The 113,457-nt window shown below is 41.3% G+C and carries 120 protein-coding genes, 17 tRNA genes, 3 rRNA genes, 3 pseudogenes and 1 riboswitch (2 of these 144 running past the window's edge); of the genes and pseudogenes, 41 read left to right on the top strand and 102 right to left on the bottom strand.

Going from position 1 to position 113,457, the window contains the following annotated elements:
• From RCG25_RS01960 to RCG25_RS01950, 3 genes are all read left to right on the top strand, one after another.
• On the top strand, positions 1-970 hold the 3' portion of the coding sequence (locus tag RCG25_RS01960) for a C40 family peptidase (protein ID WP_308081992.1). It extends 269 nt beyond the left edge of the window; 970 of the gene's 1,239 nt are visible here — the last part of the coding sequence; its start codon lies off the left edge, out of view; the stop codon is at positions 968-970.
• Positions 971-1,478: 508 nt separating this feature from the next.
• Positions 1,479-1,616: a hypothetical protein gene (locus RCG25_RS01955; protein ID WP_308081991.1), complete on the top strand. Its 138-nt coding sequence runs from the start codon at positions 1,479-1,481 to the stop codon at positions 1,614-1,616.
• A 287-nt stretch (positions 1,617-1,903) separates the two neighbouring features.
• On the top strand, positions 1,904-2,830 hold the full coding sequence (locus tag RCG25_RS01950) for a PspC-like choline-binding domain-containing protein (RefSeq protein WP_308084081.1): 927 nt from the start codon (positions 1,904-1,906) through the stop codon (positions 2,828-2,830).
• Between the two features lie 53 nt (positions 2,831-2,883).
• On the opposite strand, the gene crcB (RCG25_RS01945) is transcribed toward RCG25_RS01950, so the two are convergent.
• From crcB (RCG25_RS01945) to RCG25_RS01910, 8 genes and pseudogenes are all read right to left on the bottom strand, one after another.
• The gene (crcB, locus tag RCG25_RS01945) at positions 2,884-3,246 is read right to left on the bottom strand and encodes a fluoride efflux transporter CrcB (RefSeq protein WP_308081990.1); all 363 of its coding nucleotides are present in this window, start codon (positions 3,244-3,246) and stop codon (positions 2,884-2,886) included.
• Positions 3,243-3,644: a fluoride efflux transporter CrcB gene (gene crcB / locus RCG25_RS01940; protein ID WP_308081989.1), complete on the bottom strand. Its 402-nt coding sequence runs from the start codon at positions 3,642-3,644 to the stop codon at positions 3,243-3,245. The genes crcB (RCG25_RS01945) and crcB (RCG25_RS01940) overlap by 4 nt, the downstream gene beginning before the upstream one ends.
• A gap of 204 nt (positions 3,645-3,848) precedes the next feature.
• Positions 3,849-3,909, bottom strand: a riboswitch (Fluoride riboswitch).
• 65 nt (positions 3,910-3,974) lie between these two features.
• On the bottom strand, positions 3,975-4,418 hold the full coding sequence (locus tag RCG25_RS01935; RefSeq protein ID WP_308081988.1) for a hypothetical protein: 444 nt from the start codon (positions 4,416-4,418) through the stop codon (positions 3,975-3,977).
• Positions 4,418-5,212: a hypothetical protein gene (locus RCG25_RS01930; protein ID WP_308081987.1), complete on the bottom strand. Its 795-nt coding sequence runs from the start codon at positions 5,210-5,212 to the stop codon at positions 4,418-4,420. The genes RCG25_RS01935 and RCG25_RS01930 overlap by 1 nt, the downstream gene beginning before the upstream one ends.
• A gap of 14 nt (positions 5,213-5,226) precedes the next feature.
• A complete protein-coding gene (locus RCG25_RS01925; protein WP_308081986.1) occupies positions 5,227-5,679 on the bottom strand; it encodes a CBO0543 family protein in 453 nt (150 codons plus the stop codon).
• 20 nt (positions 5,680-5,699) lie between these two features.
• Positions 5,700-6,707 carry a DUF3231 family protein gene (locus RCG25_RS01920; protein ID WP_308081985.1) on the bottom strand — a complete coding sequence of 336 codons (1,008 nt, stop codon included), beginning with the start codon at positions 6,705-6,707 and terminating at the stop codon, positions 5,700-5,702.
• Between the two features lie 787 nt (positions 6,708-7,494).
• Positions 7,495-7,635 (bottom strand): annotated as a pseudogene (locus RCG25_RS01915) (VOC family protein); the annotation flags it as partial.
• On the bottom strand, positions 7,616-8,080 hold the full coding sequence (locus tag RCG25_RS01910; RefSeq protein WP_308081984.1) for a VOC family protein: 465 nt from the start codon (positions 8,078-8,080) through the stop codon (positions 7,616-7,618). The pseudogene RCG25_RS01915 and the gene RCG25_RS01910, both read right to left, overlap by 20 nt.
• A 465-nt stretch (positions 8,081-8,545) precedes the next feature.
• On the opposite strand from RCG25_RS01910, the gene RCG25_RS01905 reads away from it, so the two are divergent.
• Positions 8,546-10,180: an SWIM zinc finger family protein gene (locus tag RCG25_RS01905; RefSeq protein WP_308081983.1), complete on the top strand. Its 1,635-nt coding sequence runs from the start codon at positions 8,546-8,548 to the stop codon at positions 10,178-10,180.
• 276 nt (positions 10,181-10,456) lie between these two features.
• Complete coding sequence (locus tag RCG25_RS01900) at positions 10,457-13,366, top strand: DEAD/DEAH box helicase (RefSeq protein WP_308081982.1); 2,910 nt, start codon at positions 10,457-10,459, stop codon at positions 13,364-13,366.
• Positions 13,367-14,114: 748 nt separating this feature from the next.
• Here RCG25_RS01900 and RCG25_RS01895 read toward each other — a convergent pair.
• From RCG25_RS01895 to RCG25_RS01885, 3 genes are all read right to left on the bottom strand, one after another.
• Complete coding sequence (locus tag RCG25_RS01895) at positions 14,115-14,549, bottom strand: CBO0543 family protein (RefSeq protein ID WP_308081981.1); 435 nt, start codon at positions 14,547-14,549, stop codon at positions 14,115-14,117.
• A 124-nt stretch (positions 14,550-14,673) separates the two neighbouring features.
• Complete coding sequence (locus RCG25_RS01890) at positions 14,674-15,399, bottom strand: hypothetical protein (RefSeq protein ID WP_308081980.1); 726 nt, start codon at positions 15,397-15,399, stop codon at positions 14,674-14,676.
• A 754-nt stretch (positions 15,400-16,153) separates the two neighbouring features.
• On the bottom strand, positions 16,154-16,714 hold the full coding sequence (locus RCG25_RS01885) for a CBO0543 family protein (RefSeq protein WP_308081979.1): 561 nt from the start codon (positions 16,712-16,714) through the stop codon (positions 16,154-16,156).
• A 256-nt stretch (positions 16,715-16,970) separates the two neighbouring features.
• On the opposite strand from RCG25_RS01885, the gene RCG25_RS01880 reads away from it, so the two are divergent.
• Together RCG25_RS01880 and RCG25_RS01875 are read left to right on the top strand one after the other, a co-directional pair.
• Positions 16,971-17,078: a YjcZ family sporulation protein gene (locus RCG25_RS01880; RefSeq protein ID WP_308081978.1), complete on the top strand. Its 108-nt coding sequence runs from the start codon at positions 16,971-16,973 to the stop codon at positions 17,076-17,078.
• A 99-nt stretch (positions 17,079-17,177) separates the two neighbouring features.
• Positions 17,178-17,351, top strand: coding sequence for a hypothetical protein (locus RCG25_RS01875; RefSeq protein WP_308081977.1), 174 nt, complete (start codon positions 17,178-17,180; stop codon positions 17,349-17,351).
• A gap of 99 nt (positions 17,352-17,450) precedes the next feature.
• Here the strand turns inward: RCG25_RS01875 and RCG25_RS01870 are convergent, their stop codons facing one another.
• On the bottom strand, positions 17,451-17,609 hold the full coding sequence (locus RCG25_RS01870) for a hypothetical protein (protein ID WP_308081976.1): 159 nt from the start codon (positions 17,607-17,609) through the stop codon (positions 17,451-17,453).
• 513 nt (positions 17,610-18,122) lie between these two features.
• Positions 18,123-18,812: a hypothetical protein gene (locus RCG25_RS01865; protein ID WP_308081975.1), complete on the bottom strand. Its 690-nt coding sequence runs from the start codon at positions 18,810-18,812 to the stop codon at positions 18,123-18,125.
• Positions 18,813-19,009: 197 nt separating this feature from the next.
• Between RCG25_RS01865 and RCG25_RS01860 the strand changes: the two genes are divergently transcribed.
• From RCG25_RS01860 to acpP, 3 genes are all read left to right on the top strand, one after another.
• On the top strand, positions 19,010-19,576 hold the full coding sequence (locus RCG25_RS01860; protein ID WP_308081974.1) for a methyltransferase family protein: 567 nt from the start codon (positions 19,010-19,012) through the stop codon (positions 19,574-19,576).
• Positions 19,577-19,645: 69 nt separating this feature from the next.
• Positions 19,646-20,164, top strand: coding sequence for a hypothetical protein (locus RCG25_RS01855; RefSeq protein ID WP_308081973.1), 519 nt, complete (start codon positions 19,646-19,648; stop codon positions 20,162-20,164).
• A gap of 168 nt (positions 20,165-20,332) precedes the next feature.
• The gene (gene acpP / locus RCG25_RS01850) at positions 20,333-20,560 is read left to right on the top strand and encodes an acyl carrier protein (protein ID WP_308081972.1); all 228 of its coding nucleotides are present in this window, start codon (positions 20,333-20,335) and stop codon (positions 20,558-20,560) included.
• A 56-nt stretch (positions 20,561-20,616) separates the two neighbouring features.
• On the opposite strand, the gene RCG25_RS01845 is transcribed toward acpP, so the two are convergent.
• Together RCG25_RS01845 and RCG25_RS01840 are read right to left on the bottom strand one after the other, a co-directional pair.
• A complete protein-coding gene (locus tag RCG25_RS01845; protein WP_308081971.1) occupies positions 20,617-21,381 on the bottom strand; it encodes a VanZ family protein in 765 nt (254 codons plus the stop codon).
• Positions 21,345-21,704, bottom strand: a complete 360-nt coding sequence (locus tag RCG25_RS01840; protein WP_308081970.1) for a PadR family transcriptional regulator — start codon at positions 21,702-21,704, stop codon at positions 21,345-21,347. Before RCG25_RS01840 ends, RCG25_RS01845 begins: the two co-directional genes overlap by 37 nt.
• Before the next feature lie 1,262 nt (positions 21,705-22,966).
• Between RCG25_RS01840 and RCG25_RS01835 the strand changes: the two genes are divergently transcribed.
• Entirely contained in the window at positions 22,967-23,554 is a 588-nt protein-coding gene (locus tag RCG25_RS01835; protein ID WP_308081968.1) for a hypothetical protein, read from the top strand.
• Between the two features lies 1 nt (position 23,555).
• Positions 23,556-24,200, top strand: a complete 645-nt coding sequence (locus RCG25_RS01830; protein ID WP_308081966.1) for a PspA/IM30 family protein — start codon at positions 23,556-23,558, stop codon at positions 24,198-24,200.
• 116 nt (positions 24,201-24,316) lie between these two features.
• Here RCG25_RS01830 and RCG25_RS01825 read toward each other — a convergent pair whose 3' ends face one another.
• The 3 genes from RCG25_RS01825 to RCG25_RS01815 form a co-directional block, all read right to left on the bottom strand.
• Entirely contained in the window at positions 24,317-25,357 is a 1,041-nt protein-coding gene (locus RCG25_RS01825) for a DUF4179 domain-containing protein (RefSeq protein ID WP_308081965.1), read from the bottom strand.
• Positions 25,354-25,863, bottom strand: coding sequence for a sigma-70 family RNA polymerase sigma factor (locus tag RCG25_RS01820; RefSeq protein WP_308081963.1), 510 nt, complete (start codon positions 25,861-25,863; stop codon positions 25,354-25,356). Before RCG25_RS01820 ends, RCG25_RS01825 begins: the two co-directional genes overlap by 4 nt.
• 397 nt (positions 25,864-26,260) lie before the next feature.
• Positions 26,261-26,320, bottom strand: a tRNA-Ser gene (locus RCG25_RS01815).
• Between the two features lie 375 nt (positions 26,321-26,695).
• Here RCG25_RS01815 and RCG25_RS01810 point away from each other — a divergent pair.
• The 5 genes from RCG25_RS01810 to RCG25_RS01790 all read left to right on the top strand — a co-directional run bounded on the left by RCG25_RS01810 (position 26,696) and on the right by RCG25_RS01790 (position 29,608).
• Positions 26,696-27,028: a hypothetical protein gene (locus tag RCG25_RS01810; protein ID WP_308081962.1), complete on the top strand. Its 333-nt coding sequence runs from the start codon at positions 26,696-26,698 to the stop codon at positions 27,026-27,028.
• Between the two features lie 2 nt (positions 27,029-27,030).
• Complete coding sequence (locus RCG25_RS01805) at positions 27,031-27,273, top strand: hypothetical protein (RefSeq protein ID WP_308081961.1); 243 nt, start codon at positions 27,031-27,033, stop codon at positions 27,271-27,273.
• Positions 27,266-27,538: a hypothetical protein gene (locus tag RCG25_RS01800; protein WP_308081960.1), complete on the top strand. Its 273-nt coding sequence runs from the start codon at positions 27,266-27,268 to the stop codon at positions 27,536-27,538. The genes RCG25_RS01805 and RCG25_RS01800 overlap by 8 nt, the downstream gene beginning before the upstream one ends.
• 335 nt (positions 27,539-27,873) lie before the next feature.
• Positions 27,874-28,503: a hypothetical protein gene (locus tag RCG25_RS01795; RefSeq protein ID WP_308081959.1), complete on the top strand. Its 630-nt coding sequence runs from the start codon at positions 27,874-27,876 to the stop codon at positions 28,501-28,503.
• Positions 28,504-29,050: 547 nt separating this feature from the next.
• Complete coding sequence (locus tag RCG25_RS01790; RefSeq protein ID WP_308081957.1) at positions 29,051-29,608, top strand: recombinase family protein; 558 nt, start codon at positions 29,051-29,053, stop codon at positions 29,606-29,608.
• A gap of 22 nt (positions 29,609-29,630) precedes the next feature.
• Here RCG25_RS01790 and RCG25_RS01785 read toward each other — a convergent pair whose 3' ends face one another.
• The 25 genes from RCG25_RS01785 to RCG25_RS01665 form a co-directional block, all read right to left on the bottom strand.
• On the bottom strand, positions 29,631-31,376 hold the full coding sequence (locus RCG25_RS01785) for a DUF2326 domain-containing protein (RefSeq protein ID WP_308081956.1): 1,746 nt from the start codon (positions 31,374-31,376) through the stop codon (positions 29,631-29,633).
• The gene (locus RCG25_RS01780) at positions 31,373-31,600 is read right to left on the bottom strand and encodes an ABC-three component system middle component 6 (RefSeq protein ID WP_308081955.1); all 228 of its coding nucleotides are present in this window, start codon (positions 31,598-31,600) and stop codon (positions 31,373-31,375) included. Before RCG25_RS01780 ends, RCG25_RS01785 begins: the two co-directional genes overlap by 4 nt.
• A complete protein-coding gene (locus tag RCG25_RS01775; RefSeq protein ID WP_308081954.1) occupies positions 31,587-31,952 on the bottom strand; it encodes an ABC-three component system middle component 6 in 366 nt (121 codons plus the stop codon). The genes RCG25_RS01780 and RCG25_RS01775 overlap by 14 nt, the downstream gene beginning before the upstream one ends.
• Positions 31,949-32,713, bottom strand: coding sequence for a hypothetical protein (locus RCG25_RS01770; RefSeq protein ID WP_308081953.1), 765 nt, complete (start codon positions 32,711-32,713; stop codon positions 31,949-31,951). The genes RCG25_RS01775 and RCG25_RS01770 overlap by 4 nt, the downstream gene beginning before the upstream one ends.
• A gap of 152 nt (positions 32,714-32,865) precedes the next feature.
• Positions 32,866-33,873 (bottom strand): tyrosine-type recombinase/integrase, encoded by a 1,008-nt coding sequence (locus tag RCG25_RS01765; protein WP_374121028.1) that lies wholly within the window; start codon positions 33,871-33,873, stop codon positions 32,866-32,868.
• Positions 33,874-34,004: 131 nt separating this feature from the next.
• Positions 34,005-34,078 (bottom strand) — tRNA-Arg (locus tag RCG25_RS01760).
• Positions 34,079-34,106: 28 nt separating this feature from the next.
• A tRNA-Cys gene (locus RCG25_RS01755) sits at positions 34,107-34,180 on the bottom strand.
• A 4-nt stretch (positions 34,181-34,184) separates the two neighbouring features.
• Positions 34,185-34,256, bottom strand: a tRNA-Gln gene (locus RCG25_RS01750).
• 17 nt (positions 34,257-34,273) lie between these two features.
• Positions 34,274-34,349 (bottom strand) — tRNA-His (locus tag RCG25_RS01745).
• A gap of 7 nt (positions 34,350-34,356) precedes the next feature.
• Positions 34,357-34,441: transfer RNA gene (locus RCG25_RS01740), tRNA-Tyr, on the bottom strand.
• 31 nt (positions 34,442-34,472) lie between these two features.
• Positions 34,473-34,545: transfer RNA gene (locus RCG25_RS01735), tRNA-Phe, on the bottom strand.
• Between the two features lie 3 nt (positions 34,546-34,548).
• A tRNA-Met gene (locus RCG25_RS01730) sits at positions 34,549-34,622 on the bottom strand.
• A 167-nt stretch (positions 34,623-34,789) separates the two neighbouring features.
• A tRNA-Ser gene (locus RCG25_RS01725) sits at positions 34,790-34,882 on the bottom strand.
• Positions 34,883-34,910: 28 nt separating this feature from the next.
• Positions 34,911-34,987: transfer RNA gene (locus RCG25_RS01720), tRNA-Pro, on the bottom strand.
• Between the two features lie 6 nt (positions 34,988-34,993).
• Positions 34,994-35,067: transfer RNA gene (locus tag RCG25_RS01715), tRNA-Arg, on the bottom strand.
• Between the two features lie 22 nt (positions 35,068-35,089).
• Positions 35,090-35,178, bottom strand: a tRNA-Leu gene (locus RCG25_RS01710).
• 8 nt (positions 35,179-35,186) lie between these two features.
• A tRNA-Gly gene (locus RCG25_RS01705) sits at positions 35,187-35,258 on the bottom strand.
• A gap of 13 nt (positions 35,259-35,271) precedes the next feature.
• Positions 35,272-35,356 (bottom strand) — tRNA-Leu (locus RCG25_RS01700).
• A 19-nt stretch (positions 35,357-35,375) separates the two neighbouring features.
• Positions 35,376-35,451 (bottom strand) — tRNA-Lys (locus tag RCG25_RS01695).
• Positions 35,452-35,600: 149 nt separating this feature from the next.
• Positions 35,601-35,676 (bottom strand) — tRNA-Val (locus RCG25_RS01690).
• A 4-nt stretch (positions 35,677-35,680) separates the two neighbouring features.
• Positions 35,681-35,755 (bottom strand) — tRNA-Glu (locus RCG25_RS01685).
• Positions 35,756-35,796: 41 nt separating this feature from the next.
• Positions 35,797-35,913: ribosomal RNA gene (gene rrf / locus RCG25_RS01680) — 5S ribosomal RNA — on the bottom strand.
• A gap of 81 nt (positions 35,914-35,994) precedes the next feature.
• Positions 35,995-38,928, bottom strand: a 23S ribosomal RNA gene (locus RCG25_RS01675).
• 203 nt (positions 38,929-39,131) lie between these two features.
• Positions 39,132-40,668, bottom strand: a 16S ribosomal RNA gene (locus RCG25_RS01670).
• Together the 16S, 23S and 5S rRNA genes with 16 tRNA genes alongside form the textbook arrangement of a ribosomal RNA operon.
• A 348-nt stretch (positions 40,669-41,016) precedes the next feature.
• On the bottom strand, positions 41,017-41,586 hold the full coding sequence (locus RCG25_RS01665) for a cysteine hydrolase family protein (RefSeq protein WP_308081952.1): 570 nt from the start codon (positions 41,584-41,586) through the stop codon (positions 41,017-41,019).
• A gap of 182 nt (positions 41,587-41,768) precedes the next feature.
• Here RCG25_RS01665 and RCG25_RS01660 point away from each other — a divergent pair, with 182 nt between their 5' ends.
• Positions 41,769-42,296, top strand: a complete 528-nt coding sequence (locus tag RCG25_RS01660; protein ID WP_308081951.1) for an ECF transporter S component — start codon at positions 41,769-41,771, stop codon at positions 42,294-42,296.
• A 57-nt stretch (positions 42,297-42,353) separates the two neighbouring features.
• Here the strand turns inward: RCG25_RS01660 and RCG25_RS01655 are convergent, their stop codons facing one another.
• Positions 42,354-42,728: a hypothetical protein gene (locus RCG25_RS01655; protein ID WP_308081950.1), complete on the bottom strand. Its 375-nt coding sequence runs from the start codon at positions 42,726-42,728 to the stop codon at positions 42,354-42,356.
• Between the two features lie 93 nt (positions 42,729-42,821).
• Here RCG25_RS01655 and RCG25_RS01650 point away from each other — a divergent pair, with 93 nt between their 5' ends.
• Positions 42,822-43,163 (top strand): YqzG/YhdC family protein, encoded by a 342-nt coding sequence (locus RCG25_RS01650; protein ID WP_308081949.1) that lies wholly within the window; start codon positions 42,822-42,824, stop codon positions 43,161-43,163.
• Between the two features lie 41 nt (positions 43,164-43,204).
• On the opposite strand, the gene RCG25_RS01645 is transcribed toward RCG25_RS01650, so the two are convergent.
• Together RCG25_RS01645 and RCG25_RS01640 are read right to left on the bottom strand one after the other, a co-directional pair.
• On the bottom strand, positions 43,205-43,561 hold the full coding sequence (locus tag RCG25_RS01645) for a hypothetical protein (protein WP_308081948.1): 357 nt from the start codon (positions 43,559-43,561) through the stop codon (positions 43,205-43,207).
• A 115-nt stretch (positions 43,562-43,676) separates the two neighbouring features.
• Positions 43,677-44,705, bottom strand: coding sequence for a DUF1835 domain-containing protein (locus tag RCG25_RS01640; RefSeq protein WP_308081947.1), 1,029 nt, complete (start codon positions 44,703-44,705; stop codon positions 43,677-43,679).
• Positions 44,706-45,453: 748 nt separating this feature from the next.
• Between RCG25_RS01640 and RCG25_RS01635 the strand changes: the two genes are divergently transcribed.
• A complete protein-coding gene (locus tag RCG25_RS01635; protein WP_308084079.1) occupies positions 45,454-45,873 on the top strand; it encodes an SRPBCC family protein in 420 nt (139 codons plus the stop codon).
• Between the two features lie 61 nt (positions 45,874-45,934).
• On the opposite strand, the gene RCG25_RS01630 is transcribed toward RCG25_RS01635, so the two are convergent.
• Positions 45,935-46,447 (bottom strand): histidine phosphatase family protein, encoded by a 513-nt coding sequence (locus RCG25_RS01630; RefSeq protein ID WP_308081946.1) that lies wholly within the window; start codon positions 46,445-46,447, stop codon positions 45,935-45,937.
• Between the two features lie 235 nt (positions 46,448-46,682).
• Here RCG25_RS01630 and RCG25_RS01625 point away from each other — a divergent pair, with 235 nt between their 5' ends.
• The gene (locus RCG25_RS01625) at positions 46,683-47,123 is read left to right on the top strand and encodes a DUF6376 family protein (RefSeq protein ID WP_308081944.1); all 441 of its coding nucleotides are present in this window, start codon (positions 46,683-46,685) and stop codon (positions 47,121-47,123) included.
• Between the two features lie 90 nt (positions 47,124-47,213).
• Here RCG25_RS01625 and RCG25_RS01620 read toward each other — a convergent pair whose 3' ends face one another.
• Entirely contained in the window at positions 47,214-48,044 is an 831-nt protein-coding gene (locus RCG25_RS01620) for an aldo/keto reductase (RefSeq protein WP_374121056.1), read from the bottom strand.
• Between RCG25_RS01620 and RCG25_RS01615 the strand changes: the two are divergent.
• The 3 genes and pseudogenes from RCG25_RS01615 to RCG25_RS01605 all read left to right on the top strand — a co-directional run.
• A pseudogene (locus tag RCG25_RS01615) lies at positions 48,033-48,359 on the top strand (helix-turn-helix domain-containing protein); the annotation flags it as partial. The gene RCG25_RS01620 and the pseudogene RCG25_RS01615 overlap by 12 nt on opposite strands.
• A 105-nt stretch (positions 48,360-48,464) precedes the next feature.
• Positions 48,465-48,851 (top strand): hypothetical protein, encoded by a 387-nt coding sequence (locus RCG25_RS01610; protein WP_374121027.1) that lies wholly within the window; start codon positions 48,465-48,467, stop codon positions 48,849-48,851.
• Between the two features lie 143 nt (positions 48,852-48,994).
• Positions 48,995-49,462: a DUF3291 domain-containing protein gene (locus RCG25_RS01605; protein ID WP_308081943.1), complete on the top strand. Its 468-nt coding sequence runs from the start codon at positions 48,995-48,997 to the stop codon at positions 49,460-49,462.
• Between the two features lie 16 nt (positions 49,463-49,478).
• On the opposite strand, the gene RCG25_RS01600 is transcribed toward RCG25_RS01605, so the two are convergent.
• Positions 49,479-50,297: a sugar nucleotide-binding protein gene (locus RCG25_RS01600; RefSeq protein WP_308081942.1), complete on the bottom strand. Its 819-nt coding sequence runs from the start codon at positions 50,295-50,297 to the stop codon at positions 49,479-49,481.
• 179 nt (positions 50,298-50,476) lie between these two features.
• Here RCG25_RS01600 and RCG25_RS01595 point away from each other — a divergent pair, with 179 nt between their 5' ends.
• Complete coding sequence (locus tag RCG25_RS01595; protein ID WP_308081941.1) at positions 50,477-50,893, top strand: DUF1284 domain-containing protein; 417 nt, start codon at positions 50,477-50,479, stop codon at positions 50,891-50,893.
• A gap of 28 nt (positions 50,894-50,921) precedes the next feature.
• Here the strand turns inward: RCG25_RS01595 and RCG25_RS01590 are convergent, their stop codons facing one another.
• Complete coding sequence (locus RCG25_RS01590; RefSeq protein ID WP_308081940.1) at positions 50,922-51,794, bottom strand: YitT family protein; 873 nt, start codon at positions 51,792-51,794, stop codon at positions 50,922-50,924.
• A 973-nt stretch (positions 51,795-52,767) separates the two neighbouring features.
• Positions 52,768-53,628, bottom strand: a complete 861-nt coding sequence (locus RCG25_RS01585) for an EamA family transporter (protein ID WP_308081939.1) — start codon at positions 53,626-53,628, stop codon at positions 52,768-52,770.
• 257 nt (positions 53,629-53,885) lie between these two features.
• Between RCG25_RS01585 and RCG25_RS01580 the strand changes: the two genes are divergently transcribed.
• Positions 53,886-55,526: a beta/alpha barrel domain-containing protein gene (locus RCG25_RS01580; protein ID WP_308081938.1), complete on the top strand. Its 1,641-nt coding sequence runs from the start codon at positions 53,886-53,888 to the stop codon at positions 55,524-55,526.
• A 30-nt stretch (positions 55,527-55,556) separates the two neighbouring features.
• On the opposite strand, the gene RCG25_RS01575 is transcribed toward RCG25_RS01580, so the two are convergent.
• Complete coding sequence (locus RCG25_RS01575; protein ID WP_308081937.1) at positions 55,557-56,105, bottom strand: DUF4865 family protein; 549 nt, start codon at positions 56,103-56,105, stop codon at positions 55,557-55,559.
• Between the two features lie 110 nt (positions 56,106-56,215).
• Between RCG25_RS01575 and RCG25_RS01570 the strand changes: the two are divergent.
• Positions 56,216-57,001, top strand: a pseudogene (locus tag RCG25_RS01570) (LysR family transcriptional regulator).
• A gap of 70 nt (positions 57,002-57,071) precedes the next feature.
• On the opposite strand, the gene RCG25_RS01565 reads toward RCG25_RS01570, so the two are convergent.
• The 3 genes from RCG25_RS01565 to RCG25_RS01555 form a co-directional block, all read right to left on the bottom strand.
• The gene (locus RCG25_RS01565; protein ID WP_308081936.1) at positions 57,072-57,461 is read right to left on the bottom strand and encodes a VOC family protein; all 390 of its coding nucleotides are present in this window, start codon (positions 57,459-57,461) and stop codon (positions 57,072-57,074) included.
• Between the two features lie 17 nt (positions 57,462-57,478).
• On the bottom strand, positions 57,479-58,567 hold the full coding sequence (locus tag RCG25_RS01560) for a PrsW family intramembrane metalloprotease (protein ID WP_308081935.1): 1,089 nt from the start codon (positions 58,565-58,567) through the stop codon (positions 57,479-57,481).
• Between the two features lie 131 nt (positions 58,568-58,698).
• Positions 58,699-59,538, bottom strand: a complete 840-nt coding sequence (locus RCG25_RS01555) for a DUF4405 domain-containing protein (protein WP_308081934.1) — start codon at positions 59,536-59,538, stop codon at positions 58,699-58,701.
• 290 nt (positions 59,539-59,828) lie between these two features.
• Here RCG25_RS01555 and RCG25_RS01550 point away from each other — a divergent pair, with 290 nt between their 5' ends.
• Both RCG25_RS01550 and RCG25_RS01545 read left to right on the top strand, forming a co-directional pair.
• Complete coding sequence (locus tag RCG25_RS01550) at positions 59,829-60,398, top strand: CBO0543 family protein (RefSeq protein ID WP_308081933.1); 570 nt, start codon at positions 59,829-59,831, stop codon at positions 60,396-60,398.
• A gap of 377 nt (positions 60,399-60,775) precedes the next feature.
• On the top strand, positions 60,776-61,291 hold the full coding sequence (locus RCG25_RS01545) for a type 1 glutamine amidotransferase domain-containing protein (protein ID WP_308081932.1): 516 nt from the start codon (positions 60,776-60,778) through the stop codon (positions 61,289-61,291).
• Between the two features lie 490 nt (positions 61,292-61,781).
• Here RCG25_RS01545 and wrbA read toward each other — a convergent pair whose 3' ends face one another.
• The 16 genes from wrbA to RCG25_RS01465 form a co-directional block, all read right to left on the bottom strand.
• On the bottom strand, positions 61,782-62,393 hold the full coding sequence (gene wrbA, locus RCG25_RS01540) for an NAD(P)H:quinone oxidoreductase (protein ID WP_308081930.1): 612 nt from the start codon (positions 62,391-62,393) through the stop codon (positions 61,782-61,784).
• Between the two features lie 99 nt (positions 62,394-62,492).
• A complete protein-coding gene (locus tag RCG25_RS01535; RefSeq protein WP_308081929.1) occupies positions 62,493-63,104 on the bottom strand; it encodes an alpha/beta hydrolase in 612 nt (203 codons plus the stop codon).
• Complete coding sequence (locus RCG25_RS01530) at positions 63,104-64,048, bottom strand: ring-cleaving dioxygenase (RefSeq protein ID WP_308081928.1); 945 nt, start codon at positions 64,046-64,048, stop codon at positions 63,104-63,106. Before RCG25_RS01530 ends, RCG25_RS01535 begins: the two co-directional genes overlap by 1 nt.
• A gap of 37 nt (positions 64,049-64,085) precedes the next feature.
• Positions 64,086-64,694 carry a flavin reductase family protein gene (locus RCG25_RS01525; RefSeq protein ID WP_308084076.1) on the bottom strand — a complete coding sequence of 203 codons (609 nt, stop codon included), beginning with the start codon at positions 64,692-64,694 and terminating at the stop codon, positions 64,086-64,088.
• A gap of 23 nt (positions 64,695-64,717) precedes the next feature.
• Positions 64,718-65,656, bottom strand: coding sequence for a ring-cleaving dioxygenase (locus RCG25_RS01520; RefSeq protein ID WP_308081927.1), 939 nt, complete (start codon positions 65,654-65,656; stop codon positions 64,718-64,720).
• Between the two features lie 50 nt (positions 65,657-65,706).
• Positions 65,707-66,105: a DoxX family protein gene (locus RCG25_RS01515; protein WP_308081926.1), complete on the bottom strand. Its 399-nt coding sequence runs from the start codon at positions 66,103-66,105 to the stop codon at positions 65,707-65,709.
• Between the two features lie 59 nt (positions 66,106-66,164).
• On the bottom strand, positions 66,165-66,587 hold the full coding sequence (locus tag RCG25_RS01510; protein ID WP_308081925.1) for a MarR family winged helix-turn-helix transcriptional regulator: 423 nt from the start codon (positions 66,585-66,587) through the stop codon (positions 66,165-66,167).
• A 345-nt stretch (positions 66,588-66,932) separates the two neighbouring features.
• Entirely contained in the window at positions 66,933-67,631 is a 699-nt protein-coding gene (locus RCG25_RS01505; RefSeq protein WP_308081924.1) for a DUF4386 domain-containing protein, read from the bottom strand.
• A gap of 42 nt (positions 67,632-67,673) precedes the next feature.
• Positions 67,674-67,898, bottom strand: coding sequence for a helix-turn-helix transcriptional regulator (locus RCG25_RS01500; RefSeq protein WP_308081923.1), 225 nt, complete (start codon positions 67,896-67,898; stop codon positions 67,674-67,676).
• A gap of 1 nt (position 67,899) precedes the next feature.
• Complete coding sequence (locus RCG25_RS01495) at positions 67,900-68,346, bottom strand: hypothetical protein (RefSeq protein ID WP_308081922.1); 447 nt, start codon at positions 68,344-68,346, stop codon at positions 67,900-67,902.
• Between the two features lie 421 nt (positions 68,347-68,767).
• Positions 68,768-69,100 carry a hypothetical protein gene (locus tag RCG25_RS01490; protein ID WP_308081921.1) on the bottom strand — a complete coding sequence of 111 codons (333 nt, stop codon included), beginning with the start codon at positions 69,098-69,100 and terminating at the stop codon, positions 68,768-68,770.
• A 92-nt stretch (positions 69,101-69,192) separates the two neighbouring features.
• Positions 69,193-69,393: a hypothetical protein gene (locus RCG25_RS01485; protein WP_308081920.1), complete on the bottom strand. Its 201-nt coding sequence runs from the start codon at positions 69,391-69,393 to the stop codon at positions 69,193-69,195.
• 894 nt (positions 69,394-70,287) lie between these two features.
• Entirely contained in the window at positions 70,288-70,761 is a 474-nt protein-coding gene (locus RCG25_RS01480; RefSeq protein ID WP_308081919.1) for a methylated-DNA--[protein]-cysteine S-methyltransferase, read from the bottom strand.
• Positions 70,754-71,638 carry a DNA-3-methyladenine glycosylase family protein gene (locus tag RCG25_RS01475; protein ID WP_308081918.1) on the bottom strand — a complete coding sequence of 295 codons (885 nt, stop codon included), beginning with the start codon at positions 71,636-71,638 and terminating at the stop codon, positions 70,754-70,756. The genes RCG25_RS01480 and RCG25_RS01475 overlap by 8 nt, the downstream gene beginning before the upstream one ends.
• Positions 71,631-72,209 (bottom strand): bifunctional transcriptional activator/DNA repair enzyme AdaA, encoded by a 579-nt coding sequence (locus tag RCG25_RS01470; RefSeq protein ID WP_308081917.1) that lies wholly within the window; start codon positions 72,207-72,209, stop codon positions 71,631-71,633. The genes RCG25_RS01475 and RCG25_RS01470 overlap by 8 nt, the downstream gene beginning before the upstream one ends.
• Before the next feature lie 165 nt (positions 72,210-72,374).
• Positions 72,375-72,908, bottom strand: a complete 534-nt coding sequence (locus RCG25_RS01465) for a hypothetical protein (protein WP_308081916.1) — start codon at positions 72,906-72,908, stop codon at positions 72,375-72,377.
• Between the two features lie 201 nt (positions 72,909-73,109).
• Between RCG25_RS01465 and RCG25_RS01460 the strand changes: the two genes are divergently transcribed.
• Positions 73,110-73,607: a hypothetical protein gene (locus tag RCG25_RS01460; RefSeq protein ID WP_308081915.1), complete on the top strand. Its 498-nt coding sequence runs from the start codon at positions 73,110-73,112 to the stop codon at positions 73,605-73,607.
• A gap of 64 nt (positions 73,608-73,671) precedes the next feature.
• On the opposite strand, the gene RCG25_RS01455 is transcribed toward RCG25_RS01460, so the two are convergent.
• The 4 genes from RCG25_RS01455 to RCG25_RS01440 all read right to left on the bottom strand — a co-directional run bounded on the left by RCG25_RS01455 (position 73,672) and on the right by RCG25_RS01440 (position 77,510).
• Complete coding sequence (locus RCG25_RS01455) at positions 73,672-74,361, bottom strand: glycosyltransferase (RefSeq protein WP_308081914.1); 690 nt, start codon at positions 74,359-74,361, stop codon at positions 73,672-73,674.
• Between the two features lie 19 nt (positions 74,362-74,380).
• Complete coding sequence (locus RCG25_RS01450; RefSeq protein WP_308081913.1) at positions 74,381-75,748, bottom strand: glycosyltransferase family 2 protein; 1,368 nt, start codon at positions 75,746-75,748, stop codon at positions 74,381-74,383.
• Positions 75,749-75,939: 191 nt separating this feature from the next.
• Entirely contained in the window at positions 75,940-76,947 is a 1,008-nt protein-coding gene (locus RCG25_RS01445; protein WP_308081912.1) for a DUF3231 family protein, read from the bottom strand.
• Between the two features lie 125 nt (positions 76,948-77,072).
• Positions 77,073-77,510, bottom strand: coding sequence for an SRPBCC family protein (locus RCG25_RS01440; RefSeq protein WP_308081911.1), 438 nt, complete (start codon positions 77,508-77,510; stop codon positions 77,073-77,075).
• Positions 77,511-77,664: 154 nt separating this feature from the next.
• On the opposite strand from RCG25_RS01440, the gene RCG25_RS01435 reads away from it, so the two are divergent.
• Positions 77,665-78,777, top strand: coding sequence for a site-2 protease family protein (locus RCG25_RS01435; protein ID WP_308081910.1), 1,113 nt, complete (start codon positions 77,665-77,667; stop codon positions 78,775-78,777).
• Positions 78,778-78,840: 63 nt separating this feature from the next.
• On the opposite strand, the gene RCG25_RS26040 is transcribed toward RCG25_RS01435, so the two are convergent.
• The 5 genes from RCG25_RS26040 to RCG25_RS01415 form a co-directional block, all read right to left on the bottom strand.
• On the bottom strand, positions 78,841-79,305 hold the full coding sequence (locus RCG25_RS26040; protein WP_374121026.1) for a hypothetical protein: 465 nt from the start codon (positions 79,303-79,305) through the stop codon (positions 78,841-78,843).
• A gap of 93 nt (positions 79,306-79,398) precedes the next feature.
• Positions 79,399-80,274, bottom strand: a complete 876-nt coding sequence (locus RCG25_RS01430) for a zf-HC2 domain-containing protein (protein ID WP_308081909.1) — start codon at positions 80,272-80,274, stop codon at positions 79,399-79,401.
• Positions 80,264-80,752 carry an RNA polymerase sigma factor gene (locus RCG25_RS01425; protein ID WP_308081908.1) on the bottom strand — a complete coding sequence of 163 codons (489 nt, stop codon included), beginning with the start codon at positions 80,750-80,752 and terminating at the stop codon, positions 80,264-80,266. The genes RCG25_RS01430 and RCG25_RS01425 overlap by 11 nt, the downstream gene beginning before the upstream one ends.
• A gap of 383 nt (positions 80,753-81,135) precedes the next feature.
• Positions 81,136-81,585, bottom strand: coding sequence for an SgcJ/EcaC family oxidoreductase (locus tag RCG25_RS01420; RefSeq protein ID WP_308084075.1), 450 nt, complete (start codon positions 81,583-81,585; stop codon positions 81,136-81,138).
• A gap of 487 nt (positions 81,586-82,072) precedes the next feature.
• Positions 82,073-82,855, bottom strand: coding sequence for an alpha/beta fold hydrolase (locus RCG25_RS01415; protein ID WP_308081907.1), 783 nt, complete (start codon positions 82,853-82,855; stop codon positions 82,073-82,075).
• Between the two features lie 226 nt (positions 82,856-83,081).
• Here RCG25_RS01415 and RCG25_RS01410 point away from each other — a divergent pair, with 226 nt between their 5' ends.
• Complete coding sequence (locus tag RCG25_RS01410) at positions 83,082-84,158, top strand: serine hydrolase domain-containing protein (RefSeq protein WP_308081906.1); 1,077 nt, start codon at positions 83,082-83,084, stop codon at positions 84,156-84,158.
• Positions 84,159-84,402: 244 nt separating this feature from the next.
• On the opposite strand, the gene RCG25_RS01405 is transcribed toward RCG25_RS01410, so the two are convergent.
• On the bottom strand, positions 84,403-85,233 hold the full coding sequence (locus RCG25_RS01405; RefSeq protein WP_374121025.1) for an aldo/keto reductase: 831 nt from the start codon (positions 85,231-85,233) through the stop codon (positions 84,403-84,405).
• A gap of 141 nt (positions 85,234-85,374) precedes the next feature.
• On the bottom strand, positions 85,375-86,586 hold the full coding sequence (locus tag RCG25_RS01400) for an MFS transporter (protein ID WP_308081905.1): 1,212 nt from the start codon (positions 86,584-86,586) through the stop codon (positions 85,375-85,377).
• Positions 86,587-86,777: 191 nt separating this feature from the next.
• Here RCG25_RS01400 and RCG25_RS01395 point away from each other — a divergent pair, with 191 nt between their 5' ends.
• Positions 86,778-87,152, top strand: a complete 375-nt coding sequence (locus RCG25_RS01395) for a winged helix-turn-helix transcriptional regulator (protein WP_308081904.1) — start codon at positions 86,778-86,780, stop codon at positions 87,150-87,152.
• A gap of 54 nt (positions 87,153-87,206) precedes the next feature.
• Here the strand turns inward: RCG25_RS01395 and RCG25_RS01390 are convergent, their stop codons facing one another.
• Positions 87,207-87,497, bottom strand: coding sequence for a YciI family protein (locus tag RCG25_RS01390; RefSeq protein WP_308081903.1), 291 nt, complete (start codon positions 87,495-87,497; stop codon positions 87,207-87,209).
• A 491-nt stretch (positions 87,498-87,988) separates the two neighbouring features.
• Between RCG25_RS01390 and RCG25_RS01385 the strand changes: the two genes are divergently transcribed.
• Genes RCG25_RS01385 through RCG25_RS01375 form a run of 3 tightly spaced genes read left to right on the top strand, consistent with a single transcriptional unit; the run spans position 87,989 to position 90,371 of the window.
• A complete protein-coding gene (locus RCG25_RS01385) occupies positions 87,989-88,642 on the top strand; it encodes an MOSC domain-containing protein (RefSeq protein WP_308081902.1) in 654 nt (217 codons plus the stop codon).
• A gap of 16 nt (positions 88,643-88,658) precedes the next feature.
• Positions 88,659-89,933 (top strand): MDR family MFS transporter, encoded by a 1,275-nt coding sequence (locus RCG25_RS01380; protein ID WP_308081901.1) that lies wholly within the window; start codon positions 88,659-88,661, stop codon positions 89,931-89,933.
• A 21-nt stretch (positions 89,934-89,954) separates the two neighbouring features.
• Positions 89,955-90,371, top strand: a complete 417-nt coding sequence (locus tag RCG25_RS01375; RefSeq protein WP_308081900.1) for an HIT family protein — start codon at positions 89,955-89,957, stop codon at positions 90,369-90,371.
• Positions 90,372-90,410: 39 nt separating this feature from the next.
• Here the strand turns inward: RCG25_RS01375 and RCG25_RS01370 are convergent, their stop codons facing one another.
• Both RCG25_RS01370 and RCG25_RS01365 read right to left on the bottom strand, forming a co-directional pair.
• Positions 90,411-91,526 carry a 3D domain-containing protein gene (locus RCG25_RS01370; RefSeq protein WP_308081899.1) on the bottom strand — a complete coding sequence of 372 codons (1,116 nt, stop codon included), beginning with the start codon at positions 91,524-91,526 and terminating at the stop codon, positions 90,411-90,413.
• Positions 91,527-91,755: 229 nt separating this feature from the next.
• Positions 91,756-92,163 carry a hypothetical protein gene (locus tag RCG25_RS01365; protein ID WP_308081898.1) on the bottom strand — a complete coding sequence of 136 codons (408 nt, stop codon included), beginning with the start codon at positions 92,161-92,163 and terminating at the stop codon, positions 91,756-91,758.
• Between the two features lie 215 nt (positions 92,164-92,378).
• On the opposite strand from RCG25_RS01365, the gene RCG25_RS01360 reads away from it, so the two are divergent.
• Positions 92,379-92,789, top strand: a complete 411-nt coding sequence (locus tag RCG25_RS01360; RefSeq protein WP_308081897.1) for a helix-turn-helix domain-containing protein — start codon at positions 92,379-92,381, stop codon at positions 92,787-92,789.
• 349 nt (positions 92,790-93,138) lie between these two features.
• On the opposite strand, the gene RCG25_RS01355 is transcribed toward RCG25_RS01360, so the two are convergent.
• Both RCG25_RS01355 and ssb read right to left on the bottom strand, forming a co-directional pair.
• Positions 93,139-93,363: a hypothetical protein gene (locus RCG25_RS01355; RefSeq protein WP_308081896.1), complete on the bottom strand. Its 225-nt coding sequence runs from the start codon at positions 93,361-93,363 to the stop codon at positions 93,139-93,141.
• A complete protein-coding gene (ssb, locus tag RCG25_RS01350) occupies positions 93,353-93,724 on the bottom strand; it encodes a single-stranded DNA-binding protein (protein WP_308081895.1) in 372 nt (123 codons plus the stop codon). Before ssb ends, RCG25_RS01355 begins: the two co-directional genes overlap by 11 nt.
• A 244-nt stretch (positions 93,725-93,968) precedes the next feature.
• Between ssb and RCG25_RS01345 the strand changes: the two genes are divergently transcribed.
• Together RCG25_RS01345 and RCG25_RS01340 are read left to right on the top strand one after the other, a co-directional pair.
• A complete protein-coding gene (locus RCG25_RS01345; protein ID WP_308081894.1) occupies positions 93,969-94,400 on the top strand; it encodes a YwpF-like family protein in 432 nt (143 codons plus the stop codon).
• A 147-nt stretch (positions 94,401-94,547) separates the two neighbouring features.
• The gene (locus RCG25_RS01340; RefSeq protein ID WP_308081893.1) at positions 94,548-94,811 is read left to right on the top strand and encodes a hypothetical protein; all 264 of its coding nucleotides are present in this window, start codon (positions 94,548-94,550) and stop codon (positions 94,809-94,811) included.
• Between the two features lie 76 nt (positions 94,812-94,887).
• Here RCG25_RS01340 and RCG25_RS01335 read toward each other — a convergent pair whose 3' ends face one another.
• The 6 genes from RCG25_RS01335 to RCG25_RS01310 all read right to left on the bottom strand — a co-directional run bounded on the left by RCG25_RS01335 (position 94,888) and on the right by RCG25_RS01310 (position 99,568).
• Positions 94,888-95,202, bottom strand: coding sequence for a hypothetical protein (locus RCG25_RS01335; protein WP_308081892.1), 315 nt, complete (start codon positions 95,200-95,202; stop codon positions 94,888-94,890).
• A gap of 541 nt (positions 95,203-95,743) precedes the next feature.
• The gene (gene fabZ / locus RCG25_RS01330; RefSeq protein WP_308081891.1) at positions 95,744-96,178 is read right to left on the bottom strand and encodes a 3-hydroxyacyl-ACP dehydratase FabZ; all 435 of its coding nucleotides are present in this window, start codon (positions 96,176-96,178) and stop codon (positions 95,744-95,746) included.
• Between the two features lie 94 nt (positions 96,179-96,272).
• Positions 96,273-96,632, bottom strand: a complete 360-nt coding sequence (locus RCG25_RS01325; protein ID WP_308081890.1) for a DNA-directed RNA polymerase subunit beta — start codon at positions 96,630-96,632, stop codon at positions 96,273-96,275.
• 380 nt (positions 96,633-97,012) lie between these two features.
• Complete coding sequence (locus RCG25_RS01320) at positions 97,013-98,014, bottom strand: rod shape-determining protein (RefSeq protein ID WP_308081889.1); 1,002 nt, start codon at positions 98,012-98,014, stop codon at positions 97,013-97,015.
• A gap of 196 nt (positions 98,015-98,210) precedes the next feature.
• Positions 98,211-98,483, bottom strand: coding sequence for a sporulation transcriptional regulator SpoIIID (gene spoIIID, locus RCG25_RS01315; RefSeq protein WP_007086083.1), 273 nt, complete (start codon positions 98,481-98,483; stop codon positions 98,211-98,213).
• Between the two features lie 491 nt (positions 98,484-98,974).
• Entirely contained in the window at positions 98,975-99,568 is a 594-nt protein-coding gene (locus RCG25_RS01310) for a pyroglutamyl-peptidase I (protein WP_308081888.1), read from the bottom strand.
• Between the two features lie 104 nt (positions 99,569-99,672).
• Here RCG25_RS01310 and RCG25_RS01305 point away from each other — a divergent pair, with 104 nt between their 5' ends.
• Entirely contained in the window at positions 99,673-99,978 is a 306-nt protein-coding gene (locus RCG25_RS01305) for an MGMT family protein (RefSeq protein ID WP_308081887.1), read from the top strand.
• Between the two features lie 1,344 nt (positions 99,979-101,322).
• Here the strand turns inward: RCG25_RS01305 and RCG25_RS01300 are convergent.
• The gene (locus tag RCG25_RS01300; RefSeq protein WP_308081886.1) at positions 101,323-103,317 is read right to left on the bottom strand and encodes a penicillin-binding transpeptidase domain-containing protein; all 1,995 of its coding nucleotides are present in this window, start codon (positions 103,315-103,317) and stop codon (positions 101,323-101,325) included.
• 176 nt (positions 103,318-103,493) lie between these two features.
• Entirely contained in the window at positions 103,494-104,360 is an 867-nt protein-coding gene (locus RCG25_RS01295; protein ID WP_308081885.1) for a stage II sporulation protein SpoIIQ, read from the bottom strand.
• A gap of 145 nt (positions 104,361-104,505) precedes the next feature.
• Here RCG25_RS01295 and RCG25_RS01290 point away from each other — a divergent pair, with 145 nt between their 5' ends.
• Complete coding sequence (locus RCG25_RS01290; protein ID WP_308081884.1) at positions 104,506-104,925, top strand: VanZ family protein; 420 nt, start codon at positions 104,506-104,508, stop codon at positions 104,923-104,925.
• On the opposite strand, the gene RCG25_RS01285 is transcribed toward RCG25_RS01290, so the two are convergent.
• From RCG25_RS01285 to RCG25_RS01255, 7 genes are all read right to left on the bottom strand, one after another.
• Positions 104,922-105,887, bottom strand: coding sequence for a nuclease-related domain-containing protein (locus RCG25_RS01285; RefSeq protein ID WP_308081883.1), 966 nt, complete (start codon positions 105,885-105,887; stop codon positions 104,922-104,924). The genes RCG25_RS01290 and RCG25_RS01285 overlap by 4 nt on opposite strands.
• Positions 105,888-106,672: 785 nt before the next feature.
• Complete coding sequence (spoIID, locus tag RCG25_RS01280) at positions 106,673-107,710, bottom strand: stage II sporulation protein D (protein WP_308081882.1); 1,038 nt, start codon at positions 107,708-107,710, stop codon at positions 106,673-106,675.
• A 350-nt stretch (positions 107,711-108,060) separates the two neighbouring features.
• On the bottom strand, positions 108,061-109,371 hold the full coding sequence (murA, locus tag RCG25_RS01275) for a UDP-N-acetylglucosamine 1-carboxyvinyltransferase (protein WP_308081881.1): 1,311 nt from the start codon (positions 109,369-109,371) through the stop codon (positions 108,061-108,063).
• Between the two features lie 32 nt (positions 109,372-109,403).
• Complete coding sequence (locus RCG25_RS01270; protein WP_308081880.1) at positions 109,404-110,192, bottom strand: YwmB family TATA-box binding protein; 789 nt, start codon at positions 110,190-110,192, stop codon at positions 109,404-109,406.
• A gap of 261 nt (positions 110,193-110,453) precedes the next feature.
• Complete coding sequence (locus RCG25_RS01265) at positions 110,454-110,693, bottom strand: DUF1146 family protein (protein ID WP_308081878.1); 240 nt, start codon at positions 110,691-110,693, stop codon at positions 110,454-110,456.
• Between the two features lie 175 nt (positions 110,694-110,868).
• Entirely contained in the window at positions 110,869-112,896 is a 2,028-nt protein-coding gene (locus RCG25_RS01260) for a leucine-rich repeat domain-containing protein (protein WP_308081877.1), read from the bottom strand.
• A 397-nt stretch (positions 112,897-113,293) separates the two neighbouring features.
• Positions 113,294-113,457 carry the 3' portion of a hypothetical protein gene (locus RCG25_RS01255; protein WP_308081876.1) on the bottom strand. It continues 16 nt past the right edge of the window, so 164 of the gene's 180 nt are visible here — the last part of the coding sequence; its start codon lies off the right edge, out of view; the stop codon is at positions 113,294-113,296.

The raw sequence follows: 113,457 nt of genomic DNA, 5'->3' as shown, positions 1-113,457 counted from the left end.
TGCACTGATCAAGATTGCAAATCGTTATAACGTGACGGTCGGCGAGCTAAAGCAGTGGAATAACCTAGATAACACGATTATTTATGTGGGACAAGTGTTGAAGGTTTCTGCACCGGGGACAGGTACTGTGTCTGTTCCGAAACCTGCACCGACCCAAACACCGAAAGAGGCTCCAACATCGGCACCGAAATCTGCCCCAGCTCCAGCAACGCAAGGGGCAACTAATATGTATACGATTAAAAGCGGCGACAGCCTGAGCAAGATTGGTGTTCAGTTTAAGATGTCGGTTACGCAGTTAAAGACACTGAATAACTTAAAATCGGATATGATTTATGTCGGACAAAAGCTGAAGGTGAACGGCACGGTCTCGACTCCTTCTCAGCCACCGGCTACAACTCCTCCTGTTGTCGCTCAGCCGTCGACTACAAGTGAGTATGTTATTAAAAGTGGCGATACTCTCGGAAAAATTGCCATCCAAACGGGGATGTCGGTACAGGATTTGAAATCGCTTAACGGCTTAACCTCTGACATGATTTATGTCGGGCAAAAATTGAAGGTGAACGGTGGCAAAGTGAGTAGTGCACCTGCGCCTGCGCCGTCTTCTGATTTTGCAACGAATATGGTTAATACGGCAAAAAGCTTAATGGGAATTAAGTATGTTTGGGGTGGCAGCAGCCTGTCCGGTTTTGACTGCAGTGGGTTTATCTATTATGTGGCGAATAAGGCGGGCAAGCAGATTGGCCGCTATTCGGCGGAAGGTTTCTATAGCCGAGCCTACTATGTTGATCAACCTAAGGCCGGCGATCTTGTATTCTTTGAAAATACGTATAAAAAGGGGATTTCTCACGTGGGCATCTACCTCGGCGGCGACCAGTTCATCCACGCCGACGAAGCACACGGAATCATGATTTCTACCTTAAAAAGCCCATACTATACGACACATTTGGATGGGTTTAAGAGATTCTATTAATTTTTCTAGTAAAACTGGCTCTGGATGGGGCCAGTTTTTTTGTTGTTGGTAATAAGGTGAAAATTCGGGGGACAGTCCCCGGGCGCGGTTGAGCGTTACCATGTTGGGGGACTGGCTTTTTTATGTGGGGATTGAGCTGAATTTTGGTGAGTGGTCGATATGTGGTTGAAAGTGGTTGATATATATCAAAAAGTGGTTGATAATCCTCAAAAAGTGGTTGATATCTGTACTCAACCGGTCGATAAAGTCCAAGAAGCGGTTGATAAATGGTTTTTTATATAAAAAGGGAATTTAAAATTCACTTTAGTAGAGCATTCTAGCCTGGAAAATGGTCTGGATTTCCGAAGAGGGGGGCTTATCTGCTAATTGCGAGGGCTCATCCCCCAATTAGCTACGCTCATCCCCCGGTCGAGAACAAAAAAATCTAAAAAATTCTCATTTTGCTTGTATAAGAGACTGATAGTTTGGCAAGAATGGGGATAACAAGGAAATCGAGGGGGACGAACCAATGAATGAGAACAAATTGTTATTGTCGGAGTTTGCTAGTGAGGATGGTTTCGAGCTAAACAACTATATCAATCAATTATTTGAATACTTCTCTACTCTATCAAAAAACCAAAATACAAATTCCGAGCCAACCCCATAACAATCAAGTCGGGTTGGCTTTTTTTGTGCTTCAAGGTGCCCCCTTGAAATAATGTGTGGGAGTTGGCTTTTTTTAGGTTTAAACTTTCCAAAAACGGCTATATAAAACCTATTAAATACATACTGCGTGGATTGGGTCTTTTTTCATAGGAAATAGCTTATTTTGCAAGATTGTAGCGGAAAATCTCGCGGAATTTGGCTAAAAGTATTGGGAGGAAATCTGGGGACCCAACCCAAATATTTAGGTAAGACAAAGTAATCAACGGGAGGGTGGTTCATTTGCAAAAAATGAAGAGGTTAATGGTTGTGTTGCTTGGGGCCGTGCTGCTTTATGTGTTTCCGAGTGTGGTGGGTGCGGAAGAAAGCGGAAATACAGCGGGCTGGGCGCTTCAGGATGGAAAGTGGCATTTTTACGGTGATGATGGTGCACAGAAGACGGGATGGCTGCTCGACAAGGGTGCCTGGTACTATTTTGCCGCTAAGGATGGAACGATGCAGACGGGCTGGGTGAACGATGGTGGCAAGTGGTACTACCTCGATGCGCACGGAGCGATGAAGACCGGGTGGGTGCTGGTGTCAGGCACCTGGTATTACTTAGATACGCATGGTGTGATGAAGACGGGTTGGCTCGAGCTTGGTGACCGTAAGTATTATTTAGATCCAAAGGGTGCGATGGCGACGGGTTGGCGCTCGATTGGGACAAGCTGGTATTACTTTGATGGATCGGGTGCGCGTGCGACAGGCTGGAGATATGTTTCAGGTGCTTGGTATTATTTGAGTCCACGTGATGGTGCGATGGTGCGGGAGAATTTTGTAAGCGGTTATTATTTAATGAGCAACGGTCGGATGACGAATTCCGGAAATGCAGCGGTTGTTTCGGTTGTGAATGACCTGAAGAGTTGGATTGATGTGGGGGTTACCCAGGCTGGTCTGAAAGAGAAGTTGGGGTCTAACTATCATGATTTGACTGGGGTCGAGGGCGAGAATTACTGGCTGTATACGATTAAGGTGACGGACGCGAAGAATTTCAAAGTCGTTAAGTGGGATACCAAGGAAGTTGGCGCGGAAGAGTTGGCCGCGGGTAAGCAGGATATCAATTTGCTCGTGTTCTGGGATAGCGCGAAAAAGGCGTTCCAGGTGGCGATGGATTATTTCGACGCCAGTCATAAGTTCCATAATTACAATTCATTTAAATTTGATACTGTGTATAACTGAGTTTTTTTGGGGACAGTCCCCCGCTGCGCTAAAGCGCCGGGGGACTGTCCCCTTTATTGGTTGCCACCAAGCCATATGCCTAGAAAGGCGAGTAAGATGCCGCAGGTGTAGCTGATCGCCAGGTACAGCACTGCTATTTTTATTTTTCTTTTTGCATGCAGTTGGATATTCTCTAATTTGAACGTGGAAAACGTCGTAAACGCCCCCATAAAGCCTGTACCTAGTAACAATCTTAGAGTATCATCCGTATTGGCCCCTATGATGAGTCCGAGCAAAAACGACCCCAATAGATTGACAAACAGGGTAGCGAACGGGAAATCTGAAGGGTACTTTTTCTTTATAACTAAGCCCACGCCGTAACGGGACATCGCTCCGAAAAACCCACCCAATGCGACCCATAAGATATTGGTGATCATGACTTTACACCCCCGCCTACAGCAGCATCCTTTTTCAATCCTAAGCGGTATCCGAGCCATGAGAACAACAGCCCGCCCCAAAGACTGAGGAGTACATATAGAATCGCGGTGCCCCATTTCGATGCCTCGATTAGGTGAACGGTTTCCACGCTAAAAGTAGAAAACGTCGTAAATGAGCCGATCAATCCGGTGCCCATTGCCGTGATGACATGCGGATGCAGCGATTTGAACCGCGGCAAAAAATGGGTGAACCAGCCTAATAGGAAGCTCCCCACCATGTTTGTGACAAAGGTGGCTAACGGAAAGTCATTCAGCCACCACTGGCTGAAGTACACGCCCAATAAATACCGGAGTGTGGCTCCGATTATGCCGGCAATACCTACTAAAATAAAATTCATTTGGTCCACCTCTATCTTACTTTTGTGATTCGCTGATAAAATGGCAAAATACGCTGATAAAACTATGAAATTCGCCGATAAAACCCCGAAATTCGCTGATAAGTGCCGCGAATTCGCTGATATATACCGCTCGAGTGTAATTTTACACTGAAAATCCAGGTTAAAAACAGCAATTTTTAAAAAAATAGACTCCTACCAGGACCTTTTCTGGTAGGAGTCATTAGCTTTCTAAGCGTTTATGGCGAACTCCATCGCCTGTGCAGTTATATACAAGTATTTTAGCAAATCAGTCGATTGGTTTTCAAGAACAGAATCGCCCGCGACCATTCTCTATATTCTCACCAGCCCCAATGTATGATGCTGTTTAAGGATGCCCTCCACCAACTCTACCTGGTCCTCTTCGCAATTCACAATTAACAGGACGTCCGCTATGATTTTTCTGAGCGTCTTTTTTCTGACGGTTTTTTTCCATATGTAATCAATGACAAGTCCAACAATTGACCCGGCAATTAATCCGATCAGGCCCCAGAGGACGGGACCCCAATAGAGGACAAACCCGTACATCGTGCCCAGTAGCATGACTGACATGCCGATTCCCGAGACCAAAAACAGATTGAGTCCATCCGCGTTAAAAGGGTCGAGGTACTTTTTTTCGACGACATTTTTATTTACAGATGCCGCTAAAATTCTTTCTTTTTCGATATGATGATTTTCTAATTCGCTAATGGCGAGTTCGAGTGCTAAGGAATGCTCGAAGATTGAGATGACAGGCATTAGATATTCTCCAATTGTTTGATAAAATTTTGTTTATTTTTCGGGCCATAGTAATTCTTTTTCAAATATTGGGCTTGTTCCATCTTAAAAAGCTCATTGATTTCAACCGCGTGAAAGTAGCTGTCACAGGCTGCAAAACAATATACCGAGGGTAAATACATTGTCCACTGGATATTCATTACGGCTGATGCTTGCTCAAACTCCCCCAACACACAAAAATACACTCCTTCCAGTATCCTCGATTGGTAAATCGAGATGATGAACCAAACTATCATGTAGACACCGGAGACGACATTTCTAACAATTAGGTGCCCCAGGCCCGGCGTAACCACCGACCAAAAGACTGGGACCCATGGATTGAGCCTTTGAAGGTAGTTGATTTCCAAGATACTGATGTTAAATGCTTGGAATGGTGATTTCTCTCTCACCGCGAGCATCGAAAATTGGTTGATATCCGTCGTCAATCGGTACGCGTCCCAGGCGTTAAAAATGTAGACGCCTATATAAATGAAGAACCATCGGCTATCTAGACACGCTTTTGCCAACTCGAATTGTCCGGTACAAGAATAAAAAATGGATAAGTTCAAATGGGCTTGTGTATTGACGAGGAACTCAAATACAAATAACAAAAACCCCTTAAATTTTTTCCCAATCATAATGTGGCCCGCGCCTGGCATCGCCATTCCCCACCACAGAGGCATAAACGGGTTTCCCACACGTAAATAATTGATGTTAAAGGAGGTTAGGTTTGCCTTCGGTCGTCTTGGGTGCCACTTTTGTGTAATGATCGGCATGTTTTTCACCATTTTCAATTATTTTTTGCTAAAAACCTTATAAACCTTAGATTCAAGACCAGGATCCAGTAAAGAAACGGGTAGCAAAGGAAGGAATACCACAGCTTCCATTCATGATGGTAAAAAACCTCTGTATGTAATGAGAGGTATTCAAATGCAGTGGTCAGAAATGTCCAGATCACAACATAGAGTACTTTTTTCATCCATGTCTTTTTAAAGGGGTAAAAATTTAGGAACACGATGTTTGCGGCTGGATAGACAAAGATAAATATCGGCAGGTATTGCCAATCCACGCCCTTGTTAAAAAAACCGTAATAGTCAAATTTCAAATCTAAATAAACATCTGCGACGACGGCTAGAATCATAGCAAAGAAGGAGGTTGTGTACATTTCTAAGTTGGAAATGCGCTTAGGGATAAAAATGATTGCTAGGATGGATCCGATAACAGTCATAATTAATAAAACCATTTCTATCCCTCTCTTCCAATTTATTTTTCGGCCAATTCATTTCTGTCTGAGGCAAGTGGTGGCTGCTCCAACCAGCCATGCTTGATCAACAGCTGGGCCCCATCCTCTGCGTATCTTCCGATGTCCGCCATAAGAATCGTGTATTTTAGCGCCAGGTCTCTTCGCTGTGAAACTGATAATCCGGCGCCAAAGTAGCCGACTCCCGCAGAAATTAGGATGACGATATGAGATAACATCAATTTATCTGAAAACGGTGGAATGGTGGAATCGGTCAATTCTGATACCCATGAAGCGGGTGAGGTGAGATCATCTTTTGTTAGGATCGAACTCAGGGTGTCGAACTCCCTTTTACAAATTTCTTTCCCTCTTTGAAAATATTGCCGTAGCTCTTTCGATTGACAGGTTTGAGCAAAGGCAATTTCCAGTACGATTTTTGCGACTGTTTTTTGCATGTTGTAGCTAATTCCGCTGATTTCCATCGCATTTAGCGGCCGTTTCTTACCAAACCAGCCAGTTAAATAGCTTTGTTCATTGACAAAGTCCACCTGTTTTGGCGTGTTGATTCTTGGCGGCTTACTGTAGATGCCTTTTTCTAGCATTAATTCTACGATTTTATTATGTAACTCCATCGTTTCGATATTACATTGGATGAAATAGGCACGTTGATCGGCGCGCACGGATGTACTCACTGCTCCCGCGTAGCCGGTCAGGCCATGGATTCCCATAATCAGCATGTAGGCCAGCATGAATTTATCTGTAAATAACGCGGGTGCACCGAGGTTCACGTCGGCTTTCGTAAATCCTATTGGAATCGGAAAGTCTTCTTCGTTGAAAAAGGCAGTAATTTTTCCGATATGTGATTCGGCTAGTTGAAGAGCAAACTGAAGGATGTCCTTGATCTGCGGGTCCTGCGTTGTTTCAATTGAATGGGTGAGTACACAAATGGCCATGGTGTCGTTAATGTATTGGGTCCAAAGATTCGCTATTTCCCCTGTCGTCAGGCGAACGGTATGATTTATGTCTTCCACAATAAACCTCCAAGATTTACAGAACTTAGTCATATAGGGTTATTATGCTAATTTTTATGGAAAATTATGAGGGTTATGGGGCAAAGTTTGGGGACTGTCCCCCACTGCATTGATGCGTTACTCAACCGGGGGACTGTCCCCTTATACTTTAAAGCGCTGGGGGACTGTCCCCAAAAGGTTTGCGAGGAAGTATATTTATTCGGTGTGACTGGTTTTAGGGGGTGTTCTTGTAGTTTTTAAGATGGTAGGAAGAGTTCTTGAGCGCTTCTGATGGAATTCTTCCTAATTTATAAGGATTTCACTAGAGCTTGGATTGACTATTACCTAATTAAGAGGAATTCACTAGAGCTCAGTTGAAATATTACCTAATTTTTTAGGATTTACCCGGACCCAGAACGGAACATCCCATCGTTTTAGAGGAATTCTACACACTTTTGGATTTTTTCTACACAAATTCAGGGTTTTTCTACACGAATTCTAATTATTTCTACACAACTTTAGGTTTTTTCTACACAGATTTGGATTATTTCTACACAAATTCGGGATTTATCTACAATTCCAGGTTTTTTCCAAACGGATTTGGTTTATTTCTTAACTAATCCAGGGGTTAGCTACACAGGCTTAGATTAATTCTACAAATCCACGAGGGAATTCTACAAAATTTCGATTTATTCTACATAACGTCAGAGGAATTCTACAAAATTTCAAGTTATTCTACAAAACTAGCAAGGAATTCTACAAAAACTGGAAACCATCTTCCAAATGACAAAAAAGGCGCCTCCACTCGCCAGCTGCGACCCTTTTCAATCCAAAAGAAAGCTACTTTTCCCTTTTGAAAAGCCAATTCTAAATTGAGATTTTTGTAAAAATCAATAGACCGCTCCAGGTCGCTAACCGGTAAATGTGCTTCATACAGACCTTTTATCATGATTCATCACCTCATTCCACGTGCTCAAGTGGACCGCACCAAGCTCAGGTCGTGCCTCCCCCTCTAGCAACGCCAAATATTCCAGCGAATTGCCGTCCGGATCGGCGAAATAGTAGGAGGCGGCTGGCATCCAGGCGTGGACCACAGGCTCTGACGTATCCAGCCCGAACGACGGGCGCAGCTCGATTCCCTTTTTTTCTAAAAATGAAGGTATTTTCATTAACTCTTCCAGTGATACTCCAAAGGCAAAGTGTGATGGAACAAACTTTTCAGCAGACTCCTCCCATACGCCGAGCATTTGCTCCTTCTTCTCGACGTCCCCCAGCCAGAAAAACGCGACTCTTCTCTCGTTGATTACGTACGCGAGCACCAACCCGAGTGATTGATAGAATTCAATGGATTGTTCTAAATTCCTTGTGTTTACATGCGTTTCATATATTTTCATACCGCTCAACCCCATTCCCTATTGATACCTTTATTTTAGTGTTTGTGTTAAAAATAGACATTCAGCTTTAGTGGGAAGTTTTCTACAACTATAGTTGTAGATTTAGCCTCGAGTCCTAGTCAAAGTTCCGTCTCTGGCTGATTTTTTCGAAGAGATCCATTTATAAACGTTTTGAAGTGAAATATTACGCACATATTAGATTATAAATGTGTGCTATTTAGAAAACCGCTATAGCAGCGGTTTTTTTCGTATATATAGTAGGTTTACTGATCATTTCCAATCCTATTATGCGTGACCATAAATAAATTTAAAATCCCATGTTTCCAAGCCGCCCCCTCCTCTAATTGCGAATTTTTGGTTATAATAAAGGAATATGGATTTTTATCAATGAATGGACGGACTTTTATAAAAAAAGATCGCACTATGGTGATGATTTTTATTTTTCCAAAAAAGGGGGTTACGGTTATGGAGTCGACACCGGCTAGTGAAAAAATTGAGCTCTTCTCGGAACAGGTGAAGGAGCTGCTGCATTCGAGTGTGACGGAGGATGCGAAGCTGGTTTCGAAAGGGTTAATGCTGTACCGGCAAGGACTGGTGAAGCAGGTCCAACTCTTCCATGATGAAAAAGTGACGTCGACGGTCCAGGACGTCACGCCTTGTTATGTGAAGCTCATCTTATCGTTTTTGTCGGAGAGCTCGTGTTCATGTCCGGGGGAGGGCTTTTGCCGTCATCAGATGGCGACATTTTTTGCGGTGTATGCCCGGGTTGGCAGTGTCGCGGATTGGGTGACCGAGTGGCGCGAACCGGCACGGGAGCAAGCGGCATTTTCGACATGGGGTATGCAGACGGCGAAGGATCTCGTGAAGGCGAACGGTGTGATGAAGCCGGAGTACAGCCGCTGGGTGCAGTCGTTTGAGTTGAGCTTTGATACGCTCTTGGCGACGAAGAAATACACAAGCCCTTATGTGATTCCGGAGCTGTTTGGGATTTATGAGCGCCGGGTTCATGCGAGTGCCCCGGTGGAGCAGGAATGGCGCTTGTTATATGAGATGGTTTGGATCGTGGTGTCGTTCCGGAAGCTGGCGGTGCTGAGTGACCAGTTGGAGCATAGCGAGGACATGGTGAAGCGGGCGTACTTGCATGTGTTCCAGAACTTGCTGGAGGATGCGCATGAGCTAGCAGTGAAGATTGGTGTGCAGTCGCTGCCGTTTGCGTTTGATGAGTTTATTGAGAAATTGAAGGACGATGCGTTTGATTTGCTGACGTGTACGAGCGGGATTGAGAACGAACGGATTTATTTGTATCGCCTGTTGTGGGTGCAATTTTTCAAGCAGAAGAGTTGGCGTGAGGCCGAGGTTGGCAAGATTCGTGCGCGGCTGAAGGTGCTTCATGATTGGGAGAATCCGGCGCCGTTGATGGTGGCCGGGATACATATCAACTTGCTGCTTGGTGACGATGAGGCGGCGTTGAAGCTGGTGGGTCAGTTTGAGGATCGGGTGATTGTGCCTTATCTGTTGTATTGGATTGATTATTTGAGCCAGTTGAAGGCATGGCGCCGTGTTGGGGTTTTAATTGAGTTGTTTTTGCAAAAAATTAAAGGGTATCTGGAGGAGCTGGGCGGCTATCATAGCTGTGTGGCGTTTGTTCGGGATGCGCTCCGGGCGGTGACGCCATATTGTTCGGAGACGGACCGGGTGGATTTGCTCGAACGGGCGTTGTTGCAGACGCTGCCGTATAGTTTCCGGGAGTATGATTATATGTTGTTTGAGCGCGGGCAGTATGACCGTTGGGGTGAGCTACAGGCGTTTGTCGGCTTGAATTTTTATGATTTGCCGAAGGAACGGTTGAAGCTGATTGAGAAGGAGCGTCCGGAGGTGTTGCTCGGGATGCTGCATCAGACGGCGCAACGGGAGATTGACCAGAAGAACCGGAGCAGCTACCGATTGGCGGTGCGGCATTTGAAGAAGCTGCGGACGTTGTACAAGAAGCTGAAGCGTGTGGACGACTGGGAGTACTTTATGGAAACGTTGCTGGATCGGACAAAGAGGCTGCGCGCGTTCCATGAGGAATGTAAGCGGAGTAAGTTGATCGAGAGTTAGGGCTTGGGGACAGTCCCCCAGGGGTGGTGTTAGGCACCACGCGAGGACATTTGTCTTTGTGGAATGTACAATTTTGGTTTTGTGCCGTTTTCGGGGTGTTTTGTGCCATTTTGCCGTGGTTTTGTATCAAAATGAATGGGTTTTGTGCCATTTTCACATCGTTTTGTGCCATTTTTCAGGGGTTTTGTGCGAATAGACATTTTTTTGGAAACAAACACCCCCCTAAAATAGGTAACTTAAAAATGCCCTTCTCATATAAAAGGAGTTTGTGTACCGATGCTTAAAACAAGGTTTATGAAATTGCTGACAACTAAATTAGGGGATGGCCGCTTTTTGCTTACGGCCCAGGATGAGCGTGGTCACTTTATGAATCCATTTCGGTGGAAGAACCTCGTTTTTAGCAGCCACGAAGAAAGCTTCTTTGGCACGCTCCTTGAGACGGAGACTGTAAACGACGTCGAGGGTGTGGTCCTTAGCGGCTGGCAGCTCGTCTCCCTTTTTGCCAAGGAGTCGTTCAACCGCTTCATCGAGTGGGATTGGAATGAGCAGTCCGAGATTTGTCTTGCGGCCGCTCATTCCATGCATGAAGGCATCGTGGAAAAAGACTGGCTTCCGGACTTCTCGGTGTGGGAGCATGGCGATTTCCGCTGGAAGCTGCCGGAACGCGTGAAGGATGAATTTGATCCCTCTTTTTGGGATCAACCGGTTTCGGGTGCAGACAATCCTGCCGATGCCGATGCCGATGACGATGACGATGACTCCGGCACAACAACTAAAAATTACATATCTGATTTATACAATAGTGCCTTAGATGCCTACTTAACGCGAAACGCAGCGATGAAGCAACTGTTCGGCCCAAAGCTCGACCTATTAAGGAAGCAAAACATATCTGGCGGTGAGCTCGCTCGTTATTTTGACGAGGAAAGCTGGCTCGAATGGGTCGGCATCAAGGAAAACGATACCCCGTTTACAATTGGTCTCCGACTAGATGAGCCCCTTGATGGCGAAGGCGCATGGACACTGGACGTCTTTTTGCGTGGGAAAAAGAACTCCGATGAAATCTATGACATCGAAGGTGCTACCAAGATTCCAGCGAAATGGCGACCATTTTTAGAAAAAGTCGATCGTGAACAAGGCCGCTGGGTACGACTAATCCCATGGCTTAATGAGGATGGCTACTTCAAAACGCATCTGACCGAGGAAGAAGCGTGGATGTTTTTAACCGAGGCAAGCGAAACGATGCTGGCGCTGGATGTTGAAATCCTCCTCCCTTCCTGGTGGCAGGCGATGAAAAATGCCAACCTGAAGGTCAAAGCATCCTTGAAAGGTACTGGAAGCCATCGGCCATCGTTCGTTGGGCTGCAAGCAATGCTTGACTTTAACTGGCGTTTCTCGATGAACGGGGTCGACCTGTCTGAGGAAGAGTTCGGACAGCTCGTGGAGGAAAAGCGGCGACTCGTTTATATTCGCGGGCGCTGGGTGAAGCTGGATCCGCAGTTCATCCGACAAATTCAAGACTTGATGAAGCGAGCGGAAAAAGAAGGCTTGCATGTACGCGATCTTCTCGAGCAGGAGCTCGTGGATTCGGAAGCAACCGAAGACGAGCTAGAGAATCCAAAGGCGTTTGCGAAAATACAGATTGAATTGAACCGCCAATGGAAGCAGATGGTGAAGCAGCTGTCAGAGGTTCATGAAATTCCGCTTGTGGATGTGCCTTCCGGGCTTCAAGGCGAACTTCGTCCCTACCAGCAGCTGGGCATGAGCTGGCTCTGGTTCCTGCGCCAGTACGGCTTTGGTGCCGTTCTCGCCGATGATATGGGTCTAGGTAAAACCGTTCAGCTCATTTCCTACTTATTGAAGGTTAAAACTGAAGCTAGCAAGGAGCTAGTTTCGGTGCCTGACCCCCAATCAAAGGTTCCGACGAAAGCGGCTCTGATTATCTGCCCTACTTCGGTTCTTGGTAACTGGCAGAAGGAGCTTGAGCGCTTTGCACCAGAGATGAATGTCTACTTGCATTATGGTTCGAACCGTCTGAAAGAGGAGGCCTTTTCCGAAAAAGCGAAGGATGCCGATGTCGTCTTGACCTCGTATGGCTTGAGCCATCTGGATTCTGAGGAGTTTGGATCATTGATTTGGAGTTCGATTGCGATTGACGAGGCACAGAACATTAAGAATGCGCAGACGAAACAATCGAAAGCGGTTCGTAAGTTGCGCGGCCGTCACCATATTGCGTTGACGGGAACGCCGATGGAAAACCGCCTGTCTGAGCTGTGGTCGATTTTGGATTTTACCAATCACGGCTATCTCGGCAGCTTGGGCCAGTTCCAGAAGAAGTTCGTCATTCCGATTGAGAAGGATGAGAAAAAAGAAAAAGTACAGCAGCTGCAATCGTTAATCCGGCCGTTCTTGCTGCGCCGGACGAAAAAGGACGAAGAGGTTGCCCTCAACTTGCCGGATAAGCTCGAGCAAAAAGAGTATTGCCCGCTTACTCCTGAGCAGGCGTCGTTATACGAACAGCTCATTCACGATACGTTTGCGGAGATTGAAAAATTGTCTGGGTTTGAGCGCAAGGGGTTAATTTTACAAATGTTGAGCCGCTTGAAGCAGCTGTGCAACCACCCTGCTCTCTATTTAAAAGAGAAATCAGCGGCGCGCGAGCTTCTTTACCGTTCGAATAAAATGGAGAAGCTAGTCGAGTTGATTGATGCGGTATTGGAACAAGGCGAAAGCTGTTTAATTTTTACCCAGTATATTGAAATGGGCGAAATGATTCGAGCGACGTTGAAGAAGAAGTTCGGTATCGAGGTGCCATTCTTGAACGGAAGTGTGCCGAAGACGCAGCGTGATGACATGATCGAGCGATTCCAGGACGGGAAGTTTCCGGTTTTCTTGCTTTCGTTGAAGGCGGGCGGAACGGGGTTGAACCTGACGGCGGCGAATCACGTGATTCACTATGACCGCTGGTGGAATCCGGCCGTTGAAAACCAGGCGACGGACCGGGCGTATCGAATTGGGCAATCGCGCTTCGTGCATGTGCACAAGCTGATTTGCACCGGCACGCTGGAGGAAAAAATTGACGCTATGCTCGAGAAAAAACAATTCCTCAACGACCAAATCATTCAAAGCGAGAACTGGATTACCGAGCTTTCAACGGATGAGTTGAAGGACCTGGTGTATTTGGGGTAAAAAAGTAGCTGAAGAATCTTTCTTCAGCTATTTTTTGTTGAATTCTGCAAAATTAAGGTGGAATTCTACAAAATTTAGATGCAATTCTACAAAGTTTTGATTTATTCTACAAAATCGAGGAACAATTCTACAAAACATGGAAACCTATTTCCAAACCACCACTAAAAAGCCAGGCGTGTAGCCTGGCTCTGGTATCTTCCTTTCAAATTATTTGTTAATCACCTCTGAAGAACCTTTAAAATTACCTTTTTTATATAATTTCCTTTCTTACTCGTCACTTTCGATGATTTACTCGTCAAATGTATGATTTACTCGTCTATTTACTATTTTACTCGTCAAACTTTACACTTTACTCGTCAATAACCCCATTTTACTCGCCAACTACTAAACTACATCCACTCCTCCATAAAATTGTACTTTCCTTCTTCCGAAACTTCACCCAAAAAATAATAGGCACGAATATGACCGCAAATAAAGTTAACCAAAAATCCCAATGGAACAGGGTGTGCTCTTTCCAATAATGAAAATATTCTTTGTTCGTATCCGTTACTTTTTTTTAAAAACTACCTACTTTTTTTATTTTCTCTGGGTCCTGTAACGTCTTCATCCCTTATCTCCCTCAAAAAAGGCTTTTTCTTAGACTTCCAATAAAGGATTATTTATACCTTTTTGAATTTTCTTCCTTCCAACGAATCTACACTTTAACAACAAAAAAGAGCATTTCTCCAGCTTAAGAAATGCCCTCATTTTATCGAATCGGTATCGAGAATAATTTTATTAATATAAAAGGAATGGGTAAAGAAAGGATCATCGTAAGGATGGGCCGTTGATCATGTAATCGAAGGAAAATGAACATAAAGATGTTAAATATAAAGGAATGGACGAGTGTCCAGCCATGTTCGTATACGAATGTACCGGTTTTGAGCAATACCCATTCGTTCGCTGTGTAAAGGATCACCCACAAGCCTGTCCAGCGGATGGAAAAAAACTGATTAGGTGGATAGCGTCCGAGGAATAGCAAAATGGTGCCGGCAAATACAATAAATTCTCCAATCAGCGCTACGAATTCACTGGTCAGTGGGGGTGTTGGCGTAATGGACCAGAGCCGGTGATTATATGCGAGGTAATAATATAGCACATCGCAAAAAAGAAAATATAAAATGGTGGCGTAATACTTTTTCACATTTCTCCAGTCCCCCCACCTTAGGGTCACTATTGTCCACATGCTAACTCCAATTATCTCAGCCATATCATCCCTCATTATTTGTCTTATTCATTTAGCCTTTCCCAAAAACAAGGAACTTATTTCAATCTTTAAACGGTTCTGCCTCTTCGAACTGTACGGATTTTGCTTTATACATTTTTTCATCCCAGGCATACATAATTCGCAGGGTTCCAATGTGGCCGGCAGGAGAAATATACACAATTGTTGTGCCATAAAGGACTCCGTTTTCCTCAGAATAGTTTTCTTCTTGGCCAACACCTGGACTAGGAGAAAAAGTTCCCGGCAGATAATGAAACTTTGAAAGCTCGACCACATGTTTCTTTTTGCCTATTAAAATGGTTGCCAGGTTCCCATGCCGCTCCATTTTGACCAGTCGTTTGACGGCATCATTGATGGATTCAACCGGAACCTCTTCGTATCGTCGATTAGGATCCTGAATTTGATTTAATAGATGAATTTCTTTCGTCGATAGTCCTGACCCGGCACCTGAAATCAGCACAACTCCAATATCTTTTAAATTGTCCCCGGTCAGATCCTCATAAAATAGCTTAGGAGTAAATTTGTCGTTGTACCAATTAGGAAAGTGGTAAAGGAGGACACTTTCACCGCCACCCAGTCCAACTTGGATCGTAAAGTTCCTGTGGGCCATCCAGTTTCCGTCAATTGTGTCGGCCATCAAGAATAGATTGTCATACCACAGCTCTGATGGAAGGGATGAGATGACTATGCGCTCAACCGCATTCGCTTTTTCGAAAGTCCCTCCTAATAGAAAAAGCATAACAATGCTGATAGGAATTTTCTTGATCATTGGTACACCGCCCTTTTTACCTAGTGTTTGTATATGGTTATATCCGATAATCAGAATAGTCACATGGTTTAGCTGGTTTGAGCTTGGTGAAGTATTCGGACAACCCTAAGCTTTTTACCGCCACTTTGTCCGAATCACCTCTGCATTCGGACAACCCTAAGCTTTTTGCTCGCCACTCTGTCCGAATCACCCACTCATTCGGACAACCCTATGTAATTTCCTCGTCACTCTGTCCGAATCACCCACTCATTCGGACAACCCTATGTAATTTCCTCGTCACTCTGTCCGAATCACCTCTGCATTCGGACAACCCTAAGCTTTTTGCTCGCCACTCTGTCCGAATCACCATCTCATTTGGACAACCCTATGTAATTTCCTCGCCACTCTGTCCGAATCACCCACTCATTCGGACAACCCTATGTAATTTCCTCGTCACTCTGTCCGAATCACCCACTCATTCGGACAACCCTATGTAATTTCCTCGTCACCCTGTCCAAATCACTCCCGCATTTGGAAACTCTATATAATTTCCTCGCCTTCCTGTCCGAATCACCTCGGCATGCGGACAACCCTAAGCTTTTTACCGCCACTTTGTCCTTATCCCACTAACTAATAAAAATGAAAATAGAGTTTCTGCAGCAACCCTATTATTACTACTAAAATTCGATGCACAAATTACTCAATGTCCCAAAATCATATGTTTGGTTGATAACCAGAGGATAAAGAAGAAGTTCAAATATAAAAAGAGCTGGAATCAGCTCTTTTTTTGACGACTCGGTGAATAATTATTTGCTGTCTTCCAAACAAAATCAACTATTAATTTCAAAATAATAAACAGGATAATTGATACGATAAATGATTTAAAATAGTTCCAATTCTCCATCGAGTATAAATGAAAGTACACGCAAAGCGGGATCCCTATAAAGCTGATGACAGCTGATAATATTACCTGCGCCACGAGGTACGTTTTCCATTTTCTAAAATATTGATAACATAAGGTCATGATGACGGGGATCACCGCAAAATCCACTGCATTAAAGCGATGGGTAAAAACTAAAAATTGGTGTGGGTATTCCCAAAAATCAAAGTAATTCCCAATCTCATCCGCAATACCACAGATGACGAAACTAACCATGAAAGCCAATGAAATCAGCACAATTCGATAACGATCAATTAATATGAGTAAAAGCACAAAAAATATGGCATTTAAAATGACAATACTCCACCAATGGGCACTAAATAAATCCTGATGCAGCCATATCTCTGTTTCCGAAGTTAGATATTTATTAAATGCCTTTTCTAAATGACTGTACATAATGGTTGCATCCCTCATTTTTTACTTTTTGGACAGTCATATCTTGCACTATTTTAAATAAATTATTCCGTTAGTAAAAAAAACCTCCCTATTCCAGAAGATTACCATCCTCAATAAAGGTTTTCCCATAAGTATTTTTGCAAACAGAGATTTTTTTCATTCAACATGATGTTTGTCCAAACGATAATTGTCTTTAAAAATATATTTATATAGAGGAGTTTTCAACTCCATTCACTCACAAAAGGGGGTGAAATATATGGGCTGGGGATACAGTGGCGGCTATGGCGGTGGCTATGGCGGAAGCAGCTTTGTGCTAATTGTTGTATTGTTCATCTTGTTAATTATCGTACTTTCTACTTTCTAGTTGAACTTAATGAACGATTGGGACAAGATCTTTATGGAAAAAAGGGGCAGAACATGGTGTCTGCCCTTTTTCTGCTAATAGGAAAGGAGGATACATGGAATGCCATTTTGGGGATTTGGACGAAGAGATTTGTTTTTTCGTGATGGCTTTAGAAGAAGACCGTTTTTCCCTTTTGTTGAAATCGAAATTGAAAGAAGACGCATTGAAATTGAAATTGAATTAGAGAGAAGAAGACGATTCGAAATCGAAAGAAGAAGACGACGTGGATTCTAATTAAAAAAGCATTCTAATATTAAGAAGCGTACGAGTAAGAACTGCTGCCTTACAAGGCAGCAGTTCTTTTTTATGAGTTGGTTAATTTTCGCACCTGCGTCATGGTCCAAAAGAATTCATCCCATGTTCCGGCGGATACTCCTCTAATTTATCAGCTGTTCTCATATCATCAGTAGGAGCCATTCCCGCCTTTTTATCAAAATAGATAGCAATGCCACTGAGGACAACGACCGGCAGCATAATGAATACCCAGATCATTTGAACACCTCCATAAACAAACGATTTATTACCATTATAGTACAAAATTTACTATCTTTTACAATATTAACTAAATATCATTATTTAAAAAATAAAAATAACTCTAAACCAATTGAATGGACTAGAGTTATTTTTATTATGAGTAGTTAAACAAGAAAACCACAAAAAATGAGTTCATCAGCCGTTGTTGTCAGTCATACATCTGATCGTGCAATTACCAGCATCATCACAGATGATATCGCAGTTCGTTTCTCCCGCTTCAGTACCAAAGCAAGCGAGTGTGCAAATAGGTCCGATACAAACTAATTGGCAGTTGTCTGGAATGTCTCTTATAGGGATTATTTGTAACCTAGGCAGTGAACCGAGTTGAAAATTTGGAGTGGAACACTCGCACTTTTTGTCTTTTTTTTTCTTCTTTGACATATACCATCCACCTCCTTCATAACAAGATATTCATGAAGGTGGACAAGTGTTAATCAAGTTAATAATGAAAATGGGTATCCCACTGGACCCTTATTCCACTTTTTTTAGACTAGCCACGATTTTCACTGCCTCCTTAATCGGTCCCTTATAAAAAAGGCTATACACAAATCCATCACTGGTCTCCCAGACAACATTCACGAATGCAGCGCGTCTGGTACCCCGAATGAAGATTTCCCCCTCTTCCATGTCCATATTTTTAAGCCAACTTACTTTTTTCATATTTTTGAACAGCTCATCCGCCTGCTCATACGGTTCTTCTCCATGATCGCCATCAAATAGAAGCGTCCATTTCCCCTTCTTCGCATGGATCATCGATCTTACTTTCGGTTCAATCCATAAATCGAATCCATTTTTCTTTTTATAAAAAACAAAATGTTTGGGGCGAACGACAGATGTGACCGTTCCGACGTTTCCAAACAGATCCCCCATTTTACTCGATTCACGGGGATTAAATAAGGCCGGATCGTTCGGTGGAAACGGCTTATCCATAGACAAAAAGTCAATCCTGTACTCATTATCGTAGGCCTGATAATTGCAAGTCATATAATTCTTTGACTTTTTCGTTTGGTCACTCCAATAGGTGGGCAGCAAAACCGGAACCTTTGTATTTTGTGTCAGCACCTTTACGGCCGGTCGTAAAAAGGGAACAACTTCCGGTGGCTTCGCCATTGCAGTGAGAAACACAAGACTAATCAGGGACACCAATGCTAGCTTTTTCAAAAAAAATCCCTCTTCCATCGCATTTTTTTATTAATATTCGCAAGTTGTTTATGGTTATATTCCAATAAATGTATTAGAATTAAATGGAAAATCCTATCGTTCCCTTCTTAAGAATTTCGTAAGATTTGAGTAATAAAAAAGAAAATTTTTCTGTCTAAAATAAGAAACAGATAAAGTAGCTATGGGGGTTGGATTGAATGGAGATTAGTTCATTTGCAGAGATTTCGTTTTACTTGTGGGTATTGTCTGAGATTGCTATTTTAGTAAAAACCAAAGTGCAGCGAAAAAATGTGGCGTCAGAAAACAAGGATAAGGGTTCAGTTTGGGCGATTACGATCGGTATATTTACCTGTATCCTCGTCAATCAAATTTGTAATTCTATGAAAATCGGGTACGTCAATTCCACCATTTCGGATTTGGGTTCCATTTTAATCATCGTCGGTGTAGTTATACGACTTTGGGCAGTAGTAACTTTAGGTAGACATTTCTCGTTGGTCGTCTCAGTTGAATCCGAGCAAAAAATTATCCAAAACGGCCCATACCGATTGGTCCGACATCCTTCTTATACAGGTGGATTGCTGACGTTTATTGGTATTGGTCTTGCTTTTAATACGTGGGTTGGGTCCGTAATTATGCTTGCCTTCTTCATCGTTGTATTCGGTTATCGTATGCGCATTGAAGAAAAAGCCTTGAAAGCAAGTTTTCCAGAAGAATATCCACGGTATATTCAAAAAACGTCGAAATTAATTCCGTTTGTTTGGTAACATTCAAAAAGGGACGGTTCATGAACCGTCCCTTGGTGTTTAATAAAGTGAAAAAGTCCGAGGTATGTCATGATAAAAGGAAATTCTTATATTCTTATTTTCTCCGTTCTTATTTTTTTAATCATACTTTTTGTTTCAACTACACCACTAATCATTAAAGCGATACTTGCTATTGCAACGATTGGGTTTTTGTTCCCTTTTTTCAGAACGATCATGCTTAAACATAAATTCAGAAAGCTTAAGGTGGCTTTCTATTCCTCCTTAGTTTTTACGATTGGATTGTTTTTTGTTTCTATCCTTATGGAAGATTCCTTTCATTTTACTGGAGGAGAATTTCTTTTCATTTTTATCGTGCTTTTTTATAGTTTAATAGGAAATTTCGTTTATGGCCTACCTGTCTCGGCATTGGCTGAATGGATTTCAATGAAGTTTTCCACCTTTCGTTTCTGGTTATCGGGTTTGATACATATTGGATTTGGGCTGGCTACATACTTTATTGCCCCAGGTTTCTCTGTACCTGCAATTATTTGCTCAATCCTCTTTTTTGCTTTTGATGAAATCACTAGAAAAAGAATTAAGGCCTTGTAAAAAATACAGGGACCGCCTGAGGGTTCTGAGCTGTTCACTCCGACCACGAGAACCGTCCCTCTGGTTTTTCCCTCTGGTTTTTCCGCAGGATTGGCAATACTTGTACGTTTTATGTTCGGAATTTGGTTGTTATAATGGTTGTTAAGAAGTATTTAGGGGGGTACCACAATGAACACATTTAATAAGTTAAGGCCTATTATCTCAGACCAACTAGGTGTCAAAATGGAGAATATTACACCGGACGCGTCATTTAAAGATGACTTAGAAGCGGATTCGCTTGATATGGTGAACTTGACGATGGAAATTGAAGATGAATTTGCAATCGAAATTAGTGATAAAATTGCAGCAAAGCTTCAAACAGTCGGCGATGTTGTAAAATTTATTGAAAACCGCTAACAAATAAGGAAGGCGGATCGCCCCACGCAGCAGAAGGCATCCGCTCTATCTTCCTATTATAATGCTATTATCCTTTTAAGGAACTTCCATTTCGTTTGTTTTGAAATGACCGTTAGCCCTTTGAAGAAGGCAAAACCTATTAAAGCGCCACTCACGTTTAAAATGACATCATCGATATCAAACTGACCTATTTGTAAAAAGAATTGTCCTATTTCAATAACACAGGTCATACCTACTACACTTATTAGAAGTTTGGCAAATGAATGATATTTTTTAAAAAGGATAGGCAGTAATATGCCTAAAGGAACAAAAATCATTATATTCCCCACTGTATTATGTAAAATGATATCTACATTATAGTGTTCCCGTTCGATAATATAACGAGAGATGGTCTTGAATGGGATGAGATTCGCATTCAGTTTCCAAACCTCCAAGTTGAAAAAGCTATGGGTGCTTTCCGGGTACCAAAAGTAACGGTTAAATGAACCATGATCAATGATCCTGCCGATGATTCTTTGAAATAGTAGATTCCAAAGTACGATAAATGAATAGAGATAGAATGCGATTTTTACGCCAACACTGTAAATCTTATAGCCTGGAAACATAGAGGATTGCAATCCCTCCGTTAAAGTATTCTTATCTCCAAAACTAGCTAGCGCTTGTTGAACCGCCTCACTCTCAGAAAGCCCTTGTTCTATGTACTCGTCCTTTAACAATTCTAGATGTTGAATCATTTCCTCCGCTATTTCCGCTTTTTCATTTTTATCGCATTGAAGTTCCTTTACTATCTGGTTAACGTAGTTCTTAATGTTTTGATCCAAGCCATTCCCTCCGAACATTTCTTAATTAAGTTGTGTACCTTATTCCATTCAGCCAGTTTTCTCTCTAACTCCTTCTTGCCATCCTCCGTGATGCGGTAGTACTTTCTCCTTGACCCGACCTCTGGACTTTCCCAGTAAGACTCGATCCAATCCTTGTTTTCTAGTCGTTTTAAAGCCGGATATAGGGTGCCCTCACTCATGTTGTATAGCTCGTTGCTATTTTCTTTTAGCGTCTTAACCATCTCATATCCATACATATCCCTTTTGCTTACGATGGAAAGAAGCAATATATCAATGCTTCCTTTCATAATTTCCTTATCCAAAAAATTCACCTCGCTTTTTCTTGTTTTTTACATCGTATCACGATGCACCTCGTTACACAAGGTTAATGGGTAAAAATATCCAATATCCATTAACATAATAGTAGTTTCCGTAATTGTATCTTTTTTTACAAAAATTGCATTGGGTTACTCTCCAACTACTGAAATACACCCACTTCTCCACTAAAAACCAGGCGTTTAGCCTGGCTCAGCTATCTTCCTTTAAAAATATGTCTTGATCTCCGCTTGAAGCGCCTTTAAAATTACCTTTTTTTATAAATTCCTTTCTTTCTCGTCACTTTTGATGATTTACTCGTCAAAATTTATGATTACTCGTCTACTTTTCATTTTACTCGTCAACCTTCACACTTTACTCGTCACTATTCACGTTTTACTCGCCAACCACATAACTACACCCACTTCTCCACTAAAAAACCAGGCGTTTAGCCTGGCTCAGGTATCTTCCTTTAAAAATATGTCTTGATCTCCGCTTGAAGCGCCTTTAAAATTACCTTTTTTTATAAATTCCTTTCTTTCTCGTCACTTTTGATGATTTACTCGTCAAAATTTATGATTACTCGTCTACTTTTCATTTTACTCGTCAACCTTCACACTTTACTCGTCACTATTCACGTTTTACTCGCCAACCACATAACTACACCCACTTCTCCACTAAAAAACCAGGCGTTTAGCCTGGCTCAGGTATCTTCCTTTAAAAATATGTCTTGATCTCCGCTTGAAGCGCCTTTAAAATTACCTTTTTTTATAAATTCCTTTCTTTCTCGTCACTTTTGATGATTTACTCGTCAAAATTTATGATTACTCGTCTACTTTTCATTTTACTCGTCAACCTTCACACTTTACTCGTCACTATTCACGTTTTACTCGCCAACCACATAACTACACCCACTTCTCCACTAAAAAACCAGGCGTTTAGCCTGGCTCAGGTATCTTCCTTAAAATTGTGTTATTCGTCTTTTAAAATGCAATCTCCTGATTCAAATACCATTTAAGAAACACATCTTTCTCAATTACATTCAAAAATTTTCACCATAATACACTCCTCCAACATATACGAGCTTAAATCTAGCATTCTTTTATGTAGTATTCGAAAAGAATTTTTCACCTCCTGCCACAAGAACCGTCCCTCTGGTACTTTTTTTTTATGTTAAGAAAAAGTTAAGGCTTGCCAGGCATAATCAATCTTGTAAGCGAGGAAACAACAAAAATTAATAGATACATTTCAGTTGAGGAGGAATTTAACAATGAAGAAAAAATGGTTGTTCTGGGTTCCGGTTGGAGCCGCTGCGATCTGGGCAGGTTCGCATCTACTTCCAGGTTTAGGACATTTTGGCGGTCATGACATGGTGCAGGGCGGATCCGGACAAGGCCACGGCATAATGCAAGGCGGAGCTGGACAAGCCATCGCACGAGGTGGGCAAGGTCGTGGCATGATGCAAGGCAGCCCCAAACAAGGCATGATGCAAGGCGGTCGTGGTCATGGAATGATGGGACATGGTGGTAACCATGCTTTCGGCTTTGACTTCGGTTGGTCAAGAACCCTTGTTGGTATAGGGATCGCACTCTTTGGTGTCGCCCTTCGCAAACAGGCCAAAGATAAAGTTTGGAAAAAGTGGGCTGGTTACGGATTAATCGGTGTTGGCCTTGTAGCCGCTTTTAAGGCAGCTCTTCCGGTTCTAGCCATTGGTGCAGGAGCTTACTGGTTGTTCAAGAAAGCAGGTTCCACTAAACAAAAGGATTTCAGCACTGTCGCCTTCGCTGCACCAGTAGTAAACAACAATTCACAAATTTTAGATGCATGGGAAAAAAACATTTCTAAGGAGGAAAAGTAAAATGGGTATTTTTAAAAGAGTAAAGACAATCGTTATGGCAGACTTACATGAATTATTGGATAAGGTGGAAGATCCGATCAGCCTATTGAATCAATATATGCGTGAATTGGACGAGCAGGAGGACAAGGCAAAGCAAACATTGGGTCAGCTGTTGTACTTAGAAAAGCGTCAAGAATTGCTTGTAAATGAGACTTCGGTTGTTGTTGCCAAGCGAAAACGCCAAGCGGAGCTTGCCGTCGAAAAAGGTGACGATACCATCGCAAGGATTGCTCTTCAGGAAAAATTGCAACAGGAAACGAAGCTAAAGCTCTATGAAGACCAGCTTACGGCAATGAAACAACAGACTTTTTCCCTTCGTGAACAAATTGATGTATTGCTTGAAAAATACAACGAACTATCAAACAAACGTCTTGTGCTGATTTCACGTGCACATGCTGCCAAGGCACAACAGCAGTTGCAATCGGCGATCGCTTCCTTTAGTACGGACAATGCGTTGAAAGGGTTCACCCGTGCGGAAGATTACGTCCAGCAATTAGAGGCACAGGCTCTAGCTGCCTCCTACTTTATACCGTCTGCTCCTACTGTAAATCTGGAAATCCAAGAAGCTGTAGAGCGTGAATTGGTATCGCTTAAGGAAAGCAAGTAAATAGAATGAAAGACGTGAAAAAGAAGAGGAAAGGCTGGATTTAGCTGCTAAAGGATTGGAATCATGAATACAGAAAGACTGCCAAATCAAATGACAGTCTTTTTTTTTTAGAAAAATTATTCCCCAACCGTCTTCAAATCCTCTAATCCAACCATGTTAATGGTGTAAGGTTGTTTGTATTCTTTCGCTATTTGTGCGGATACTTCCTTACGGATTTGGTCTATGAGCCTCTGATCCTTTTTCTCAAGGGAGGTTTCGATCGTAATGACGAGTTCACCCTTAGTAGAGTAAGTGAAAGAATTGACTTTGTACGCCTCTTTCTTAGACACTAACCCTACGAAAATCGTATGAAGAGTTTTTTCTAGTTTAGTGTCCGGGTCTACATTGCTCAAGTCCACACTTCGAATATCGATTGGAAAATCTTTTTCATAATATTTTTTTGTTAGATAGTTTCGAATAATAGTTCGAACTTCATCCACTCGTTTCTCCGACTCCGGAAGAATTACCAAAACTTTTCTCATACTTGCAATATGTCCAACGAAATCGACATTATATCCTTTAACCTGGAGGATACTTTGAATTTCATTTGCTTGCTCAATGTCTATTCTATTGATTCGTCTCATAGAGGCATAAAAATCAGCTTTAAACGGTAGAACGTCTATCGATTTAGCATAATATCCCTTCTGATCGAGAAACTTTTTCGTTAGATTTTCAACTTCCAATTTCCTTTGTTCATTATAATCTTTACTTTTTAGAAAGACGTAGACTTTTTCCGGATCGTCTCCCTCCATCAATCCTTGACCCACACGCATCCCTGTAACCTCGTATCCGCGTTTCAACCCTTCTTCCCGAACAAGATTCAAAACGGAATCTGCACCATCTTTATCAAGGTCTTTCATAAATACTTCATTTAAGAACGGAATTTTCGATGCAATCTGTGCCATTGCCGGAGAGACAAAGGTAGAACCGAAGAACAATCCGCACACCGCCACAAGTCCTGCTAATGAACCGATGAGTTTTTTCCTTTTGCTCATGCCCTGGACTTTTATCGGCGTTACCATCTCTTCCCCTTTTGCTTGCTCGATTCCTTTAAACATACGTCCCATAACCTCATCTGGAATTTGAATTTTTTCTAACTCCCTCTGAATCTTATTCATGAAAGTTCCTCCTTCGGATAGTCCAAGCGGATTTTTTCTAAGGTTCGATAAATTTTCGACTTGACCGTACTGACTGGTGAATCAACAATCTCCGAAATTTCCTGGAAGGTATATTCCTGATAATACTTGAGATAAATTAACCTTTTTTCGTCTTCATCTAAGGCATGCAGTAGCTCGTTTAGTAATAAATCTGAGTATTTGTCTTCCGTCTGCTGTGTTCCTAGTTCTCTAGTAAAAGGCAGCTCGACAACTTTTTGTTTCTTCCTTAAAAAGTCAATAGATGCATTGATGGTGATTTTCAAGATCCATGTCTTAAAGTAACCCAATTCCTTTAAACTGTTTCTGTTTTTAAATGCGCGGTAGGCCACCTCCTGGACAATATCCAGTGAGTCCGCTTGATTCTTCATATACATATAGGCCATCCGATAAATAGAATCTTTATGTGTTTCAAATAAGCTAATAAAAAACTTCTCATTTAGAATTCCATCATTGGCAGAAAAGGTCATTTCCTCACCCCTTTTTTCTCTTTACACTATTAGACCGAAACAAAGTTCATTTTGGACGAAGAAATTTAAAAATTTTTTTTGGGTATCCAGGGGTATCCAGGGGGACGGTTCTGGTGGTTTTTCCCTGATTATTTGTCCCCACGATTTTAGTGTGTAGTGGACGATAAATTGGTGGAACTGGACGATATGAGGTCGAAAGTGGACGATAAATTTCAAAAAGTGGATGATATCTTCTTCAAACCGGTCGATAAGAGGATTCGGTAGTGTAGTCCTAAAGATTCTGTTGGCTTTTTACCTATCAAGGAGGTCTTAAGTACCACGAGATCCATCCCTGTGTGTCCTCTACGTCAAATAAAAGCATAAAAAAAACGCTAAATTTAGCGTTTTCTAATTTTTACGCGCCTTAGAGGATTCGAACCTCTGACCGTACGCTTAGAAGGCGAACTAATACTCCCGCTCTTTTTCCTCTTGTTTATCACTTTTGCATACGTTCAAGTATAACGGTCACCTTACGAACTTAGACCGTTATCGTCTTTCTTCATATTATATATGATATTAGTTAAATTAAATAGTCGAAATTTTAACTTTTATTATATAAACATGCCCCACCCTTAATCGGCTTTACTATATATAAATACCCTTCCTACCGAAATTTTCTACGAGAGTTTTTTTCAAGGTATAGGTGCATAAAATTTTTTTATCCTTTATGAATTTCCTGTAATTCTTTTATTTCTCTAAAAATACGAGGAAAACCGCATAAATAGGGTACTTGCATACATTTCTAGTACATGTAATACTCACTTTAAACTTAATAAAAAGGAGAGTGTTATACATGAATTTGAATTATCGTTTTTTTTCAATGGGTACTTTAGTCGATGTATCAAGTAAGAGATTAAAAGAAATTTTTGAAAAAGATTTATCTACACTTTCACGAGTGCAGAAAGCAAACCTTTCTAATGAGTTAGGAGAAATGTATAACTCATTAAGCACGTTCAAGTCAGTTAATCCCGAAATTCAGCAATTAGCGACTATGTGTATGGAACAAAAGGTTAAAATTGCTGATAGTGACGTAGTAGTAGACCAAAGCAATAGAACAAAGAGAGTAGCAGTTCAGCAAGGGAATTTTAGCAGTTATCATTTTCCTTGGATGAATAAGGGGGAATAAGGATGAGAAAGAAACAAAAGACTATTACCCCGCAACAAATTGAAGTAACAAGGGTTTCAATAGCAGTTCCGACAAAACTTAAACAGGCTTTTAGAAAATCCACTTTCCTAAATGATACTAGCATGAATGACGCTATTGTTAAATTCATTGAGGATTATGTGAAAGAAAACCCTGTTCCCGAAATTAGACACAGGGGGTTAAGAAAACCCACAACAAGAAAAAAGGCGGGTGCAGTAAATGAGTAAAGAAATCAAGACCAAAAAGAAAGTAAAACGAAAGTTTTCTAAAATGGTCAGATTGCATGTTACAGTTCCGTTAGAAATGAAAAAGGATTTAAAAGAAGCGGTTGATTACTGGAGTAGTTCCATGAGTAAAGAGTTCCGCTCCTATGCTTCAAAGTTCATAGCAGAAACGGAAAAGACAAAAGCACTAAAACGAGGGGAAAAATTAGTTCGGAAAAGCCTTATAAAACAAAGAATGTCCGAACTAAAAGAGAACCAAAGCAATTAGAGGGGAAATTCTTTACTTGGTAAAACCTCTAATAACGAGACAGTTTTATTTTTCAGTCGCTAAATTACCTAATTACCTCAACGATCTATAAGCCTCGAATGTAGGTAAAACCCCTCTAAAGTAGGTTGCACTTGTATAAAGGCATGGTTTTTATTAGGTACGGTAAAAGGTACGGTTATTTCCACTAGGTTAATATCTTCAAGTGTTCCGCTCCACTACACTATTAAAACACTTTGAGCGGTTATTTTATCCCTAAATAGTATATATCGCAGTTATAAGGCAGTATTTTAAAGTCGTCCTAGGGTATCAATTAGAAAAGGACGGTATAAAACATCATGGAAGAAATATTGAAGAAAAAAAAGGTTTTTAATCAAAGGTTTATAGAGCCTGTAACCAATCTTTATTATCAGTTAGAAACCTTTAATAGTGGTTACTTTGTTGTAATACCTCAAGCTATAACAAGGTGTTACTTCTTTGACACTAATAACACTTTTTCGGTTTTTGTTGCTCTAATTAGTTGGTTTGATGAAAACGGTCAAAGGGATGTTTCCCGCTCCATTTTAGCAGAACATTCGAGGGTAACAGTTAGAACATTGGATAAGGCACTAAAAGAACTAGTTTCAAAGGGATTTATCAGCAAAAAAGGGAATGCCCATAACAACGAAAAAGACGCTAACACCTATACACTTTCAGACTTAACCAAAAATCCCTATATCATCCTAAGTGAAGCTATTTACACCACCAAATATGGAATAAGAGACGCAAGATTAAGGGATAGTATAGAAAACTTTGTCTATCCGTTACAAAAGGAAAAATCCCCTTTGCTAAAGAGGATTGAAGTAACAGCGGAAAACGATATTACAACTGCTTATATTATAGCGTGTGAAGCAGTAGCAAGACATTTAAGAGACGAATTGGGAATCAATATAGAAACCCCAATAAAAAGAGAAATCCCGCTTATATAAAAGCAGGAATAGAAAAATTGCAAACCCTATGCTATGAGGTTATCTATTTTAGGATAACCTCTTTTTCATGTTCTAGGAAGTTGTGCATTTTTTGCACTACCCCTATTGCAGAATTTGCACCACTCCCTAGAGCAAAATTTGCCCATAAGCAATAAATAATAAAGCTAATAATAATTAAGCTATAATTAATATTCTCGTTCACTTTCAGCGAACGAGTTATTCTAAAAAATATTTCTCTATTCTTTCCACTCCTTATTTTAGTGAAGTGGATTTTTCTTTTAGTTGCTCCTTTTTAGTGTGCATAAATAGACATCTATATCCCTTATTTATTCTTTCCCTTTTAGTAACTTAAAATAATAAGTTATTAGGAGAGTTTCAAAAACGAGTGTTTTTGATACACAATGATAGAGTTTTTGAAATATCCACTATTCAGCAAATAAACAGTTTCAAAAGTCGTATCGAAAACAACGTCTCATAATTTACTTTAAAATACGTTTTTGATACAATTTAATTAAGATACAGAATAGCGGAAAGGAAACGATACATAATGAAAATTGGATATGCACGAGTTAGCACTAATGACCAATCTTTAGACCTTCAAATTGACGCACTTAATCAAGCGGGGTGTGAAAAGATTTATCAAGAGAAAATAAGCGGGATGAAAGACGATAGACCTCAGCTAAACGAACTAATTCAATTCGCCCGAAAGGGAGACATTTTAGTTGTTTATAAATTAGACCGTCTAGGACGCTCCACAAAGCGCATAATTGAGTTGTCAGAGCAATTAGATCAGCGTGGAATAGAATTAGTCTCTATACGTGATAATATCGACACTACAACCGCAGTAGGGAAAGCCATGTTCCGTATGTTAGCAGTTCTTGCGGAAATGGAGCGGGATTTAATTGTTGAACGCACAAAGGCGGGATTAGAAAGCGCACGAGCAAGAGGACGAAAAGGCGGGAGACCTAAAGCAGATAATAAGAAAGTTGAAAAAGCCATTAAACTATATGAAAGCCAACAATACACCGTAAAAGAAATAGAGGAAATGACAGGAGTATCAAAAGCTACACTGTATAGATCAATAAAAATTATTAAGCAAAAATAAAAGAAGCCAATTAGGCTTCTTTTTACTCTTGAGGAGATATTCTAATACCTAATAACCCACCATCTTCTGAGTTATCAGTCAAGCGTAGTCTAATATAGTGTTCAAACTCTTCATTAAAATTAATCTTATCGGAATTAAGAAGACAGATATATTGAAATCCCCTTTTTTCAGATTCTTCTTTAGCCAATTTTAGAGCAGATAACACTTGTCTTTCATCAACAGGATCAAAAATGCTACTGTCATGTACTAAAATTCCAGGAGTCTTTTCCTTTTCGCTCCAAAGTTGAGATATCATTAAATCATAGCAAAAGACTTTCATATGTTCTATTCCTTCGCTACCTGCCTTATTTATATGAACATCAAATTTGAAACCAGAATTTGTAATGTCTATTAACAATTCTCCAGGTTCCGAATATAAGAATTGTGAATTTGAATTAAAAAGTTGGATCGCTTTGGTTCTTTGGTCCAGTCTTTCAAAATAATCACTTCTAGCATCTTGCTGCAGAACTTCTTTTTCAATTTTTAATGAACTTCTACCTTTTTCAAATCTCTTTAGGCTTTCAATAGCATTATCAATTTCTTTTATTTTTGATACTTCAGAGAGATATTGTTGTTGTAAATTAGTATGCTCTTCTAGAGCACCAAAATCACTTAAGATTTGTAAATATTCAGCCCTTTTATCTGAATTACTTTTAATCTTTTGATCCCTTTCATGAATATTCCTCTTTAGCCTTGCTATTTCAGCCTGCAAAAATTCTCTACGATTTTCAACTACTTTGTCATGAAAATCCTGAACTTGCTCGAGTTCTCTTTTTACTAGATCAGGAAATTTAACTTTTGCTTCCTCAAAAATACTAATAATCATATTTTTCTTTGTTGGTTCTTCCTCTTCACGATTTTTTTCGTAAAAAGAAATTAATTTTTTATCTGATATATTATTATTTGTATCCGTGTGTAGTTGCTGAGTGAGCTCATTTGCCTTATTTTCAATATCTTTATATTGGGGATGGACTTTAAAATTATCTAATTGCTTTTTAAATTCACTAGCTTGAAATTCCATTCTTACTTTTTGTGCCTCTAATTCACCAATAGAACCACCCATAACACCTTTTACTAACCCGGTATTTGTCGCCTGTTTTAATTGATCTAATGTTTTCTCTTGATCCTTTATTAATTGCCATTTACTTGCATATTCCCAATTCAACCCTAGCAAAAAAGAATTACTTACTTGTATATTCCATTCCCTTTGTTGCGGAAAATGAGAAAATGGACTTAAGAAAGCCCCCTTTTTTCTCCTTATGAAATAAGAAATTAAACCTCTAAAACTAGGGCTATATTTCTGCTTTTGTTCTTCTTCTGATAAATCGAACATGAGATAACCAAGTAAAGATGTCCACTCATTCACAGGAAGGAATTTACTCCCATCTTTATCAGCTTTAAGGGTAATGTTTAATTTATCAATTTCACCAGATAAATAAATATTTTTAGGATCTGCTACTTTTCTACTTACCGTAATTTCAAATTCGTTAATTGTTAAATCTAAGTAAAAAATCCAATCTTTTAAAGCAGCTACCCTTAAACTTTCACCATTGCGTATATCTGATCCTAAGCAAAAATGAATAATTTCTATAAGAGTAGACTTGCCCGCTCCATTCCTAGAATCCTTCTCCGAAGACTCTTCAGTTTTGTCCGCTAAAATAATGTTAAAACCATCTTTTAGTTCAATCTTTTTAAAAGATTCTTTATTTGCATAAATTGCCTTTATCATTCTTTACACCTCTTAATTAAGCCATCCTCCAAAGTAATTACGCCTAATAAAAATAAAAAATCCAGAGCGGATACAAAATTATTGAAAGTCTTCACAATCCCTTTATTTCTTGCTTTATCCCATAAAAAACTAACCGTTGTTGGTTTATCTAAAATCGTAATTATTAATGAACTCATTCCAATAATTGAATCATTTGGTTTAACAAATTTATTAGGCAATATCACTTTCTAATACCTCCCATAAGCGACCCAAATATGGAATGAATACATCCTTTGAATTAGGTTCCTCTATTTCAAACACATTATATATGTCTTTAATGTGTTTTGTATTAGTAAACTGTTTACTGTCCTCTATTTCTAAAAGCTCAATATAATTATCTGATAAGTTTATTAATCCTAACATATAGAGTAAGTCCAAGGACAATGTAAAATTATCATAAGTAATTTTTGGATTTTCTTTATTAAAAACTTTCCATAAAGTATTAATACTTTTAGGCTTATCTAATGACAATAAAACAGCAGAACTAATACCTAGTAATGAATTACCTAATGAAATAAATTTATTAGGTAAAATCATTTTTCAAACACCTCGCACATACTAAACAGATATGTTAATACCGCTATACCAGCCGCATGTCTTTTTAAATCCACACCCGTAGGTGAAGCAAAATTAATCATTGCCAAAAATAGGTCGTCCCCTAATAATTCTTCTTCATCTTTTAACCTTTTATATTCTTCTTTGAAACCACCAGATAATTTTGCGGGGAAACTCGGAATAAGTTGAGTTATACGTTCTATATATTCTTTTACTGCAGGAAACTGAACCATTCCCATTAGCAAATATTGATGAGTTATATTATCCTTGAGTTGATTTCGTTGCATTTTATCTTGAGGGGGAATAATTTCGTAATCACTGGAATTAGTTGACTTAGTACTATTATTAACAATCGCCTCAGTTACCTGTTCTAACTCAGTAAAAGTTACTTGTGTCATTGCTTCTCTTAACTGCTTATCTACTTTATCTTCTAAATCCCTTTTCCATTTTCGGATTTGCTCAACTGTGTATGTATTGCTTTGTGCATCAATTAAATCATGATGAGTTCCACATAATAAAATCCAATTGGGATAACTATCTCTTTCCTTTTCGGTTAAATTTGGATTTGGTCTTGGTCCTTCATTACTATGAGCTTCAATGTGAGCAATCAAGGCTAACACAGCCGCTTCATCAAATTCAGTTTCTTTAGCAACACATCTAGTAGGACAGCCTGGAAATGCACACATTCCAGCCGAAAGCATGAATAATAATTTTATATCTTTTTGGGGATACTTTCTAGCCATTTTTTACACTCCGAAATATATTTTGATTTATATAAATTATTACCTAGTTTTAATCAAATGTCGACAGTTATATAATTATCGATAAAGTAAAATATGGTATGGCTATACACCATACCATTAAATGTACGTTTTAAAATTTTCGAAAGCAGCTTTTAAAGATATGACCGTAAACCCTCAGCTATTTCATCAATATCTAAATGTAAATACTTTGTAGTAACCGATATATCACTATGCCCTAATGCCTTTGAAATTACAGCTACATTAGCACCTTTCTCCAATAGAGATTTTGCAAATCCTCTTCTAAGCGCATGTGGGTTAATGTTTTTCAATCCGTACATCTTTGAATATTGATTTAACCGCTTCCTAATGTTGTTATGAGTCGGTGAGGATGATACAATATCACCAAATTTGGTAATAAAAACTAAGTTATTTTTTTTCCCATATTCCTTTCGGATAATAGAATTTTGTTTAATTAAAACAACAAGTAGGTTTCTCAATAATTCGTCAAAGGGTAGTTTAATTTGCTGATGGTTTTTCATTATACTTCCGTCTAGAATTAATAAATTTTTATTGAAGTCTAAATGAAGCTCTTCAAGCTGTACTAATGTGTTTATCCTAATACCTGTTTTAAACATCAATAGAGTAGCTACAGCGTCTCTTAGCTGTATAAAGTTATTTAGATCTAACAAAGAGAGTAAAATGTTAATTTCATGCTCTGTAGCCCCTTCTTTAACTTGTTGGTCTACTTTAATATTGATTGACTTCCAAAATTTTATTTCAATCCAACGGTTATCAAAGCAGCGGGAAAGAAAAGCCTTTAGGCACTTTAAACGAGTCAATTTAGTTTGATTACTTACATTCATACTATCTAACCATTGGTAAACGGTAACAGTAGTAATATCTGATACATATTTAACCCCAGTAATCTTCTGAAAATGATTTACTTGCAGAACATAATCGCTAATTGTTCTACTTCTATTTCCACTTACCTTCATTTGCCTTGTAATGATATCCAAAGCTTTTGTAACAGGAATAGATTCGTTTGATACCTTAGTTTGTTCTTTTTGTATTTTTGACGCAGAAGAGCGAGAGATAGGCAGTTCTCCAAAAATCTTTCTTACATCAACCTCAACATCTAAAATTCCTTTTCTTTTGGACACAACAAAAAACCTCCTATATCGTAAAGTGATTAAGTCAATAAACGGTGTAATTTCTTACATGACCGTTATACTGACCGTTTCACTAAACGATATAAGAGGTTTAAAAAATGCCGGTTCGACATTAGTTTTTACGCGCCTTAGAGGATTCGAACCTCTGACCGTACGCTTAGAAGGCGTATGCTCTATCCAGCTGAGCTAAAGGCGCATGATAATATGTATTTATGAAGTTTATTTGGAGGCAACACCCGGATTTGAACCGGGGATAAAGGTTTTGCAGACCTCTGCCTTACCACTTGGCTATGCTGCCATGACTGGGCTAGCTGGATTTGAACCAACGCATGTCGCAGTCAAAGTGCGATGCCTTACCGCTTGGCTATAGCCCAATAATTTATAAAATAAATGGGGCGACTGATGGGAATCGAACCCACGAATGCCTGAACCACAATCAGGTGCGTTAACCACTTCGCCACAATCGCCATAATGTGGTGGAGGGGGACGGATTCGAACCGCCGAACCCTGAGGGAGCGGATTTACAGTCCGCCGCGTTTAGCCACTTCGCTACCCCTCCACAGATTTAAAACTTACTTACAATTAAAAGGTGGCTCAGGACGGAATCGAACCGCCGACACAAGGATTTTCAGTCCTTTGCTCTACCGACTGAGCTACTGAGCCATATTGCGGGGACAGGATTTGAACCTGCGACCTTCGGGTTATGAGCCCGACGAGCTACCAGACTGCTCCACCCCGCGACAATAGAAAATATTACATTTTGTGCATGCCCTTAGTTTGAAGACCGCCCCGATTTCGGAGTGCATATTCAAGCTGTGGCTCAATCGTTGCGCTGTAGATCATTCGAAGAAGCTTATTCGAACGTGCTCCACCCCGCGACAATAGAATATTGTTTTGTAAAATATAATGGAGGAGGAAGAGGGATTCGAACCCCCGCGCGGTTTAACCCGCCTGTCGGTTTTCAAGACCGATCCCTTCAGCCGGACTTGGGTATTCCTCCATATTATCACATTAAAAATAGTTCGGACTGGTCGGGAAGACAGGATTCGAACCTGCGACCCCTTGGTCCCAAACCAAGTGCTCTACCAAGCTGAGCTACTTCCCGTTAAAGTGCGCCCTGAGAGATTCGAACTCCCGACCTTTTGATTCGTAGTCAAACACTCTATCCAGCTGAGCTAAGGGCGCATATGAATTAAATTAACTTAAATGGTGCCGAGGACCGGAATCGAACCGGTACGGTAGTCACCTACCGCAGGATTTTAAGTCCTGTGCGTCTGCCAGTTCCGCCACCCCGGCAATATGAGAGCGGAAGACGGGATTCGAACCCGCGACCCCCACCTTGGCAAGGTGGTGTTCTACCACTGAACTACTTCCGCATATGAAATTAAATGGTGCGGGTGAAGGGAGTCGAACCCCCACGCCTTGCGGCGCCAGATCCTAAGTCTGGTGCGTCTGCCAATTCCGCCACACCCGCATATTGATTGAAAATAAAATGGTGAGCCATGAAGGACTCGAACCTTCGACCCTCTGATTAAAAGTCAGATGCTCTACCAACTGAGCTAATGGCTCATACTAAGATGATTCCCTACAATTAAATCGTGGTAAGTCAGATGCTCAAAAGAACTCACGTTCTTTCTTGCAGATTGCCCGCAGAAGCTGATTCGATGATGTTCGCAATCTGCTCTACCAACTGAGCTAATGGCTCATATAAAAATATATGGTGGAGGATGACGGGATCGAACCGCCGACCCTCTGCTTGTAAGGCAGATGCTCTCCCAGCTGAGCTAATCCTCCAAAATGGTGACCCCTACGGGATTCGAACCCGTGTTACCGCCGTGAAAGGGCGGTGTCTTAACCGCTTGACCAAGGGGCCAGATGAATTTTTGACAAAAATAATAGCCCCTATTGGGGCTGGCCTGGCAACGTCCTACTCTCACAGGGACTTTCGTCCCAACTACCATCGGCGCTGAGAAGCTTAACTTCCGTGTTCGGTATGGGAACGGGTGTGACCTTCTCGCCATAGCTACCAGACCTATTTTGTTAGAGAGATCATTCCCTCAAAACTAGATAATGTAGAAGAAGTGTTTGTAAACTACGAGTTCGCTTTAAAAATTGGTTAAGTCCTCGAACGATTAGTATCAGTCAGCTCCACATGTTACCACGCTTCCACCTCTGACCTATCAACCTGATCATCTTTCAGGGTTCTTACTAGCTTGACGCTATGGGAAATCTCATCTTGAGGGGGGCTTCATGCTTAGATGCTTTCAGCACTTATCCCGTCCGCACATAGCTACCCAGCGATGCCTTTGGCAAGACAACTGGTACACCAGCGGTGCGTCCATCCCGGTCCTCTCGTACTAAGGACAGCTCCTCTCAAATTTCCTGCGCCCACGACGGATAGGGACCGAACTGTCTCACGACGTTCTGAACCCAGCTCGCGTACCGCTTTAATGGGCGAACAGCCCAACCCTTGGGACCGACTACAGCCCCAGGATGCGATGAGCCGACATCGAGGTGCCAAACCTCCCCGTCGATGTGGACTCTTGGGGGAGATAAGCCTGTTATCCCCGGGGTAGCTTTTATCCGTTGAGCGATGGCCCTTCCATGCGGAACCACCGGATCACTAAGCCCGACTTTCGTCCCTGCTCGACTTGTAGGTCTCGCAGTCAAGCTCCCTTGTGCCTTTACACTCTACGAATGATTTCCAACCATTCTGAGGGAACCTTTGGGCGCCTCCGTTACTCTTTAGGAGGCGACCGCCCCAGTCAAACTGCCCACCTGACACTGTCTCCCACCCCGATAAGGGGTGCGGGTTAGAATTTCAATACAGCCAGGGTAGTATCCCACCGACGCCTCCACCGAAGCTAGCGCTCCGGTTTCTCAGGCTCCTACCTATCCTGTACAAGCTGTACCAAAATTCAATATCAGGCTACAGTAAAGCTCCACGGGGTCTTTCCGTCCTGTCGCGGGTAACCTGCATCTTCACAGGTACTATAATTTCACCGAGTCTCTCGTTGAGACAGTGCCCAGATCGTTACGCCTTTCGTGCGGGTCGGAACTTACCCGACAAGGAATTTCGCTACCTTAGGACCGTTATAGTTACGGCCGCCGTTTACTGGGGCTTCGATTCAGAGCTTCGCTTGCGCTAACCCCTCCTCTTAACCTTCCAGCACCGGGCAGGCGTCAGCCCCTATACTTCGCCTTGCGGCTTCGCAGAGACCTGTGTTTTTGCTAAACAGTCGCCTGGGCCTATTCACTGCGGCTCTTCGAGGCTATTCACCTCAAAAAGCACCCCTTCTCCCGAAGTTACGGGGTCATTTTGCCGAGTTCCTTAACGAGAGTTCTCTCGCTCACCTTAGGATTCTCTCCTCGCCTACCTGTGTCGGTTTGCGGTACGGGCACCTTTTATCTCGCTAGAGGCTTTTCTTGGCAGTGTGGAATCAGGAACTTCGGTACTAAATTTCCCTCGCTATCACAGCTCAGCCTTTACGGAAAGCGGATTTTCCTACTTTCCAGCCTAACTGCTTAGACGCGCATATCCAACAGCGCGCTTACCCTATCCTCCTGCGTCCCCCATCACTCAAACGATAAAGAGGTGGTACAGGAATATCAACCTGTTGTCCATCGCCTACGCCTTTCGGCCTCGGCTTAGGTCCCGACTAACCCTGAGCGGACGAGCCTTCCTCAGGAAACCTTAGGCATACGGTGGATGAGATTCTCACTCATCTTTCGCTACTCATACCGGCATTCTCACTTCTAAGCGCTCCACCAGTCCTTACGGTCTAGCTTCAACGCCCTTAGAACGCTCTCCTACCACTGACATCTAAGATGTCAATCCACAGCTTCGGTGTTACGTTTAGCCCCGGTACATTTTCGGCGCAGAGTCACTCGACCAGTGAGCTATTACGCACTCTTTAAATGGTGGCTGCTTCTAAGCCAACATCCTGGTTGTCTAAGCAACTCCACATCCTTTTCCACTTAACGTAAACTTTGGGACCTTAGCTGGTGGTCTGGGCTGTTTCCCTTTTGACTACGGATCTTATCACTCGCAGTCTGACTCCCACGGATAAGTCTTTGGCATTCGGAGTTTGTCTGAATTCGGTAACCCGATGAGGGCCCCTAGTCCAAACAGTGCTCTACCTCCAAGACTCTAACTACGTGAGGCTAGCCCTAAAGCTATTTCGGAGAGAACCAGCTATCTCCAAGTTCGATTGGAATTTCTCCGCTACCCACACCTCATCCCCGCACTTTTCAACGTGCGTGGGTTCGGGCCTCCATCCAGTGTTACCTGGACTTCACCCTGGACATGGGTAGATCACCTGGTTTCGGGTCTACGACCACATACTCAATCGCCCTATTCAGACTCGCTTTCGCTGCGGCTCCGTCTCTTCAACTTAACCTTGCATGGGATCGTAACTCGCCGGTTCATTCTACAAAAGGCACGCTATCACCCATTAACGGGCTCTAACTACTTGTAGGCACACGGTTTCAGGAACTATTTCACTCCCCTTCCGGGTGCTTTTCACCTTTCCCTCACGGTACTGGTTCACTATCGGTCACTAGGGAGTATTTAGCCTTGGGAGATGGTCCTCCCTGCTTCCGACCGGATTTCTCGTGTCCGGCCGTACTCAGGATCCACTCAGGAGGGAACGAAGTTTCGACTACAGGGTTTTTACCTTCTCTGACGGGCCTTTCCAGGCCGCTTCATCTACCCCGTTCCTTTGTAACTCCATGTTGAGTGTCCTACAACCCCAAGAGGCAAGCCTCTTGGTTTGGGCTATGTCCCGTTTCGCTCGCCGCTACTCAGGGAATCGCGTTTGCTTTCTCTTCCTCCGGGTACTTAGATGTTTCAGTTCCCCGGGTATGCCTTCAATACCCTATGTATTCAGGTAAAGATACTGTTCCATTACGAACAGTGGGTTCCCCCATTCGGAAATCTCCGGATCAAAGCTTACTTACAGCTCCCCGAAGCATATCGGTGTTAGTCCCGTCCTTCATCGGCTCCTAGTGCCAAGGCATTCACCGTGCGCCCTTTCTAACTTAACCTGAAAGGTTTGTTTCTCTTAATTTAATAAGAGAGAAAACTAAAATGGCGATTACTCGATGTATTTACTTGACTTCTTCATTACGATTATCTAGTTTTCAAAGAACGATGTTTTGAGAGAAATTGCACTCTCAAAACTAAACAAACAAGAAACAATCAAACAAACGTGTTTTGTCTGGCTCATATGTCCAGCTTATATCCTTAGAAAGGAGGTGATCCAGCCGCACCTTCCGATACGGCTACCTTGTTACGACTTCACCCCAATCATCTGTCCCACCTTAGGCGGCTGGCTCCTTACGGTTACCCCACCGACTTCGGGTGTTACAAACTCTCGTGGTGTGACGGGCGGTGTGTACAAGGCCCGGGAACGTATTCACCGCGGCATGCTGATCCGCGATTACTAGCGATTCCGGCTTCATGTAGGCGAGTTGCAGCCTACAATCCGAACTGAGAATGGTTTTATGGGATTGGCTAAACCTCGCGGTCTTGCAGCCCTTTGTACCATCCATTGTAGCACGTGTGTAGCCCAGGTCATAAGGGGCATGATGATTTGACGTCATCCCCACCTTCCTCCGGTTTGTCACCGGCAGTCACCTTAGAGTGCCCAACTGAATGCTGGCAACTAAGATCAAGGGTTGCGCTCGTTGCGGGACTTAACCCAACATCTCACGACACGAGCTGACGACAACCATGCACCACCTGTCACTCTGTCCCCCGAAGGGGAACGTCCTATCTCTAGGAGTGTCAGAGGATGTCAAGACCTGGTAAGGTTCTTCGCGTTGCTTCGAATTAAACCACATGCTCCACCGCTTGTGCGGGCCCCCGTCAATTCCTTTGAGTTTCAGCCTTGCGGCCGTACTCCCCAGGCGGAGTGCTTAATGCGTTAGCTGCAGCACTAAGGGGCGGAAACCCCCTAACACTTAGCACTCATCGTTTACGGCGTGGACTACCAGGGTATCTAATCCTGTTTGCTCCCCACGCTTTCGCGCCTCAGCGTCAGTTACAGACCAGAAAGCCGCCTTCGCCACTGGTGTTCCTCCACATCTCTACGCATTTCACCGCTACACGTGGAATTCCGCTTTCCTCTTCTGCACTCAAGTCCCCAGTTTCCAATGACCCTCCACGGTTGAGCCGTGGGCTTTCACATCAGACTTAAAGGACCGCCTGCGCGCGCTTTACGCCCAATAATTCCGGACAACGCTTGCCACCTACGTATTACCGCGGCTGCTGGCACGTAGTTAGCCGTGGCTTTCTGGTTAGGTACCGTCAAGGTACCGGCAGTTACTCCGGTACTTGTTCTTCCCTAACAACAGAGCTTTACGACCCGAAGGCCTTCATCGCTCACGCGGCGTTGCTCCATCAGACTTTCGTCCATTGTGGAAGATTCCCTACTGCTGCCTCCCGTAGGAGTCTGGGCCGTGTCTCAGTCCCAGTGTGGCCGATCACCCTCTCAGGTCGGCTACGCATCGTCGCCTTGGTGAGCCGTTACCTCACCAACTAGCTAATGCGCCGCGGGCCCATCTGTAAGTGACAGCCGAAACCGTCTTTCAGCTTTTCCTCATGAGAGGAAAAGGATTATCCGGTATTAGCTCCGGTTTCCCGAAGTTATCCCAGTCTTACAGGCAGGTTGCCCACGTGTTACTCACCCGTCCGCCGCTAACCACCGAAGTGGTTCGCTCGACTTGCATGTATTAGGCACGCCGCCAGCGTTCGTCCTGAGCCAGGATCAAACTCTCCAAGAAAGTTGATTAGCTCATTTTGTTACGTTGGCTTAGTTTCATAAGAAACTAATAATTTTTTTGTTTGTTGACGTTTTTGTTTGTTTAGTTTTCAAAGAACAATTTCATCATCGCTCGAAAGCGACTTTTAAATCTTATCAAGTTATCAACCGTAAGTCAACAACTTTTTTAATTTCTTTTTTCAAGCGTTACTGACTAGCAGCAACAGAAATTAATATTATACTATAAAATCAATCTCGTCAATCCTGAATTTTTATTTTTCAAAAGGAACAACTAAAACCATGTTGTTCCGCATCAGGAATTACTATATTACTATCACATTTACCTCTTGTCAACAACTTTTGGGCAATATCACTTCAACGTACCAATCCAATCGTCAACGGTCTGAACATCCGCTTGGCGTGGAAATACCTTTTCCATAAGAACGCGGTGAACTTCAGGATCTGCATCCAGACATGCATCCGAAAGCACTGTAATGGAATAATCTTTATCCGCTGCTTCTCTTACTGTTGATAATACGACTCCACTTGTAGAAATTCCGCTAAGAACAAGTGTATTGATTTGTTGTGCGCGAAGGATGACTTCAAGATTGCTGCCCGCAAATGCACTAATACGATACTTGGTAATAATGGGTTCATCAGGTTTAGGCTGGACAGATTCGTGAATGTGGGTGGATGAATCCATGAGGGTCATTCCGCCGGATTTAGAGATAGCTGAGAATATCTTATTGTATGGACTGACCTCTGGGTACCCTTCGCTAAACCCTACTCGAACAAAAATAATAGGTATACCCTTTTGACGAGCAGCTTCCACAGCTTCCTTGAACGGTTGAAGAATCTCCGTATTTTCTGCGAAGCGGGATACAATGCCATTTTGTAAATCCATTACTAACAAAGCAGTTTTACCATTTTGATTGTCCATGTGTTTTCTTCTCCTATCATTTGATTACTAGAGACCATTAGGTTCCCGTGGTTTTTTTCTCCAATATATATATATCTATTGTTAACACAATCTGTATCTGTATCACAGTAATTATTCGCATTTCGTATTTATTAAGTGGGTGTTTATATGATATTATTTTTAAAAACAGAAGAGGTTATCATATGAATACAACATTATCATCTCCAGGAACAACTAAAACAAGAGTTATCGTCATCAATGCACTTTTTATCGCCTTAACCCTCGTAGCCACAATGTTCATTAACATTAGGCTCCCATTGATGGGTAACGGAGGTCTCATCCATTTGGGTAACGTACCTCTTTTTATTGCTGCCTTATTATACGGCAAAAGAACAGGATTCATAGCAGGCGCTTTCGGAATGGGCTTGTTCGATGTAATTTCCGGTTGGGCCCTATGGTCACCATTTACCTTTGTCATTGTTGGGGCAATGGGATTCGTAGTCGGACTTATTTCCGAGAAAGTACCTGGCAAAAGTGTAGTTGTGAACTCTCTTGCAATCGCAACTGCTCTAATCATCAAGGTGGTTGGCTACTATTTTGCTGAAGTGATCCTATACGGAAACTGGATTCAGCCTTTTGGTTCGGTTCCTGGAAACATCATGCAGGTCGTTATAGCGGGCATTATCGTAGTACCTCTTGTAGGACGATTAAAGAAAAGAGCTAAACAATAAACAAATCATGGGGACAGTCCCCCAGCGCTTTAAAGCAGCGGGGGACTGTCCCCATTTTTACTCCATTAGGTTCAAGGCAGTATGAATATAGTATTTTCTGGTGACTACATCCCCTGAGTCACTAAAAACCCCCACTTCAATTATCGAATTCTCACCTTCTAAAATCATTCTTCCATCGGGCCCACGTTCAAACGATACTTTTGATATGTCCCTTCTTGGAGACGAATTAATCTTATCAATTATTTGACTGATAACCTTCTTATCTTTTATGACAAATGGTCCTTCTTTATCCCCATTCTTATAAATGGTGATTTTTGTAATGTCACTATCTTTAATAATTTTATCTTCTAAATGGTTATAACTGCATCCACATAACATGGCTATGGTGAGAATTATCTTACCTATTAGTAATATGAAAGACCGCTGATTCATTCTCATCCCCCATTACGTGCTTGTCCTTAAAATGAGTACATAAATTATGAATAAACATCTAAAGATAAAAATAAAAACAAAGAGGATTATCCTATGAAAAAGTTATTGATTTGTTTAGTCATTATTTTTGTTTCGGGATCAAGTGGTATCTATTCATCGAACTTTACTCATACCTCATACGCACAACAGAAACCTATTCCTCCCTATGCTAAGTGGGGACAGTTGGCAATGAAGAGTACACAGGAGAAGTACCCAAATGCCCAAATTAATGACTATCTCCATTTCGGACGAATTAGTGGCTCTCGGACATCAACTGAGAAATTTAAATTATGGCTAAAAGATCAACATAAAGAATTTGGCGTTTTAGTAGATATTGAATTTAACAATACAACAGAAAAGGTCATTAAGGTCACTTTTAAGGAAACCACCAAATGACGCGGTAAACTACTCTGCCGTAGTCACCATGAATTGATTAATTAATTGTCCTCCTTAATAAGAAGAGTGACGGCCAATGTGGCAAAAGAGGAGAAACCAAGGATAAGAGCGACTATAAATAGGAGACCTTCTCTAAATATTTGAGATAGTAAAAAACAAGTACACAAAATGATATAGCAAACTTTAAAGACAGATTTCTTCATGGGTTCTCCCTGTCTTTTTTTATTTAGCACCAGTAACAGTAGTAAAATGAAAACGGCTAAAATACTGGAACTAATCGTTCCAAAAAGGTTATCTGAATATCCTGCCCAGCTAATAACTAAATCTATTAATAGTGAAATAAGAGTACATAAATAGAGTGCTTTTTCCGTTTTTGTTCGTTCAGAAATTTTTAGCATCCCCCATCCCCCTGAAGCACTTTTTAAAAATTTCACAAAAACAAGGAAGTTCCCAACTTCCTAACAGGGGACAGTCCCTCACTGCTTTACAGCAGCAGGGGACTGTCCCCATCATTTATCTTAATTTAATACTGTAGTACCGCATCGCCTCTAAGCTACCTTCGTAATTAAAGATCCCCTTTTCGATTAGTTTTCTAACTCTATATTCCAAATAGCTGTCACCAATGTATTGAAAAATATGGGCGTAGACTTCACCGATCAATCTCGCAGACTTTATAAAGCCCTTTTTCTTCCCAATCAGTTTCTTTGCCTTTTCAATAATAAATTCATCATAATAGTCCTCAGAAACACTCTTTATTCCACCATTTTCCCATATTCGTAACGTAGTAGAGCTTGATGCTAGAGTTAACCACTCCATTTCAAAATGGGTACGCTCCATATTCGTTACATTCTTTTGATTTTCTTGACTATATTGGTAAATGGTTTGTAATTCTTCTGAGATGATTTCTCCTGAAAATAATGGATTATACTTTGTCGACTTTTTCTTAAATAACTCTCTATACACCTGTCCCGTATTAACAATAAAGATGTTATTCTTTCTTTCCCTTAACAAGTACATGGTAAATACAAGGCCAGTTTGTTCATGAGCATTTTCTGAATTCCATATGTGAATGGGAACATGATCTGGAATAGATATTAATTGAGTAATGGCTCTTTGAAGATCATCCAAATATTTATCCGCCTCACCCTCTTCGTCTTCCAAATTGCTTTTAATCCATTCAAGTCTTTTCCTTTGACCAGTTACTGTTTCCAAGTTAGCTAGTGGGCCAACAGCAAAATTGTCGTAGAAAGTCAGAATCAATTCTTCTTCGTGTAACTTTAATTCATTTAATGCTGGTCTTAAATATGGATATCCAAATAGGATATGAACTTTTTTGTAATTGCCATTTTCGAATCTATCTTCTATAAGTTCTATTGGATTAAGAATGTAGTGATATATTTTTCTAAGTTCATTTGAAAACTCTTCTAAAGGATATTCCTTGTCATCCAACATTCCTATTCGAAAAAGAATATGCTGTAAGTATGTCCTTACTTCCTTCTCTGGTAAATCTTTAACTTTTTCTTTAATCTCCAAAAAATTCACCTAAAAAACTCCTTATTTGATTGGGATACTATATTTTATTAAATATCATTTGTATCACTATCCAACTGATCATTAATATAAACACAGTCAGAATCTTCTTTTTCAGCGACATCCCTTTTAGGATGGTCCACCATTCAGGATCTTCCAAAGTCATTACAAATAAAATGACTAAAATAACAACTACTATAAATATAAATCCGTGTAGTATATTACTTAGCAGTCCCAAAGTTTTCACTCCAACCGGTTACTTTTTCACTTATGGTACCCAGTTTTGCAATCATAAACATTGAATGAAAAAAGATTGGTCTATATACCTAATCTCTTGAAATTAAAAAGACCACCACATAAAAGCACAGGTTCATTACGGTTATGCCATAACTTCTCGCGGCCCCTCAGCTTACCCACCAACAGTTTGAATGTAGGGTCTTCTCCGTTTTAAAAACCTGAAGAATTTCATTATCTGTGTTATTGTAAATTTCATATAATTTTTGGTTAGTTATTTCTTTTGTTTTATTTCCGAACTCTGACTTAAGTAATTCTCTATCTTAGAAAAAATTCCTTTTTCGTCCTCCTGCTCCTTTTACAAGGAGAGTAACATAAACTCTTGCCCTACCAGTTGGATTACAATGACTTCAAAAGGATACAATGATGAAGTGGCGTGAATTTTCACATTCTTATACAATGAAGTCAGGCACCTATTTTGGAAAACTCGTATAAAAAAATTGTTTTAAGAGAGGGAGTAGAGGAAATGGAATCAGTTAAACAAGTAACAGTAGAAACAACTGTTCAAGCACCCGTTGAAAAGGTATGGAAATATTGGACAGAGCCCACTCATATAACCAAATGGAACAGCGCTTCAGACGACTGGCACACACCAGTTGCAGAAAATGATCTAAGACCGGGTGGGAAATTTCATTCGCGAATGGAGGCCAAAGATGGCAGTTTTGGTTTCGATTTTGGTGGAGTTTATGATGAAGTGAAAGTTCATGAGGTGATTGCTTATACACTAGGCGATGGAAGAAAGGTTACAATCACCTTTAAAGGTCAAGACAACCAAACCCAAGTTATCGAAACGTTTGATGCTGAAACGACGAATCCCGTTGAGATGCAACAACAAGGGTGGCAGGCGATTCTAGACAACTTCAAAAAATACGCAGAGCAATCGTAAAAAGTCGTGGTGTCAGGCACCCTTCATGGACATCTGTCCCTAAGGGGTGCCTGACACACCATTAATCTAAGTGAGATGTACTATTTGCAAACTTTATTATTTGTAGGCCCTTGTAATAATCCAAAAAATGAATCCCTGTATTATTGGTGTGGAACCATTTATTATGTTCCTTTGGCAATTCAAGAAAACTTTCAATCAATTTGGTTATCATACCACCGTGGGTTACTACTGCAACTCTAGTATTTTCTTTACTATTTTCTTTGATAAATGAAAGAACAGATTCCCCGCGCAACCTAAATTCTAGATTATTTTCTGATTCCTGTTGTTCTCTTAACTGATCTATGTATTCAACAGGACAACCAATCGTATTGGATAAAACCTCGGCAGTTTCCCTGGCTCTTTTTAATGTACTACTCCATATGAAATCGGGTGGAAACTCATTTAATACGCGTTGTGACATTTTCTCTACTTGAATACGTCCATTTGGTGTTAAAGGTAAATCTGTTGTTCCATTATAATTCTCCTCTAAAAAGTCATCTTCCGATTCTCCGTGACGAATCAACAAAATCTGCATTTTTCACACTCCCTCTTTATACATTTCTAAATCTAAATTCTAGAAAGAAAGATGGTTCTCCTTTCAATATTTTAAAAGTATTTATTTCGTAAACGCTGATAAAATACTTCCTGTAATAATGACATATGCCTGATTGATGAAATCAATGATCCCCCCCTTGGTATTCTAGAACTGAAACCTTTTATGAAGTGATACGTATCATACATTTAAATGGAATTTTAGAAAGGAGCCAGGTATGAAGAAAGTACATTTTTTTCTTATAATTGCGGTCTCACTGTTCCTAAGCGCATGCTCATTTCTAGGGGAAGTGAATGATTCAATTGACTATGTCAATCAAGCAACTGACCATATTAATAAATTAAACAATTTTGCACAAGAAGCCCCTCAATTGATCGAGCAAGCTGCGAACGATTTAGCAATCCAGAAAGAACTTGAAACTAAATTGGTGACCCTTAAGCAGGATATAGAGGACTTTATTAACATCAATAACGTCCCTTCTGTGGCAAAAGACATCCATCAAGAATTAGTTGTTAAAAATGAACTTTTACTTGGTGAAATCAACGAAGTGTTACAAAACGGACATTTGGCGTTGGATCAGTTAGAAAACTCCCAACTACTCACAACAGTTAATGAAATAACCAATTTGTTAAATAGAATAAAAAACCTGGGGCAATAGCATAAAAAACAGCCAGTTAGGGAAACTGGCTGTTTTTGAAGTGATAACTACACCAGCTATCTCAGCAATAAAGATAGGTATGTAAGAGCATTAAATATCAAGTTTACGCGTACCAATCCATTTCACCATTTCAGGATCGTTGTGTGAGAAGAACAAGCTGTTTTTCGTATCTAACGTAGAAATTTTCTCCATATCCTCTTGGCTTAATTCAAAGTCAAAGATCGTAATGTTTTCGATGATTCGTTCCTTACGAACAGACTTTGGAATCGCAACGACTCCTCTCTGTGTCAACCATCGTAAAATCACCTGTGCAACGGATTTATTATAGTTTTCGGCTATAGATCCTAAAACTTCGTTCTGGAACATGTTATTTCTTCCTTCAGCAAATGGTCCCCATGACTCTATTTGAACATTGTTTTCTTTCATAAGGTTATGACTTTCTATTTGCTGGCAGAAAGGATGGGTTTCAACCTGGTTTACGGCAGGAATCACTTCATTATGAATCATCAAGTCCACTAGACGGTCCATTTGGAAGTTACTCACTCCAATTGCCCTTATTTTCCCTTCACGATATAACTCCTCCATTGCATGCCAGGAACCATATATTTCACCATATGGCTGATGGATTAAATACAAATCCAAATAATCCAATTGCAGTTTTTCTAGTGATTTTGAGAATGCTTTCTTCGTGCTCTCATATCCAGTATCCTGAACCCAGAGTTTTGTAGTTATAAACAATTCCTCTCTTGGCACACCACTCCGCTTAATCGCTCTTCCGACCGCTTCTTCATTTAGATAAGAGGCAGCGGTATCTATTAGACGATAACCAGCCAAAATAGCATCATAAACACTTTGTTCACATTCAGTTGCATCTTGTATTTGATAAACTCCAAAGCCTAGAATAGGTATCTGATCGAACATATCATGAAGAACTATGATACGAATTTCCGCATTGAAGAGCTTGCGGAAATAGCCAATATGAGTGTTTCTTCGCTTCATAGGCATTTTAAAGAAGTAACTGCTATGAGCCCTAATCAGTTTCAAAAGCAAATGAGACTGCAGGCAGCCCGGGACTTGTTACTATCCGATTCAGCCGATGCGGCTGATGTCGCATTCCGGGTAGGCTATGAGAGTCCTTCGCAATTCAGCCGTGAATATTCCCGCATGTTTGGTTTACCACCTAAAGAAGATATTAAGCGCTTGAGGGAAAAATATGACCATATGATAAACTCATGACTTCCCCTGCTAAACTTGGGTGCATACTCCGTATATAAAAACATATAATTTGTCCACACCTTTCCTTCACTGTTGAATTTAATGGTAGCAAGGGGGTGAAATAATATGAGCATGGAAGATATTGTTTCAATTGGGGCAAATTGTGTACTCCGCACAAGGAGAAATGGTTTCTTTCTTTTAACCGAAATTGAAGTAGAAGCTGGTAATGTCGAAATTGAGGAATTCGTATTTATTCGGATTTCCTCACAGGAGGCAAATACTTTAATAAGAGCAGGAGTCATGGAATGTAGAGTGTTAAACAACTTTGATGGATTTAATATTGCAGATGTGGAATGCGTATTTATTGTAGATGGCGAGGCATTTGCAGTGTTTGATGTAGAAGTTGGCGGCACTGACGAAGCCGTCCTTGTCGCCATTTCATTAGGACAAGCACGGTCATTACTCAACAGAGGTGCACGTCGATGCACAGTCATCAATCGGCGCCGTTTTTAAGATACAATTAATAGATTTTACTAGAGGACTATTTTTTGAATGGTCCTCTTTTAATTAGTATCACGTTAGCCATTTTGTTCAACAGGAATTAGTCCGGCCTTGCTTGAATATACGTAGGTAAAAGTGGAAATGGAGTGATAATTATGGCATTTGTTGCGATCTATACTGTTGGCAGGTTAAAACATCCGAATGAACATCCTGCTTCTCGTGAGTTTTTTGAAGTTGGACACAAAGTCATTCGACAGGCTTCTTCTTCCGGGCAGCTTATAAAGGAGTTTTCACCTGATGGAGTGCCCTTCCCAGAGGAAGTGATCAAAGGTGAAGGTTCTCCTATTCTTACACTAACAGTATGGAGAAGTCTTCAATCTTTATATCGTTTTACCTATTCAGGTAAACATAAGCAAGCGCTACGAGACAGGAGCAAGTGGATTGAACCTCATCAAGAGAAACAGCCTACATATGTGGTGTGGTGGACGGAAATGGTGAAGGATGTATCCTGGGAGGAGGCTTTCAAGAGATACAACCATTATATTCAGCATGGACCAACTCCATTTGCGTTTGACTATAAGCATGCATTTGATGAATGTGGGAAGACGCTCTTGGTTAACTAGCCAGGGGCATTCTTTTTTAATCCAATAAGGATGAAATAATCTCTTTACTATTGAACTGCAGCGAGCTCGGTATATCCTCCCGATTTGATTTCAAGGCAAAATATTGTATGTCTGTACGATCTTGAAAAAGTCTATACCGCAATATACTCGTATCAGCTGCAACTGCACTTATTATCTGTTCATAGAATTGGCCTTGAGTCATCATATCTTCTGAAACTAAGTGAAAAATGCCTTTAAGCTTATTATTAATAATGAACCTCAATTGTTTTGCTAACTGAACATCCAAAAGATTGTTACATACCAAATTACTGTACACATCGATCTCTTTATTCTCTTTTATGCTTTCCTTCATTACGTTCCATCTTGGCGAATTCTTACCCCATATCGCTGGGATTCGGATCATCATCGCGCGCTCACCTAAAATTTCTTTTAACATACTCTCGCATTCAATTTTAAAATTTCCATAATCTGATTCGGAAATAGGTAGATCTGTTTCAGAGTGTGGCTTTGAATAGTCCCCATCAAAAACATTAGTAGTAGAAAAGTAATACAAACGGCTACCACTCCCACGTAGTTCCATTGCCAATTCTTTATGAAACTTGAGCTGATGTTCAAACTCTCCTCTTAGGCAAGATATCACAATGTCGGGTTTAATTGAGCGTATAATTTCTCTCAACTTATCGGTTTGTTGAAGTTCTAATTTCATCTGCTTACCTTCTTGGAGACTGGTTAACGTAGAAGAATATGTTCCATAGAGGTCAAAACCATCTCTAAATTCTTCTATTAAAGCTATTCCTACAAGACCGCTTGCACCTAGAATAAGTACCTTTTCCATCGAAATCCCCCATCCTCTCTTTTATTATAAAACGAATAATAACTTAAAAAAGATACTTAGTATCTAACCTTATGATGAAATTTTTATTTGTGGATGGTAAGATAAAAAATATAAGTAAACCAAATAATCATTTTAGTTAACTTTTAATATATTAATACCTGTCGAACTGGGGGTTAATTATGTATAAGCTACGTGGACATCATCTTTTTTGCCTTTTGGGTTATCGGGGAATGGGTTATTCCCAAGAATACGTGGAAAATATGACGCGCTTGCATCAAACCTTGAGAGAGAACCCTAAGACGTTGATTCAGCTTGTAAAAGGACCCGATCAATTATGTGAAAAGTACCCGAACACTGGCGATTACCACTGTCAGGATGCCAACCTCTATGATAGGGATGCTTTTATTTTAGAAAAAATGGACCTTCTAATCGGGCAAATCCTAAAGTGGGAAGACATTGAGTCCCGCATCAAAAAACATGTCATCCCCACCGATATCCAAACAGTCTGCGAAACCTGCCACTGGCGTACCTACGGGGTTTGCGAAGAAGGCATTCAAGAAATTCTTGATGGGAAGGGCTTAAGAGAAGTGAAATAAGCCCTCCCCTTTTTTTGCTTGAGTTTATTTAATGAATATCATGCTTTCTGAAATTGCCACCCTTTACCTCTGCTACGTCATAGACAGTAACAAAGGCCTTTGGATCAATTTCATTGATGATTTCCTTTAGCTTGGTTTCTTCTAAGCGATTAATAACGCAGGTGATTTCTTTAAACATTTCATTCGAAAAGCCGCCATACGCTTCCTTATACGTTGCCCCACGGCCTAAGCGATCACGAATGGTCTCGATCATTGATTCAGGTTGAGTCGTGATAATAAGGAAGGTTTTCGAGCCGCTTAACCCTTCTTCGACAATATGAATGACTTTTGAAGCGATAAAGTAGGCAATGGCCGAAAGGAATGCCCCTTGGAGACCGAATACGGTGGAAACGAAAATAAATACAAAGGTATTTAAGAAGAGAATAAGGTCACTTGTCCCAAACGGCAATTTCCGCGAGAGCAGGACGGCAAGCATATCAATGCCATCTAACGCACCGCCATTACGTAACGCTAACCCCATCCCAAAACCGAGGATAATCCCGCCCACTACAGTAATTAACAAGGTATCCCCTTCAATAATAGCCGGGGTATGGTGCATGAGGCTTGTCCCAACAGCTAAAGAAATGATTCCTATTATCGAAAAAATGGCGAAGCTTTTACCAATCTGTTTATAGCCTAACCAAATGAAGGGAAGGTTCAATAAGGCAATGAGAATTCCTAGCGGTAAACCAAACAGCTCGGAGCCAACGATGCTAAGCCCCGTCACGCCTCCATCGGATACGTTGTTTGGAATTAATACCGTTTCGAGTCCATAGGCCGCAATAAATCCACCGAGGATGACCATGAATCCTCTTAAAATCATTCTAAGTTTACTCGTCTTATTCTTTTTAATCGTACCCATCAAATTCCTCGCTTTGTTTGTTTTATTTATTTAAGTTTACCATAACACTCTCCTTAACCTATTCTGCCCTGCCTACTTCCATAAAGACAAGCAGCTTACAGGGAAAAATGGTCGCTCAAAGTTAAAAAGACGTCGCATAGAGAGGTTCTATGATCCCGATTCCTTTCCGTAATGACGGGAAAGGTCGCATAGAGAGGTTCTATGAACCCTTTTCCTTTTCGGCACGACGAGAAAGGTCGCATAGAGAGGTTCTATAAGCTCGATTCCTTCTCGGAACGACGAGAAAAGTCGCGTAGAGAGGTTCTATGAACCCTTTTCCTTCTCGGAACGACGAGAAAGGTCGCGTAGAGAGGTTCTATAAGCTCGATTCCTTCTCGGAACGACGAGAAAGGTCGCGTAGAGAGGTTCTATGAACCCTTTTCCTTCTCGGAACGACGAGAAAGGTCGCGTAGAGAGGTTCTATGAACCCTTTTCCTTCTCGTAACGACGGGAAAGGTCGCGTAGAGAGGTTCTATGAACCCTTTTCCTTCTCGGAACGATGAGAAAGGTCGCGTAGAGAGGTTCTATGAACCCTTTTCCTTCTCGGAACGACGAGAAAGGTCGCGTAGAGAGGTTCTATGAACCCTTTTCCTTCTCGGAACGACGAGAAAGGTCGCGTAGAGAGGTTCTATGAACCCTTTTCCTTCTCGGAACGACGAGAAAGGTCGCGTAGAGAGGTTCTATGAACCCTTTTCCTTCTCGGAACGACGAGAAAGGTCGCGTAGAGAGGTTCTATGAACCCTTTTTCTTCTCGGAACGACGGGAAAGGTCGCGTAGAGAGGTTCTATGAACCCTTTTCCTTCTCGGAACGGCGGGAAAGGTTGCTGCGACCTCTGACCTCTATTAAAGTCAGTTGAATCTTGTCCGAATTTGCCTCGCCTTTTGACAATGTTAATTGCTTTTTCCTCGACTCTGTCCGAAGTTCCAAAACCCCCTATAAAATCAATATAATCGTCCCAACCGTAATAAGGACTCCGCCCAAAATCTTATGTTTTGCTACTTTCTCTTTTAAAATGAGAAAGCTCAACACCATCGTGAGCACGACACTAAATTTGTCGATGGGAGCTACGACCGAAACATCCCCTAAGGCAATCGCGGCAAAATAGCACAGCCACGACAAACCAGTTGCTACACCTGATAAGATAAGAAAAAGATAGCCCTTTTTGGAGATCCCCCGCAACTCCTTAAAGGTCCCTTGAAACAACACGATCCCCCATGCAAAAAAGAGGATGACAACAGTCCGCAAAAAGGTACCGACATTCGAATCGACCCCTTCAAGCCCTATTTTTGCTAAAATAGCCGTTAACGCCGCAAAAACAGCCCCTATAATCGCATGCACAATATAACTTTGCGATCCCGTAAATCGTTTCTTCTCTTCGTTTTTCCCAATCAAGATAAACGTACCAATGGAAATAATGGCCCCTCCCGCAATGACCACGGCTTTAGCAGGCTCTCTCAACACAAGAACCGATAAAATAATGGTCAGCACAATACTGGCCTTATCAATTGCCACGACTTTAGACACTTCTCCTATTGCCAGAGCCCTGAAGAAAAACAGCCATGACAAACCCGTTGCAATGCCCGAAAGCCCAATAAACAGTAGGGCTTTATTGGTAATTGCCGAGATCGTTTGAAGTTGACCAGTCACCAAGACCACGATAAAGGCCATCACCACCACAACGATGGTTCGAACCGCCGTGGCTAAATTGGAATTGACGTTCTCCATTCCGATCTTGGCTAATATCCCGGTTATTGCTGCAAACAAAGCGGCCAGTAATGCCAACACTACACTCATATCAAACCCTACTTTTCCTTGAAATATGAGAATCGTCCGAAATGCCTTTTAAGATAATATATCTTTCCCTCGTTAATAGCAAAATATAGTAAAATAATTGGGAACCACAATTTTATTAAAAGGGGTGACTACCCTTGCCAGATTGGTCGTATCATACGCTATTCAAACCGATTCTTCATCGGCTACCCCCGTCCTTTAGTCGGGAGTTTATTCATCGCGGGATGAGCCTGTTATCCTCGACCTTCATTGGGGGAAAAATGATTGAATTCCTTGGTCACATGACCCCGTCGAAAAAATTGGAGAGACAACTATTCGGCCTTCCCTTCCCTACGCCGGTTGGGCTAAGCGGCAAAATCGACCCGCAACTATCAGGGCTTCAAGCCTTTCAAAACCTTGGGTTCGGCTTCGTCGAGATTGGTCCGGTCTCCCTTCACGGTTTAATAGGGAAGGAAGAACTGGACGTTCACGAACAGACCCTAAGTATGACCGATTTTTCTATTAAGCTAACTACCGTTAAAGATAAACTTCACTCTTTGAAAAAGAAGAAAGTCCCCTTTTTCATAAGGGCCGAGGGGTCATTAGAAGAAGTCGAGCAGCTTTGCGAAGAGCTCCTCGCTTTTAGTGATGGGTTTATCGTCAATGGCGATGCGTTTCCTTCACCTGACCACTTTCATCTTTTTCAAAAAAAAGTAAATAAACCTGTTATATTAGCCTATTCAGCAGACAACATAACTAATCTAGAAAACTATCACCCTAGTGGAATCCTCCTTGAAGGATGTCACCGTGATACACTCGTCACATTAAGGAAATCGCTAGGCAATGGCGTTCCCATCATTACGTCAGGTGGAATCAGGGAACCACAGGATGGGGTCGCCTTATTGGAACACGGCGCTTCCCTTGTGATGCTGGGCTTTGAGTATGTGTTTTCCGGACCTGGCTTGCCAAAGCGGATTAACGAGACCTACAGCGACATGTTGCCGAAGGAGTCCGTGAAGATAGATGGCTGGCTTTGGTATTGGCTGTTTGGCTTGGCGATTACAGTCGCTGGATGCATTGCCCTGTTTTTCAGCATGACGTCAATTATTCTTCCATACGATGAATCGTTTTTGGGCATGCTTCGAAACGATCTCGTCCAGTTCAATCCGGCCATCTTATACTTTATGGCCCATGACCGGATGACCCTTTCGGGGACCATGATTTCTGGTGGTATCATCTATATGCAGCTGGCGAGGCATGGGATTCGGCACAGCCTCCATTGGGCGAGAAAAGCAGTTAATATTGCCGGTACGATTGGGTTTCTTGGCATTTTCTTATTTATCGGCTACGGCTATTTCGACTGGCTTCATGGGCTGTTTTGGCTGGTTTTATTACCTTTATTTATTTTGGGCTATGTAAAATCAAGAGCGGCGAACAAGACACCAACAAGTATCAACCGCTTCAATCATCGCAAATGGAAATGGAGCTTGATTGGGCAATTATCCTTTGTCATACTCGGGTTCGCCTTAACGATTGGCGGCGGCGTCATCTCCGTCATTGGCGCATCCCATGTTTTTGTCCCAACGGATCTGACTTATTTATGTCTCACTCCAGACATGCTCAATGCGTTCAATGACCGATTAATCCCTGTGATTGCCCATGACCGGGCGGGGTTCGGCAGCGCCTTGTTAAGTGTCGGTCTGCTTGTCTTGATGCTGGCCTTATGGGGCATCCGCGAAGGCGAACGCTGGGTTTGGTGGACGTTTACACTTGGTGCCCTTCCCGCCTTTTTATCCGGACTACTCACGCATTTTGTCATTTCCTACACGGATTTCGTCCACTTACTACCTGCCTATTTCGCCGTCGGGCTCTATCTTGTCGGCGTCATTTGTACGGCCCCGTTTTTATTCATACGAAAATAAGCCAACATCACTGTTGGCTTGTTTTCACTTCTATTGTGAGATGTGTAAAATTTCATAAATGGTTTGATTGCTAGATGGGGCCACTTCTGGTTTTTCTTGAAAAAAGCTGAAGTGGCTATAGCCCCATTTATCAGGATTATAAATTAAGAAATTCCCACTCTTTGCTTCTGCATTTTTGACGTACTGATCCACTGCAGTGAATGAAAAATCGACTAATGATTGCTGTTTTGGAATGCGCCCCGCATATTCAACCGCGTATCTACTTTTAGCAAAATTCTCTTCCAAGGATACATTCAACGGTACTCCAATGTTAATATGCTGCCATCCGAATGAAGCTAAAATATTGTCATAATACCCGTCGAAGACAAAAGAATTCATCCCTTGTGCTGTATTCCAGATATATAAGGGTGAATAGGAATTGTATAGGTTGCCGTTCTTCACAGTTTCAGTCGTTAAATAAGCCTTAAACAACAGCCCCGGAAATCCATCTGTCTTATGCCCGTTTTCTTGCACCCGTAGTCTAATAATATCCATATCATAATCCGCTGGTAAAACAACCTTATATTGCATACCTATCATACGTACCACTCCTCTTATTCGCTATAAAATAATGGTAACTTTTGGTTCTAGTGGTGTAAAATAGGTGTTATTGATGAGTGGCATCATTTTAAATGATGGGGTGGAGTGAAATGGAGTTAAATGATCTGATTATCTTTAAAACGGTAGTTGATAAAGGGTCCATCACGAAAGCGGCCAAAGAATTAGGCTATGTTCAACCAAATGTATCTGAACGAATTAAAAAACTCGAACAAAAGCTAGAGGCCCCTTTATTTCATCGGAATCACAAAGGCATTTCGTTACTTCCTTCTGGAGAAATCTTGCTGGAGTATGCGAATCGAATCTTACATTTAGTGGATGAAGCAAAACGTGAAATTAGAGTCGATGGGGAGACGTTTCGTATTGGAACCTCCACAACCATATTGTCCTCTTATTTAAAAAACCGGATTAAAGAAGATTTTATGAAGTATCAATTAATTATTTAGTCTAGCAGTCAATTGCAGCCATTGTTACTTCAACAAAAAGTAGATATGATCATTACGTATAGGAATCATGCGGATCCTGAATTTGTAGAAGTATTCCGCTCCAAGCTTTCTATGAGCCTGCAAAAAGCAAAAGGAAAACTAGTTCCTGATTATGCCGATGAGTTTTTCTTCGTTAGTCACGATACACAGTGTCCTTTTCGTATGCATACCGTTGCATTCATGGAGGAGCATGGACTCTCCCAGCGGAAACTCCATCAGGTGGATTCTTATTCCTTAATCAGGGAATTTGTTGTTCAAGGAAAAGGGGTAGCGTTCTTGCCCAGTAACGTGGTGGATGTAGACACGATCGATGAGTTATCGACTGCAGATCTTCCTATTTACTTTTATATTCATCGGGCCTCCCAGAAACGAATTCCGAATGACATTTTTTAAAAAGAAAAAGTACAATCAGGGACAGTCCCCCAAACTGGTAAAGCGTTAAAGCACCGGGGGACTGTCCCCATTATAGTTCTTTTTGGTCTACATTTAGTTCAATCAGATTCCCATCTGGGTCGGCGCAGAATATCTGGGCGAAGCCGCTTTTTCCGTTTGGTTTTTCGAGGACTTCCACTTCATTCTGCTTCAACCATTCCAAAGTGTCATAGTAGTTCGCCACTCTGAGGGCAAAGTGACCTTCTCGGCTGGATAAGCGTTTATCCTGACGAATCGTCTGCGAAGAAGGTTCGACGATCAAGTGAAGCTGTTGGCCCTCGATTTCGTACCAGGCGCCTGGAAAGTCAAAAGCCGGACGCGGTATCTCCTTTAAACATAAAATCACACTATAGAACTCTTTTGCTTTTTCCAAATCTATCACCGTCAAACTTACATGATGGAGGCATTTGTATGTAATCAAACCCTTCCCTTCTTTCCTTAAGATGTAGGCTCAAGAGGAAGGCTGCTCAATTGCACTTTCTTAGTAGCGATTTCCTTTAAGCCCCTTCGGATCATGAGAAAAACTACAATCCATGATACGAGCATCAGGAAGATTTGTCCAACAGGGAACATTCCTGGTATAGGCGTGTCCCATAACGCATGCATCAACACAACGAGAGCGAAAACCCGGATAAATCTTGGCTTGAACAGCATGTTCAGTTCAAATGTCTTGTTCCCTTGGACCCGGCAAAAGGCGGCCCCTGTTAAAGCAGCCCACGCCACATGCCCGCCGGGAGCCAAAAAGCTGCGCATTAGGATGGTTGAATACAAGCCCGGAAAACTACCAGATAGGAGTGCTCTTAATGAATAGCCAGCCGTTTCAAACGCAGCGAAACCCGCTCCGACCGCAGCCCCTAACAAAAGTCCGTTCAGAACGTAGCGGTATTTTCTTGTTCGCACGAAAAATATGACGACTAGCGCTTTGGCCAGTTCTTCTACAATTCCAATTGTAATCGGATTGATGTTATTTTTTAATATATTAAAAAAGAGCAACGCCACTAACATCGAGAGGATTCCGCCAATAAAGACGACATAAATGATTCTATAAATAGCAATATTCTGCGGCGCATTCATTTCCCAAAAGAAGATCAGTGTCGAGATAGGAACAGCAAACGCCCCAACAATGATAAGCCCTGGTATAAAGTTGATATTTTTAAATAAACTTACCCCCACATACAATCCTATGAATGCAATAAGAGCAAACAGAAATACCCTCGCGAACAGCCAAGGCTTCGGCCACGTTTCCTTTACTTCTTCAAGTTTGGGTGTTGTTAGTGCGGTTCCCACTACGAAAAGTCGTTCAGCCTCCAGTTCACTATGCTTTCGAAATACCCGAGAGAAGATATTTTGAAATTTAGGCTCCACCGAGCGTGCATACTTCGGCACCATGTCGACATACGTGGCAAACTCATAAAAAAGGCTATTTGAATCTTGAGGTGTGTCGCCGTCCCCTAAAAAGGTAAAACCGCAATTGAGACAATACTTTCCCTCATGCTTATTGTCATAATCACATTCCGGGCATTTCATGTAGGATCCCCCTCTTTATATACGACTCTTGAAAATTCATCTTTTTACTTTCCCCTTTAAACCATTGTTATATTAATTTTTTGATAATAAAAAAGAGCTAATCGACCATTTTAATCGATTAGCTCTTTCTATTAGGTTGGTTGGATATTTGTCGATTTTCGTTTTTTCCTTAAGACCCGTGTCTCCAGAAAATAAGTAGGGATGATGATGGCTGCCCAGATGGCAAAGTAATTAAGAACGACTAAAAATGGGTTGCCGCTGCCACCATGTCCTTCTCTTCCGTCTCTATCACCAAATCTCCCTCTATGAAAATCTTCTCCGTTAGGCGGTTCCTGATTCGAATTTGCGGTAGTTGTTGTAGTTCCAGTGTTTCTATTAGCAGATGCCTGCCCGCTTTGTCGCATTTGCTCCTGCTTGAAATTAATCATGCTTGGTGTAGCGGTTGAGGCAAACCATTGGATTCCACCTGCCAAAATGGCGAGTGACAGGACAACGGATGCGATTACACCTTTTCGAAGCTTTCCTCCCTTGGATTTAAACGCTCTTTTACAGATACTCATAACCCATTGCCAATGTACCCCAACATGGAAACCAACAAACGCAAGAGTAGCATCTGCAGATAATCCATGGATTTCACGTAGGGCGTGTCCCCCTTGAACGGAAAGACTTGGAAAAACGACTTTCGAAATAAAGATTCCCGTGATAATAACGGTTGCCATTGAAACTAAAAGTAATATATTTAACAGATAACTAAATCGTGTTTTCTTAGGAAGTTTGGGATCAAAAATCTTTTTGGTTGTATTGATTACCCATTGGTAGTTCAATCCGATGTGCCCTAGAATAGCCACGCCTATAACAATACCCGCGATTTCATGGAACGGTAACCCGTCTAGAACTCTAGGATTCATGTGCAACACAAACGTGATAGCCATCAACAAATCCAGTACAATTTTTGTATAATTCTTTTTCATAATCATTCCTCCAAATTCACTCATAACCTTAACTGTTTTTCATTTTATTGGAGGAATCTTAAGATAACCTTAAGAAAATTAACATGCCCTTTTTGGGCGTTCTTATTGACTGAGGGGCGAGTTGGATTCGGACACGGCTATCCTTAAATTCTTCAACTCCGTCCGAATCCACCACCTCCGATTAGGACTTGATAGCCCTAGGAACAAATGTTTTTAAAATAACACTGTATAAAAGAGTATATAGCTGAAAAAAATACCATTATTAATGTTTCTTAGGAGAGGTCATACGCATGGCATATGAAGAAGGGCTCGCCCAATCAGAAAAAGCCTATCACCAATTAACCGAGGTCAGTTCTTTATTTGCAAAAGCTGTGAGAGAAGATTTTCTTTCTACATGGCAATGGTGGTTTGGTCTGGCATTGTTTATCGTCCCATGGATTATTTGGTTCCTATTCCGGGATAAAAATAGTACGGGACGTCTTCTTTTAGGAGGCTTATTGACCGTCATTTTTTCGCTTACAATCGATCTTGCTGCTTTATCTCTTGGGCTGTGGTCTTACCCAATGACAATCATCCCTCTGGCACCTTTTCTATTTTTACCTTATCACTATTCTTTAGCACCCGTTGGGGTTATGCTCGCTCTACAGATTAAGCCAAAGATGAATCCCTTATTAAAAGGAGCCATATTCTCTGCCCTGGCTGCTTTTGGAGCGATGAAGTTCTTTGACGCAATCGGCTTTTATGACCCGAAACATTGGTCCTCTTTTTATGATTTTATTATTTTTCTACTACTTTACTTTACAGCTTATTGGGTTACAAAGATGGAGAGCTTTGCTAAATTAGATAAGGAATCAAGCTAAGAAGCATATTTTTGCTTCTTTTTATTTTCTTTGTAAATGCCTAAAGCTAGGTATGCATCCAATCATACGTAGGTGAAGGCTCATAATCTACTGTGACATGACATGAAAGGATGATATGAATGTATTATTACATCTTATATCACCACTACCATCCGTGGTATAAACCAATGATAGTTCCCATTATTCCTCCACCGCCGGTACCACCAGCTGCAGTTACTTACCGGAATTTTTTGATGGGATACTAGTTTTCAATGCCCTGAGTGGATTTTTCTTGTTCACACCCTTCCAAGATCTAAGTCATTCATCGACTATGTCCGTTTCAACAATGGTCGATCAGGGTATTTTAATGTAGAGACTTGGATAAGGAGTGAATGACTATGGGTAAAAAAATTGCTGTTGTCGTAACTGATTATTTTGAGGACTCCGAATATATGGAACCGGTACAGTCCTTTAAGGAAAAAGGCCATACGCTTACAACAATCGAAATGGAGAAGGATAAAACGGTGAAGGGAAAGCAGGGAACGAGTGAAGTCGTCATTGATGCAAGCATTGATGATGTCTCTCCTGAGGATTTTGATGCACTCTTCATTCCAGGTGGATTTTCACCGGATCTTCTTCGTGCAGACAAGCGCTTTGTCCTCTTCGCCAAAGCATTTATGGATGCTAAAAAACCTGTTTTCGCCATTTGTCACGGCCCCCAACTGCTTATCACAGCTGAAACGCTTCAAGGGCGTGATGTAACGGGCTATAAATCTATTCATGTAGATCTAAAGAATGCTGGTGGTCATTTGCATGACAAAGAAGTAGTCGTGTGCCAGAATCAGCTGGTTACCAGTAGACAGCCGGATGACATACCAGCATTTGTTGAAGAGAGTTTGCGAATATTAGGATAGCAGAAAGGCAGTGGGATGTTCCCTCTGCCTTTTTAAGACTTTTATCGTTTGATTAAAGAGAATTCTACAAAAATGTGAAGGAATTCTACAAAATTTTAATTAATTCTACAAAATCGGAGAAGTATTCTACAAAGTTTGGAAATAAGTTTCCAATTTCACTTCAAAATAACAAATTCACAGAGAAATTCTACAAAATTGAGAGCGAATTCTACAAAATTTCAACTTATTCTACAAAACCAAGAAAGAATTCTACAAAAATCGGAAATTATTTTCCAATGCACCAAACCAAGTTAAAAGGAGTCCCATTCATGATTTAAGCTATTTTTTCTTGTGAAAGATTAACTATCTCTCGATTAGGTCTTTCTGTAATCATTGTAGTTGGGAACAAATGTATTTTCCCTTTTAGATAGAAGCCATTTCTTAAAAACTTTATTGGTTCGCCAGATAACAAAAAAAGCTAATCGACCATCGTCAATTAGCTTTTCTACCCTTATTGATTCCCTTTTTTAACCCATTCTGCCACTGTAACTGTACGTTTCGCTTGGTGTTTAACTGCAGCCTGTACATCTTCAATCATTTTTCCATCTTGCCCCACTGTAACACTTGTTCCATAAGGGTTTCCACCAGCACCGAAGGTTACAGGATCTGTATAACCAGGAGCAGCAACGATTGCACCCCAGTGATACATAGTCGTATATAGCGATAATATTGTAGCCTCTTGTCCGCCATGTGAATTTTGTGCAGAGGTCATCGCACTTACAACCTTATTAACCAGTTTGCCATTAAACCATAGACCGCCAGTTGTATCGAGGAATTGCTTCATTTGTGAAGGCATGTTACCAAATCTAGTAGGCACACTGAAAATGATGGCATCTGCCCATTCTAAGTCTTCCAATTGAACCTCTGGTACATCGTTTGTTGCTTCTACATGCGCTTTCCAAACCGGATTTCCTTCAATCGCTGATTGTGGCGCAAGTTCTGGAACTTTTACTATTTTCACCTCCGCACCAACTTCTTTTGCTCCTTCTTCGGCCCATTTTGCTAGTTGATAGTTAGTTCCACCCATGCTGTAATAAACAACAGCTAATTTTACATTTGTCATTTTTCCTGTCTCCTTATCAGATGAATTTCCAAATAACTTGGATAAGATACCCACTTAAACACACCACCTATTATGTCTATTTTTTACAAATACATTCATTTATTTAATGATTACCCTGCGATACCAGTCAGCTGCAGCATCAACCTCTTGAAGTGTTAATTGATGCCCTCTGTTCTCCCAATGAAGTTCCACATTTGCATGAGCCTTTTCTAATATGGATTGTAGTTCGTTCGATTCCATTGGCGAGCAAATCGGATCATTTGTCCCAGCAGCAATAAACACCGACTTACCTGATAAGTCAGGAAGATCGATTCCTTTTCTTGGTACCATGGGGTGATGGAGAATGGCACCCTTTAAGGAGTTTTGATAATGGAACAATAAACTTGCGGCTATATTCGCACCGTTAGAGTATCCAATAGCGATTATGTTATCTCGGTCGAAACCGTACTTTTCTGCTGCTTCATCTAGGAATTCATTTAGTTCTTTTGTTCGAAAAATAAGGTCTTCTATATCGAATACTCCCTCAGCTAATCTTCGGAAAAATCGAGGCATTCCATTTTCTAATACATTTCCGCGAACGCTCAATACAGAAGCTTCATCATCTATTCTTCCTGCAAGAGGCAACAAATCTAACTCATTGCCACCCGTACCATGAAGCAATAATAACGTTGGTTTTGTTGGATCTTGTCCTTTATTGAATATATGTTTCATTATTTATCTCCTTCCAGAACTCGAACCTCCACTTGCGGTAAGGTTTCTTCTAATTCTTCTCTTTTGGACTCTAACCAAGACGGTAGCATAAGTTTTTTTCCAAGTTCATGAGCAGGTTCATCCACCGTAAAACCTGGTGGATCGGTCGCTATTTCGAAGAGGATTCCCCCTGCTTCATGAAAGTAAAGAGCCTTGAAGTAGTTTCGGTCAAGAATCTCTGTCGGATAATACCCATTTTCTAGAAGAAGGGATTTCCACCTTCGTTGATCTTCCTCATCCTTTGCTCTCCATGCTATATGGTGAACCGTTCCGGCTCCCATCAGTCCCCGGACTGATGGATTTAACTGAATATCAATAGTATTCCCAACATTTCCTTCAGACTTCAATCTTAGAAATTCATTCTCTTGTCCCATGCATTCTAATCCCAAAACATTTTCCAGTACATCTATTGTTTTATGTGGCTGTGCCGATAACAGAACAGCACCGCCAAATCCTTTAATCGCATTTTCTGGTTGAACTCCACCAAAACTCCAAGTACTCCTAGGTCCTTCATCTCGTTCAGTCAATTCAATTTGAAGTCCGTCAGGGTCATTAAACTTTAAATATTTTTCACCAAAGCGATCAGAAGAAGTAAATTCAACTCCGAATTTACCTAATCGTTTCTCCCAAAATGGAGCGGTATCTTGCGGGATAACATAACTAGTTACGCCGACCTGCCCCGTTCCAATTCGACCTTTCAGCTGTTTAGCCCAAGGAAAAAAAGTTATAACAGTACCTGGTTGGCCCGTGTCATTCCCAAAATAAAGATGGTACACTTCTGGCCGATCGAAATTAATCGTTTTTTTTACAAGTCGTAACCCCAGTACACCTGCATAAAAGTCGATGTTCCTTTGAGCATCATTCACCATTGCTGTAATATGATGGATCCCTGCAGTTTTTTGCATGCTATCCCCTCCATTTTTCAATGGGTTTTAAAACGATTTAATTCGGTCTTTCAATTTCAAAAATCTCACCAATTTTTGCGTAATTATTGCCAGCCAATCTGCTAACCGCGGCTAAGCCCCTTGTATCGATTCTTCCATTTTCATAAATGTCTCTTTCGATATGAAATTGAACAACTTTTCCTATTATCAAATCACACCCCGGCGTATCCAAGCCACCCAATTCCAAGGAATGCTCTACTAAACATTCCATTCTGATTTTCGCTTCCTTCACTCCAGGAACTAATATTTTCATACTATCTACTGGAGTTAAGTTAGCTAAATCTATCTCACTTTGATCAGGAGGAAGGTTTGCTGCTGTTTTATTTATCTCTTCAACATTTTGCTCATCAACGATATGAACCACAAATTGCTTGGACTCGATCATGTTTCTCGCTGTATCCTTTTGTCTCCCTGATGAACGTTGGATCGATAAAGAAATCATTGGGGGATTAGATGACACGATATTAAAATAACTAAATGGTGCCCCATTTAAAACGCCGTCTTTTGAAAGCGTTGTGACAAAAGCGATTGGCCTAGGTATGATGCTACCTATTAGAAATTTATAATTGTCTCTTTCAGATAATGATGCAGGATCGATTGAAAGCAAAGAAATCATTCCTTTTCACATAATCAGTCTAGGTCTCTTATTTTAAACGGTAGCAAAGCTCGTTCAATTTGTGCTCTTTGCGGCTCATACTGTGATGGCAGCATTAATTTTTCTCCCATTGTTGCTACAGACTCATCATGAGCAAAACCTGGAGGATCCGTTGCGATTTCAAACAGGATTTCTCCGTGCTCTCTAAAGTAAATCGCATTAAAGTAGTTTCTATCCTGAACAGCAGTCACACCATAGCCATTTGCCGCCACATATTGCTGCCAATCAAGTTGATCCTGGTCATCCATCGCACGCCATGCGATATGGTGAACGGTTCCTACCCCCATTCGCCCGCGGCCAATCGGAGTTAATTTAAGGTCAATCACATTCCCAATATCCGCCGTGGAACGATAACGAGCAAAGTCTTCTTCTTTACCGATTAATTCAAGGCCCATTACTTTTTCTAATAATTCCGCCGTTCTATTCGGCTGGGTAGATAATAGAGTGGCTCCGCCAAAGCCTTTAATCGCCACTTCAGGGGTGACGTCACCGAAGGTCCAATGATTGACCTCCCCATCTTCTCTTTCAACAATTTCCAAGTGAAGACCGTGTGGATCATCAAACTCCAGATACTGCTCTCCGAAGCGTTCCATGATAGTAAAAGGAACATTGAACTTTTCTAACCTTTTTTTCCAAAAGTCCATGGCACCGATTGGAACAACGTATGATGTGACACCTACTTGGCCGTCTCCAATGGTTCCTTGACGAGCACCAGCCCATGGAAAAAATGTAATGATGGTTCCAGGCTTTCCACCTTCATTCCCGAAATAAAGGTGATACGTACCTGGATCATCAAAATTCACTGTTTGCTTAACTAAACGCAGACCCAACACTCCTGCATAAAAATCCACGTTTTCTTGGGGATGCCCAACGATGGCTGTAATATGGTGAATACCCATTGTTTTCTTGCTCATTATTTAACCCTCCTTATAAAAATCCAATGGTTATCGCAAAATCAGTATTTTTAAAAGAAAAATATATCTAGCGCATATTTGCCAGGTCCAATTAAAGCGACACCAATAGCAACTGCCACTATAGTTAGGTTATATTCATATCCATTTGATGTTGCCCATAATCCGTTTGGAGCATGCACTTTTACAATAGCCATAATCATAGTCCCTGCAATCATCAGTGCCGCAAGCGGAGTTAAGAATCCTACAGCAAACAAAATCCCACCAATAAGTTCTGCCAATCCTGCGAAAAGCGCCATCGTTACTCCTGGTTTCATTCCAATGGATTCAAACCAGCCTCCTGTACCTTTTAATCCGTAGCCTCCGAACTTACCAAACAATTTTTGAGCCCCATGACCAATGAATAATACACCAACAACTAAACGAATGATTAATAAACCTAAATTTATCATTATTATTTCCTCCTAAAGTTTTATTTATCTCGAATTCGAGATATATTTTCAAAAAAATATTATCTTTCATTACTTACCTTTTTCAAAAGTTTAACCAGTTGCTCAGACTCATGAGAATCTAAGGCACCAAACATGTGATCAACTAATTCTTGATGTTTCGGCATGATTTCCTCCATCAAGCTGTTGCCATGATCAGTTAAAGCTACATGTATGGCTCTCCGATCATTTGGACAAGCACTGCGATTCAACAAGCCTTTCTGCTCCAATCTATCAATAACATAGGTCATAGAACCACTAGAAATTAATATCCTGTGACCAATTTGTTGTATGGTTTGTTTTCCTTTGTTATAAAGCACTTCGAGAACAGAAAATTCTGTAATACTAAGTTTGTATTTTGTCATTTCCAACTTCATTCTCTCCTGAATTTCTTTGGATGTTTGCATCAATACAAGAAAGGGCAAATTGGTACATTTTCTGTTCATCCTCTCACCTCCTGTTTTATTTTGAATTAAGATATCTTGAATCTGAGGTAATCATAAAACTTTTTTACGTTTATGTCAATAGATCGTTTTAAATAAATGAAAGATTGATTTTTAGGCATATAAAAAATCAACCATGTATATGGTGAAACACGGGAGGAATAAACATAAGGGGGGCTTATAATGCTTACAATAGCTATTATCTTTACTGCTATTGCAGCCGTTATAACCATTGCAGCAGTGATTCAGTCGATAAGGGATCGGAATTAATGATTAAACCCCCTTCTCATTTGAGAAAGGGGCTTGTTTTTTGTGGAGAGAAAATATGTTGAAACGTTTAATTAGGCACTATTTTTTTGCAGATAGGGAAGCAAGCGCAGATGGATTGAATCCTTTCACGATGAGCCAGACGGCTAAAATCATTTCGTTCGCTGCCACTGGCAGTGACAAGAGGCTCCATACAGAAATTTGTTGAATGACACCGAACATGACTAACAATCCATAAATAAAAACAAGTGTTGCCCCTGTCATACCCAAGATTGAAATAAACTTTGGCACGAGCTTGGTTTTATAAAATATATAACTGTACATCATCGTATTGATCCCCAGCATGAAAAGGGGGCCAAGCATAAATGTCCAGTCATGAATGGCTTTTAATACAGTTCCCGACGCTTGAAAAGAGGCAGTATCCTGGGGCCCAGCTGCTACAAATTCCCGGCTTAAGGTCAATAAGGACAGTACGCTGATAACACCAATAGTAATAATAATGGCTTCAAGAAACCTGAAGCATACATGCCAAAGAGCGATCGTTTCATTATATTTTCTTAAAATGGGGAACATGGTCGTTGCCGTACCAACCGCTGATGCGACAAGAATTAACTCCATAAGTGCCCCCAATATCACCTGATTTGCGTGTTCGGAACCTTTAATCAAATAATCGGGGCCGTTTAGGATCGGATCGTATAAAAGAAGACCGATGACCGCCGTAACGGCTGCCAGTATAAACAGGACTCCCACCAATTTTGCTGCCTTCTTGTTTGAATTCATCTTTGTCTCCCCTTTTCATAAATTCAAAAACACTCTTAATCCTTACAGCTTTTTATGGTCTCCGTAAAAGAATACCTCTTCTAACGGTAAGTTGAAGGCGTGAGCAATGCGAAAAGCGAGTTCTAGAGATGGGGAGTAGTTTCCCTTTTCGAGAGCCACGATGGTTTGTCTTGTTACACCCACCTTGTCAGCCAATTGCTGCTGGGTCATTTCATCATGATTGAATCGTAATTTTCGAATGTGATTGCCGACAAGAATTTTGCCCATTTTATACTCCTCTCCTATAGTGATAAAGTTTCGTAATGGAGCCGGTCACATCGGAAAGGAATCCTGAAATGATCAGGATCATGAACATCACCTGTGACGGCTGATATAAAACAAGCGACCCCATTGCAAGTAGAAAGCCGATGATGAACACAAAGAATGAATTTCGATTTGCTTTTAGGTCAATTAACTTATCTAGTTCATCGGCGAATTTCGGTTCCTTTTCTTTGGTTGTTATTCTGAAGACGATGTTAAAAATAATGCTGATTAAGATGTGCGCGACTATTGATACCACAGTCAAGATGAGGACAAAGGAACCCCAATAGCGAAAGGTTTCTGTCGACCCCAGCCCCCCTTCAGGATGCTGAGGATACATGTATAAGCTATAGGAAACGAAGATGAGTATGGCGCTGATCAACGATACGATGCTTTTCTTTTCTTGATACGTCATGGTTTACACCCCTTGCACTCTAAATTCCAAATTAGGTAAAATTTGTTATACATAATGTAACATGAACTATACATGATGTAAAGCAAACTTTACATAAATAGGCGGCACTGGCTAATGGTTTCAAAGTTATAGTAGTTTAAACTGTATTTTGGGTAGGGTGCCCAGGTAAATAGCTTGGTTGTTTGGATGTTTTGGGTGGTGGTGGTTGATATGTTGTTGAAAGTGGTCGATAAATTTAAAAAGTGGACGATATCCTTTGGGAAGTGGACGATATCCAGCAACAAGTGGTTGATATCCTTTTGAAACCGGCCGATATCGGTTTTTTGCACCCGGACAAGGACTCTTTGGGTAAACAATCGAGGCTATTGATGACCGAAATAAAAGGTGCGTAAATCCTAAGAATTTACACACCTTGATTTTATTATTCAATTCGTCCAGTTGATTTTCGCATTAAAATATAACTTATAAGATATGTAAAACTAGTAATCCCAAACAGAAGGAATATTCCCGGAGTCATTAGTAAATATAGACTTAAAGGTAAAGACCAAATGAAAGCAATTAACATAAAAATTGTTTTTGAGCGATAATAAGAAAAAATGGCTACCAATGCCGGAAACACCAGCATAAATAAGGTTATGAATGTGGTATCGTTACTAGCTTGATTTGAGTATGGATTGAAGAAGTTTAAGATAAGCCATAAGATGATGGATACGATTGCCGCAACTAAACCAATAGCGGATGGTTTACTTGGCATTCACTTATCCCCTCCTTTTTATATACAACAATACCATAAATAACCAATATATAATAATAGATAAGCGATTGTCGTCGATCAGCAATCGCCAACTAGTAAAATAAAAAAGTTAATAGCTTGGAAATAACATCAGAACTGCCAGGCGTCAATAATAGTAAGGATGTAAGGATAAACACGAATCCAGTTACGAATAGCAACATTGCTTTTTTTACGGTGACAAAAAAGCCTTTTAGTACACCTACACCAAGAAGGACTACACCTATAAAGAGTAATAGTAAATAATAGAACCCCATTCCCACTCACCTCATAGTTCTGACCCACTAAAGGTCATTTTGTCTTATAACTTTGTATGCATAGTAATTTTATGTATGTAGTTATTCTATGTATAAGATTAAACTATGATACCCTTTAAGTGAATATTTTTGTAATATTTTTCCTGTTCTAATTATTTTTCGCTATTTTTACCCATTAAAGCCACTAAAGTAGCAGCTGAAGCTACGTATTTAGACAGCTATGCTCTCCCACAACACCATCCTGTCCGAATCCTGGGCTCATTTAGACAACTTGCCTCTTCTACAGCTTCATCCTGTCCAAATCCTGGGCTCATTCAGACATCTTTCCTCTTTTCCAACGCCATCCTGTCCGAATCAAAGGCTCATTTAGACACCTTTGCTCTTCCATATCGTCATCCTGTCCGAATCAAGAGCTCATTCAGACAACTTTCCTCTTCCATAACTCCATCCTGTCCGAATCAAGAGCTCATTCAGACAACTTGCCTCTTCCCCATCGCCATCCTGTCCGAATCCTGGGCTCATATAGACAACTTGCTTCTCCCACAACACCATGCTGTCCGAATCAAGAGCTCATTTAGACAACTTTCTTCTTCCCCAACACCATCCTGTCCGAATCAAGAGCTCATTCAGACAACTTGCCTCTTCCACATCGCCATCCTGTCCGAATCAAGAGCTCATTCAGACAACTTACCTCTTCTACAACGCCATCCTGTCCGAATCAAAGGCTCATTTAGACACCTTTGCTCTTCCATATCGTCATCCTGTCCGAATCAAGAGCTCATTCAGACAACTTTCCTCTTCTACAGCTTCATCCTGTCCAAATCCTGGGCTCATTCAGACAACTTGCCTCTCCCCCTATCGCCATCCTGTCCAAATCAATGAGCGAACAAAGACCTATTGATTCAAAGTCCTCTTCTCATGCTGCAAAAGCCATTCCTTTCTCCAGAGTCCGCCCGCATATCCTGTTAACTTTCCATTTGAGCCAATGATCCGGTGGCAAGGAATCACGATGCTCAACTTATTTTTTCCATTGGCACTGCCCACCGCTCTGATGGCCTTATTGTTTCCCATTGAAACAGCGATGTCTTTGTAAGATGCCGTGCCACCAAACGGAATACCTTTCAAAGTCCCCCATACCTTTTGCTGAAATGGTGTTCCATCAACGATACAAGGAAAAGTAAAGGTCTGCCGCTCCCCCCTGAAGTATTCATCCAGCTCCCTATAAGCATCCTCTAACACTTTAGGTGTCGTAGACTCTCTCGCATACAACGGTTTGTCCCTCTCATTAAACAAAATAGAAAGAATTCCTTCATTCGTGCCTACTATTTCGACCACTCCAATCGGAGATGGGTAATCCAATCTATACATATAAAGACCTCCAAAGATAAAACACCGAGTAAGCTTCCCAGCCTGTCCAGCCCGCCGCCATCTCTTTCAATTCATCCAATGTCGGCTTGCGCTCAAGCCCTAATTGAATTCTTACTGCATTGTGAAGACCCACGTCTGTAATGGGAAACGCTGCACTTTGATGAAGGCACTTCATCATCACATAATCAGCTGTCCACGAACCAATCCCTCTTAATTTAGTCAAATAAGCATGGGTTTGCTGATAGTCTTCCATCTTGAGTAAATGTTCTCTCGTTAGTTCCCCATTCACCATGGCTCGAGAAACTCCGATCACATATTCTGCCTTTCTTGCCGTAAATTGAAGCTCCTTTAACGCATCTACTTCTATTTCAGCTATCCTATCAAAGGTAGGATACAACCAGTAGGTTTCTCCCTCAAACGTCACACTTTCGCCAAAACGTTCCACAAACCGTTTCCTTAAGGTATAAGCGAAGGTCAGATTGATCTGCTGTCCTATGATCGCCCATGTCAGTGCCTCGAACAAATCCGGTATGCCAATCATTCGTAATCCTCTATATTTACTTACTACTCGCTGCAACATCTGATCGTGCTGTGCCATTTCATAAAATCCTGCTAAATCCCGGCCTAAATCAAACCAGTCCACTACATAATCCGAAGCCATTTTTTGTGCCTTCACCGTAGGTTTCCCTAATGGAAATTCACCCTGAAGCGAATCATCTATGAAACCGATTTTTAATAAAAGGGGCTCTTGATCAATTTTAAGCAATTTATATACAAATCCATCTTTTATCCTGTGCAGCAATTCCTGATCAGACCTTCCGAGAAAAACTAAACATTCCTTAAAGTTAAAGTCTTCTGGGGGTTTAATCTCAATCATTGCTGTCCACCCCTTCACTAGCCAGATTTCTATATTCACTCGGTGTACATTTTTTGATTTGTCTAAACACCCTATAAAAATTGGATGGACTTTGGAATCCCACTTCATAGCAAATGTCCAGGTTTGTGAGTCCTGTGCTTTTTAGCAAAAAGGCGGCTTTATCTATTCTTATTTTTTCCAAGTAGGTTCGCGGTGTTTCTTGCGTTTCCTTCTTAAACAATCTTTCCAAATAGTAAGGACTCACGCCGATATAAGAGGAAACATCCTCCAAAGTGAGATTCACCTTATAATGCTCCGCAAGATAAACCATCACACTTCGTACTAGTGCTTCGTGTGGGGAGTGTTCCGCTTCCGGCTGGCATCTCTTGCATGCCCGATAGCCCTTCTTTTCCGCTTCACTCATCACTAAATAGAATTCCACATTCCTTTTCTTCGGTTTTCTGGATCGGCAGGAAGGCCTGCAGTAAATCTTTGTGGTTTTCACAGCGGTATAAAAAAGCCCGTCATAGGACCGGTCACAGGCAATGATTTTCTCCCACATTTCATCAAACGAAAAAGTAAGCTTTGCCATCAGGGAAACTCCCCTTCCATTTGGATTGTTCCTCAACTTACTCCCATTTTACAAGAAGTCCGGTTTGCATTCATCCTCGTTCTTGCTCTTACTGTCTGGTTTCATTTTATCGTACCAATAGAAAAAGCTGCTAGGATAGCAGCCTTTTCATGTACAGCCTTTATATTAGACGCAAGTAAATGATTGGATTTGGCGCAGGCTAATTCCGAAATACATCCATCTAAATCCAGTCCAACGATACCCTGCGACTGAGTCACGGCCAACAAAGATGGGGAAGAACCAAAACTGTTCATTTCCTCTTAGCCAGATATACGTAAATCTGAAAAGACATCGTCGAATCCCGCCTGGGTCAACGGCAAAGGCAGTTGCTTGTTGGGGAACATAGGACGGTGGTGGTGAAGTTGGCGGCCCGGATGTTGGACCTCCTTGGCCCGGTTGACCTGATGGTCCTTGGCCAGGTGGTCCAAATGGCGGCTGAAACCCACCGCCTTGACCAGGCGGTCCGAATGGTGGCTGGAACCCTCCTCCTTGGCCCGGCGGCCCGAATGGCGGTTGGAATCCGCCTCCTTGGCCCGGTTGACCGAACGGAGGCTGAAACCCGCCAAACTGTCTTTCATCATGGGTAATATAATGGTAATCTACATGTTGGACTGGGGTTGAATTAACATACGCTTGCTGATTATAGGGATTAGGATACATACCATGCACTCCTTATTATTTCACTTCCTCTTATCCTATTCAGTGGTCATACGCCTAACAACTTGTTCTCTAAGAAAAGGGCATTTGCCTAAGTGGGGACTGTCCCTAAATTCATGGGCATCCGCACAGGCATCTAGGCTGTCACCTACATATATCTGTGATTAGGGGATTCTAGGTCCACCGCCATCTGGAGGTATAAATATGATTAATTTTTATTCTTTTCGTGGAATCGTCACCATGATCAGTGATTTTTTTACCGGGCAAAATGGCGAAGGAGAAGGCTGCTATCAATTAATGTCTGTAGAAAATGAAGTAGGGGCAACCGTAAATTTCGTAGTGTCACCTACCACTTACTTTGTAGACCATGCGATGGTGGCAGTCGGAGATCGAGTGACTGGATATTATGACGGGAATGCACCTGTACCGCTCATTTACCCACCACAATATCGGGCACTTGTCATGGTAAAAGATAGTCCTTACCAGAATGTAAAAGTATCTTATTTTGATAGACAGTTAGTGAGTAGTGATGGCCAATTACGATTAAATCTCTCTCCTTATACCCAAATGGTCTTAACCAATGGGCAACTCTTTTCAAAAAGCCCTGCGAACCGAGATCTCATCGTTATTTATGGTCCTGCCACAAAAAGTATCCCGGCCCAAACTACTCCTTATAGAATAATCTTTTTGTGTTTGACGTGAGATGCACCTTTTTCTTCATTAAATAATAAATCTGCCATTTTTCTAGGCAGATTTATTATCATCTTTATCCATTTTTCCTTTTTGACACTAAAGATTGAAAATCATCCGTTTCAGCGATAAGATTGCCCCACGACATAAGATCCTCATCAGAGACTTTCCAAGTGTGATTTTCTGAGTTATGCCTGATTGCAGCGAAATCATAACGGCCAGTTGAATAGATAGTAAATCCTTCTTGTTTGCTTTGATCAATGAAAAAGTAATCTTCGGCACGATTCACTTTTTCAAAACGAATAAAATAAAATATTTCTTTTCTAAACATTAAGGTCGCACCCGCCACAGAGTCGGTCAAAGTATTCTCATTTCCATTCACATGTATGAGTGCTTTCTTATTTTTAAAATAGATAAAGCATGCGCTTTTACCAACAATAGAAACGTTCTTATCTCTAAATGCCGGCATAGAATTCGTAATATAATCAGGACCATAATAGTCATCATCGTCAAATTTAGCAATGATATCATCATTAGCTAGTAAAACCCCATAATTCAAACAATCGCCTAGGGTTGCTTTTTCATGTAATTGATAGACTCTGACATTCGGATAGTCCATGGCCTTATGAATCCATCTGTCCATGTCCATCGAATCTTTATTCAAAATAATGATCAGCTCTTTATCCTTCCACGTTTGTTGCTGATAATTATTAAACACATTATCCATGAACTCTTCTCTGATTGTACAAGTTATAATGGATACCACTTTCCTACTCCTCCCATTACTATGCGTTCAAAACCTTGTCTAAAAATTCCGTTAAATTAGGATATTTTTTTAGTTTATTTATTTGTTTCATATCATTTTTCAAATCACTTTTCGCTTTTGAGCTAAAGCCTGCTGCACCTAAGAGATTAAAGTGACGAATATCAACCTCAAGAAGAAGGACAATGGTTTCGAGGATACAAATGAATTTTTCACTGAAGCTTTGAAAGTGAGTAGGATTGGATTGTAGTAGTAATTTATATTCCTTTAAAATATGACTCATAGTCAGTAAATCTGTCATTCTAGCAAGCTCTAATCCTAAGATCAGTACATCCACATCATGATGTTTGATCGTAAATAAACCGAAGTTGCCTACAGCCTCTTTCCATTTGTTTTCCTCCACCGGATGTTCCTGGTGGTATGTGACAATTTCATTACTGATTTTATATTGAGCTCCCATTAGATATAATCGGTATCCTAATTCCCAATCTTCATATCCGTAATGGTAAAACTCCTCATCAAACAAGCCAGCTTGTATGATTAATTCCCTACGGATCGACATATTCCCTGTTAGCAAGGCCATCCAAGGAAAAGCAAACCCTTCTAATTCCTCATTAAAGTTCCTTACTATTTGTTGGTACCAAGGGTATGCATTGAATGATAGCTCTTTGAAACCATTTTGGGCTATATCCCTTTTATCTATTAATGGATACGGGTGATCAAGCGGGAATTTACATTGTTTATACCTTGAATATAGTTCTTGATTTTGTTTGGTTACGTCTGCAATTTTGTTCATTTGTTGTTCGGAAAAGGTAGGGAAAATACATGAATATACTGCCCTCAAATAAAGAGCACCCGATAAAATTAGGTTGTTTTGTGTTTGATGGTTTATATAATGATTTTCAACGAAGTTAGGCTCCGTCATCATTTCTGCATCGAGGAAAATAAGAACACTGCCTCTTGCACTTTGAATGCCCACATTTCTGACTCTAGCTCTACCAAGCCTTTCTGTACTGCGAATATACTTAAAATGATAAGGGGGGTGATAATCTTTTAGTTTTTCTTCAGTTTCATCCTTAGAAGCATCATCAATAAGAATCACTTCCATTTTAGATAGATCAAAGGTTTGATATTCGAGTGAGTAGAGGGTAAATAAATTTAGTGGATACTTGTTTTGGGAAGGGATAATTATGCTAACCTCAATATCGTCACTGCTTAATGACTCACGATCAAGATATTTTTTTGCACTTTCTTGTCTAATACTCTTTGACCATTTAAATTTATTATTCACGTTCTTAACATCTTGGGATAATTTCTCTAAAGACTCCAATGATTTGAAGATGGAATCTATCCTTGTTTGTAACTGTTCATCCAAACTATGTCCAAACATAAAGCACCCCTTTACCTTTCTATAACAATGACTCGTCCAAATGTTTTGGCTTGTATAGAATATGAGTGGTAATCGAATGTGACTAGACTTTCTCCCAGCTTTGATTAATTTTCAATTGGTTCAGGTCCCCCTCGAGTTCGCACCTAAGAAAAAAGCGACCTTCGCAATGGAAGCATCGCCCCTTATGGAGATTATTTGTTTTGATTTCTGATCGATTCTCTATCAATCGATTGTGGTGGTTTTTCAAACCATCCATGATCAATTAAGAGGTTTGCACCTTTTTTCGCATAGGCCCCTACCTTAAGGATAAACCCTTCATAGCTTAGGATTAAATCCTTTCGAAAGGATGAAGCAATGGCCAGTCCAAAATCGCCAAGACCAATCGCACTTTGAGCATTCGTATGAAATAACATTAATTTATCAGAAAATGGTGCCTCTGTACTGTTTGTGATCGTTGAATCCCATGTGGATGGATAGGAGTTGTCATCTTCCTTTAGTTTAATCATAAAATCCTCCACCATCTTCTTTCCTAAATCGTAACCCTCTTTAAAGTAGTCGCTCATTTTTTTGGACTGAGCTATCTGGCTAAAACCTAAAAGCATTGTTTTTGCTACATTCGCCACCTCGATATTTACTCCTAAATGAGCAATTTCTACTCCAAGAAGTGGCCGGGGAGCACCTATCAATCCCCCAAGAAATTTTCTATCCGTCACATACTCTATCTTATCCGGATAAGAAATATAAGGTGCTCGAATAAAGACTCCTTTTTCCTGCATGAGCTCTGCATTACGGTCATACAACGTTTCAGTTTGACTGTAAAACTGTTTGAACAAGGCACGGACATCTTTCCGCGCGGAAACCGACTTCGCTAAGCTGTATGAATTCAATCCGGTTCTCCCCATATGTTGCAAATAACGCATGTAGGTAACATCGGAAAAAAGCTTCTTTGCCTGCATGTTCACATCTTGTTCTCCAAATCCATTAGGAACGGGAATTCCTTCCTTTGTAAATAGATCGGAAACTTGAGTCACATGGTCGTAGGAATAGCTGAGTGCCAGTTTAATAACTGGCTTTACATCCTGATCTTCGCAGGTTTGTAAAAAATGCTTCATCACACAAATAGACATCGTGTCACCAATATATGTACTCCACAACATCGATAATTCTGCTGACGTTAACTTGGTTACATGTTCGACCATTCATTATCATCCTCAACACCGATTTTCTATATTTTATATATTTCCTCAAATAATGAGGTTGATACAAAAAGAATTTTTCATACAAATAGAAAAAGCCGCTAAAAATAGCAGCTTTCATTAATGGGTTACTCTTTCACGAGCCCAGCTCTCAATTTGGTCACACCAAATTCTAAATAGGCCTTTAAGCAACTTAACATATAGACCCATCCTTCTTTGTTGTCTATCAAATGATGAATAAACTCATCCTCTGCTTCATTAAATCCTTCCTCATTCACCTCAATAATCGTACTCCTATTCTCACTCTCTTTTAGTGTTATTCTTACAATATGGGCTTCCTCTGCTTCACCCCACGAGAACACGATCTTCTTATTTTCTACGACTTCCAATACTTTAATAACAACTTCAGCATTGTACTCATCATATCTCAATGTAATGGCCTTGCCTTCTTCCCATCTTTCAGAACTGGAGGAAAACCAAAAGTTCCCGATTTTCGAAGGGTCGACGAAGGCTTCAAAAACTTCATATGCCGGCTTACCTATTTTAAACTTCGTTAGATTGTTCAACTAAATCATCCTTCCTACCTATCATATTAAAAATATCTTAACCATTTTCATTTAAGTCTCAAACCTTCCATTATTATTAAACCTTTTTTAAAATACATTTTCCATTTATTTCTTGTATAATAGACATACGACTTTGTTTTTAGGGGATGTTTGCGTGGAGAAAAAGATAGTCACGGGCAGCAAGAAAACCACTTGGGGAGTAATAGGTACCATAGGCGCTCTATTATTGGGTAAATTTAAATATCTTTTAGTTATTTTTAAGATACTTAAACTACAAACACTTGTAAGCATGTTTATTTATCTCGGAACCTACGCACTTATTTTCGGATGGAAGTTTGCAGTAGCCCTCGTCTATTTATTGTTTGTTCACGAAATGGGCCATCTGTATGCGGCAAAGCGGATCAAACTGCCAGTTAGCCCCGCATTATTTATCCCGTTTGTTGGTGCGGTCATCGGCTTGAAGGAAATGCCTAAGAATGCAAAAGACGAAGGTTTTATTGCGTATATGGGCCCTTTATTTGGACTACTATCCTTTTTGCCTGCCATTCCATTGTATATTTTTACACATGAACCATTCTGGGCTCTTCTAATTATTTTAGGCGGGATGGTAAATTTATTTAACTTAATCCCGATTACCCCCTTGGATGGTGGAAGGATTGCAGCTGGAATCAGCACGAAGCTATGGGGATTAGGAATTATCCTATTACTCACTTATTCAGTCATGAATCTAAGCTTTATAGGGTTCCTGATCGTCGTTTTGGGGTCAACTGAATGGTACAAATTATATAAGAAACAAAAGAATCTACAGGCACATAAATTAGAAATACAAGAACTGGAGTCCGCAATAGAAAAATTAAAGCATGAATCACATCATCTGGATTCGGTCCAGGAAACAGTTAAAAAGCTTAGATGGAGCATTAAGAACCTTGAAATTTCAGAAGTACTCCGCTCATTAAATGTGGAAATTGAAAAAATGAAAAGGGAGCTCTATCTGCAACAATTAACGGGGACCTATTCTGTGAATGAGGAAGCCGGGGCTGACAATCAACAAGTGATTGAGGGGTTAATCGGCAGCTTAGAAGAAAAACTAGCCGAGTATAAAAAAGAGGTTAAGATTACCGAAACCTATTATAAAACTGATAAAAAAACAAAAGCGAAATTATTTCTCATCTATATAGGTCTCGTCCTTGCTTTGTCTCTAAGTTATTATTATGGCAATGAAATCCTCATGAATCATCCAGAGATTCAAAAAGCGATGAATCGATAAAATATCAGAGAACGCAAAAAGGTATACACGTAGTGTACCTTTTTTCCTGGTTCTGTTCGTTCCTCAACTCTTTTTTATTTTCTCAAATAAATACTGAACCCCATATAATAAATACGCTTTATAGTGTATGTAGATGAAAAATTGAAAACGACTTAAGCGATTTAGACGGATGATTTTACATTTTTTTAGAACATCCATAAAGACAAAAGCAAAGAGTCCATCAGAGATCAAATTAAGGAACACAAACTTTTTAAAGTTACCATACGAAAGTTTAAGCAACCACATGGAAAGAGGCATATAAGGGCCCACACTAAAGGGAAGTTCATCTTTAATAAAAGATTTTGGCTTATCGTAAAACTTCCACCATCTCTTTTTGTGTCCATACAAGTGGTTGATAATCTCAAAAATAACAATAAAAATGCCAGCAAAAGAAAAGCTTTTGAGACTACGTTTTCCTATAAATAACAACGATAACCATGGAACCAATATTATTAGTAGATTAAATTTTGAGTGCCTCTTTGATTTCATAACCGATATCACCTCAACCTCTTTTTCACTATTTTTTTAAAATAACCAATATCATGAAAAAAAACCGCCCATTTTGAGCGGTCTTACCTTACTTTACCCCATTACATCTTTTAGATGTTTGTTATGTTTTTTTAGGAACAACCAGACAATCAATAGAACGCTAAAGATAGCAAATAAAAGAATAGGCAACTGGAAAAAGCTCCAAACGCTTTGTCCATAGTATTTCAACTGATGGTGCCTCTCCACAGTCTTTTCATAAGAACTTTTGTATTCATATTGAATCACCCACTTTGAATTCGCCATAGCCACTGTTCCTAAATCATATTGACTAGGAATAATTTGTTTATTACGTCCAAAAATGCCCTCGCTTCCAATAACAGCGGCAGCTTTATTATATTCAATTGGATATATGGTTGTAGGTTCCTTTTTAACAGAAGGGTTTTCTTTTACCCAATCTTCTACATCGGCTGCAGGGAAAACCGCTAATAAGTGTAGTTTTTCCTTATACTTTTCAAATACTTTGAGAAGTTGTTCTTCTTCTTGTTCCGTCACTTCACTAGAAGCGCCGAGTACATGGAATACATCCTTCATGATGTCTTCCTTTTCATGATCGACCATTTCAAGCTTATTTACTTCATTCTTATATTCATTCAGTTTCACCATCGAATTGGCAAGAAAACAGATTCCTAACCCCAATGAAATGAGTGCAGTTATAAGGATATATTTAGTAAGCCTCCTCTGTGCATTGAAAAATTCAGCTACTTTTTTGAATGGTTTCTTCGCTTCCAGCCTCTTCGTTTGTTCGATTCCCTCAGAAACTTCCACATTATGTTCCATGGTATGTAGTACATTCCTGCATGTACTACATGAAGCAACATGTTCCTCAATAAACTGTCGACTTTCTTTACTACACAGATCGTCTATATAGGAGGGTAGTAAATCTCTTACAATATGACACTTATTGTTCATTCCCCATCTTACCCCTTTCCTTTAATTTCATTTTGGCTCGATAAAACGTCACTCTAGCCCAGTTTTCATTCTTCAGCTGAATTTCTCCTATTTCTTTAAAACTAAGACCGCCTAAAATCCGAAGCAGTAGCACCTCTTTATACGGTTCTTCAAGCAGGTGTATGATTCGGTATAGAGCAATTTTGTCTTCCGAATGAATGAATTCAGCTTCAGGAGAAGTATGTAAAGAATCGTCTGGAAAAATTTCATTTCGTTGCCGTTTATTTTTTTCAAGGTATTTATAATAGGAATGCTTCGCAATTTGACAAAGCCAAACTGACATTTTACATTCGCCGTTATATCTATCTATTGATTTCACCGCTTGAAAAAAAGTTTCTTGTGTAAGTTCTTCTGCTAGGTCCGCATTATGGCAAAGACACATCAGATATTTAAAGACATCATCCGCATACTTGTAATATATTTCATCTAGTTCTCCCAAGGCCTTTCCTCCTTTCGCTCTATATATCCGATTAAATTCCTTTTCGTTACAAAAAATAATAAAAATTTTTTAATACAATAAAAAACCGCCAACAAATGGCGGCTGTAGTGTTACTTTCAACATTTATACTAAAATCACCTTTAAACATGGCTTCTATATGCGAAATAATACAAAGAGATCCATATTTTAAATATCCAATATTTTCTAATTATGGTACAATAGATAATATCGCCTAAAGGGGGAATTTCTATGGTAAACAATGTGTTTGTTCCTATTTTTATCGCTTTTATCAGTGCAATGGTGGTCTGGATTTCGGTTCTCGTTATAAGAAAAAAGCGTTCGTAAGCGACTACATAATGGTCCCCGAAGTAATGTCCCCCGGCTTACTTTACTATCTGACTTAATTCCTCGGTCATTTGCTCCACTAGCTCGGGTCTCCCGTGAAATTGAGCAGGAGTATTTTGAAACAATTGAATATGCCAATCCCCCGCCTTTTTTACAACAACGAGAGTGTGGTGTGTGTTTACTTTAGGGTTAATGGTGGTCTGCTGAGGAGGCACCATACCAGCAATGGCACGCAAAATGGCTATGTCCGCACTCAAAAAACGCACATCCTTAACCTTGCTAATAAATCGTGCTGTTGGATGGTGATCAAAGATAGGCTTAAGGTGGGCATAAATTTCCTCTCTCCCCTTCGATATGCTTCCATCAAATCCAATGCTTTCTCCATCCTCCGTAAATAAATCTGCCATTCCACGAGCATGACGATTATTCCATGCATCTAAAAGCTGCTGATAGATTGCTTGGACTTCCATTGAAACAGATTGATCCATCATTTTCACTACTCCTTATTTGCTTGTATAGTACTAATTATTGTAGAACAAATAAGATCCTTGTTCAATTTGGGTCTTGTTTCATTGAACCACCATCTGTTCTGCAAAAAAGTCTATCTAAATATTTTAAATAAGATGTCTTGTCCTGAATAGAGGAACCAGCAAAAGTATAATAAGCGGAGTTTTTCCTCTTAAATGTAAAATGGAGGCTCGTTTCGGGGTAAATAAGCGGAGCTTTTCCGCTTATGCAAGGCAAAACCTCCCCCTTTTCCAATTTCTCGAGTCAATAGGCAAAATTTCTCCGCCTATTTAAGCTTTTTTTATTGATAATTACAAATTAAGCGGAATTTTTCCGTCTATTTATCAGATCAGGGGCTTCCCTCTTGATCGTAGAAACCTCGATTTTCTGCATTCAAGGAGATCACTTTGTACCTTTGATTTTCCATTGTTAAAAAACTCTTATTTTAAGTGCTTTATAGTTCGTTAATTAACTAGTAAATTGTATCAATAGCTGATTAAACTTGTCACGTTCTTCCCAGAAAGGGCCATGGCCGCTATATAGAAACGGGACGAGCTGTGAGTTTTTTATTTTTCGATGGAGTTCCTGTGCCTGCTGAAAAGGAATCACCTTGTCATGAATTCCGTGAATAATTAACGTGGGTGCATCTATTTTTGGAAGATCGGCATGCACCGTCTCATCCATCAGTAAAACAACCACTGCCGCGGTCGACCATCCTGCCGCCTGTAAGCCCATTTGGAAAAACCAGTCTGAGAATTGGGGCGTAATATATTGAAAGAAAAATCCATCTGTTACTTCCTGCATCATCTTTGGGCGATCATTTAACGTATCCTTCAGAAATTTATTCGCCGTTTCTGTTGTAAAACCTGTGGGAGCCGCTGCGTCAACCAATACTAATTTGGACACACCATACCCATTGTATCGAGACATATATCGGATCGCGATGGCTCCCCCTGTGGAATGACCAACAAGTGTCACATTTTCTAATTGAAGGGCACCAATCACCACGAGGATATCATCTGCCAATCGGTCATACGTGTATCCATTCACTGGCTTATCCGAATTCCCAAAGCCCCTCCAGTCGATGCCAATACAGCGGTACCCCCTTGCAGGGAGAACATTAAACTGATATTCAAACTGTTTATGGCTCAAAGGCCAACCATGGATGAACACAATCGTCTTGCTACCGCTTGGATTCAAATCTTCCACATATAAATTTACACCCTGCTCTACCGGAACAAAATATCCCATGCGTTTTCCTCCGTTCATATGGTAATTAAGCATAAGATATTCCATTTGGTTCCTATAGGTGAGTGTCTATAAAGAAAACAGCCAATCATCAGCTTCATAATGTTATTACTTTCTTTACTATCGGATGATAAGATAGTAGTTATGCGGTGTTTTTTCCATTTATTATAATAACTGTAATTAATTTTAAATAGTTTCATATAAAAAAATATGAAAGTGAGGGGAAATTATGTTTCAAGTCATTGAAAAAAAGCTCGCCAAAACCGTAGATTCGGATGCTAAGGTTGATCATGCCTATTTACTCGTTCACTCGGATTCTCATAATCTTCATTTGAATGTAGCACGTGGAAAAACAGGCGATGTGCCTGCCAATCCTGAGCAGCCCTTTCATACGGCAAGCATCGGAAAGACGTTTACAGCGGTCTTGATTGCGATGTTAGTTGAAAAGGGTGAAATTAGCTATGAGGATCGGGTTGCCAAATTTTTGCCGGCGGAATTGGTCCAAGGTTTGCACATTTATAAAGGCACTGATTATTCACAGGATCTTCAGATCGATCATTTGGTTAGCAATACCTCTGGATTGCCGGATTACTATGAGCTGAAGCCGAAAACGGGTCCCTCGTTTCAGGCATTGTTGTTTCAGGAACCAGACCGCTTTTGGACACCTGAGGAAACAATTGAATGGACAAAGCAGCATTTGACGCCGAAGTTTGCTCCGGGTAAGGGCTGCCACTATTCCAATACCGGCTTTAATCTATTAGGGATGATTATTGAAAAAGTAACCGGAAAGCCGTACTATGAGGTCCTGCATGAATACATATTTGAGCCACTTGGAATGAAGCACTCGTATTTATGCCATTACTCGGAGCCTGCGGTAGTGAGTGAATATCCTGTTGCCACTATTTATATGAAGGATAAGAAGGTGGATGTAACAGAGCATAAGAGCTTTAGCAGTATTTATGCGGGTGGGCAAACGGTGAGCACATCTGAGGATTTGTTCCTTTTTATGGAGGCTTTGGAGGGCGGCCAGCTGATTAGTCGAGAGTCATTGGAGACGATGCAAAAGTGGACGAAAATGTGGGTCGGTGTTGATTATGGATTCGGGTTGATGCGGGTGCGGATGCAGCCTTTCACGCAGAAGTATCATGTGTGGGGCCATTTAGGTTCGACGGGTTCGTTTATGCTGTATAACCCTGGATTTGATGTGTATATCATTGGCAACTTTAATCGTACCGGATATGTTGGAAAAAGCATTCGATTTGTTTATTCAGTTTTGCGGAATGTAGCGAAGGCTGGGAAGAAATAGGTACGAACAAAAGCACTTTTCGTATAAAATTGGTTAGAATCAGCTGTTTACTGGTGTAAAATTACCCTATTTTAATAAATTTTGAAATTTATCAGCGTTTTTTGACCTTTATCAGCGAATTTAACCCTTTTATTAGCGAATATAAAAATTTATCAGCGAATCTGAGATTTTATCAGCGAATTAAATTATTTTTATAAAAAGCTATGAAAAAAGGTAGCCGTCAAGCTACCTTTTTTCGTTTATCTTAGAAATCAAAGTTATCCGGATCTGGACCAACACGTTGGTCTTGGTTAAGGCTGTCGATGGCCTCCATGTCCTCAGCGGTAAGTTTGAAATCGAATACTTGTGAGTTTTCGATGATTCGATGTTCTTTTGTTGATTTTGGAATCGTCACAACGCCGTTTTGCAAATCCCAGCGGAGGATGACTTGAGCCACAGATTTGTTGTATTTTTGTGCAATTCCTTGAAGTACTTCGTTGTCGAGCAATTGTCCCTGCATTAATGGGGACCATGCTTCAAGCTGGATGCCGTGCTCTTGGCAGAATGCTCGTACTTCTTTTTGTGCTAAACGAGGATGGTATTCCACTTGGTTCACCATTGGCTTAATTTCTGCATCCTTCATGACGTCTTCTAGATGATGAACATGGAAATTACTTACGCCAATTGCTTTTACGCGACCTTCTTTGTAAAGTGTTTCTAGCGCTCTCCATGCTTCCTTATATTTACCCGCTACTGGCCAGTGAATAAGGTAAAGGTCTAGATAGTCCAATCCTAGTTTCTTTAGGCTTGTTTCGTAAGCGGCGATCGTTGATTCGTAGCCAAGGTCAGCGTTCCATACCTTTGAAGTCACGAATAGCTCTTCACGAGCGATTCCTGATTCACGGATGGCTTGTCCTACGCCCTCTTCGTTTTGGTAGATCGCCGCGGTATCAATGCTGCGGTATCCGTTTCTAATTGCAGCTTTCACAGACTCCACTACCTCAGAACCCTCTTCTACTTTAAACACACCAAGCCCAAACCAAGGCATTTTCACACCATTACTTAACGTAGTAGTATCCTGTAAATTCATAACCATAATAAAAAACCTCCCTTAGTTTTAAATAAAGTATAGTTTGTATTCCGCGTCCACTCTAGGAGGACAAATGTCTTTTAGTGGGGTCAGGCACCGTGATGTCCATAAGTGGTGCCTGACACCCTAACCTCTTGCATTTTACCTTTAGCAGGCTTCTTTTGCAAAGTGATTAGCTTTTTGGTCTTTGCGTTGTAGAGCACGGCTCCAGCCGGTTAGGATGACGGCGCCGAGGACCATTAGGGCTCCAATCCAGGTGGTGTGGATGAGGCCGATGGAGTCGGTGATGACCCCGCCCAGGTAGGAACCGATGGCGATACCGGCGTTGAAGGCAGCGATGTTGATGGCTGACGCTACGTCGACCGCGCTTGGTACGAATCGTTCAGCTAGCATGACGACGTACACTTGTAGTCCCGGTACGTTCATGAATGCCAGCAGTCCCATGAAAATAATCGTGATAAGACCAGCCACTTTAAATGGTGCCGTGAACATTAATACAAAGAGGACTACCGCTTGGATGATGAACATATAGAATAACGACCCAATCGGGTTTCGGTTTGAAAGCTTTCCACCAACCATGTTTCCGATGGCAATGGCTACACCGTATGCAAGTAGGATGATGGCAACTGTGCCTTCTTTAAAACCTGTTATATCCTGTAGTAATGGTGCTAAATAGGTAAAGACAACAAATGTCCCGCCATACCCCAGAGCAGTGATGATAAATACTAATAAAAGACGGCCATTGGTCAGGAGCTTGAACTGGTCTCCGAAGCTTGTTTTCGTTCCTTTTTTCAAAAAGGAAGGAACGAGAACGCTGTTAGCGATGAGGCCAATGATGCCGATGGCTACAATTAGGATAAAGGCCATTCTCCAGCCAAATTGTTGACCGAAGAAGGTTCCTAACGGTACGCCGGTTACAGTGGCGACGGTGAGGCCTGAGAACATGATGCTGATGGCACTCGCGCGTCGGTTTGCCGGCACGAGGTCAGCCGCAATGGTGGAGCCGATCGACATGAAGACGCCGTGCGATAATGCTGCGATGACGCGGGCGGCGAGTAACACGCTTATGGTGGTCGCGCTCGCGGCGATGCTGTTGCCGATGATGAAAATAATCATGATCCAGAGCAGTAAGGTCTTGCGTGACATACTGGATGTTAGGGATGTCAGGACTGGTGCTCCGAATGTGACGCCGAGGGCATATAACGAGACGGTTAGTCCTGCTGTTGTTACAGGAATGTGTAGATCTTTCGCGATCAGCGGCAGCAGACCGACGCTGATAAATTCGGTGGTTCCTATGGCGAATGCACTGATTGCTAAGGCTAGCAGTGCGAGTGTGCTTTGTTTTTTATTTAAAGACATGATGTGATTCCTCCTCATTTTTGTAGGGTTGTATGTGAGTTGTAAAAAAGTGTATGATTACTTTCGACCGGCAAGTGTTATTATGGATGATAGAATGTTTATTGAGAAGTACGCACTTTGAAGTGATATAGGTACCTTTGAGTTCTATAGGTACTTTTTAGTGCCTGTGAAATGAGGAGGAAATGATGACGATGCAAAAGAAGAAGTATAATATATCTGTTGAAGCGACGCTGGAAGTGATTGGCGGGAAATGGAAGAGTGTGATTCTTTGTCATTTGACGCATGGGAAAAAGCGGACGAGCGATTTGAAGCGGCTGATGCCGAACATTACGCAGAAGATGCTAACCCAGCAGTTGCGTGAGTTAGAGGCGGATGGCATTATTAATCGGATTGTTTATAATCAAGTGCCGCCGAAGGTTGAGTACGAGCTGAGTGAATATGGCTGGTCGCTACAGGGTATCCTGGATTCACTTTGCGCTTGGGGTGAGAAGCATATTACCAGGGTATATGGGGACAAGTTCTCTGTGCTGGAGGAGAACATTTTGAATGAGCCGTTGAAAGAATAGGGTTTGGGGACAGTCCCCCACTGCTTTAAAGCGGTGGGGGACTGTCCCCATTTTTTACATACTGATAAACTTTTCAAATCCATCCGCATGCATGGTTGGTGTAAACTCGATGATTTCGTAAGTGGCTATATTTTTACTATAGAATGGGTCTTCTTGAATGATGGTTTCGACTTCTTCGCGGTTTTCCGCATTACAAAGGATGACTCCGCCTACTCTTGGATTTTGTCTGCCGGAACAGATGAACTTTTGTAAGGAGTAGTATTTATTGAGGTAGGCTCTGTGTGGTTCTAACTCTTTTTCTACTTCCTCAAGCGTCTTAATGTAGTTTAATAGTATGACAAACATGAATATCCTCCTTAAAATCTTATTTTTAAAAAGTTTCCTTGATATCATATTTCCATTCCATCCAGTCAATCTCCTCTTACCATTGAAAAAAACAATATTATTCCGCTTTTTATTCCTATAAGAGAGCTCATTTTATCAAATTTTACTTCTCCGGATGAGATGAAGGACATTTCTTCCTGCCTCTCGCATCGTTTTGTCCTTCATCCCTTGTTTTAAATCCTAATTTTCCGCTTCAGGTGGAAACTGTCTACGAGTGGTGCCTGACACCCTAGTTGACACTCTAGTTGAGCAAAGATGAAACCGCAACGAAGATACGGGTTGAATTTCCTATTTTTAACTTTATACCTTTCCTAAAACATCCAAACCTGCTATTTTTTACTATAGGTGCATGATAAAGTCCAAAAAAAGTTTTTCCAACGGATGAAATGTTTTTGCTAGATTTTACGTCTATTTTTACAAGCAAATTTATGCCTACAAAAGGAGGAGAAATCATGACATACATACCTATCTTATCTATAAACGTGCGGACACCGCAGGATTTCACATACGGAGAGAAAACATTGCTTTCCGCCATCGATAAAAAGCCGGTTCTTGGAAAGGTGTTTCTATCGACACAAAATTTCGAAGGAGATCAGCAGGCTGATTTGAATTTTCACGGCGGGCCTGATAAAGCGGTTTGCGTCTATTCCCATGATCATTATTCGTTTTGGGAAAGTGTGCTTGATACGAAGCTTGAGGTCGGAGCCTTTGGTGAAAATCTGACGGTAACAGGGATCACCGAGGAAGATATTTTCATCGGAGATGTGTTCGAACTAGGGGAAGCCGTTGTGCAGGTGACGCAGCCTCGGCAGCCTTGTTTTAAATTGGCAACCAAGCTGAACCAGCCAAAATTGCCTCTGATGGTGCAACATACCGGCTATACCGGGTTCTATTTCCGTGTCTTACAAGAAGGCTATGTTTCGAGCGAGGATTCTTTGAAACTAGTGGAACGGAACCAGGAAAGTGTGAGTATTTCTTACGCAAACAAATTGAAATATAAAGACAAGAACAATCTAGACGGGATGAAGAAGATGCTGAGTCTCGCAGAACTTTCAAAGGATTGGACGGAGACATTTTCAAACCGTTTGAAGGAGCTAGAAACCTAGGTTAGGAGAAAACAATATGAATATCTTAAAGTTTCACCGAAATATTAAAATACGACTGGTCGAGTCCTTTTTAAGCTCGACCATCGGCGGAATGATTTTCCCCTTTATGGCGATCTATTTATCTCATCATTTTGGGGCAAAAACGGCAGGCTTATTGCTGCTCGTAAATGTGTTCATCGGCATCGTGATCAACTTTTTTGGCGGCTATTTTTCTGATCAGTTTGGCCGGAAAAAGGTGATTGTGTTTGCCGAAACACTTAGGGTCTTTGCCTTTTTTACCATGATGTTAAGTAATTCTCCATGGTTCTTCTCGCCATTGCTGACGTTTTTCACAATGACGGCGAATAGTATTTGCTGGGGACTGGCGGGACCAGCCACTCAGGCGATGCTGATTGATGTGAGTAAGCCTGAGGAACGGAAAACGATGTATTCGATTATGTATTGGGCCAATAACCTGTCAATTGCTCTTGGCGGTGTCATCGGTGGATTTTTATTTAAAAATTACTTATTTGAATTGTTATTAGCATTGTCTGCGGCGGCTTTACTGACTTGGGTACTCATCACCTTTTTTATCGAAGAAAGCTACGCCACTGAAAAAAATGCTGGTAAGGCAGTCAGGGAGCATGTGCGCGGAATGTTGAACGGCTACAAGGAGGTTTTTCTCGATCGGGTGTTCATCCTATTTGTCCTAGCAGGCTTACTCGTTCTATCGATGGAATTCCAGCTGACCAATTATATCGGGATTCGTCTGGCGAATGAGATGGGCGAACAGCATCTTTTCGGCTGGACCTTTGGAGGAATTGAAATGCTTGGTTTTCTGCGGACAGAAAATACGATTCTTGTCGTGTTGATGGCTTTGGTTGCCACCAAAATTGTGGAGCGTTTTAAGGATCGGCATACCGTGATTGTCAGCTGTATGGTGTTTGTCGCGGGGTATGCGGTGATTTCTTTTTCCAATAATATCTGGCTGTTGTTCTTTGCAATGCTTGCAGCGACGGTGGCTGAAGTGCTCCGAGTGCCTGTGCAGCAAAACTATATGGCGGAGCTGCCACCGGAGCACGCACGTAGCTCTTATATGGCGGTGTCTGGATTAACGTTTAATCTCGCGATGCTCATTTGTTCCATCACGGTAACGTTGAGCTCGTTCTTATCCAGCATGGCGACCACGATTTTTATCTCCAGCATGGGCGTCATCGGAATTTTGTTATTCTACCGGATCTTGCCTACTTTGGATCAACGGGTTCACGGGAATGAAGCAGAGGTATCCTTGAAGTCAGCAAGCCATAATTAAGAAATGGGAGGAAGCTTTAAGGTGAGTTACGCAGAAAATTGCCCGTTCTGTTCCCCACATCAAGATAAGGAACAGCATATTATATTTGAAAATGAAACGTGTTACTTTTTGCAGCATAATCGTGAGCAGGATGTGTTGGAAGGCTCTGGTGTAATTGTCCCGAAAAAGCACCATGCAAATGCGTTTGAGCTGACACCAGAAGAGTGGAACGATACGTATAAGCTTTTACAAAAAGCGAAAGAATACCTCGATGAAACTTACGCACCAGATGGCTATACTCTTGGTTGGAATGTCGGTGAGGCTTCCAATCAGACGATTTTGCATAGCCATTTACATGTTATTCCGAGGTACAATGATGAACCATTAGCAGGTAAAGGCCTTCGTTATTGGCTAAAGCAGCCGGAGAATATGCGGAAAAAGTTAAAGAAGCGTTTATAAAAATAGAGCTTGGAGGCGGACTCCAAGCTCTTTTCTGTTCTATTGTAAAATAACAACTTTTACGGTTCTTCTTCCCCATTGTAGCGCCTGTGCTTTCGTTGGCACGAGGATGTCAATTTTGTGACCCTTGATGGCACCGCCAGTGTCACCAGCGATTGCTACGCCGTATCCTTCTACCCACACTTTACTTCCAAGTGGAATGACGGATGGGTCGACAGCGATTAATTTCATGTTCGGGTTAGCACCGATATTGTAGCCTAAAGCCGTAATCGATCCAGAATCATACGGAGTATAAGCCGTTGCCGTTACATACATCTCTTTGCCGCTGATGGCTACACCGGTATCATTGCTTGGTGTAGAAGAAGATGCTGAAACAGGACGAGCCTTTGCCGCTGCCTGCTCTTGGCTGATTTTTGCCTGAATGGTTTTCATTTGTGACTCAATGCCAGCTTTCTGTTGCTCGGCAAGCGCCATTTGTTGCACGATGCTATTATATTTTTCTTGCATTGCTGTTAAGGTTTCTTGTCTCTTTTGCAGGTTTTGATCAAGCTCTGCCTGCTGCACGGCAAGAGTTTGTCTTTCTTTTTCAAGTGACTGCTCCTGCTTGTCGATTTCTTCTTTGTCCTTCTCAATCTGTTGAAGGTCCTCTTTTTGGGCCGTCAAGATGTCTTTATCTGCATCGATCAGGGTGGAGGCAGCGCTCGCACGCTGGATGAAATCCGAGATACTGTTAGATTCGAAGAATAAGTTAATCATCATGTTGATATTATTATTTTGCTGCATTGCAACAGCTCGCTGCTTCATAATATCTTTACGGGCAAGGATTTTATCCTCCAACTGGACGATTTCCTCTTTCTTTTCTTCGATTAATTGATTGATCTCTTCCATTTTATTCTGTGTTTTGGCCATCGCATCTTTGTTGGCCGTAATAGTGTTATATAAAGACTCTAACTCATGTTGAATATTTTCTATTTCTTTATTCACGGCTTGTTTTTCTTGCTCTTTTTGCTCTACTAATCTAGTTTTTTCATCTAGCGCTTGTTTAGCATTATGTAGGGCATCACTATTGGTTTGTGCATATGTAATCATATTCCCTGATACACATAACATCATTGTAAGTAACATGAGAATTATACGCTTAGTTGTCTTTTGCATACGCTTCCCCCTCCTTATTAACCTATTTATAACAGATTAATGTACCAGTTATGTTACAAGAATATTAAATGTGTATCACATTTTGTCTTAATTGCAAGGAAAGTGTCAATTCTGTGTCATAACAGCACCAGCATTTTACAGCAATGGTGAATGGTGTCAGAGAATGGTGTCAGGCACCACGCGTGGACAGTGTCCACCTGGAAAGGACACTTTGCTTGCACTTCCATTATTAGACCTCTAGTTTCTTTCCTACCTCGAGGACGCGGTTCTTGTTTTTTTTTCTTTTTTTGCTTTTACGGTATGGGACGGTACATAGGAAGGTAACTTTGTTTCCTTTTTTGAAGGCAAAGTTATTGATGATGTCAAATACCTCTTCTTCCGTAAGCTGTTTGCTTTTACTTCCTTGTGTAATCATTAATGAGTCTCTGTCACAGGTGAGTTGGATATCGGAATCAGAGATTTGAATAGAATTGCTTTTGTAATCTAGTAGAATGTGTTGATAGGAAACACATGATGTTTGATGGGATGACTGAGTTGATAGGACGATGGCATCAGAAAAACTAGGCTTGCTTTTAATCCAGCATTCTTGGTTACTTACTTGTTCTCCGATAAATATTAAGGCAACCTTTTCATTCAATCAAATACCTCCATTTTTAACAATATATGACATCAGCATTTACTATTCGACAATAATTTTATTTTTTCCTGCAAAGAATTTCTCCTTTTTGAGGGATTCTCCATATTTGTGCATCATTTACACATTATTCATCGTGCATATTGTGCACATTCAAACTTTACAGCCCCCTTTCCCGTTAAGTTAAAAACATAATTGTTTTTACGGCGGTGAAAGAGATGTCTTTATCAGAAAAATTACGACAGCTGCGTGATAAACAGAATTGGTCACAGGAAACTCTTGCAGACATGATGAATATCCACCGATCGACCGTTAGTCGCTACGAAACAGGGGCTAGTGTTCCCACTTACCAAACGGTCATCCGATTTGCAGAAATATTTAAGGTTGAAAAAGATTATTTAGTGGATGAGCTTGATAAGATGCTGCCGAATGTGGAGGCACCTGGTTATGTGCTGGAAAAATTGGAGGATGCCGATATCGAATTCATTCTCCAGTTGCTGAAAAATGAGCCCGAGCTAAAAACTGCTCTTGTCGAACTCCATTTAATGCCTCCCAAGCGGAAAGCATTTTATGTCGATGCAATTACCAACTTTATAAAAGTTAATAAGCGACATAAACACAAGTTTTAAGGTTGGACAGGTTATTGTGGAAAGTTTTTCCTCCGATATGAGGGGCTAAAACATCAAAGAAGCCGCTGACACGTGTTCAGCGGCTTCTTATCAAAAAAACAGGGGGGTTTTTCAACTAGTTTACCCCGCTTGCTGAAATTTAAACTCCGTCAGAGCCTGACACCGTTATTTATTTCTACAAAAAAAAAAATCCGGCCATGGTTAGCCGGAAAAAACGGGGATGCATACGGAGAGGTCTTTGATTCTTTTTAACAACTGGTACTGGTTGCGGGGAAATCTTCAAAAACTCGCCGAAAAGCTACTCGTTGGGGTACGTCTTGGGTGAAAATGTTTGAAAAACAATGTAGGGTCAAAGATGAAAGGAAATTTTTCCAGAAGATGGGTGTGGGGTTCTGGAGTACATTGAGATTGGAGTTCTGTCCCTTTTCTCTAACTGCTGTTCCCTGATGAGCCATTCCAACTGGCTGACCCGTTTTTCCAGGCTGTCAATTTTTTGATTGGATTTACCAACCATCTTTATCAATGTTTCTAGTAACTGTTCTAGATTCCTCGCTGCTTCATTGCTAAATTCCAACGCCCGCTTCCTCCCTTTTTTGCTCCGTCACCACATCGTGAGGCTTGGCACTTAGGAAACGGATTGTTTCCACCACTACCTCTGTAACGTACACTCTTTTTCCCTCTTTATTTTCATAATTCCGGGTTTGCAATCTGCCAGTGATTCCTACAACGGAGCCCTTTCGGCAGTATTGGCATGTGTTTTCAGCGGCTTTCCGCCAAAGTGCGCATTGCACGAAATCGGCCTCAATCTCCCCATTGTGATTCCGAAAATGCCGGCTGACTGCCAGCGTGACATGTGCGACCGAATTCCCTTCTGGCGTCTTTTTTAATTCTGGATCCTTCGTCAGTCGGCCAACAAGCGTGACCTGATTAATCATGGTTTCAACTCCTTTTTATTTGATGGTTTCATCATAGACCCCTGAGGTGTCCCTTGTAAAACGACTTTAAATGACTTATCAGGAACTTTTCACGTGGATAAGTGTGCTATCCCCTAGCTTTTGGTCAAAAAGTGCTTTTTCATATCACCGAAATATGATTTTTACAAAACTCGACAAATATTTTTCGACATTTGCTTCTGCTCGACATATGTTATAATTTAGAAAAAAGTAACTGGAGGTTGCGATGAAATCTTTTAAGTTATACTCATTGGACGTTATGGATGGTGAAACTTCGGTTGAAGTTCCTTTAGAAGACGGCTTGATTCTTAATAAGGAAGATGAGCGCTCCACCTGGCTGCTTGAGGCGTATACAGATTTGTCCCTCTATGATTTTTTTAAAACGATTCACGATCAAAGCCGCGATTTAATCGTTGAAGCTGTGATTACGAAGAAAGAGAACACACCTGCTTATTTTCAGACGAAGATTGTTTCTTTGAAAAAGTTTGAAAAGCACATCAGCGTGTTATTCGAAGGTCATCTCCGCCGTAATAAAAGTGATTACTCAGAGCTGCTGCTCGATAGCCTGATGCAAAAAGGGCTGGAGGGTCCTGCCCTTCTTAAGGAATTTAAGGAGAAAATGAAAAGTAAACCGAAGATTAAAGTAAAAAACCCTTAATTGTTACATTTGATTCTGACCTTGACCAGTCTTCGGACTGGTCTTTTATGTTATTTACAGTGATAAATTCACATTTTTGTTGATTTTTTCCGTTTCCCTAGAGATACTAAAAGTGTAAGTTGAAAAATATATTTTTAGGGGGAAGTTATGTCAGGAATTGTTAGTTTTATTGTTGAAATTATTATTGCTATTTACTTATATGTGGACGCACCGAAACATAATAAGAGTCCATGGCTGTGGGCTATTTTAGGCTTTTTCTTCGGGCCATTTGCCTTAGGAATCTACTTTATTAAAACTGGCCGCAAAGTCGTTGGCTGGATTATGGTTATCGTCGTCGGACTCCTTTACCTGGCCTTCATCCTCTTAGTTGTTCTAGCTGCCGTACTATTTGCGAATGGCTTTGCGACTTGATAGTGACGTCTCACTAATGGTGTCAGGCACCAAATATTTTGAAGAAGGACAGGCTCGATTGCCTGTCCTTTTTGTCTTACTCGTCTTTGTTATCTCTGTCGTTAACGTCGATGTCATCCTCGATCATGTCTTCTCTTGGCGTATTGTTGTCTTTCGATGGGTCTTTATCGTGTGGTGTATTCTTATCCTCTGATTCTGGATAATGATTTCGGTCGATGATGTTGTCATCAATTACATCGTTATTATCGTTAGGTGTTAAATCATTATCCATACGGTTATCTGTCGGTGTATTAATATTGTTGTTTGTCGGCGATGGTGGATTTTGATCATCATTGTCATTATTACATCCCGCTAACAACACAGCCGATAAGACAGAACCCGCAAGTAGCATAAATAACTTTTTCTTCAAGCGTAAAAGCCCCTTTCACCATGTTCGATTGACCTAGACTTACCATGGTCTTTTTTTAGCATTCCCATTGGTAAAAAAATGATGGCTTGAAGTTATTTACATTTAGTCCCGCCCTGTTAAAATTGTCTGTTGATTTCCGCTCCAATCAACGGAGTGTCAAAATAAATTTAGACTTTGACACGAAAAAGCCAGGCGTTTGGCCTCGATCAAGGATCTTTTTTTTAAATTATGTGTTGATCACCTCTTGAAGGACCTTTAAATTTACCTATTTTATATGAATTCCTTTCTTACTCGTCACTTTCAGTGATTTACTCGTCAAATGTATTCATTTACTCGTCTATTTTCCTATTTTACTCGTCATCCTTCTTACTTTACTCGTCAATAACTCCATTTCACTCGCCACCACTAATCTACACCCATTCCTCCATAAAAAACACCACAGTTATCAAGGACTGTGGTGAGATTCTTTCCTTTAAAAAGAAACGACCAAAAGCCCAGCTCTTGGTCGTTTCAAATCCAATCCCTATTCCTTTTTCTCACCCAAAGCAAACGTAATTTCTGCTTCGCATGCCACTTCGCCGTCAACCGTTGCAACGGCCTTCCCTTTTCCGATCGGTCCGCGAAGGCGGATAATTTCCACCTCAAGACGAAGCTGGTCACCAGGCTTTACTTGCTTTTTAAAACGGCAGCCGTCAATTCCAGCGAAAAATGCTAAGCGGCCACGGTTCTCTTCTTTTTTCAACATAGCCACTGCGCCAACCTGTGCCAGTGCCTCAACAATCAGTACACCAGGCATCACAGGATAATCAGGAAAATGCCCATTAAAAAACTCTTCATTGGCAGAAACATTCTTAATCCCAACCGCTCTTACGCCTTCTTCTACTTCCAAGATACGATCGACCAGCAAAAATGGGTAGCGATGCGGGATAATTTCTTTAATTTGTTCGGTATCAAGCATGAATTAGTACCTCCTACTAGTAACAAGTATTATTCTCTATTCTACTCGAAAAGATACACAAAAGGGAAGGGCTTTCGGACCCTTCCCAGTCAATTTATTTCTTATCCACCAAATCTTGAATATGCGTCCAGGTCGATTGTTTAAAAACATCCGCCACTTTTCCACCGCCCAGAATACCGTAGCCCACTGTTGCTCCCGCCATCAAGCTGACAAACGTAAACACAACTAAAAGAACCAGACGAAGCCAGATGGGAATCAGACGAATGCGGATTCGTTTGTAGGTGTGTGGTGCGGCCTCCACCTTTTCATTTGTACGATCCACCTTTGCGCGATCCTTTTTCACCATAGCTTTTGCATCTTTGGCTTTTTGCTTTTCGGCTTTTATCTTTTGCTGTTCCTCATATTTAGCTCGTTTAAATTCTTCTCTCGTCTTGGCTTGATTGTTTACAGACATTCACTAATTCCCCTTTAACCGGACTGCCCCATGGGCCCAGTGAGTTATACATATTATAACCAACTTTTTTAAAATCGGTAACTTGAATTCTTTTATAAAAATTGCTTTCGCAAACTGTTGAAAAATTTTCATTACTTCTATTATAAAAAAATATTCCCCATTGCACATTAATTTTTTGCGAAAAAAGTCAATTGATGTAAAAAAAAGCAAAAATTCGCCTATTAAAGAGAACCCAAGCCAAATAAAAAAGCCCAATGACCGAGGCTTGTCCTGCCTGCTTCATTAGACTTTTTATGTATGGTTCAGGACTATTTCACCATTGGTTAGATGTCATACCACCACGAACACAATAAAAGATGCTTTTTTTTTCAACAAAGCTATTATCCAAACTTACGATTAGAAATGCGGTCGATGTTATCAAGCATGATACCCGTTCCGATAGCAACGCAGTCCATAGGATTTTCAGCTACAAGAACTGGAACCTTTAATTCGTCAGCAAGCAGCATGTCGATTCCGTGCAGCAATGCGCCACCGCCAGTTAAAATCACGCCACGGTCGATGATGTCCGCTGATAATTCTGGTGGAGTGCGCTCAAGAACACTTTTTGCCGCCTGAACAATCACAGCCACAGATTCACGAAGGGCACCCTCGATTTCTTCCGAACGAACAGTGATAGTGCGCGGTAACCCGCTCACCATGTCACGGCCACGAATTTCCATTTCCTCTGAACGTGAACCTTGGAATACTGTACCGATATTGATTTTAATATTTTCAGCCGTACGCTCACCAATCAAGAGCTTGTACTCGCGCTTGATGTAGTTGAGGATTTCCATATCAAACTTATCGCCGGCCATTTTAATGGAGGAAGAAGTCACGATATCGCCCATAGAAAGAACTGCAACATCCGTCGTTCCTCCCCCGATGTCCACTACCATGTTACCGCTTGGTTGGAAAATATCCATTCCAGCGCCGATTGCTGCTACCTTTGGCTCTTCTTCAAGATAGATTTTTTTCCCACCGCTTTTTTCAGCTGCTTCTTTAATCGCCTTTTGCTCAACACTTGTGATGTTCGTTGGGCAGCAGATCAAAATGCGCGGCTTCGATAAAAAGCCCTTTACGTTTAACTTATTAATAAAATGCTTCAGCATGGCTTCTGTTACATCAAAGTCAGCGATAACCCCATCCTTCAATGGACGGATCGCGACAATGTTGCCTGGTGTACGGCCTACCATGCGGCGAGCTTCCTCACCAACAGCAAGCACTTTATTTGTATTTTTATCAATTGCTACGACAGATGGCTCATTCAATACAATTCCACGGCCTTTTACGTGTATTAGCACGTTAGCCGTCCCTAAGTCAATCCCAATATCCCTTGCAAACATTCTCTTTTCTTTCCTCCTCAAAGCGGAATTCCACATGCATTTCCTAATTTTCTATTGTATCATAATCCTTAAAATTTCCATAACGTTTTACTGGAATTTTGATGAATTATGTCGGAAATGTTTTCTTGACAAAGGATTCCAAGAGAACGCCTTTAAGGTTTCACGGATAACCCCATGTACCCCTCTAATGTTGCGGCTATTTGACAGCCTCGCCTTCCTTTTCTTCTTTTTGATACTTCATCTTTGTCGCTTCCCCACCCCTGAGGTGACGAATCGATTTATGGTAATCTAGGATTTCTTTAACCTCATTTGCCAGCTCTGGATTAATTTCAGGAAGTCTCTCTGTCAAATCCTTATGGACTGTACTTTTGGATACGCCAAACTCCTTCGCAATTACGCGAACCGTTTTCCTCGTCTCCACGATATACTTTCCAATCTTGATAGTTCTCTCTTTGATGTAATCGTGCACACTCTCGCCCTCCCTAATATGGATGTGAGTAGTGTGAAATGAGACCCGCTTATCACTTCGACGAATTCTACTTCCGTGTGGATGGGTGTCAGGCACCATCAAAAGACATTTGTCCGTCTACAATGGACAAACTTTCGAAATAGGTGATCTTGTCGAACTCCACACGACAGAAAGTAATCTACCTTCTGACAATACAATGAATAATCATGTCCCCGACTGAATATCCGCTAACTTCAAACGACTCTTCACCTCAAACACTCTCTTTGTAAAGGTTTGTAACCATTTTATTAGCTTGGATACGGGTTTATGCACAAAATCCACAAACGGGACAAGGCATCCTAAAAGTTTTTTGAAAATTGGACAATTTAACACAGTTCGACAATGTGGAAAAAGCCTGTGATAGGTGGATTTCTGCGTGGAAATATAGGAATACCTGCAATATTTCCCAAGAAATTTGTCGAGCGAAAATTGGCTATTTTTTCAAAAAAATATTATTCTAAAGTGCCAATCATGACCTTAACTGCCTCTAATAGATCCCGATCTGACCATGACGGCATCTCTTTTTTTCCACTCAGCACCAATTCATGCGACGCTGGTATATGAACAAATCCCACCGGCCTATCCTTCACTTCATGCAACACCACATACATGACATTGTTACAAAGATACGTCCCGGCAGTATTTGATATCTTTGCCGGATAACCACTTTCATTGAGCTTATTGACGAATTGTCTTATTGGCAGTGTGGAAAAATAACCATCCGGACCATCCTCGATGATGGAAGCATCATTCAGCACGACGCCATTATTGTCCGGCGCGCCATCGCGGCAATTGATAGCGATTCGCTCCGGAGTGATCGTTGACCGCCCTGCCGCGAGCCCAAGGGAAAGCACCGCACCGGGCTCCTGTTTTTTGATTTCTTCTAGGATTCGTTCCCCCGCCTCCCGATATTCCACCGGCAACAATAGGCCTTTAATTTGATAGCCTCCAATGCAGGCTCCATCAAGTTCTTTAACAATTTTCTCCGTCGGATTAATCGGAAACTCCAAAAATGGCTCAAACCCTGTTAAAAGTAACGTTTTCATCTGCTGCTTCCCCTCTTATCTTTTTTCAAAATATTATATAATGTTCATAGACTGATTAGAAGGATTTTCCTATAAAATCCAGCCATAGAAAGGAACACTTACCCATGACTCCCTTTACTGAAAATGTAATTGAAATTATCCGTAATATCCCTGAAGGAAAGGTCATGACCTATGGCCAGATCGCTCGCCTCGCTGGAAGCCCCCGCGCTGCCCGCCAGGTCGTCCGCATCCTTCACTCCATGAGCAAGAAGCACCGCCTCCCCTGGCACCGCGTCATCAACGTGAAAGGGCAGATTGCCCTACAGGAAGACCAAGCCTATAACGAGCAGGTGCTGTCGCTGGAAGCGGAAGGCGTCGAGATTGGTCTTGGCGGGTTGGTTGATTTGGATAAATATCAGTGGGAGCCGTAATTGCATTATGGGCATGTTGAATGTTTCTACGGTACCGGGGGCTACTTTTTCTATCCTCTTCAGTCACGTAGAACCCTTCTACGTTACCCAGTACTTCCATTTCTACCCTCTTCAGTCACGTAGACTCCCTCTACGTTACCCGCTACATCTTTCACAACCCTCTTCGGCACGTAGACTCCCTACGTTACCCGCTACATCTTTCACAACCCTCTTCAGTCACGTAGACTCCCTCTACGTTACCCGCTACATCTTTCACTACTCTCTTCAGTCACGTAGACTCCCTCTACGTTACCCGCTACATCTTTCACTACTCTCTTCAGTCACGTAGACTCCCTCTACGTTACCCGCTACATCTTTCACTACCCTCTTCAGTCACGTAGACTCCCTCTACGTTACCCGCTACATCTTTCACTACCCTCTTCAGTCACGTAGACTCCCTCTACGTTACCCGCTACATCTTTCACTACCCTCTTCAGTCACGTAGACTCCCTCTACGTTACCCGCTACATCTTTCACTACTCTCTTCAGTCACGTAGACTCCCTCTACGTTACCCGCTACATCTTTCACTACCCTCTTCAGTCACGTAGACTCCCTCTACGTTACCCGCTACATCTTTCACTACCCTCTTCGGGCACGTAGACTCCCTACGTTACCCGCTACATCTTTCACAACCCTCTTCAGTCACGTAGACTCCCTCTACGTTACCCGCTACATCTTTCACTACTCTCTTCAGTCACGTAGACTCCCTCTACGTTACCCGCTACATCTTTCACTACCCTCTTCGGCACGTAGAACTCCCTCTACGTTACCCGCTACATCTTTCACTACCCTCTTCGGGCACGTAGACTCCCTCTACGTTACCCATCACTTCTTTTTCCACACTCTTCGGGCACGTAAAACCCTCCTACGTTACCTACAACTTCCTTCCACACTCATTTCGGTCAGGTAAACCGGTAAACCACCCTAAGGTAATCGATTCCTCTAAAAAATCACCTTCCACGGAAATTAGGAACCTTCTCGCATCCCGATAACTAAAAAAACCAGTCGTTTAGCCTGGCCCCATTACTTCCTTTCAAATTACGTGTCAATCACCTCTTGAAGTACCTATTAAATTACCCTTTTTATATAATTTCCTTTCTTACTCGTCACTTCCAATGATTTACTCGTCAAATATTATGATTTACTCGTCTATTTTCTATTTTACTCGTCAACCTTCACACTTTACTCGTCAATATCCCCATTTTACTCGCCAACTACTAAACTACACCCACTCCTCCATAAACAACACCAAATTATGGTGGGACAAAAAAACGCCCAGTCCCCCAGGCGCCAAAACACAAACATTATTTCCAATTCATAAAAATATTCTTCACCATTTTCACAGGCACCTGCGAGCCACCTCTGCCCTGTACATTTTCCACCATCATTGCCACCAGCAAGCTTGGCGAATTCGTGTTATAGGCAATGAACCAGCCGTTTTCAGAACCCGTCTCCCCCTGCTTCTTCTTGATCTCTGCTGTCCCTGTCTTACCGGAAAGCGGATAATCCGCCATCTCCGCCGCATGCGCCGTTCCGCCCGCATCGCCCACAATCTTCCGTAAATCCGCAGCAATCAGTGCAGCATGCTCACTCGAGACCGCCGCCTCCTTCCACACCTGTCCCTGCTGCTCATCCGCTAAAAGCGTCGGCTTAATCATATTGCCATTATTCATAAACGGAGTATAGGATGCCAGCAAATGCACGATGTTCATCTGGATTTGCCCCTGACCATACCCAGAATCTGCGAGTGAAATTTCACTGTCCATTTTTCCAATCTGCGATGTCTCAAGAGGATACGTGTACTTTAGCTCCTCTTCAAATCCGAACTTCTTCAGGCCATCCGCAAAGCCCTCTTTCCCCAGCTTCAACGCTGCTTGTGCGAAATAAATATTATCCGAGAACACGAGTGCTTTTTCCAAATTAATCGGACTGCCCACATGTACCCGCGTCACAAAATAGCCGCCCCACGACTGATCCTTTTGCCATTTCGGACCAAGAATAGGAACCGCCTCCACCGGGTTAATCGTTCCCTTCTCAAGCCCCACAGACGCCGTGATTGCTTTCATGACTGAGCCCGGCGCATAGAGCTGCTTAAACCGGGTCGTTAACGGCTTCTTCACGTCATCCTGTAACGCCTTCCACTCATCCGCCGAGAATCCTATCACTGCCTGGTTCGGGTCAAACGACGGACTGCTCACAAGCGCCAACGTTTCGCCTGTCATCGGATTCATCGCTGCTGCCGTCCCGACCTCCCCATTCATCTCATTAAAGGCCGCCAGCTGCAACTCCGCATCAATCGTTAATTTGACATTCTGCCCGTTCTCGACAAGCTTCTCGGCGAGCACTTCCTCGCCTCCAGCCTTCTTCTTAATGATAATCTTCACGCCGCTCGTGCCCTTCAGCTGCTCATCCAACACCTGCTCGAGGCCGCGCTTCCCAATCACATCTCGACTCGTGTAACCTTTGGCTTTCCTCTTTTCAAGCTCATCCGCCGTAATCAGCCCCACATAGCCGATTAACTGCGCCGACGCTTCCTTATAAGGGTAAATCCGTGCCCCCACCTTCCGCGTCTGCACAGGTCCGAGCGCAATCAACTGGGCAATCCGCTCCTGGTCGTCCATCGACACCTTTTTCAACGGGACAAACAGCTCCGGCTTCACCCAACTTGCGCTGAGCGCCTTCTGGATCTGTTCGGGTGTCATTTTTAAGAGTGGTGCTACCTGTGCGATGATCGCCTCATCCACCTTCCCGGCAACCACACCCACTTCATACACCTGGCCATTCACAGCTAGCTCATTTCCATTACGGTCAAGGATTTCCCCCCGGGTCGGCGCCACCGTGCTCAAACTGATTTTATCGCCTTCCTTCATCTTTGGAAAAATGAACCCTGTATGCCAGTCTACATACCAGTTTTTCTTATCGTCTTTTTCTTCCTTTTGTAACTTCGCTTGTTGGGTAAATTGAATCGTTCCTGCGATGCTGCTCATTTTTGCGGTAAAAGAATACTGGGCTTGTTCTTTGTCAGCCTGCTTATCCTCTTTTGGTTTTTTGAAGTTAATCTTGAGGTCTGTAATCTGAAGGTCTTTGTAGATTTTTGTATAGCGGCTCGTAAACTCTTCTTTGGTGATATGCTGTTTTGCATCCTTTGAAAGATAGTCATACATCTTATCAAACTTCTGTTTATTCCATAAGGCTATGTACTCCGAAAAACGATCCTGTGGTGTCGGCTCCTTACTGCACCCGGCCAGCGCAGCAACAACCAGCAGCACCACAAACATAAATCTTGCAACTCTCCTCAAACCAATCCCTCCCTTTAAACCCATTTTAACATAAATTGGATACAAGTGGGTGTCAGGCACCACTAGTGGACATTTGTCCTCGTCATGTGGAAAGTGTCTTTCTGTGGGGACTGACACCCAAATAAAGACAAAAAAAAGAGGAAAGTATTTCCCCTTCCCCTTTGGTCACATTCATATTATGAGTTTTTATTTTGTGTAGAGTTCGTTGATTCGTCGTCCTTTTTTTCATCAGAAGACTTGTCGTCGCCTGATTTTTTTTCGTCGGTAGAGTTCGCAGGATCATCAATCATTTGCTCATCTTCCTTGATTTGTGGGCTATCTACAGAATCACTTGATTTGTCATCCGAAAGCTTGTCTTCCTGTAATGTAGTCAACGATTTTTCAAAATAATTCGTTGGGTTTACAGCAACACCGTCTTTACGAATTTCAAAATGTACATGGGTTCCAGCTTTTTCATTGAACAAGCTTTGTCCAGCCTTGGCAAGAACTTGTCCCTGTTTTACTTGTTCGCCAACCTTGACCTTAATATCTTTAACTGATTGATATTGTGTTACAATACCTTTGTCGTGCTCTACTTCAATGACATTACCTAGGACTGCATCTTCATCGACACGAGTAACGGTACCGCTTAATGATGCAACTACATCAAACGTTTCGCCGTCTTTCATTGTGATGTCGATACCAGTGTTTGGCACATACGTATTGTTGTAGAATACTAATGCTGCTTCCTGGTCTTCTGCTTTGCCTTGGAAATCATAGAATTTCATTTTTACGACTGCGTCATCAGCCTTAGCCACCGGCATTTTGAAGTTTTCAAGAGCTTTGTTAACTTCCACAGCTGGTGTTTGATTCTTTTTACCAGCAAGATCAGTGGACTTGTAATCGTATTTGTCTGTCGCACTATTGCTAGTTTGGAACCATAGAACTGCGGTCAGAATGATTGCTGCACTTGCAATATAAATGGCTGGAAATACCCAACGCTTTTTGAAAAAGCGTTTTACACTGGAACTTTGAGAAGATCGTTTGTTTTCTTCCTCTCTCATTTTCATCACCTCAGCAATCATTCTGAACAGATAAGTAGAATTATATACATTCGGCAAAAAAAATTTTTTAGAGTTATTTTTCGACAACCCTATTCATTTTATGCATGAAGATGAAATTTTTTTTACTACTAGGAGGAATATTCACATGAACATACTATTCAAATGGGGTTTACGGGTTCTGCCCCTCGCGTATATGGCCATCATCTGGATCCAATCTAGCCTGCCATCCGACCATTTTGTTGAACTGCCTGATGCATCCCTCGACTCGACCATCAAGGAATCCTTGCATTTAATAGAATTTGCAATTTTATATGTTTTACTAGTGTTGGCCTTCTTAACGCGAAGCCGCCAGTTTACGCCAACCTTGAACGTAGCCTGCGCCGTATTCGCCGCCCTCTACGGAATCAGCGATGAAATCCACCAATCATTCGTACCCTACCGATCCTCGTCGCTATTCGATTTTGTAAAAGATATCATTGGAATCAGCGTATGTTTTTATTTTATAAGAGGGGCGTTGTTTGGAGGGAGATTTCAACGGCTTGGGAAAATACTAAGAACACTTTAGCTTTTCGGTTGATGATAGACCCGATTTTTAAATGTTCCAGTGTAGGGTAGATTCATTGATTTTATGATCTTGTGGCCAATATGAATGGTGGGAATATGCAAGAATTCACAGATCTCAGCATTAGTAAACGAGGGTTTTATTAACAGAAAATAATCATTAATTGTTGGAACATGGGCGGTTTTGGACGTTAGATTACATTTTACACAGCACCATTTCCCAGCTTTATAAATCATTGGGATTGTGAAACAATCTGGACATTGTACACCTGTAGGGATGTCTTTTGGAGATAAATCGTAGGCTTGGAGGATATCCGGGTCATCAGGAGTGTGATTGGTTAATAGGAGGCGCTTTATCTTTTTCAATTCTTTTTTGTCTAATTTGTCCTTTTTATAATAGGCTCCTATTTGTTCAATTCTCTCTAATACATTTTCACTGTTACAGATATGTAGAGTCATTTGATCATCCTTTGGTTCCACCTTTATTATTGTTTTTTCATTACTATTTACAAAAAAATAATGAATAGGAATCTCAGGACAAGTATGTTCTCTTAGCCAAACTTTTAGTTTTTTTGCCTGCAGCTTTGCTTGTAGAACAGGGTTTTTAACTCTTTCTTCTGTACCATTCCTTTTGCACATCGTTTGATTAAACTCTTTTTCAAAGGATAGTTCTCCAGCCATATTCTTTACTTCCAAAACCATTGCAAAATTTGCACATAGTAAGAGGAAATCGATTTGGAAGTAGTATTGCCCGTCAAATAAGCGGAGCCCGTGAAAAATAAGGTAATCTTTGTCAGGGAGCATAGCTAAGTAAAAGTACACTGATTTCTCGCCTCGGTATCCAGCCATTCTTCTTTTATATTCCGCCACCACCTCAGGATACTTTGGATTTAACTCGGGCAATCTTCTATTAAGTGCTTCAAGCTTTTCCATTCTTGGCGTTATCCGCATTTCTTTAGCAATCAAACACATCATTCCTTTCTTTTTTTTCTAAAATTCTCTTTCTACATTTCTTATCCCTGCAAAAATCGACAGTAATTATGAATTTTTTGTGGAATTTAGTTGGGTGTCTTGAACCTTGTTTGGTCTACTCGTCAGTTTAGGAGGTTTACTCGTCTAGTTTTTGATTTACTCGTCACTTTTTATTTTTACTCAGCAATTTTACCTCTTTACTCGTCACTATCCCCACTTTACTCACCAACCTCATAACTACACCCACTTCTCCACTAAAAAGCCAGGCGTTTAGCCTGGCTCTGGTATCTTCCTTCGAAATTATGTGTAGATCTCCTCTTGAAGTACCTTTAAAATTACCCTTTTTATTTAATTTTCTTTCTTACTCGTCACTTTCGATGATTTACTCGTCTAGTTTTTGATTTACTCGTCACTTTTTATATTTTACTCGTCAACTTGACCAATTTACTCGTCACTTTTCCCATTTTACTCGCCAACCACGTAACTACACCTATTTCTCCACTAAAAAGCTAGGCGTTTAGCCTGGCTCTGGTATCTTCCTTCAAAATTATGTGTAGATCTCCTCTTGAAGTACCTTTAAAATGACCTTTTTATATGATTTTCTTTCTTACTCGTCACTTTCGGTGATTTACTCGTCTAGTTTTTGATTTACTCGTTGATTTTTCAATTTTACTCGTCAACTTTCATAACTTACTCGTCACTATCCCCATTTTACTCGCCAACGCCGATCACCCCACAAAAAAAAGCCAGGCCCCCACGCCCAGCTTTCCCACACACCACTACTTCTGCGCCGTAATCGTCGCCATCAAACTCTCTGCCGACGTAATCTCGACCCCCTGGTAATAGTGCTTCACAATATCCTTATAATTCTTGCCTTCCTCCGCCATTCCGTTCGCACCGTACTGACTCATCCCCACACCGTGGCCGAAGCCCTTTGTCGTAATCACAATATTCGTGCCCTTGCGCTCCCAAGCAAAATCCGACGACCGAAGATCGAGCTTCTCGCGGATCTCCTTGCCAGATAGCAACTTGCCATTAAAATCAACCTTCGCCACACGCTTACCCGTCGTACGCTCCACAATCTTGCCCACCTGCGACCCTGTGCCCACCTTCACACCGAGCTTCGCCTCAAACGCCTTCACCGTCATCACCTTCTGGCTATTAAACTTCGGTGAACTCTTATCCCACGGGCTCGACACACTTCTTAAATAAGGAATGTTACCTGGCCAATAATCCTCCGAATTCTCAGTATATCCATTGCTCGTCGAGAAAAAAGTAGCCTGAATCGCCTCACCCTTGTAGGTCAAAATTTGTCCTGCCGTCGAACGAACCGCCTCCACTATCTTCTTCATTTTCCAAGCATAATCAGCGCCCCACGCTCTCCTTAGCTCATCATCACTCTTGTACACCTGGTGAATTTGCGTGTCCGTGACCTGCGCCCCTTTAGGAGCCCCTAGCGTATCCTTACTGACCAATCGCTTCACAATATACGTTCTCGCCGTTAGTGCTTGGGCCTTGAGTGCTTCTTCTTTGAAATCTGCCGGCATCTCTGCTGCCACAACGCCAACGAGGTAATTTTCTAAGTTCACTGTCTCAATCTTTGATTTCGCGGAACGAAACACCGCTACTTCGACCGCAGCATCCGCGGAAGGTGACGCCGCTTTCGCATTTTCTGCCGAGGTCTTCTTCAAATCTTCACCTAATTTTCCGCTCGCCTTATGCTCATCCGAGAACGGTAACACAAGAACAGCTGGAACAACTAAAGTCAGGGCAATGAGGAGCGTCGCTAGTACGATGAGTGGTTTGATTTTTTTCATGATTGTGCCTCCAGTTTGTAAAATTCACACCCGGCGCAAATCAGCCGAGTTGCGTCTCATTCATACATATGGAAGCGGACAAGCATTTATTACACAAACTTTTATAAAAATGAACTCCATCTCCGGCCCCTAACAAAGTTCCAGCTGAAATAAAAACAACACACCAAACTCAGTATCCACCCCACGCACACAAGTGGCCATGAATGGTGTCAGGCACCATATTGAGAGCATCATATAAAGCACTTTTTCAGGCACCACATGAAGAGGCATCGCACAAAGTACGATGCCCAAAAAACCACATAAAAACAGACCCCGATATCCATCAAGGTCCGTTGTCTTTAATATTTACATTATGCGTTCATGTCGGAGACAAATTTTTCCTCTGCAACGAAGATTTCGTCTGCTTCTTTGACGCGTTCGATGTCAGCGCCTAATCCAGCTAGTTTGCCGTGGAAGTCCACGTAACCGCGATCCAAGTGCTTCAACTCCGTCACGCGTGTCACGCCATCTGACACTAAACCAGTTAAGATTAAGGCAGCTGCTGCACGAAGGTCTGTTGCAGATACTTCCGCACCTTGTAAGTTAGAAGGACCATTTAAAATAACCGAACGGCCTTCGATTTTGATATCCGCATTCATGCGACGGAATTCTTCTACGTGCATAAAACGGTTTTCGAATACCGTTTCCGTAATCATAGAAGTACCCTCTGCACGAAGCAATAACGCCATCATTTGGGATTGCATATCTGTTGGGAAGCCTGGATGTGGCATCGTTTTGATGTCAACGGCCTTTAACTTTTCAGGACCGATAACTCGAACGCCATCCATTTCCTCACTGATCTCAACACCCATTTCCTCCATTTTTGCAATAAGAGAAGAAAGATGCTCAGGAACTGCACCCTTTACCAATACATTTCCGCCAGTAATCGCAGCTGCAACCATGAAAGTACCTGCTTCAATACGGTCAGGAATAATGTTATGGTCGGCACCAAATAACACATCGACACCTTCAATACGAAGCGTGCCCGTACCTGCGCCTCTTACTTTAGCGCCCATTTTATTTAAGAAATTAGCCAAATCGACAATCTCTGGTTCTTTTGCGACGTTCTCGATGATGGTTGTACCCTGTGCAAGAGTCGCTGCCATCATGATGTTCTCAGTAGCACCAACACTTGGGAAATCCAAGTAAATCTTTGCTCCCTTTAAGCGGCCTTCAGTCTCCGCTTCGATGAAGCCATTTCCAACCTTCACTGTTGCACCCATGGCTTCAAAGCCTTTTAAGTGCTGGTCGATTGGACGAGATCCGATTGCACAGCCGCCAGGAAGAGCGACTCTGGCACGGCCATTGCGTGCTAACAAAGATCCCATGACTAGAACAGACGCGCGCATTTTTCGAACGTATTCGAATGGCGCCTCTACTTTCAACTCTCTGGATGCATCGACGACAACTGTATTGTTTTCGAATACGACTTCAGCATTTAAGTTGCGTAAAACTTCATTGATTGTATATACATCGGAGAGTGTAGGTACATCACGTATCACACTTTTTCCATCACTTGCTAATAATGTTGCAGCGATAACAGGCAGGACGGCATTTTTTGCGCCTTCTACTTTAACCGTTCCTGTAAGCCTTTGTCCGCCGCGGACGATGATCTTTTCCAAGAGTATTCCCCTCCGCGTCCATTTTCTCTATATTAATATTCAATCGTTATGATTGGTGTGCCAACTACAATGGTAGTCTTACCGCCCAATCGTTCGGAGCGTATGCCAATTTGTAAATTCATGTTATCTCTTTGATTTTCTATGGAGCCAGTAAACATCGGCGAATTCGCCGAAACAGACATGAATGTCTCCTCTTTTAACGCTTCGATCTCTTTTGCATGAAAAACGGACAGTAAATTCTTTACTGTTATGGGTAAAGCCGTATCAATCTTATCACTGAAAACGCCTTTCATACAAGAAAAAATTGTAGGTTTTCCTCGAAATATGTCGGATAGCCTACTTTTAAATTCCTCAGTAGTGAAATAGGCCGCTATCGCCTTATTCCACTCTTTTCCACTGACACTATATACTATATACGCATTAACAGGTTGTTTTGTGTGGGTTGCCATAATTTGAAGCATTTCGCTGTGGTGTTTAGATGTTGGAGATACTGCTGTTACTTCCCATTTTTGGCTGGTATTATTAATTGACCAATCCCAATCGGGAAACTTTTCCTGAAGTTGTTCGGCGTATTCCTTCACGTCCTGCTCACTTTTTATGCCGGTCATTTTTTCTCTTGCATAAAAAGACCATTCATCGAGCAAAATATTTTCGGCTTCTAAAACAGAACCGATTTTTGCCAAATCATCAGCACCATCCGGAATCGCTTGACGTGTAAAAGCACCATTACCATTTGCTTCAGTTGTGTTGTACCCGAAAACAACCAGGATCAAACTTAAAATTGTCATCACAGATAAAAAAAACGAACGATATCTTTTCATCTCTCTACTCCCCCTTACTACCATTGTTACCAGGTAGCGGGTGAGCATACTTGGGAATTGTCGTCACATTTAGACAAGTTCCAAAAACTTAACCTTAACGCCAGCTAAAATTAGACAAGTTCCTAAGGGAGACAACCTTAGCTTTCCACATAAAGATGATTGTACTCAAAATATCGTTAAATGGGAACATGTACGAAGACCTAAATTTTTACCATTTTGTATGTACAGGATTAGTAATTTTGTCATTTCAAACCATTTCTACTAATTATTGAAAATTAATGGAAGTTGTCTGGACCATTGAAGATAATCCAGGAAAAAGTTACTAACAGATGATCCGATGAAAATGGCTAATAATATGAAGAGAAGCCGAGCTTGAAAAACATGGTTAGCCTTAATCAGCTTTTCTAAGCGAATCGACTGCAGTGCCCACCAGGAAATTGCAATAAAAACCAAATGTGACAGGATGCTTACTAACGCCATTTGCCCAAAATCATTTATCATTCTGCTACCCCCTTTTTACACACAAGGATTATTCTATCATATAGACGAAGGAAAGATATAACAGTTTCTATATTTTTCAAAATCACCCTTAAATGTGACGAATTTGTGAAAACTTCTTAACATCTTCATTAAAACATGCAAAAAGCCGCATCGAGAGGTCGACACGGCTTTCAAACTAACGGCTTAAGCTGCCACTTGCATTGAAGTAATACCATTTTCCACTAATCCAAACCCGTCCGGTTACCATCGCCCCAGAACTGTTAAGGTAAAACCATTTTTTATTGTAATACAACCAACCTATTTTCATCGCCCCCGAATTCTCAAGGTAGTACCACTTGCCTCCATCTAATAGCCAGCCTGTCTTCATGGCTCCGCTAGATGTTAAATAGTACCATTTTCCGTTCCACTTAAGCCAGCCTGTGAACATTTTTCCATTCGCACTGAGATAATACCATTTATCCCCTGATTTCAACCAACCTGTCGTCAGATTCCCTGTTGAAGGGTTGATGTAATACCAGTCCCGGTCAGCAAGCAGCCAGCCCTTCGTCGACACCCACGTATCCGTCGAAATCATCATCTCGCCTGTGAAATTCAAATTCCCCTTCGTATAAGAAGAAATCGTCACCTTATACGCTTGACCCGGATTCAAATTCCCAAACAGATAGTTCGAATTGTAAGATGTCACTGGTATGCCGCCATTAATACTTACTTCAACCTTATCCATACTGCTGTCGAGCATTTTCCACGATATACCCACCATTCGATTCGTGTGATAGCTCCTCGTTACTTTCACATTCGAAAAATAAACACTTGCTTGCGCGCCTAACATATCTAGGATGTCACCATTGACACTGCCCTTACCTAGATCCAAATCCATATGTAAAAAAGATACCGCGTTTAAGTCAGGCTTGTTTTTCAAAGGAGTCAGGTCCTTAAAGGCATTGCTGTCCATCGAAACCGTTAGGAGATTCGTCATCCCTGCGAGCGGCGCTAGACTAGCCACTTTATTAAAGTTGAACGACAGCACCTGCAGCTTTGTTAATGAAGAAAGTGGGCTAAGGTCCGTCAGCCGGTTAGTATCAAGGTGTAGTGACTCCATATTCGTCAGCCTTGCTAATGGGCGAACATTTTCTAGCTGATTATCCTTCAGGTATAAGTCAGTTACCTTTGTCAGACCCTGAAGCGGCGTTACATCGGTAATTCTATTATGATCTAGCGCGAGAAATTGAAGGTTCACTGCATATTGCAGTCCTTCCAAACTGCTGATTCCTCTGCCCTGTGCATCCAAACGGGTTAATGAAGCTATATCCGCTTCGGTTAATTCTCTGTCCCTGATGCCGAGCTGTTCCTTAATGACGGCAGCCAAATTGGCATCCGTAATCGGCCCCTCTACTTGTCCACTAGAAAAACCAAGGCTTCTCACCGATGGCTTATTCGTCGTATCGGCCATATGTGTCCGGCTTTGCGGATTTTTTTCGAGCTCATCGAAATTGCTCGGTACTGAAATATAACCAATCGAGTAGTGCTTAGAAGCTGGCGACCAATCCCTATATGCGGCTGTAGCTTCTTTGATTCGAGGAAGATTAGCAGTCACTAACCTCGGTGCTTCCGAACTGCCTGGTACGGTTGAAAACTGAACATTTTTTACAAAAAAGCGGACGTCGCGGATTTTATGTTCATTATATAAATCGTTTAACGCCCTCCCCATTACTGCATGATCCGGATGCCAGTCCATATAGGACATGGACCGATGCATCGCATGCGGGTAGTTCTTCTCAAAGGTTTCAATTGTTTGTCTTGCTTGGTTATAGGAAAGCTGTCCATCGGTAAAATTCATCAGATGGATATTTTCAGCCTTCACTCCTAACGCTACTAACGAACGCATGAATTCGTCTGTTCGCGCGTTGATAAAATCTTCTTTTGTGATTGTTGGGAAATTTTCCTTCGTCAGCTTTTTGTTCACATCAATGAGTGCCCCGGTGGCACCACCACCGTCGGTCATCAGTACCACATGTACCTCGTAGCCTTTGGCCACACTTGTTGCAATTGACATCCCCATGCTGAGCAGTTCATCGTCCTGGTGCGGGGAGTAATAGATGGCAACAGGCTTTGAGGTCTGCGTCTCGGCTGAAGCAGTCTGTTGAAAAATCTGAAAGGACGTAAATAATAGAAGAATCGTAAATAAAGTACGGAATTTGTTCATGTTGTCTCCCTGCTTACCCATGTATTCTAGTAATCTATCTTTTGCGTTATGTATATCGCATTCCATTATACTCCTTATTATGGATAATAGATTACATTTTTTACAAAAATTTAGTTATTTGTTCTAGCAGTGCAGGGTAATTAGTAGTAGTTTGATGGTAAAAAATGGGGGTTTGTGGACTGAATGGCGAAGTTGGCGGAATCCTACGTAGATTCGGCGGAATACCTCCTAAAGTTGGCGGAATAAACCGTAAATCCGGCGGAATTCCATACAAAGTCGGCGGAATCTCACCTCATCACAAGCAAGTTTCCCCAAAAAAACAAACTAACTGCCTAAATTCCGTTCGCACTTCTCTTAACGGGATTTAGGCAGCTAGTTTGGGTGTGTATCTTTTAATTTACGCTTCATTCCATACTCGATAAAGGTTTAATGGGACGTACACTCGGTCGCCCTGAATCTCTCGGTGGATAATAGGAGTCTCAAAATGTTGCTCCAGGTTGCGGTCTGACCGTATTTTATGACGTGCTCGCTCACTGGCTCCTACTAATTTCTCCAAACTTA

Source organism: Neobacillus sp. PS2-9 (assembly GCF_030915525.1).
In the GTDB taxonomy this organism is placed as follows: Bacteria; Bacillota; Bacilli; order Bacillales; family Cytobacillaceae; genus Neobacillus.
This window is presented reverse-complemented; position numbering and strand designations above follow the sequence as displayed.

Coding starts and splice junctions, on each gene's coding strand:
- RCG25_RS01415 (WP_308081907.1), bottom strand. CDS start 82,855: ATGGGATATTTTGTTCCGGTAGAGCAGGGTGTAAATTTATATGTGGAA.
- RCG25_RS01485 (WP_308081920.1), bottom strand. CDS start 69,393: ATGGGGTTCTATTATTTACTATTACTCTTTATAGGTGTAGTCCTTCTT.
- RCG25_RS01360 (WP_308081897.1), top strand. CDS start 92,379: ATGTCTTTATCAGAAAAATTACGACAGCTGCGTGATAAACAGAATTGG.
- RCG25_RS01860 (WP_308081974.1), top strand. CDS start 19,010: ATGGAGATTAGTTCATTTGCAGAGATTTCGTTTTACTTGTGGGTATTG.
- ssb (WP_308081895.1), bottom strand. CDS start 93,724: ATGATTAATCAGGTCACGCTTGTTGGCCGACTGACGAAGGATCCAGAA.
- RCG25_RS01770 (WP_308081953.1), bottom strand. CDS start 32,713: ATGGCTAGAAAGTATCCCCAAAAAGATATAAAATTATTATTCATGCTT.
- RCG25_RS01460 (WP_308081915.1), top strand. CDS start 73,110: ATGATTAATTTTTATTCTTTTCGTGGAATCGTCACCATGATCAGTGAT.
- RCG25_RS01800 (WP_308081960.1), top strand. CDS start 27,266: ATGAGTAAAGAAATCAAGACCAAAAAGAAAGTAAAACGAAAGTTTTCT.
- RCG25_RS01585 (WP_308081939.1), bottom strand. CDS start 53,628: ATGAGTGTAGTGTTGGCATTACTGGCCGCTTTGTTTGCAGCAATAACC.
- RCG25_RS01910 (WP_308081984.1), bottom strand. CDS start 8,080: ATGAAAATATATGAAACGCATGTAAACACAAGGAATTTAGAACAATCC.
- crcB (WP_308081990.1), bottom strand. CDS start 3,246: ATGATCACCAATATCTTATGGGTCGCATTGGGTGGGTTTTTCGGAGCG.
- RCG25_RS01465 (WP_308081916.1), bottom strand. CDS start 72,908: ATGTATCCTAATCCCTATAATCAGCAAGCGTATGTTAATTCAACCCCA.
- fabZ (WP_308081891.1), bottom strand. CDS start 96,178: ATGCTTGATACCGAACAAATTAAAGAAATTATCCCGCATCGCTACCCA.
- RCG25_RS01410 (WP_308081906.1), top strand. CDS start 83,082: ATGTTTCAAGTCATTGAAAAAAAGCTCGCCAAAACCGTAGATTCGGAT.
- RCG25_RS01495 (WP_308081922.1), bottom strand. CDS start 68,346: ATGACGTATCAAGAAAAGAAAAGCATCGTATCGTTGATCAGCGCCATA.
- RCG25_RS01925 (WP_308081986.1), bottom strand. CDS start 5,679: ATGGTTTTATTAATTATGACTGTTATCGGATCCATCCTAGCAATCATT.
- acpP (WP_308081972.1), top strand. CDS start 20,333: ATGAACACATTTAATAAGTTAAGGCCTATTATCTCAGACCAACTAGGT.
- RCG25_RS01885 (WP_308081979.1), bottom strand. CDS start 16,714: ATGTACAGTCATTTAGAAAAGGCATTTAATAAATATCTAACTTCGGAA.
- RCG25_RS01605 (WP_308081943.1), top strand. CDS start 48,995: ATGGCATTTGTTGCGATCTATACTGTTGGCAGGTTAAAACATCCGAAT.
- RCG25_RS01625 (WP_308081944.1), top strand. CDS start 46,683: ATGAAGAAAGTACATTTTTTTCTTATAATTGCGGTCTCACTGTTCCTA.
- RCG25_RS01555 (WP_308081934.1), bottom strand. CDS start 59,538: ATGAAAAAGAATTATACAAAAATTGTACTGGATTTGTTGATGGCTATC.
- RCG25_RS01900 (WP_308081982.1), top strand. CDS start 10,457: ATGCTTAAAACAAGGTTTATGAAATTGCTGACAACTAAATTAGGGGAT.
- RCG25_RS01880 (WP_308081978.1), top strand. CDS start 16,971: ATGGGCTGGGGATACAGTGGCGGCTATGGCGGTGGCTATGGCGGAAGC.
- RCG25_RS01590 (WP_308081940.1), bottom strand. CDS start 51,794: ATGGGTACGATTAAAAAGAATAAGACGAGTAAACTTAGAATGATTTTA.
- RCG25_RS01490 (WP_308081921.1), bottom strand. CDS start 69,100: ATGCCAAGTAAACCATCCGCTATTGGTTTAGTTGCGGCAATCGTATCC.
- RCG25_RS01500 (WP_308081923.1), bottom strand. CDS start 67,898: ATGGGCAAAATTCTTGTCGGCAATCACATTCGAAAATTACGATTCAAT.
- RCG25_RS01930 (WP_308081987.1), bottom strand. CDS start 5,212: ATGCCGATCATTACACAAAAGTGGCACCCAAGACGACCGAAGGCAAAC.
- RCG25_RS01635 (WP_308084079.1), top strand. CDS start 45,454: ATGGAATCAGTTAAACAAGTAACAGTAGAAACAACTGTTCAAGCACCC.
- RCG25_RS01310 (WP_308081888.1), bottom strand. CDS start 99,568: ATGAAAACGTTACTTTTAACAGGGTTTGAGCCATTTTTGGAGTTTCCG.
- RCG25_RS01480 (WP_308081919.1), bottom strand. CDS start 70,761: ATGTATAGATTGGATTACCCATCTCCGATTGGAGTGGTCGAAATAGTA.
- RCG25_RS01875 (WP_308081977.1), top strand. CDS start 17,178: ATGCCATTTTGGGGATTTGGACGAAGAGATTTGTTTTTTCGTGATGGC.
- RCG25_RS01650 (WP_308081949.1), top strand. CDS start 42,822: ATGAAAAAGTTATTGATTTGTTTAGTCATTATTTTTGTTTCGGGATCA.
- RCG25_RS01820 (WP_308081963.1), bottom strand. CDS start 25,863: ATGACCTTTTCTGCCAATGATGGAATTCTAAATGAGAAGTTTTTTATT.
- crcB (WP_308081989.1), bottom strand. CDS start 3,644: ATGAATTTTATTTTAGTAGGTATTGCCGGCATAATCGGAGCCACACTC.
- RCG25_RS01270 (WP_308081880.1), bottom strand. CDS start 110,192: ATGAAAAGATATCGTTCGTTTTTTTTATCTGTGATGACAATTTTAAGT.
- RCG25_RS01320 (WP_308081889.1), bottom strand. CDS start 98,014: ATGTTTGCAAGGGATATTGGGATTGACTTAGGGACGGCTAACGTGCTA.
- RCG25_RS01545 (WP_308081932.1), top strand. CDS start 60,776: ATGGGTAAAAAAATTGCTGTTGTCGTAACTGATTATTTTGAGGACTCC.
- RCG25_RS01775 (WP_308081954.1), bottom strand. CDS start 31,952: ATGATTTTACCTAATAAATTTATTTCATTAGGTAATTCATTACTAGGT.
- RCG25_RS01445 (WP_308081912.1), bottom strand. CDS start 76,947: ATGGTCGAACATGTAACCAAGTTAACGTCAGCAGAATTATCGATGTTG.
- RCG25_RS26040 (WP_374121026.1), bottom strand. CDS start 79,305: ATGAAATCAAAGAGGCACTCAAAATTTAATCTACTAATAATATTGGTT.
- RCG25_RS01305 (WP_308081887.1), top strand. CDS start 99,673: ATGACTCCCTTTACTGAAAATGTAATTGAAATTATCCGTAATATCCCT.
- RCG25_RS01810 (WP_308081962.1), top strand. CDS start 26,696: ATGAATTTGAATTATCGTTTTTTTTCAATGGGTACTTTAGTCGATGTA.
- RCG25_RS01595 (WP_308081941.1), top strand. CDS start 50,477: ATGTATAAGCTACGTGGACATCATCTTTTTTGCCTTTTGGGTTATCGG.
- RCG25_RS01340 (WP_308081893.1), top strand. CDS start 94,548: ATGTCAGGAATTGTTAGTTTTATTGTTGAAATTATTATTGCTATTTAC.
- RCG25_RS01430 (WP_308081909.1), bottom strand. CDS start 80,274: ATGAACAATAAGTGTCATATTGTAAGAGATTTACTACCCTCCTATATA.
- RCG25_RS01385 (WP_308081902.1), top strand. CDS start 87,989: ATGACATACATACCTATCTTATCTATAAACGTGCGGACACCGCAGGAT.
- RCG25_RS01515 (WP_308081926.1), bottom strand. CDS start 66,105: ATGATAAATTTAGGTTTATTAATCATTCGTTTAGTTGTTGGTGTATTA.
- RCG25_RS01855 (WP_308081973.1), top strand. CDS start 19,646: ATGATAAAAGGAAATTCTTATATTCTTATTTTCTCCGTTCTTATTTTT.
- RCG25_RS01395 (WP_308081904.1), top strand. CDS start 86,778: ATGCAAAAGAAGAAGTATAATATATCTGTTGAAGCGACGCTGGAAGTG.
- RCG25_RS01825 (WP_308081965.1), bottom strand. CDS start 25,357: ATGAATAAGATTCAGAGGGAGTTAGAAAAAATTCAAATTCCAGATGAG.
- RCG25_RS01390 (WP_308081903.1), bottom strand. CDS start 87,497: ATGTTTGTCATACTATTAAACTACATTAAGACGCTTGAGGAAGTAGAA.
- RCG25_RS01905 (WP_308081983.1), top strand. CDS start 8,546: ATGGAGTCGACACCGGCTAGTGAAAAAATTGAGCTCTTCTCGGAACAG.
- RCG25_RS01380 (WP_308081901.1), top strand. CDS start 88,659: ATGAATATCTTAAAGTTTCACCGAAATATTAAAATACGACTGGTCGAG.
- RCG25_RS01785 (WP_308081956.1), bottom strand. CDS start 31,376: ATGATAAAGGCAATTTATGCAAATAAAGAATCTTTTAAAAAGATTGAA.
- RCG25_RS01450 (WP_308081913.1), bottom strand. CDS start 75,748: ATGTTTGGACATAGTTTGGATGAACAGTTACAAACAAGGATAGATTCC.
- RCG25_RS01335 (WP_308081892.1), bottom strand. CDS start 95,202: ATGCTACTTGCGGGTTCTGTCTTATCGGCTGTGTTGTTAGCGGGATGT.
- RCG25_RS01805 (WP_308081961.1), top strand. CDS start 27,031: ATGAGAAAGAAACAAAAGACTATTACCCCGCAACAAATTGAAGTAACA.
- RCG25_RS01400 (WP_308081905.1), bottom strand. CDS start 86,586: ATGTCTTTAAATAAAAAACAAAGCACACTCGCACTGCTAGCCTTAGCA.
- RCG25_RS01420 (WP_308084075.1), bottom strand. CDS start 81,585: ATGGATCAATCTGTTTCAATGGAAGTCCAAGCAATCTATCAGCAGCTT.
- RCG25_RS01510 (WP_308081925.1), bottom strand. CDS start 66,587: ATGAACAGAAAATGTACCAATTTGCCCTTTCTTGTATTGATGCAAACA.
- RCG25_RS01475 (WP_308081918.1), bottom strand. CDS start 71,638: ATGATTGAGATTAAACCCCCAGAAGACTTTAACTTTAAGGAATGTTTA.
- RCG25_RS01950 (WP_308084081.1), top strand. CDS start 1,904: ATGAAGAGGTTAATGGTTGTGTTGCTTGGGGCCGTGCTGCTTTATGTG.
- RCG25_RS01505 (WP_308081924.1), bottom strand. CDS start 67,631: ATGAATTCAAACAAGAAGGCAGCAAAATTGGTGGGAGTCCTGTTTATA.
- RCG25_RS01550 (WP_308081933.1), top strand. CDS start 59,829: ATGGCATATGAAGAAGGGCTCGCCCAATCAGAAAAAGCCTATCACCAA.
- RCG25_RS01795 (WP_308081959.1), top strand. CDS start 27,874: ATGGAAGAAATATTGAAGAAAAAAAAGGTTTTTAATCAAAGGTTTATA.
- RCG25_RS01575 (WP_308081937.1), bottom strand. CDS start 56,105: ATGATAGGTATGCAATATAAGGTTGTTTTACCAGCGGATTATGATATG.
- RCG25_RS01600 (WP_308081942.1), bottom strand. CDS start 50,297: ATGGAAAAGGTACTTATTCTAGGTGCAAGCGGTCTTGTAGGAATAGCT.
- spoIID (WP_308081882.1), bottom strand. CDS start 107,710: ATGAAAAAAATCAAACCACTCATCGTACTAGCGACGCTCCTCATTGCC.
- RCG25_RS01470 (WP_308081917.1), bottom strand. CDS start 72,209: ATGGCAAAGCTTACTTTTTCGTTTGATGAAATGTGGGAGAAAATCATT.
- RCG25_RS01265 (WP_308081878.1), bottom strand. CDS start 110,693: ATGATAAATGATTTTGGGCAAATGGCGTTAGTAAGCATCCTGTCACAT.
- RCG25_RS01935 (WP_308081988.1), bottom strand. CDS start 4,418: ATGCCTGTCATCTCAATCTTCGAGCATTCCTTAGCACTCGAACTCGCC.
- RCG25_RS01260 (WP_308081877.1), bottom strand. CDS start 112,896: ATGAACAAATTCCGTACTTTATTTACGATTCTTCTATTATTTACGTCC.
- RCG25_RS01520 (WP_308081927.1), bottom strand. CDS start 65,656: ATGAGCAAGAAAACAATGGGTATTCACCATATTACAGCCATCGTTGGG.
- RCG25_RS01665 (WP_308081952.1), bottom strand. CDS start 41,586: ATGGACAATCAAAATGGTAAAACTGCTTTGTTAGTAATGGATTTACAA.
- RCG25_RS01655 (WP_308081950.1), bottom strand. CDS start 42,728: ATGAATCAGCGGTCTTTCATATTACTAATAGGTAAGATAATTCTCACC.
- RCG25_RS01560 (WP_308081935.1), bottom strand. CDS start 58,567: ATGAAATGCCCGGAATGTGATTATGACAATAAGCATGAGGGAAAGTAT.
- RCG25_RS01530 (WP_308081928.1), bottom strand. CDS start 64,048: ATGCAAAAAACTGCAGGGATCCATCATATTACAGCAATGGTGAATGAT.
- RCG25_RS01610 (WP_374121027.1), top strand. CDS start 48,465: ATGAGCATGGAAGATATTGTTTCAATTGGGGCAAATTGTGTACTCCGC.
- RCG25_RS01955 (WP_308081991.1), top strand. CDS start 1,479: ATGAATGAGAACAAATTGTTATTGTCGGAGTTTGCTAGTGAGGATGGT.
- RCG25_RS01535 (WP_308081929.1), bottom strand. CDS start 63,104: ATGAAACATATATTCAATAAAGGACAAGATCCAACAAAACCAACGTTA.
- RCG25_RS01835 (WP_308081968.1), top strand. CDS start 22,967: ATGAAGAAAAAATGGTTGTTCTGGGTTCCGGTTGGAGCCGCTGCGATC.
- RCG25_RS01370 (WP_308081899.1), bottom strand. CDS start 91,526: ATGCAAAAGACAACTAAGCGTATAATTCTCATGTTACTTACAATGATG.
- RCG25_RS01580 (WP_308081938.1), top strand. CDS start 53,886: ATGATTGAATTCCTTGGTCACATGACCCCGTCGAAAAAATTGGAGAGA.
- RCG25_RS01645 (WP_308081948.1), bottom strand. CDS start 43,561: ATGCTAAAAATTTCTGAACGAACAAAAACGGAAAAAGCACTCTATTTA.
- RCG25_RS01620 (WP_374121056.1), bottom strand. CDS start 48,044: ATGTTCGATCAGATACCTATTCTAGGCTTTGGAGTTTATCAAATACAA.
- RCG25_RS01790 (WP_308081957.1), top strand. CDS start 29,051: ATGAAAATTGGATATGCACGAGTTAGCACTAATGACCAATCTTTAGAC.
- RCG25_RS01345 (WP_308081894.1), top strand. CDS start 93,969: ATGAAATCTTTTAAGTTATACTCATTGGACGTTATGGATGGTGAAACT.
- RCG25_RS01870 (WP_308081976.1), bottom strand. CDS start 17,609: ATGATCTGGGTATTCATTATGCTGCCGGTCGTTGTCCTCAGTGGCATT.
- wrbA (WP_308081930.1), bottom strand. CDS start 62,393: ATGACAAATGTAAAATTAGCTGTTGTTTATTACAGCATGGGTGGAACT.
- RCG25_RS01325 (WP_308081890.1), bottom strand. CDS start 96,632: ATGTCTGTAAACAATCAAGCCAAGACGAGAGAAGAATTTAAACGAGCT.
- RCG25_RS01405 (WP_374121025.1), bottom strand. CDS start 85,233: ATGGTTATGAATTTACAGGATACTACTACGTTAAGTAATGGTGTGAAA.
- RCG25_RS01830 (WP_308081966.1), top strand. CDS start 23,556: ATGGGTATTTTTAAAAGAGTAAAGACAATCGTTATGGCAGACTTACAT.
- RCG25_RS01890 (WP_308081980.1), bottom strand. CDS start 15,399: ATGATCAAGAAAATTCCTATCAGCATTGTTATGCTTTTTCTATTAGGA.
- RCG25_RS01295 (WP_308081885.1), bottom strand. CDS start 104,360: ATGAGAGAGGAAGAAAACAAACGATCTTCTCAAAGTTCCAGTGTAAAA.
- RCG25_RS01290 (WP_308081884.1), top strand. CDS start 104,506: ATGAACATACTATTCAAATGGGGTTTACGGGTTCTGCCCCTCGCGTAT.
- RCG25_RS01630 (WP_308081946.1), bottom strand. CDS start 46,447: ATGCAGATTTTGTTGATTCGTCACGGAGAATCGGAAGATGACTTTTTA.
- RCG25_RS01660 (WP_308081951.1), top strand. CDS start 41,769: ATGAATACAACATTATCATCTCCAGGAACAACTAAAACAAGAGTTATC.